The organism is Phocaeicola coprocola (assembly GCF_041333015.1).
GTDB classification, from domain to species: Bacteria; Bacteroidota; Bacteroidia; order Bacteroidales; family Bacteroidaceae; genus Phocaeicola; species Phocaeicola coprocola.
Genome location: NZ_JBGKGM010000004.1, coordinates 1 through 115,343, shown reverse-complemented (window position 1 = coordinate 115,343; position 115,343 = coordinate 1). Strand labels below are relative to the sequence as shown.

General features: G+C 41.5%; 97 protein-coding genes, 3 tRNA genes and 5 pseudogenes (1 of these 105 running past the window's edge). 42 read left to right on the top strand and 63 right to left on the bottom strand.

All coding sequences use genetic code 11. From position 1 onward, the window contains the following. Positions 1 to 123, bottom strand: partial view of a hypothetical protein gene (locus tag ACDG22_RS11110; protein WP_270230639.1) — the beginning only. The gene continues 477 nt to the left of window position 1, outside the view; the window shows 123 of its 600 coding nt (coding positions 1-123); its start codon is at positions 121 to 123; its stop codon lies off the left edge, out of view. A gap of 256 nt (positions 124 to 379) precedes the next feature. Here ACDG22_RS11110 and ACDG22_RS11105 point away from each other — a divergent pair. From ACDG22_RS11105 to ACDG22_RS11095, 3 genes and pseudogenes are all read left to right on the top strand, one after another. Further along, positions 380 to 1,516, top strand: a pseudogene (locus ACDG22_RS11105) (sensor histidine kinase). Then, positions 1,513 to 2,223, top strand: a complete 711-nt coding sequence (locus ACDG22_RS11100) for a LytR/AlgR family response regulator transcription factor (RefSeq protein ID WP_178269700.1) — start codon at positions 1,513 to 1,515, stop codon at positions 2,221 to 2,223. The pseudogene ACDG22_RS11105 and the gene ACDG22_RS11100 overlap by 4 nt, the downstream one beginning before the upstream one ends. A 51-nt stretch (positions 2,224 to 2,274) precedes the next feature. After that, positions 2,275 to 2,925 carry a DUF1847 domain-containing protein gene (locus ACDG22_RS11095; RefSeq protein WP_178269701.1) on the top strand — a complete coding sequence of 217 codons (651 nt, stop codon included), beginning with the start codon at positions 2,275 to 2,277 and terminating at the stop codon, positions 2,923 to 2,925. A 170-nt stretch (positions 2,926 to 3,095) separates the two neighbouring features. On the opposite strand, the gene ACDG22_RS11090 is transcribed toward ACDG22_RS11095, so the two are convergent. Continuing rightward, entirely contained in the window at positions 3,096 to 3,656 is a 561-nt protein-coding gene (locus ACDG22_RS11090; RefSeq protein ID WP_007566503.1) for a flavin reductase family protein, read from the bottom strand. 58 nt (positions 3,657 to 3,714) lie between these two features. Then, complete coding sequence (locus ACDG22_RS11085; protein ID WP_178269702.1) at positions 3,715 to 4,758, bottom strand: alcohol dehydrogenase; 1,044 nt, start codon at positions 4,756 to 4,758, stop codon at positions 3,715 to 3,717. Between the two features lie 418 nt (positions 4,759 to 5,176). Here ACDG22_RS11085 and ACDG22_RS11080 point away from each other — a divergent pair, with 418 nt between their 5' ends. Together ACDG22_RS11080 and ACDG22_RS11075 are read left to right on the top strand one after the other, a co-directional pair. Continuing rightward, complete coding sequence (locus tag ACDG22_RS11080) at positions 5,177 to 6,256, top strand: hypothetical protein (protein ID WP_270230642.1); 1,080 nt, start codon at positions 5,177 to 5,179, stop codon at positions 6,254 to 6,256. Next, a complete protein-coding gene (locus ACDG22_RS11075) occupies positions 6,253 to 7,068 on the top strand; it encodes an AAA family ATPase (protein ID WP_270230644.1) in 816 nt (271 codons plus the stop codon). Before ACDG22_RS11080 ends, ACDG22_RS11075 begins: the two co-directional genes overlap by 4 nt. 11 nt (positions 7,069 to 7,079) lie before the next feature. On the opposite strand, the gene ACDG22_RS11070 is transcribed toward ACDG22_RS11075, so the two are convergent. From ACDG22_RS11070 to ACDG22_RS11040, 7 genes are all read right to left on the bottom strand, one after another. Beyond that, positions 7,080 to 7,601, bottom strand: coding sequence for a lipocalin family protein (locus tag ACDG22_RS11070; RefSeq protein WP_178269703.1), 522 nt, complete (start codon positions 7,599 to 7,601; stop codon positions 7,080 to 7,082). A gap of 556 nt (positions 7,602 to 8,157) precedes the next feature. Next, a complete protein-coding gene (locus ACDG22_RS11065; protein ID WP_040311801.1) occupies positions 8,158 to 8,931 on the bottom strand; it encodes a carboxylesterase family protein in 774 nt (257 codons plus the stop codon). 224 nt (positions 8,932 to 9,155) lie between these two features. After that, positions 9,156 to 9,770, bottom strand: coding sequence for a DUF4923 family protein (locus tag ACDG22_RS11060; protein ID WP_040311797.1), 615 nt, complete (start codon positions 9,768 to 9,770; stop codon positions 9,156 to 9,158). Between the two features lie 174 nt (positions 9,771 to 9,944). Next, complete coding sequence (locus ACDG22_RS11055; RefSeq protein ID WP_370858886.1) at positions 9,945 to 12,218, bottom strand: hypothetical protein; 2,274 nt, start codon at positions 12,216 to 12,218, stop codon at positions 9,945 to 9,947. A gap of 31 nt (positions 12,219 to 12,249) precedes the next feature. Then, positions 12,250 to 13,128, bottom strand: a complete 879-nt coding sequence (locus ACDG22_RS11050) for a hypothetical protein (RefSeq protein WP_178269829.1) — start codon at positions 13,126 to 13,128, stop codon at positions 12,250 to 12,252. A gap of 37 nt (positions 13,129 to 13,165) precedes the next feature. Further along, positions 13,166 to 15,388: a hypothetical protein gene (locus tag ACDG22_RS11045; RefSeq protein ID WP_022126518.1), complete on the bottom strand. Its 2,223-nt coding sequence runs from the start codon at positions 15,386 to 15,388 to the stop codon at positions 13,166 to 13,168. Positions 15,389 to 15,442: 54 nt separating this feature from the next. Then, positions 15,443 to 17,293 (bottom strand): hypothetical protein, encoded by a 1,851-nt coding sequence (locus ACDG22_RS11040; protein ID WP_022126517.1) that lies wholly within the window; start codon positions 17,291 to 17,293, stop codon positions 15,443 to 15,445. Between the two features lie 353 nt (positions 17,294 to 17,646). On the opposite strand from ACDG22_RS11040, the gene ACDG22_RS11035 reads away from it, so the two are divergent. The 3 genes from ACDG22_RS11035 (at position 17,647) to ACDG22_RS11025 (ending at position 20,797) form a co-directional block, all read left to right on the top strand. Next, the gene (locus tag ACDG22_RS11035; RefSeq protein ID WP_022126515.1) at positions 17,647 to 18,609 is read left to right on the top strand and encodes a YitT family protein; all 963 of its coding nucleotides are present in this window, start codon (positions 17,647 to 17,649) and stop codon (positions 18,607 to 18,609) included. A gap of 138 nt (positions 18,610 to 18,747) precedes the next feature. Then, complete coding sequence (locus ACDG22_RS11030) at positions 18,748 to 20,010, top strand: cupin domain-containing carboxymuconolactone decarboxylase family protein (protein ID WP_178269828.1); 1,263 nt, start codon at positions 18,748 to 18,750, stop codon at positions 20,008 to 20,010. A 286-nt stretch (positions 20,011 to 20,296) separates the two neighbouring features. Then, positions 20,297 to 20,797 carry a sugar O-acetyltransferase gene (locus ACDG22_RS11025; protein ID WP_270230649.1) on the top strand — a complete coding sequence of 167 codons (501 nt, stop codon included), beginning with the start codon at positions 20,297 to 20,299 and terminating at the stop codon, positions 20,795 to 20,797. Between the two features lie 12 nt (positions 20,798 to 20,809). Here ACDG22_RS11025 and ACDG22_RS11020 read toward each other — a convergent pair whose 3' ends face one another. Further along, entirely contained in the window at positions 20,810 to 22,126 is a 1,317-nt protein-coding gene (locus ACDG22_RS11020; protein WP_178269831.1) for a cobyrinate a,c-diamide synthase, read from the bottom strand. A gap of 114 nt (positions 22,127 to 22,240) precedes the next feature. On the opposite strand from ACDG22_RS11020, the gene ACDG22_RS11015 reads away from it, so the two are divergent. Further along, on the top strand, positions 22,241 to 23,008 hold the full coding sequence (locus ACDG22_RS11015) for a DnaJ domain-containing protein (RefSeq protein ID WP_007569466.1): 768 nt from the start codon (positions 22,241 to 22,243) through the stop codon (positions 23,006 to 23,008). Here ACDG22_RS11015 and ACDG22_RS11010 read toward each other — a convergent pair. Beyond that, positions 22,992 to 24,122, bottom strand: a complete 1,131-nt coding sequence (locus ACDG22_RS11010) for a glutathionylspermidine synthase family protein (protein ID WP_118484661.1) — start codon at positions 24,120 to 24,122, stop codon at positions 22,992 to 22,994. The genes ACDG22_RS11015 and ACDG22_RS11010 overlap by 17 nt on opposite strands. Before the next feature lie 11 nt (positions 24,123 to 24,133). Continuing rightward, positions 24,134 to 24,487: a hypothetical protein gene (locus ACDG22_RS11005; protein WP_007569461.1), complete on the bottom strand. Its 354-nt coding sequence runs from the start codon at positions 24,485 to 24,487 to the stop codon at positions 24,134 to 24,136. Positions 24,488 to 24,633: 146 nt separating this feature from the next. Between ACDG22_RS11005 and rfbA the strand changes: the two genes are divergently transcribed. Together rfbA and rfbC are read left to right on the top strand one after the other, a co-directional pair. After that, complete coding sequence (rfbA, locus tag ACDG22_RS11000; protein ID WP_007569460.1) at positions 24,634 to 25,524, top strand: glucose-1-phosphate thymidylyltransferase RfbA; 891 nt, start codon at positions 24,634 to 24,636, stop codon at positions 25,522 to 25,524. 18 nt (positions 25,525 to 25,542) lie between these two features. Then, complete coding sequence (gene rfbC / locus ACDG22_RS10995) at positions 25,543 to 26,112, top strand: dTDP-4-dehydrorhamnose 3,5-epimerase (protein ID WP_022126510.1); 570 nt, start codon at positions 25,543 to 25,545, stop codon at positions 26,110 to 26,112. Between the two features lie 270 nt (positions 26,113 to 26,382). On the opposite strand, the gene ACDG22_RS10990 is transcribed toward rfbC, so the two are convergent. After that, positions 26,383 to 27,729, bottom strand: a complete 1,347-nt coding sequence (locus ACDG22_RS10990) for an IS1380-like element IS616 family transposase (RefSeq protein WP_004295325.1) — start codon at positions 27,727 to 27,729, stop codon at positions 26,383 to 26,385. Between the two features lie 240 nt (positions 27,730 to 27,969). On the opposite strand from ACDG22_RS10990, the gene ACDG22_RS10985 reads away from it, so the two are divergent. Then, positions 27,970 to 28,794, top strand: a complete 825-nt coding sequence (locus ACDG22_RS10985; RefSeq protein ID WP_004295324.1) for a class D beta-lactamase OXA-347 — start codon at positions 27,970 to 27,972, stop codon at positions 28,792 to 28,794. Positions 28,795 to 28,996: 202 nt separating this feature from the next. Here the strand turns inward: ACDG22_RS10985 and erm(F) are convergent, their stop codons facing one another. Continuing rightward, the gene (erm(F), locus tag ACDG22_RS10980; RefSeq protein WP_004295323.1) at positions 28,997 to 29,797 is read right to left on the bottom strand and encodes a 23S rRNA (adenine(2058)-N(6))-methyltransferase Erm(F); all 801 of its coding nucleotides are present in this window, start codon (positions 29,795 to 29,797) and stop codon (positions 28,997 to 28,999) included. Between the two features lie 241 nt (positions 29,798 to 30,038). Between erm(F) and ACDG22_RS10975 the strand changes: the two genes are divergently transcribed. Next, entirely contained in the window at positions 30,039 to 31,385 is a 1,347-nt protein-coding gene (locus ACDG22_RS10975; protein ID WP_004295325.1) for an IS1380-like element IS616 family transposase, read from the top strand. Positions 31,386 to 31,665: 280 nt separating this feature from the next. On the opposite strand, the gene ACDG22_RS10970 is transcribed toward ACDG22_RS10975, so the two are convergent. Beyond that, positions 31,666 to 32,109: a PepSY-like domain-containing protein gene (locus ACDG22_RS10970; protein ID WP_022126509.1), complete on the bottom strand. Its 444-nt coding sequence runs from the start codon at positions 32,107 to 32,109 to the stop codon at positions 31,666 to 31,668. Positions 32,110 to 32,334: 225 nt separating this feature from the next. Between ACDG22_RS10970 and ACDG22_RS10965 the strand changes: the two genes are divergently transcribed. From ACDG22_RS10965 to ACDG22_RS10945, 5 genes are all read left to right on the top strand, one after another. Then, positions 32,335 to 33,840, top strand: coding sequence for a family 43 glycosylhydrolase (locus tag ACDG22_RS10965; protein ID WP_022126507.1), 1,506 nt, complete (start codon positions 32,335 to 32,337; stop codon positions 33,838 to 33,840). 191 nt (positions 33,841 to 34,031) lie between these two features. Continuing rightward, positions 34,032 to 35,105 (top strand): GDP-mannose 4,6-dehydratase, encoded by a 1,074-nt coding sequence (gene gmd / locus ACDG22_RS10960; protein ID WP_022126506.1) that lies wholly within the window; start codon positions 34,032 to 34,034, stop codon positions 35,103 to 35,105. 119 nt (positions 35,106 to 35,224) lie between these two features. Continuing rightward, entirely contained in the window at positions 35,225 to 36,325 is a 1,101-nt protein-coding gene (locus tag ACDG22_RS10955; protein WP_022126505.1) for a GDP-L-fucose synthase family protein, read from the top strand. Positions 36,326 to 36,331: 6 nt separating this feature from the next. Then, the gene (locus ACDG22_RS10950; protein WP_178270009.1) at positions 36,332 to 39,190 is read left to right on the top strand and encodes a bifunctional fucokinase/fucose-1-phosphate guanylyltransferase; all 2,859 of its coding nucleotides are present in this window, start codon (positions 36,332 to 36,334) and stop codon (positions 39,188 to 39,190) included. Positions 39,191 to 39,210: 20 nt separating this feature from the next. Further along, positions 39,211 to 40,425 carry a sugar MFS transporter gene (locus ACDG22_RS10945; protein WP_178270008.1) on the top strand — a complete coding sequence of 405 codons (1,215 nt, stop codon included), beginning with the start codon at positions 39,211 to 39,213 and terminating at the stop codon, positions 40,423 to 40,425. 80 nt (positions 40,426 to 40,505) lie between these two features. On the opposite strand, the gene pflA is transcribed toward ACDG22_RS10945, so the two are convergent. Together pflA and pflB are read right to left on the bottom strand one after the other, a co-directional pair. Beyond that, the gene (gene pflA / locus ACDG22_RS10940; RefSeq protein ID WP_178270007.1) at positions 40,506 to 41,234 is read right to left on the bottom strand and encodes a pyruvate formate-lyase-activating protein; all 729 of its coding nucleotides are present in this window, start codon (positions 41,232 to 41,234) and stop codon (positions 40,506 to 40,508) included. A gap of 92 nt (positions 41,235 to 41,326) precedes the next feature. Next, positions 41,327 to 43,549: a formate C-acetyltransferase gene (pflB, locus tag ACDG22_RS10935; RefSeq protein ID WP_007569450.1), complete on the bottom strand. Its 2,223-nt coding sequence runs from the start codon at positions 43,547 to 43,549 to the stop codon at positions 41,327 to 41,329. Positions 43,550 to 43,668: 119 nt separating this feature from the next. Here pflB and ACDG22_RS10930 point away from each other — a divergent pair, with 119 nt between their 5' ends. The 5 genes from ACDG22_RS10930 to ACDG22_RS10910 all read left to right on the top strand — a co-directional run bounded on the left by ACDG22_RS10930 (position 43,669) and on the right by ACDG22_RS10910 (position 46,268). Further along, positions 43,669 to 43,896, top strand: coding sequence for a hypothetical protein (locus tag ACDG22_RS10930; RefSeq protein ID WP_178270006.1), 228 nt, complete (start codon positions 43,669 to 43,671; stop codon positions 43,894 to 43,896). Positions 43,897 to 43,900: 4 nt separating this feature from the next. Further along, positions 43,901 to 43,987: transfer RNA gene (locus ACDG22_RS10925), tRNA-Ser, on the top strand. Between the two features lie 20 nt (positions 43,988 to 44,007). Then, positions 44,008 to 44,080, top strand: a tRNA-Glu gene (locus ACDG22_RS10920). Between the two features lie 5 nt (positions 44,081 to 44,085). Then, positions 44,086 to 44,172 (top strand) — tRNA-Ser (locus ACDG22_RS10915). A 668-nt stretch (positions 44,173 to 44,840) separates the two neighbouring features. Then, entirely contained in the window at positions 44,841 to 46,268 is a 1,428-nt protein-coding gene (locus ACDG22_RS10910; RefSeq protein WP_007569444.1) for an aspartate ammonia-lyase, read from the top strand. A 713-nt stretch (positions 46,269 to 46,981) separates the two neighbouring features. Here ACDG22_RS10910 and ACDG22_RS10905 read toward each other — a convergent pair. The 3 genes from ACDG22_RS10905 to ACDG22_RS10895 form a co-directional block, all read right to left on the bottom strand. Next, positions 46,982 to 48,145, bottom strand: a complete 1,164-nt coding sequence (locus tag ACDG22_RS10905; RefSeq protein ID WP_007564783.1) for an IS4 family transposase — start codon at positions 48,143 to 48,145, stop codon at positions 46,982 to 46,984. A gap of 843 nt (positions 48,146 to 48,988) precedes the next feature. After that, complete coding sequence (locus ACDG22_RS10900) at positions 48,989 to 50,140, bottom strand: acyltransferase (protein ID WP_178269905.1); 1,152 nt, start codon at positions 50,138 to 50,140, stop codon at positions 48,989 to 48,991. Between the two features lie 93 nt (positions 50,141 to 50,233). Beyond that, positions 50,234 to 50,806, bottom strand: a complete 573-nt coding sequence (locus tag ACDG22_RS10895) for a Crp/Fnr family transcriptional regulator (RefSeq protein ID WP_178269904.1) — start codon at positions 50,804 to 50,806, stop codon at positions 50,234 to 50,236. A 371-nt stretch (positions 50,807 to 51,177) separates the two neighbouring features. On the opposite strand from ACDG22_RS10895, the gene ACDG22_RS10890 reads away from it, so the two are divergent. The 3 genes from ACDG22_RS10890 to ACDG22_RS10880 all read left to right on the top strand — a co-directional run bounded on the left by ACDG22_RS10890 (position 51,178) and on the right by ACDG22_RS10880 (position 55,988). After that, on the top strand, positions 51,178 to 53,487 hold the full coding sequence (locus ACDG22_RS10890) for a glycoside hydrolase family 20 protein (RefSeq protein ID WP_178269903.1): 2,310 nt from the start codon (positions 51,178 to 51,180) through the stop codon (positions 53,485 to 53,487). Positions 53,488 to 53,541: 54 nt separating this feature from the next. Then, positions 53,542 to 55,191 carry a dipeptidyl-peptidase 3 family protein gene (locus ACDG22_RS10885; RefSeq protein ID WP_007569429.1) on the top strand — a complete coding sequence of 550 codons (1,650 nt, stop codon included), beginning with the start codon at positions 53,542 to 53,544 and terminating at the stop codon, positions 55,189 to 55,191. A gap of 251 nt (positions 55,192 to 55,442) precedes the next feature. Beyond that, positions 55,443 to 55,988 carry a GNAT family N-acetyltransferase gene (locus tag ACDG22_RS10880; protein ID WP_178269902.1) on the top strand — a complete coding sequence of 182 codons (546 nt, stop codon included), beginning with the start codon at positions 55,443 to 55,445 and terminating at the stop codon, positions 55,986 to 55,988. A gap of 257 nt (positions 55,989 to 56,245) precedes the next feature. Here the strand turns inward: ACDG22_RS10880 and ACDG22_RS10875 are convergent, their stop codons facing one another. Next, positions 56,246 to 56,620, bottom strand: coding sequence for a PH domain-containing protein (locus ACDG22_RS10875; protein ID WP_007569426.1), 375 nt, complete (start codon positions 56,618 to 56,620; stop codon positions 56,246 to 56,248). Positions 56,621 to 56,712: 92 nt separating this feature from the next. Next, positions 56,713 to 57,987: an A1S_2505 family phage non-structural protein gene (locus tag ACDG22_RS10870; protein ID WP_178269901.1), complete on the bottom strand. Its 1,275-nt coding sequence runs from the start codon at positions 57,985 to 57,987 to the stop codon at positions 56,713 to 56,715. A 265-nt stretch (positions 57,988 to 58,252) separates the two neighbouring features. Between ACDG22_RS10870 and thiD the strand changes: the two genes are divergently transcribed. Next, a complete protein-coding gene (thiD, locus tag ACDG22_RS10865; RefSeq protein WP_022125041.1) occupies positions 58,253 to 59,119 on the top strand; it encodes a bifunctional hydroxymethylpyrimidine kinase/phosphomethylpyrimidine kinase in 867 nt (288 codons plus the stop codon). Positions 59,120 to 59,219: 100 nt separating this feature from the next. Here thiD and trxA (ACDG22_RS10860) read toward each other — a convergent pair whose 3' ends face one another. Further along, positions 59,220 to 59,645: a thioredoxin gene (gene trxA / locus ACDG22_RS10860; protein WP_022125040.1), complete on the bottom strand. Its 426-nt coding sequence runs from the start codon at positions 59,643 to 59,645 to the stop codon at positions 59,220 to 59,222. Positions 59,646 to 59,668: 23 nt separating this feature from the next. Next, positions 59,669 to 60,031 (bottom strand): thioredoxin, encoded by a 363-nt coding sequence (trxA, locus tag ACDG22_RS10855; RefSeq protein ID WP_007568972.1) that lies wholly within the window; start codon positions 60,029 to 60,031, stop codon positions 59,669 to 59,671. Positions 60,032 to 60,184: 153 nt separating this feature from the next. On the opposite strand from trxA (ACDG22_RS10855), the gene ACDG22_RS10850 reads away from it, so the two are divergent. Next, complete coding sequence (locus ACDG22_RS10850) at positions 60,185 to 61,114, top strand: LysR substrate-binding domain-containing protein (protein ID WP_178269900.1); 930 nt, start codon at positions 60,185 to 60,187, stop codon at positions 61,112 to 61,114. Positions 61,115 to 61,226: 112 nt separating this feature from the next. On the opposite strand, the gene ACDG22_RS10845 is transcribed toward ACDG22_RS10850, so the two are convergent. From ACDG22_RS10845 to ACDG22_RS10805, 9 genes are all read right to left on the bottom strand, one after another. Next, positions 61,227 to 61,688 (bottom strand): arsenate reductase ArsC, encoded by a 462-nt coding sequence (locus ACDG22_RS10845; RefSeq protein WP_178269899.1) that lies wholly within the window; start codon positions 61,686 to 61,688, stop codon positions 61,227 to 61,229. Positions 61,689 to 61,708: 20 nt separating this feature from the next. After that, on the bottom strand, positions 61,709 to 62,677 hold the full coding sequence (locus ACDG22_RS10840) for a permease (protein ID WP_178269898.1): 969 nt from the start codon (positions 62,675 to 62,677) through the stop codon (positions 61,709 to 61,711). 10 nt (positions 62,678 to 62,687) lie between these two features. Further along, positions 62,688 to 62,921, bottom strand: coding sequence for a thioredoxin family protein (locus ACDG22_RS10835; protein ID WP_178269897.1), 234 nt, complete (start codon positions 62,919 to 62,921; stop codon positions 62,688 to 62,690). Positions 62,922 to 62,948: 27 nt separating this feature from the next. Beyond that, positions 62,949 to 63,659: an aromatic aminobenezylarsenical efflux permease ArsG family transporter gene (locus tag ACDG22_RS10830; RefSeq protein ID WP_178269896.1), complete on the bottom strand. Its 711-nt coding sequence runs from the start codon at positions 63,657 to 63,659 to the stop codon at positions 62,949 to 62,951. A 7-nt stretch (positions 63,660 to 63,666) separates the two neighbouring features. Further along, entirely contained in the window at positions 63,667 to 64,113 is a 447-nt protein-coding gene (locus ACDG22_RS10825; protein WP_007568967.1) for a nitrophenyl compound nitroreductase subunit ArsF family protein, read from the bottom strand. A 66-nt stretch (positions 64,114 to 64,179) separates the two neighbouring features. Beyond that, a complete protein-coding gene (locus ACDG22_RS10820; RefSeq protein ID WP_007568966.1) occupies positions 64,180 to 64,506 on the bottom strand; it encodes an ArsR/SmtB family transcription factor in 327 nt (108 codons plus the stop codon). Positions 64,507 to 64,720: 214 nt separating this feature from the next. Next, on the bottom strand, positions 64,721 to 65,110 hold the full coding sequence (locus ACDG22_RS10815; RefSeq protein WP_022126237.1) for a GtrA family protein: 390 nt from the start codon (positions 65,108 to 65,110) through the stop codon (positions 64,721 to 64,723). Positions 65,111 to 65,217: 107 nt separating this feature from the next. Beyond that, complete coding sequence (aspS, locus tag ACDG22_RS10810; protein WP_007568959.1) at positions 65,218 to 66,975, bottom strand: aspartate--tRNA ligase; 1,758 nt, start codon at positions 66,973 to 66,975, stop codon at positions 65,218 to 65,220. Positions 66,976 to 67,196: 221 nt separating this feature from the next. Then, entirely contained in the window at positions 67,197 to 68,327 is a 1,131-nt protein-coding gene (locus tag ACDG22_RS10805) for an ISAs1 family transposase (RefSeq protein ID WP_007565353.1), read from the bottom strand. Positions 68,328 to 68,646: 319 nt separating this feature from the next. Here ACDG22_RS10805 and ACDG22_RS10800 point away from each other — a divergent pair, with 319 nt between their 5' ends. After that, the gene (locus ACDG22_RS10800; protein ID WP_178269778.1) at positions 68,647 to 70,032 is read left to right on the top strand and encodes an MATE family efflux transporter; all 1,386 of its coding nucleotides are present in this window, start codon (positions 68,647 to 68,649) and stop codon (positions 70,030 to 70,032) included. Here ACDG22_RS10800 and ACDG22_RS10795 read toward each other — a convergent pair. The 4 genes and pseudogenes from ACDG22_RS10795 to ACDG22_RS10780 all read right to left on the bottom strand — a co-directional run. Beyond that, positions 69,977 to 70,582, bottom strand: coding sequence for a murein L,D-transpeptidase catalytic domain family protein (locus tag ACDG22_RS10795; RefSeq protein ID WP_370858885.1), 606 nt, complete (start codon positions 70,580 to 70,582; stop codon positions 69,977 to 69,979). The genes ACDG22_RS10800 and ACDG22_RS10795 overlap by 56 nt on opposite strands. A gap of 195 nt (positions 70,583 to 70,777) precedes the next feature. Next, the gene (locus ACDG22_RS10790) at positions 70,778 to 71,797 is read right to left on the bottom strand and encodes a L,D-transpeptidase (protein WP_148315611.1); all 1,020 of its coding nucleotides are present in this window, start codon (positions 71,795 to 71,797) and stop codon (positions 70,778 to 70,780) included. A 184-nt stretch (positions 71,798 to 71,981) separates the two neighbouring features. Continuing rightward, complete coding sequence (gene pstB, locus ACDG22_RS10785; protein WP_007568950.1) at positions 71,982 to 72,752, bottom strand: phosphate ABC transporter ATP-binding protein PstB; 771 nt, start codon at positions 72,750 to 72,752, stop codon at positions 71,982 to 71,984. Beyond that, positions 72,740 to 73,219 (bottom strand): annotated as a pseudogene (locus tag ACDG22_RS10780) (PstA family ABC transporter permease); the annotation flags it as partial. The gene pstB and the pseudogene ACDG22_RS10780, both read right to left, overlap by 13 nt. Positions 73,220 to 73,779: 560 nt before the next feature. Between ACDG22_RS10780 and ltrA (ACDG22_RS10775) the strand changes: the two are divergent. Next, the gene (gene ltrA, locus ACDG22_RS10775; protein ID WP_118047455.1) at positions 73,780 to 75,588 is read left to right on the top strand and encodes a group II intron reverse transcriptase/maturase; all 1,809 of its coding nucleotides are present in this window, start codon (positions 73,780 to 73,782) and stop codon (positions 75,586 to 75,588) included. Between the two features lie 72 nt (positions 75,589 to 75,660). Here ltrA (ACDG22_RS10775) and ACDG22_RS10770 read toward each other — a convergent pair whose 3' ends face one another. From ACDG22_RS10770 to ACDG22_RS10685, 18 genes and pseudogenes are all read right to left on the bottom strand, one after another. Then, positions 75,661 to 76,104: an ABC transporter permease family protein gene (locus ACDG22_RS10770; RefSeq protein ID WP_270230767.1), complete on the bottom strand. Its 444-nt coding sequence runs from the start codon at positions 76,102 to 76,104 to the stop codon at positions 75,661 to 75,663. Between the two features lie 23 nt (positions 76,105 to 76,127). Continuing rightward, on the bottom strand, positions 76,128 to 76,985 hold the full coding sequence (gene pstC / locus ACDG22_RS10765) for a phosphate ABC transporter permease subunit PstC (RefSeq protein ID WP_007568945.1): 858 nt from the start codon (positions 76,983 to 76,985) through the stop codon (positions 76,128 to 76,130). Positions 76,986 to 77,013: 28 nt separating this feature from the next. Next, complete coding sequence (pstS, locus tag ACDG22_RS10760; protein WP_007568943.1) at positions 77,014 to 78,066, bottom strand: phosphate ABC transporter substrate-binding protein PstS; 1,053 nt, start codon at positions 78,064 to 78,066, stop codon at positions 77,014 to 77,016. A gap of 56 nt (positions 78,067 to 78,122) precedes the next feature. Beyond that, positions 78,123 to 79,124, bottom strand: coding sequence for a hypothetical protein (locus ACDG22_RS10755; protein ID WP_007568941.1), 1,002 nt, complete (start codon positions 79,122 to 79,124; stop codon positions 78,123 to 78,125). A 67-nt stretch (positions 79,125 to 79,191) separates the two neighbouring features. Next, positions 79,192 to 79,812 (bottom strand): IMPACT family protein, encoded by a 621-nt coding sequence (locus tag ACDG22_RS10750; RefSeq protein ID WP_370859001.1) that lies wholly within the window; start codon positions 79,810 to 79,812, stop codon positions 79,192 to 79,194. Between the two features lie 25 nt (positions 79,813 to 79,837). Further along, positions 79,838 to 80,746, bottom strand: a complete 909-nt coding sequence (locus ACDG22_RS10745) for a DMT family transporter (protein ID WP_007568937.1) — start codon at positions 80,744 to 80,746, stop codon at positions 79,838 to 79,840. 304 nt (positions 80,747 to 81,050) lie between these two features. Further along, a complete protein-coding gene (locus ACDG22_RS10740; RefSeq protein ID WP_007568935.1) occupies positions 81,051 to 82,298 on the bottom strand; it encodes a DUF1015 domain-containing protein in 1,248 nt (415 codons plus the stop codon). After that, positions 82,285 to 82,491 carry a hypothetical protein gene (locus ACDG22_RS10735; protein WP_007568933.1) on the bottom strand — a complete coding sequence of 69 codons (207 nt, stop codon included), beginning with the start codon at positions 82,489 to 82,491 and terminating at the stop codon, positions 82,285 to 82,287. The genes ACDG22_RS10740 and ACDG22_RS10735 overlap by 14 nt, the downstream gene beginning before the upstream one ends. Before the next feature lie 19 nt (positions 82,492 to 82,510). After that, a complete protein-coding gene (locus tag ACDG22_RS10730) occupies positions 82,511 to 83,434 on the bottom strand; it encodes an NAD(P)-dependent oxidoreductase (RefSeq protein ID WP_007568931.1) in 924 nt (307 codons plus the stop codon). A gap of 92 nt (positions 83,435 to 83,526) precedes the next feature. Beyond that, positions 83,527 to 84,597 carry a 3-phosphoserine/phosphohydroxythreonine transaminase gene (gene serC, locus ACDG22_RS10725; RefSeq protein ID WP_007568930.1) on the bottom strand — a complete coding sequence of 357 codons (1,071 nt, stop codon included), beginning with the start codon at positions 84,595 to 84,597 and terminating at the stop codon, positions 83,527 to 83,529. Between the two features lie 251 nt (positions 84,598 to 84,848). Continuing rightward, the gene (locus ACDG22_RS10720) at positions 84,849 to 86,165 is read right to left on the bottom strand and encodes a DEAD/DEAH box helicase (RefSeq protein WP_007568928.1); all 1,317 of its coding nucleotides are present in this window, start codon (positions 86,163 to 86,165) and stop codon (positions 84,849 to 84,851) included. A 140-nt stretch (positions 86,166 to 86,305) separates the two neighbouring features. Then, a pseudogene (locus ACDG22_RS10715) lies at positions 86,306 to 87,471 on the bottom strand (MalY/PatB family protein). Between the two features lie 7 nt (positions 87,472 to 87,478). After that, complete coding sequence (locus tag ACDG22_RS10710; RefSeq protein WP_007568920.1) at positions 87,479 to 88,345, bottom strand: DUF3737 family protein; 867 nt, start codon at positions 88,343 to 88,345, stop codon at positions 87,479 to 87,481. A gap of 13 nt (positions 88,346 to 88,358) precedes the next feature. Continuing rightward, entirely contained in the window at positions 88,359 to 88,865 is a 507-nt protein-coding gene (locus ACDG22_RS10705; RefSeq protein ID WP_007568918.1) for a cyclophilin-like fold protein, read from the bottom strand. A gap of 46 nt (positions 88,866 to 88,911) precedes the next feature. Then, entirely contained in the window at positions 88,912 to 89,418 is a 507-nt protein-coding gene (locus tag ACDG22_RS10700; RefSeq protein ID WP_235776961.1) for a cyclophilin-like fold protein, read from the bottom strand. Between the two features lie 4 nt (positions 89,419 to 89,422). Then, positions 89,423 to 90,781 carry an MATE family efflux transporter gene (locus tag ACDG22_RS10695; RefSeq protein WP_370858884.1) on the bottom strand — a complete coding sequence of 453 codons (1,359 nt, stop codon included), beginning with the start codon at positions 90,779 to 90,781 and terminating at the stop codon, positions 89,423 to 89,425. 107 nt (positions 90,782 to 90,888) lie between these two features. After that, positions 90,889 to 91,868, bottom strand: a pseudogene (locus ACDG22_RS10690) (alpha/beta hydrolase). Positions 91,869 to 91,928: 60 nt separating this feature from the next. Continuing rightward, entirely contained in the window at positions 91,929 to 92,468 is a 540-nt protein-coding gene (locus ACDG22_RS10685; protein ID WP_007568907.1) for a flavodoxin family protein, read from the bottom strand. Between the two features lie 240 nt (positions 92,469 to 92,708). Between ACDG22_RS10685 and ACDG22_RS10680 the strand changes: the two genes are divergently transcribed. The 3 genes and pseudogenes from ACDG22_RS10680 to glmS all read left to right on the top strand — a co-directional run bounded on the left by ACDG22_RS10680 (position 92,709) and on the right by glmS (position 96,485). Further along, positions 92,709 to 93,617: a helix-turn-helix domain-containing protein gene (locus ACDG22_RS10680; RefSeq protein WP_007568905.1), complete on the top strand. Its 909-nt coding sequence runs from the start codon at positions 92,709 to 92,711 to the stop codon at positions 93,615 to 93,617. A 30-nt stretch (positions 93,618 to 93,647) separates the two neighbouring features. Further along, a pseudogene (locus ACDG22_RS10675) lies at positions 93,648 to 94,534 on the top strand (helix-turn-helix domain-containing protein). Between the two features lie 106 nt (positions 94,535 to 94,640). After that, on the top strand, positions 94,641 to 96,485 hold the full coding sequence (gene glmS / locus ACDG22_RS10670; RefSeq protein WP_007568903.1) for a glutamine--fructose-6-phosphate transaminase (isomerizing): 1,845 nt from the start codon (positions 94,641 to 94,643) through the stop codon (positions 96,483 to 96,485). Positions 96,486 to 96,570: 85 nt separating this feature from the next. Here the strand turns inward: glmS and ACDG22_RS10665 are convergent, their stop codons facing one another. From ACDG22_RS10665 to ACDG22_RS10655, 3 genes are read right to left on the bottom strand one after another with little or no spacing between them, the layout of a single operon-like run. Continuing rightward, positions 96,571 to 97,758, bottom strand: a complete 1,188-nt coding sequence (locus ACDG22_RS10665) for a class I SAM-dependent rRNA methyltransferase (RefSeq protein ID WP_007568902.1) — start codon at positions 97,756 to 97,758, stop codon at positions 96,571 to 96,573. 14 nt (positions 97,759 to 97,772) lie between these two features. After that, positions 97,773 to 98,405 (bottom strand): 3'-5' exonuclease, encoded by a 633-nt coding sequence (locus tag ACDG22_RS10660; RefSeq protein WP_270230770.1) that lies wholly within the window; start codon positions 98,403 to 98,405, stop codon positions 97,773 to 97,775. Positions 98,406 to 98,431: 26 nt separating this feature from the next. Beyond that, entirely contained in the window at positions 98,432 to 99,088 is a 657-nt protein-coding gene (locus ACDG22_RS10655) for a DUF5063 domain-containing protein (protein ID WP_007568899.1), read from the bottom strand. 131 nt (positions 99,089 to 99,219) lie between these two features. Between ACDG22_RS10655 and ACDG22_RS10650 the strand changes: the two genes are divergently transcribed. From ACDG22_RS10650 to ACDG22_RS10640, 3 genes are all read left to right on the top strand, one after another. Then, the gene (locus tag ACDG22_RS10650) at positions 99,220 to 101,736 is read left to right on the top strand and encodes an FtsK/SpoIIIE family DNA translocase (RefSeq protein ID WP_007568898.1); all 2,517 of its coding nucleotides are present in this window, start codon (positions 99,220 to 99,222) and stop codon (positions 101,734 to 101,736) included. Positions 101,737 to 101,743: 7 nt separating this feature from the next. Next, positions 101,744 to 102,352, top strand: coding sequence for a LolA-like putative outer membrane lipoprotein chaperone (locus ACDG22_RS10645; RefSeq protein WP_040312023.1), 609 nt, complete (start codon positions 101,744 to 101,746; stop codon positions 102,350 to 102,352). A 282-nt stretch (positions 102,353 to 102,634) separates the two neighbouring features. Then, positions 102,635 to 103,852 (top strand): transposase, encoded by a 1,218-nt coding sequence (locus ACDG22_RS10640; protein ID WP_007566665.1) that lies wholly within the window; start codon positions 102,635 to 102,637, stop codon positions 103,850 to 103,852. Positions 103,853 to 103,946: 94 nt separating this feature from the next. On the opposite strand, the gene ltrA (ACDG22_RS10635) is transcribed toward ACDG22_RS10640, so the two are convergent. Beyond that, positions 103,947 to 105,353 carry a group II intron reverse transcriptase/maturase gene (gene ltrA / locus ACDG22_RS10635; protein WP_007567634.1) on the bottom strand — a complete coding sequence of 469 codons (1,407 nt, stop codon included), beginning with the start codon at positions 105,351 to 105,353 and terminating at the stop codon, positions 103,947 to 103,949. Between the two features lie 580 nt (positions 105,354 to 105,933). On the opposite strand from ltrA (ACDG22_RS10635), the gene trxB reads away from it, so the two are divergent. The 6 genes from trxB (at position 105,934) to ACDG22_RS10605 (ending at position 113,713) form a co-directional block, all read left to right on the top strand. Continuing rightward, on the top strand, positions 105,934 to 106,881 hold the full coding sequence (gene trxB, locus ACDG22_RS10630) for a thioredoxin-disulfide reductase (protein WP_007566410.1): 948 nt from the start codon (positions 105,934 to 105,936) through the stop codon (positions 106,879 to 106,881). 25 nt (positions 106,882 to 106,906) lie between these two features. After that, positions 106,907 to 109,723, top strand: a complete 2,817-nt coding sequence (locus tag ACDG22_RS10625) for a M16 family metallopeptidase (RefSeq protein WP_007566408.1) — start codon at positions 106,907 to 106,909, stop codon at positions 109,721 to 109,723. 19 nt (positions 109,724 to 109,742) lie between these two features. Beyond that, complete coding sequence (locus ACDG22_RS10620) at positions 109,743 to 111,224, top strand: DUF5687 family protein (protein WP_007566406.1); 1,482 nt, start codon at positions 109,743 to 109,745, stop codon at positions 111,222 to 111,224. Positions 111,225 to 111,239: 15 nt separating this feature from the next. After that, on the top strand, positions 111,240 to 111,941 hold the full coding sequence (locus tag ACDG22_RS10615) for an ABC transporter ATP-binding protein (RefSeq protein WP_007566404.1): 702 nt from the start codon (positions 111,240 to 111,242) through the stop codon (positions 111,939 to 111,941). Positions 111,942 to 112,140: 199 nt separating this feature from the next. Then, positions 112,141 to 112,674: a C40 family peptidase gene (locus tag ACDG22_RS10610; RefSeq protein WP_040311789.1), complete on the top strand. Its 534-nt coding sequence runs from the start codon at positions 112,141 to 112,143 to the stop codon at positions 112,672 to 112,674. Positions 112,675 to 112,684: 10 nt separating this feature from the next. After that, complete coding sequence (locus ACDG22_RS10605; protein WP_007566400.1) at positions 112,685 to 113,713, top strand: DUF4858 domain-containing protein; 1,029 nt, start codon at positions 112,685 to 112,687, stop codon at positions 113,711 to 113,713. Positions 113,714 to 113,788: 75 nt separating this feature from the next. Here the strand turns inward: ACDG22_RS10605 and ACDG22_RS10600 are convergent, their stop codons facing one another. The 3 genes from ACDG22_RS10600 to ACDG22_RS10590 form a co-directional block, all read right to left on the bottom strand. After that, positions 113,789 to 114,163 (bottom strand): DMT family protein, encoded by a 375-nt coding sequence (locus ACDG22_RS10600; RefSeq protein WP_007566398.1) that lies wholly within the window; start codon positions 114,161 to 114,163, stop codon positions 113,789 to 113,791. Between the two features lie 137 nt (positions 114,164 to 114,300). Next, a complete protein-coding gene (locus ACDG22_RS10595; RefSeq protein ID WP_178269916.1) occupies positions 114,301 to 114,510 on the bottom strand; it encodes a hypothetical protein in 210 nt (69 codons plus the stop codon). A gap of 80 nt (positions 114,511 to 114,590) precedes the next feature. Continuing rightward, on the bottom strand, positions 114,591 to 115,343 hold a 753-nt coding region (locus tag ACDG22_RS10590; RefSeq protein WP_370858883.1), incomplete at its 5' end, for an ATP-binding protein.

Here is a 115,343-nt window from a genome sequence, read left to right as displayed (position 1 = left end):
TTTTTTCTGAGTATTTTCTTTTTGTTGCGGTTCATCGTATGATGTAGCGGCAACGGCTTCTGCTGAAACTGGCATCAGAGCAGCCAGGCAGACAGCCCACATTGTTTTTCTCATCTTCATCATAAAATAAGTTTTTAAGGGTTGTTGTTTCGGATGACAAATGTAAAACGCTGACTTATATGTGGAAATAGAATCAACCAACCCGCCCATTCTATCGGTTAACTCCCGACAAATCAGATTTTCCGCAAAACGGCTTTACAGAAAAAGGTATATAAAGATAAAATAAGCACACTTGGTCTGCAAAATCATTCCATTCGCCGATTTTAGTTGCAACGGGTAAGGTACAAACGTATTTTTGAGGCATAAAACTACCACAACAATGAAACATCTGCAAAAACAACTACTTCTCGAACAAATTATTTATCTTTCCATTTGGGTGTTGATACTGGGAACTCCGCTCATCGGTTTTCTGCTCGACAATGATCATCCGCTGGAGGGAAGCGAACTGTGGAAAGAGGTAAGTGATACCTGACTTATGGTGTTTCCTTTCTTTCTGCTGTTTCTGATACATAACTATGTACTCATTCCACGCCTCCTGCTCAAGAAATACTATACGCGCTACGTCTTGTCGTTGATTTTTACCATCGGTATCTTGTTTCTGTATCTTCCGGGATGTATACAAGTGTTCAATCCTCACCCGGGATTCCGTCAGCATAAAGAGTTTATCGTGCAGGATTCGGCCTTCGATATGCCCCACATGCAGCATCTTCCCGTACTTCCTTCTGATGAGAAAGAAATACATCCGATACGCCCGATGCATCCGCCTTTTCTGCTGATACATATTACGGCAGCTATCTTGTTGGTAGGTTTTAACCTGACCATACGTTTCTTCCTGAAATCGCTTCACGATGAGGAAATGCTTAAGGAACTGGAACATCAGCATCTGGAATCGGAATTGCAGTACTTGAAGTATCAGCTTAATCCGCATTTTTTCATGAATACCCTGAACAATATTCATGCACTGGTCGACATCGATTCGGGAAAGGCAAAAAGAACAATCATTGAACTTTCGAAGTTGATGAGGTATGTGCTCTACGAAGCCAACAAGAGCCAGATTTCGCTGGAACGTGAAATTCAGTTTCTCGAAAACTATATTGCGCTGATGAAGTTGCGATATACCGAGCGGCTTACCATCTGCACGGACTTTCCAATAATCGTACCTCGTGTACAGATTCCTCCCTTACTGTTCATTTCACTTCTTGAAAATGCATTCAAGCATGGAGTGAGTTACCGTGAAGATTCGTTTATCGATGTACGCATAGCACAAGTAGATGAAGGTATTTTGTTTGCATGCAAGAACAGCAAACACGCCTGTACGCACGATACTCATCACGGCATCGGCATTGAGAACATAAAGAAAAGACTTCATCTGCTCTACGGCAACAATTATACATTTACTACAACTGAAGACGATACGTCTTACCATGTTTTACTTATAACCCCGCCGCTATCATGAAATGTCTGATTATCGACGATGAACCGCTTGCGCTGACTCAGCTCTCGGGGTATATTTCACGTATTCCGTTCCTGACGCTGGTAGCCTCGTGCCAGGATGCCTGCCAGGCTTCCGAAATACTGGCTCACACTCCTGTTGACTTGCTTTTTGCAGACATAAACATGCCGGACCTGAACGGTATAGATTTTGTCCGCTCACTTCCGAACCCTCCCATGGTTATCTTTACTACTGCATACTCGGAATATGCCATCGAGGGGTTCCGGCTCAATGCCATTGATTATCTGATGAAGCCTTTCAGCCTTGCCGAATGTCTGAGGGCAGCCGAAAAGGCACGACAAATGTACGGACTGACGCATAACACTGCCGAACCTGAAGAGGAGAAAAGTACACTGTTTGTGAAAAGCGAATACAAGGTAATACGCATTTACAAAGAGAAAATCCTGTATATAGAGGGGATGAGTGAGTATGTGTGTATTTATATGGAAGACCGGCCTAAGCCTGTCATTACGCTGAACAGCCTGCAAAAGTTGTCGGCCATGCTTCCTCCGAACTTTATGCGGATGCATCGTTCGTACATTGTCAATCTGAATAAGATTACCGAAATTTCCCGTTTCCGTATTCTTTTCAGCAAAGACGTGTATATCCCCATTGGAGAAAATTATAAAGAGCAGTTTATGGCATATATCCATCGGCTGGGGCTTATCTGATTGAAGAAATGGTTATCTTTGCAGCATCTCTGAAATAAAATGATCTGCTTTATGGAAAAGGAAAAAGAAATACATTCTTGTGTGGACTGCGGTACACAAAACTGCAAGTATAAAGACCGTACTTATCCTGATTTCTGCCTGACAACTAACTTGAAGGAAGAAGACCGCCAGTGGGCGCTGGAACGATATGACGAGGGAAACAACCGCCAGGTGATGATAGCCAGTGCGGAAGTGGAATACGAAGGGTACTGCCAATGGACACGCGTACAGGAAATCATGGAGTTTGCACGTAAAATAAATGCACACCGCATCGGTATAGCCAACTGTATCGGACTGATAAATGAAGCACGTATCTTCGCCCGCATTCTTCAGGCAAACGGTTTCGAAGCGTATTCGGTAATCTGCAAGGTTGCCGGACAACCCAAGACTTCGATGGGTATTCCTGCTGAATGTGAAAGTATAGGGGAGGCCATGTGTAACCCGATTTTACAGGCACGGCTGCTGAATGAAGCAAAGACAGACCTGAATGTGGTAATCGGATTGTGTGTAGGACATGACAGTCTGTTCTACAAGTATGCTGAGGCTTATACTACCACGCTGGTAACAAAAGATCGTGTTACGGGAAACAATCCGGCTGCTGCTCTTTATACTGCCAATTCGTATTACCGGAAGAAATTCTTTAATGGGAACGAGAAGAAATAAATGATTCGTATAAGCAGCCTGAATGATACAGTGACTATACAACGTACAGACAATACCAGATTAACTATCAGTAACAGCTGTCTTATCAGAATCAAAAAATTAAAAGATATAATCTCAACAGAAAGTCAATCAGCCTGTAAAAAATGTTCAGGCTGATTGACTTTCTCGGTTTATTTCAGTTTCTTGCCATCGGAAAAGGCACTGCCGACTTTTTTACCAATCTCCAGGTAATCATGATGAATAGGATCGTAGGTAATCGGTTTCAACTTGGTTACATCTACTTTACCGTCTTCGCCCAATACGGCTTCATCTACAGAAATGTTGACAATCCGTCCTGTCATGAAACAGGTTTCGGGATCGTATGAAACGAGCTCACACTCCAGCGTCATGGGAAGTTCTTCGATGACGGGAGCATTGACAAACGCCGACTTTACTGCATGAAATCCGGCATGGGCAAACTTGTCCGGTTCCTTATTGCCGGATACGATACCTACATAGTCGCATTCCGCTACGCGGTCTGCTGTACCCATACTTACGGTAAATGCACGTGTCGCAAGGATATTCTTTGTTGTCTTGTGTTCTTCTGCTAGACAAATTCCAACCATGTTGTCTGTATAAATTCCTCCCCATGCTGCATTCATGGCATTGGGTAATCCGTTTTCATCGTAAGCTGCCACGATAAATACGGGCATCGGATATAACCAGGTCTTTACACCAAAATTCTTTCTCATAGGTATTTACTCCTTTCTTTAAAATATATCTTTTCAACTAGATCCTTTTTTCCAGGTATTACATTGCTTTCTCCGTAATGGCTACTTTGATGACTCCATCCTGCCGGTTCTCAAAAATACGGTATGCTTCTTCTATCTTGTCAAGCGGAAAACGGTGGGTAATGAGTGGTGTCGTATCAATCTTGCCTTCGGCTATCAGGCGAAGAATCTCTGCACAGTCGCATCCGTCTACACCACCGGTCTTGAAAGTCAGGTTCTTTCCGTACATATCGGGCAATGGAAGTTGCTGGGGGCGATCATAAAGTGCCACGATGGTAACGATGGCATTCGGACGGGCACATTCCCACGCCAGCCGGAAGGTATCTTCCGCTCCTGCAACTTCGATGACGACATCGGCTCCTCCATGTGAACTGAGCTTGCGTATCTGTTCGACACATTCTTCGGGGCGCACCACGATTACTTCCGGATAATGCTCGTGTACAAAGCGGATACGCTCTTCCGACTTTTCGCATACAACGATACGCCGGGGATGTTTCAGCATGGTACACAGCAAGGTGCATATACCTGTAGGACCGGCTCCGATAATGAGCACCGTATCGTCGGACGAAATCTCGGAGATACGTGCTGCCCAAAAACCAGTGGCAAGAATATCACCTACAAAAAGTGCCTGCTCATCGCTTACTCCCTCGGGAATACGGTTCAACCCCTGATCGGCATAAGGGACACGCACATATTCTGCCTGTCCTCCGTCGATGCGGCATCCCAATGCCCAGCCTCCCTGCTCGTCTTCGCAATTGTTTACATATCCATGACGACAGAAAAAGCACTCTCCACAAAAGGTCTCCACGTTGACCGTCACACGGTCGCCAGGCTTTACGGAAGTGACCTTCTCTCCTACCCGTTCGACAATACCCACCATTTCATGACCGACTGTAATACCGGGTACGGCACGGGGTACACTTCCATGCTTGATATGCAAATCGCTGGTACAGATACTCCCCAGTGTGACGCGTACCACAGCATCACGCGGATCTTTTATTTCCGGCACGGGTTTCTCCATCATCTGGAACGTGCCATTCTTGATATAAGTATAGGCTAACATAGTTTATTCTTTCTTAGTTTGCTGTTTCGAATGATAAAGGTAAACAAAATTCTTTCATTTTTATTGTACAAAACAGAAATAATATCTATTTTTGGCGCAATGAAACGCATATCACCATCGGGTGATAATTTTATAGAATTTCTGAATATACAACAAATGATTGTCAAAGACACAAAACAAATGATTCGTTATGTTCGGCTGGTTTCCTGAGGAATTTCTAGCATAGAACTTAATTGATCGAATTGCTGCTGACGGGGCGGCAGGGATTGTTGTGTTCTTTGACGTACTTGGCATTCTAACCTCTGCTTTAAAAGGGAAAGTGGAGGTCCTCTGCTTTTGATGAGGCGGACATCAACTCATATCATCCGCCATACTGCTTTATACTTCAAAATCTAATTCATTTATTCATTTGTTGTTTATGGAAAATATTATTTTACGTGCTATGCGCACCTTCGATGAAAGTGTATGTGCTCCTGAATACGCCAGAAATCAATTGGCTATTGAAATCATATTCCCTGAACCTCCTGTTTTTATAAACGAGCTGGCTGTACGTGTTTACTCGGAAGACTACCAGTTGATTGGGGCGGATGTCTATTCTCCGTCTTCCCAAAAAACTCCCCGAAAGGTACGTTTTATTGTGCTGTCGGATACATTCTGGGACGAAAACCTGTATCATATTTTCGTATTTCAGAACGGACTTCCCAAATGGACTGTTTCTCTGTCTCCCTCGCCTTCTTACGAGGTATGGAAAAAAGAGAAGTTGGATGAACTGGAATCACATCCCGACAAGAAGTTTTTTATCGAGCGCCTCTGCCCGACCGACTGGTGGCAAAACATGTACTCTGAACAGTTCCACTTTCCTTCAGCCGAAAAAGTAATCGGAAAGCTTTATTCCTACTCGGAGGCAGAAGGGGTATGTCCTCACCTTCTCGTAACGGGAAACAACCTGATGACAAAGGCTTTTTCCTGCTTCATTCTGGCAGCTTATCTCACCGGTAATGACAAGTCGGAACAGGCTGTTTTTTCATTGGGTGAACTGGTTTCAGGCAATCTGAAATGGAGTGAGCTAGCTGAACATATCAGACAAAAGCAGGTGATCGTGATGAATGTCCCGCAATTGGAGTATAGCGCCAGCACGGTAAACTTGCTTTCTATGTTGGGTGATATACTTAGCAAAGAAGATTTCTCCCATCCGGTATTCATTTTCCATGGTGCAGAAGAACATGTCAATCAACTGTTTCAGGAATGTGAGGCGATAACCGGAATGTTTGCCGAATATAACACTTTCCGCATCAGTTTGTCCACTGAAATGCCTCCGATAACCCTTAACGATACTGAGTTTCAGCCGGCATTAAGAGAAACACCTTTTGCCGAATTTTCAGCCGAAGAAGAACTACAGCAGATGGTCGGACTGAAACAGCTTAAAGAGGATATACAGGAGGCACGGATGATGTCGCTTTTTCTTAAAGAGCGCAGGGTATACAGGAGGCACGGATGATGTCGCTTTTTCTTAAAGAGCGCAGGGAACTCAATCTCGATCTATGTGGAGACAGCCGTTACCATATGCTCTTTCTGGGAAATCCCGGAACAGGCAAAACAACGGTAGCCAGACTGGTAGGGAAAATGTATCATCAGATGGGACTATTGTCGAAAGGGCATACAGTGGAAACCTGCCGTACGAACCTGGTAGGTGAATATTTGGGACATACGGAAAAAAACACGAAGGAGGCAATCGAGGAAGCTCGTGGAGGTGTATTGTTTATCGATGAAGCTTATACACTGATAGAAGGTGGAAGTGACACGAAGGACTACGGCAAAGAGGTCATCAACGCACTGCTCACTGTATTGTCGGAACCGAATCCGGATATGATTGTCATTCTGGCCGGCTATGAGGATAAAATGAAAAAGCTGCTTAAAAGTAATCCGGGATTAAAAGACCGTTTTCCGCTCCGTTTCCATTTTGAGGATTATACGGCAGACGAACTGAGCGAAATAGCTCACCGTATTTTGAAAAGCCGGAATTTCGTCCTGACTCCTGAAGCAAACCTGCGCCTGAACAGTCTGATAGAAAAAGAAACCAGACAACGGGATGAGTATTTCGGCAACGGACGCTGGGTGCATAATCTGATAGAGCATGGCCTAATCAAGAGTATGGTCCGGAGAGTGATGTCAGGGCCCCGTCCGGAAACGGCACAACTCCAGCTTTTCAGTACAATAGAGGCATGTGATGTGGAAGAGGCCGAAGCCAAACTTCTCCGTACAGCAGACTTAAAAATAACTCCGCCTTGCCGTATCGGATTCAGGGCCTGAATACAGATGCTTTAATTTTGGTCGACAAACAGTAGCTTTTCTGTATCATATCCCCTGACACGGAGTTTATCAAACAGTTCCGCCTGTTTTTCTTTGGATAAAGTTTTATCACGACTCATTATCCAAAGATATTTGTCGGAACTGCTTCCTATCAATACATAACGGTAATCGGGATCTATATCAAGTACATAATAATCGGAATAAAACCAAAGGAAAAATGATACCTTCAACTTACCGGGATCGACAGGATTCGGCTGTTTGGCACGCCCCTCTACCTCCTTGTGTTTTCCATTTTTATATCCCTCATTTTTTACTTTAATGCTTCCATTTTCCTGTAAAGAATAGGTAGCAGTGACATGTGTCATTCCTTTTTCGAAACGATGATCGTAACGAGCAATTTCATACCATTTTCCCATAAAGCGACGGACATCAAATACAGATACGGTGCTATTATCTATCGTATCACCGTCCTGGGCTGCATGACACCCGCTCAATCCTAAAAAGGCACATAAAAGTAATAATACGTTTTTCATAGTAGCTGATTTTTTTTAGACTTTTCCAAAGATACAAAACTATCGATACAATAAGAAATGTCTGGAAAAGGAAATCCGTTTTATATGTCAACATTCAAAAATTATCTTAACTTTGTAAAAATCATTGCAAGCTACTATGAAAACAAAGTTATTACTAATGTCATTTGTATTGTCACTCTGTATGAGTACAACATCGTGTATTGTCACCAGGCATCATCACCGGCCACCGCATAAAAAAGAAATTCCACCAGGACATGCCAAGAAAATACATGGTCATAAATCGGCTAAATTTGATGCGCCGGGACATCATAAGCATTGATTATATGCAAGGTTCAAAAGACTGAAAACAAAATGAGGCTATCTCAAAATCAAGAACAGAGATAAGTTTAGTTACAATCTATAAGCCACAACATAAAAATCTCCTGCTTTTAGTCTTATAATAGTAATAAATAAGGGCTAAAGCAGGAGTTCTTTTATTACGAAGTTTCAATCTATAAGATTTTTATTTTGTATTTCTATTTTGAGACTGCCTCACTGTCTCAGCATGTTGCAAATCTTATTTCTTCTTCTGAGTGAATAGCCATTTCATAAAATCCGGATAATTGAAAGCAGGATTCCAGCTTCCATGATTGCAGCCAGGAAATTCAATATACTCTACCGAAGCACCTGCCGCTTTCAGGGCCTTATAAGCTTGACGAGAGCCTGCTACAGGAACGACATCATCAGCATCGCCATGGAAGATGCGGAAAGCTACATTTCTGGCAGCAGACAAACGCGTCGGATTAACTGTTCCACAAATAGGAACGGCAGCTGCAAAAATATCAGGAAAACGGGAAACCATATCGTATGTTCCCATTGCTCCCATTGATAATCCCATGATATAGATTCTCGATTTATCTACCTGAGGATTTGCCAAATACATATCGAGCAATTCTTTCACAGCCTGAAACACAGATGGCATTTCTTTTCCGACTGGCATCTGGGTGGGAATAAAAGACTGCGGACGGTTTTCGTATGCCCAATATCCGCTTTCCGGGCATTGCGGGAATAGTACAAAAGCCGGATATTTTTCACGGTTAACCGGATTCAGAAACATCTGCCCGCCATGAGTCAGTTGTTTTTCATTGTCATTTCCCCGTTCACCGGCTCCATGCAAGAACAATACCAACGGATACTTTTCTCCAGCTTGCATCACTTCCGGTTCCAGCAGGCGATAATTCAGACTATCCCCCGACGAAGAAACAAAGACACTGCGTTCATACTCATCCTGCGCTGCAACAAATTCCAGACTAAAAAGCAGCACAGAAAGCAACAAAATAAGTTTTTTCATAATACGTTTCATTTATAGATTAAAAGTAAATGAGTAACATTCGAGGTATTCTTCTCCCGAGAAGAAGCTCTGTAGCGCTCTCCAAAAGTACTATTTTTTTCTTTAATAACAATTATGCTGAGATATATCACTAACAAACCGGAATGTTGTTTCTATAAACAAAATGAGTCTGGCATTTACGATACCAGACTCTTACATGAAATACTTATCGAAAAAAATCGTTTTTATTGTTTCTCCAATTCAAAACCTAATTGCAATCCTTCGTATTGGTTCAACAACGAAGTAGCAGCACTGATTGTAGAATTAGAGTTGCCCAAAGCACCTCCGATGGTCTGAGCCAGCGACATCAACTTGTCTGCCTTGAAAAGCAAGCTCATCTTATTTGATGATAAAACCTGCTGCGATACAATGGCTGTAAACTTTATACCCAGCTTCGTTTTCATAGTCAGTTCTTTTGTGTCGGCATTATAAGAATAAGTACCACTAGTTGTACGACCTTTTACCGTAGAAGTATAGGTGCTGTCGGCATTAAAGACATAAGTACACCCATCGGTAAAGCCTAGTTTAGTAAGTACATCCGACATTTTTTCCTCTACTTTTTTCGACGCAAGCTCTCCACCTGCCTGTGCCAAGAAATTATCGCTTTCAAACTTACAATCCGGACCGGTATATTTCCAGGTTCCCTCCAAAGAAACTCCGGATGAGTTTGTAACTTTATTGGCAACAGCGTTAGCTACTCCCGAAAGTATGGATTTCAAATCTTGTGCGCTAGCCGCACTACTTGCCATATACATAAAGCATGACAAGCAAATTAATCTGATAATGTTCATCTTCTTCATTTTCTTTCTATTTCTTTTAAAGTGAATTTATTTGACCAATTTTTACGACAAATCGGCATGCAAAGATAGCAAATTCTGACAAAACGAGATAACATGACATAATAAAATCGGGTACAATATATTCCGATTCTGCTCTTTCCGGAAATATGCACCCGATCTATTCTAATGTCTTTCTTATTGATAGATATATTCTACCGGTGACTTCTTGAAGCGTACGTTACGGGTATTATTTGCACCAGCACCGTTGTGTTCCAGACTTGCATTATTACCCCGGACAAGCCATCCGGTCACCTCCGGATTATAACATGCTAAAAGTAACCAGTTTCTATTAACCCCATCATTACTCCACTGACATCCTACTCCGTAAAAAGTAAGTGGCTCATCACCGTGTCCAGCAACACTTCTGACAGAAAAACTCCAAAGTTCACCTAAATCCTGTCCGTCAAGCTGTACACCCGAGCGCTTTTCCAATATAATCTCACTACGATACTGCTTGTTGGTCACATCATTCTGAGGATAAAATCCTGCCCAATTTGTCGGTATAGTAAAATTAGAAAGGATGTTTTTATAATCATCAAATGTAGGCATTTCATAGCCATCAGGTGAAAGCGAAGTTGGTTCGGCCTTATTGATATGGTTCGACTCGCCACTACGCCATCCGTCCAGTGTAACTTTTCCATCACGATATACTGCCTGCAAGGCCATACCATTATTCCCTTCGTAAGCAGCATTCCACAGACGTACATATTCTTCGGAAGAACAAGTCTTGAGATATTCCTGTACAGTCTGATCTGCAAGACTAGCCGGATCGTTGGAGCTTAAAATCTGATCATCAAAATTGCGAGAATCACCTATCGCATTGTAACGGCACCACCATGTACCATTCAGATAAGTAACAGGCAACCCGTAATTACGACGCTCCACTATATAAGCTTCCGTTTCCTGCCCGTCAGAAGTACGACGTACAACCAGACGTGCAGCCTGCTTACGTCCGTCAGCTTTCGGATCATTAGGTTTCCATCCACCTATCACACGGTACGTATTTGTTTCATCTGCGACCTTCTCTATTTTCACCCATGGATCTTCATTATCAAATTCTGCCGCCAGCTCCAGTCCCTCAGGCATAATGAAACGTCCCATTTCATTATCAATATAACGACCAAAATCGTGCGTATAGTTCTGGCGGTCGAATTTAAATCCTTCTGAATGAATAGGATTTTCTTCAAGAACCAGCTTCAGGCAATCTTCTTCATAACTTTCATTCAGTCCCTTACGATGAAAATACACTTTCACGTTTTCTGCCTGATAACCGGGAGGCAAAAGTGTCTTACGGAACAAGAACCGATTCACTCCATCACCAGGAGTTACCGACGGCAATTTTTCTACAATAATATCTGAACTTTGTGAAGAAACAAACTCCAGTTCATCATCGCAGTTAAGAGCCAATGTAAATTCCATTGCTCTGCTAGGCAAAGAAACCACATCTCCCGACTCTGAAATGGTTATTCCTTCCGGTAACACAGATAAGCCTTTGTTTACCGTAATATGGCTATCCCAATCCGGATGCAAACCGGTTTCACCACCATCCTCCCATGCAGATACTTCCAGCTTGATATCGGCTGACAACGCATCTTTGCGGACTGTCAGTGTATAAACTGTATTTCGTTTCAGAACTGACGGTAATGCAGCCTGCTGTACATAGATCTGGCCTCCCATTTCCATTTCGACCTCTACCATCAAATCGGTATTTGTCTGTTCGCACACATAAGCCAGTCCCAGTGTATCTTTCAACAATGGCTGATCAAATGTAAATTGCAAATCTTGCATATCTGTTCCTTCAGGGGATCTGACTTCATCCTGAGATATCAAATATGATGCCTGTGCAAGATTCTTCAACGTAATACTCTTGATAGAAATAGCTCCTCCTGCTCTCATCAGCAAATCGAAACGGGCAATACCATGCTGTAACGTCATAGGCAAAACATACTGTCCCTGCGGCTGCTCATCTAAATTAAGCTTTCCAGCAAGAAAACGTGGTGCTTTCCCATCCGTTGCCTTTATCGTTGTATTCAGCCATTCCTGTTCAGTCATACCGCTTTCTTTCATCTGCTGCAAATCGATCAAGTCGGCCGTATTGGCAAGCATATAAAGTGTTCCAGACATACTTTTCAGTTTCAGTGAATAGCTATCCGACGTTTGATCGAGATTTGAATAAACCGCTGTCATCAAGCCGTTCTCGAACAGGCATGCCTGTATATCGTTAATCTCGTTTTCTCCGGCTACAGAAGATATTTTCCCGTCAACTTTAAAAGCAGAAACACTAGCCTGTACTACCGTGGAAGGTTGATCTGTACTTTGCAGAGCTTCGTGTTCATCAGAACACGAAGTCATGAATAAGGTAGACAGAAGCACACCAAACAGCCATAAATAATTTCTTTTATATACCATTGCTACCTATCTATCGGATTAATAAACTTTATTATAATTGCGGAATAATTTCTGTATCTTCACCCGGTTCCCAATCGTCAATACCGACTTTTACGACTATATCGATATCATTCTTACGTACTGTTACGGTGTAGATTGTATTACGCTTCAGATTGCCTTCCAATGTCTTTGTCAGAACTTTGTGTTGTCCGTCTATTACAGCCTCGATACTTACTTCTATGCCTGCATTTTCCTGCTCGTAGACATACAGTACTCCAGGAGTAGAAGCAGACAATGCAGTATCGAAATGAGCTGTAACATCATTACGCTCAACATCTGCCGGAGATGCAGCTACCTCACCTTGCGCAAACAAGTAACCTGACTGAGCTACATTTCTTAAAGTCAGACTCTCTATAGCAGCAGAGCCGGCCACGTCAACATTTAAATCAAAACGTGCTACACCGCGCTTTAAAGTGAGCGACTGTGAAGGCTGGTTTTGTCCGTCAATAACAAGTGATCCTGTAAAGAAATTGACAACCTTACCATTACTCATAGCCATAGTAGTCTTCTTCCACTCTTCTTCACTGATACCCTCTTCCTTCATCTGCTGAAGATCTATCATATTACCAGCATTGGCAACCATGTAGATAGTACCTTCATAGCTATTGATTTGCAAATTATATCCATCTGCCGAAGGTTGTAAGTCTTCGAATACCTTAGTCATCGTTCCCTTCTCAAAAAGGCACGCTTTCATATCGGTAATAGTATTTTCATCTTCTATAGCCTGGCCTGAACCTTCGTAATTTATCTGACGGGTAGTTATCACCACCGATCGAGGGGGTTCGTTAACACCACCATTATCTTCTTCCTTTGAACATGCAGTAAAAGCCAATCCCAACAAAACAATACCTACTAATCCTAAATTTTTCATTTTCATCATTATTTTCTTATATTTAATTTAGTTGTTATTATTCATATATATATTCTACAGGAGTTTTCACACAACGTATCGTACGGGTTTTTGACGAATTCTGTCCTCCAAATTTAATCCAGTTTCCTCTACCGTCACTCTTTGGATAACCTTCCAGCTGCCATGAACTACCTGCATTGCCATAAGTAGCAAGTAATATTGCCATCGGAGCAATTTCCTGTTCATTATACTGATGTCCCCAACCAAAGATTGCCCAATGAGTATTTTCATACACAAAATCATACAACCCAAGGGTTCCGTATCTCACACCATCTACAATAAGACTGCGTTCTGCAACTGAATAATTCATGCGTTGCCCTAAATTATTATTAAAAACTCCCCATTCGCTGTAACCTAAATTACAGTTATCGCCCCACGCAAAGAAACGATAGTTATTGTAGTTAGGAATCTGGTACCCATCAGGAGCCATTTCTGTAGGAAGCATTGTACCAAAATTACCAGATACAGTTGTTCGGTAACCTTCATAGTAAAATCTACTGCCATCGTGTGTCAATTTCAGTCCTTCAGGATTCCCTGCCTGATACTGATCTCCCATTATATTCAACAATTCTTCATCAGAACAAGTTTTCAAATATTCAAAAACATTTTGCTCATCAGGTACAGGATCGTTATTAATCAAAATCTGATCTGAGTAATTCTTGACATTACCGCGCAAGTTGTATTTGCACCACCACGTTCCATTTACATTTACGACCGGCAGTCCCCAGTTTTGTCTTTTTATGGTATAGACTTCAGGATGACTTCCATCAATGTCAGAAACGAGTAAGCGTGCCTCTTGTACACGTCCATCAGCATCAGGATCGTTTGGCTTCCAACCGGCAATTACCCGATGTGCTCCGGTTTCTTCATTAACCTCTATTTTCATCCACGGAGCCTCCCCCTGAGGTATCTCTAGCTCGATTTTCTTACCTTCGGGCAACGTAATTAATCCAAGTTCCCCATCGATATAACAAGCAAAATCGCATACAGCATCAGAATCGAACGCCAGTTTACCTGAAAGGCCAATAGGATTCGGACGGAATACCAATACAACTCTACCTGTCTGTACCGTCTGTCTATACACATCCAGATAAATATATTCCTGTACACTTCCTGGCATTTTTCTATCGCTTTCTACCACAACTTCGGCAAACGGCTCCATACTACGTGAAGAACTTTGAGAAGCAATCGTCACGCCTTCTACCACTCCGTTTACCATAAGGTTTGCATCCTCTTCAGCCTTCAACACCAAACGGAAGTTACTTCCCATATAAGGAATGAAAACAGTATCTCCACGTTCATTTATTTCTACGCCCTCTGACAAATCAGAAGCAGCTTTATCAATCAAACCTTTTAATACTTGTCCGGATTCGGAAGAGGCACCGTTTTCCCAATCATCCACCAAAACCTCAACACGAAGATCTGCTCCGCTACCATATACTTTCAACGTATAGATTGTGTTACGCTTTAACGCTGTAAATGTAGTTTTCAGACGATGCCAAGCTCCATCATCGGATGTGACCATAAGTTCTACTTCATAAGCTCCGGCTTTCTGTTCGCACAGGTAAAACAATGTCTCTTTATTATTCTCAAATGGAGTATCACCAAAATCTTTCACAATAGTTTCCAGCTGTACGTTTACCGACAAAGCATCACCCTGGCGCTCATTAACATATCCAGTTGAAAGAATATTGCGAATCTTTACATTATTTACCCGAATGCCTTCGAACGGAGAATCTAAATCAATACGCAACACACTACGCTTTAGAATAACAGAGGTAGAGGTCATGTCTGTACTCAATTCAATCTGTCCACTCATAACAATACCCGAAGCTGTCATTTCAGAGGCAGTAGCCTGTAAGTCCAAAAACTCTTCAAGCGTTGTCTTATCGACTTGCAAAGCAGCCTTCTGAATTATATCGGATGCATTAGCCAGGAAATAGACAGTTCCACGCATCTGTAAAGGTTGTAAATGGCATACTCCTTCAGTATCAGGATTCAAGCGGTCAAACACTTCTTTCAGCATACCACCCTCAAAACGGAAACCCTCTACTTCATTTACAACTGATTCAGAATTAGAAGTTTCTCCTTCTGCCATTCCCATTGCTATCAAGCGGACTCCTATCGCACCTTCCGGCAATTCTTGTTGCATGCTATCTTCTGCACTACATCCGCAAAGGAACAATAACAAAAGAGTACATACCCCAATTATATTTTTCATTTTATCCATTATTATCTATAAATTATATCGTTTTTCTATTACTACGTTATCAGACTATTTATACCGATGAGGATTATTCCTACTATCCAGATATTTATATGAGTCAATAGGGAACTGGCTAAGATTCTGAACATAAAAATTGTTCATCAGTTGCTCTGCCCACGGACCGTAAGTAAATGCACTACTATGTCCGTATCCCATTACGTGTCCCAATTCATGGAACATAATATTACATGAATAAGCATTCCAATAATGTTCGAACCAAGCCTGCTGGTAAGCTCCAAACGTGCTTCCTCCTCCTAGTCCCAGTACACCATTGCCTGCATAAACCAATCCGACCTGCAACGTGCGTTGCTGTCTCATTTGTTGCAGCACCTGTTCAACTTTTATCGGATTCTTATTGTCATCATAAAGCTTATCTGCATTATCACGCAATATCTGTTCGTGTTCAGGCATGTCTATCATATAGGTAAAATTGAGGAACAAAGCCACAGACTCACGACAGTGTACAGGACGGATACCCATCCAGTTACCCACCGGACCTCCGTTTTCCAAATCAGGATTTCCACCATACAATCCCCAATAGACATACCAGCCATGTTCTATTTTCTGCAATTTTCCCCAATATGGGTCTGTAGACTCAACCTTGAACGTAGCGCCGGTCAACTCAGAAGCTGTCATCTGTTTAACCTCAATCTGACGTCCCCGCTCTGTACGGCACATGGTAGAACGTTGAACCAAAGGCAGCGTTTCATAGAAATCAGCAAAACTTGGTATTGTATCAAAATAAGCCAGATCAAAATATTCATCACTTATTGAAGGAATACAAGCTTTAACCAATACACTCCCCAAATTGCGAGGAGAATAGAAACGGACATGCAGTTTCCCTTCATCAGTGAAATTCAGCTGAAGCGGCTGCGCTGTATTAAACTTTCTCTGCGAAGGATCAGTATATACCTCCTTGGGCTCATCATCTTGTAAAATTTTAGAATGGTTACCTTGTTCGTAAGCAGACTGAGTCAAAAACATAACTACAGACTTATCTTCCGGATGCGTAACGTTTGTTTCTATACTATGTATATGATTAGCCTCCAGCTGTGTTTGCTCGAAAGCGTACACCTGACTTATTTCATTTCCAAGATAGCTACGCGTACGCATTGTAATTTCTCCACTAAAGGAAGTATTTTCCACTAATGGCATGAAATTATAGGTAGCTGTATCAGACAGAACCAGATCACGCATAACACCATCACTTTCACCAGCCATGTTTCCATCACCAGAAAGTGTAGTATAAAAATGAGCTGAGCCAAGCGAAACCTTTTTCTCTATTACGGCATTACGCACATAAGGGTTATTATAATCAAATTTAAAATCAATCTTACCAATAATCCGCTGTTGCTTTACATCCTGACGAATCGATGTTACTTCCTGCTTACCATTCTCTGTTTGTTCCATTGTTACCGTAAACGGAGTCTGAGAATAAAAATATTCAGCATCTAACGGTTTTTGTAAATCTGCCGGAAACTCTAACCATACATCTGAAGCAGAGTTCAACTCATGGATCATTACTTCATCAAGGTTTTCGTTTCCTTTTATCCCCAACACCAATAAACGGTAATTACCTTCATGCAAACCTTCTACATAAATTTCTGCAGTTGATGGATTATACTTGCTTTTTATATCCCGAACACGTACTCCTGCTTCATCTACAATACAATACTCCAAACGATCGTAACGGGATTCTTCTAATGTAGTTGCACGTGAGAGGTTACCTTCGTAGTCTGCATCATACAACTTAAAAACCGCCTCAGGTGTATCTGTATTAGCCGTATTATTCCACTCCTCACGGCTACAAGCCACCAGCAACAGACTACATAAAAAAGTAAAAAAAGTAATTTTCTTCATTCGTTTATTGCTTTTGCTATATATAATGTATTAAAAATATTTCTGTATATGCCTATGTTCCTTTTTAAAAACAGATACAAAATTAAGTATAATATAAAAAAAATCACATATCATTTCTCTATCCAAGAACGTATTGAATTCTTTTTTTGTTCAAAAGAATAAGGAAAAAAGCATCTAAAAGCCATTTAACATGATATATATCAATTTTTTAATCATAACATTTAATTCAAAAATAATTAACTAAGGAATAAAACCAGCAAAAGTAAACAAATGGAACATTTTTTTATTTTTCACGAATAGTGTTTTAAAATGCTAGTTTTTATGTAAATTTGTTGCATAAAAATAGAAATTATATGAAAAATACGCTCTACTCATGGTTCAGTATCCTGATAGGATGCATTATTCTGGCAGCTGGCTTTGTCTTTTTCATCAATCCATACAACATTGTTCCAGGGGGTGTGTATGGAGCCAGTATCGTACTTCATAACTTATTTCCTTCAATTCAGGTAGGAACGTTTGGCTACATGTTCGATATTCCATTGCTCATTCTTTCAGTCGTTTTGCTGGGAGCCAAACTTGGTTCACGTACGATTGCTGCCGCACTCATTACCCCTTTACTGATGAATATCATATCCAAACTAGTTTATCCTACCAAAGAAGCATTGGAAACACTCGATCCAGCACAGCTTGCAGGTGGAAGCATGAACTTATCTGATCATCTGATGTTAGCCTGTGTTATAGGTGCAGCTTTAATCGGAATAGGAACAGGAATTGTCATACGCAACGAAGCCACTACAGGCGGAAGTGATATCGTAGGAATGTTACTCCAAAAATACTGCCACATACGCTTCTCAAAAGCCATACTTTTAGTTGACGGAACCGTAGTATGTTTCGGACTGGCAGTCATTGGCTTTGGCATAGGTAGTGCAGAAGATTCTATACAACCTTCGTGGCATTTGTCACTTTACTCCCTCATCGCTATTTTCATTATTTCAAGAGTGATAGCATATATGATAAACGGAGCCAAAAATGACAAGCTGATATTTGTAATCAGCGATAAAAAAATGACAGAACTGCATACGTACATACTAAAAGATCTTGACCGTACAGCAACTTGTATTAAGAGCAGCGGACTATATACAGGCAAGGAGAAAGAAATGATTTTCCTCGTAGTAAGTTATAAAGAAGTAGCAGGCGTAAAACTTACGATAAAAAAGGCAGATCCCCGAGCATTTGTTGTAGTAACTGATGCCTATGATACTTTTGGAGAAGGATGGAAACAATTACCTTCACCCAATGAAATTCATCCAGAATAGAAAATGTATGTTTCCTTACACAAAGCATGTGTTTCGGTAATTCGGGTAGAAAAAACAGTAATTTGGTTACGTACCCATTATATAAAAGCCAATATTTTTGCAGTACACGAATATGACAAATCATAAAACGATTGTACTATGAGAATAAAGGATTTTATATTAGTATGTATTACAACTGTAATAATGTTCCCAATGACTACATTAAAAGCACAGAATATGGAAAAAGAAAAACAACTCCCCGAATACCTTAGTGCGTTTCCTTTAGGTGAAGAGAATGTACAATATGCCAGATTTTTTATCGGGAAATCATATCTGGCTCCGCTCACAAGCAATAAAGATCTAAACACTCCTGTATGTAATGTTACCTTTGAACCTGGATGCAGGAACAACTGGCACAGCCATACAGGAGGACAGCTCCTGATAGCCGTAGGAGGAAAAGGATATTATCAGGAAAAAGGCAAACCGGCACGTTTGCTACTCCCTGGTGATATCGTAGAAATAGCTCCAAACGTAATTCATTGGCACGGAGCAGCTCCTGACAGTTGGTTTTCACATCTCGCAATAGAATGTAACCCACAGAGTAATAAAAACACCTGGCTGGAACCTGTTGACGATGAGCAATACCTTGCTGCGACCTCACAAAGTAATACACTTTCAGCAGAAGCAGCAAGAAATCAGGCTACATGGTATTCCTGCGTAAATGACAAACTGGCTGTTTCTGATCCTGAGTTAACAAAAATATTTGGTAACTTTGCCTTTGGTGAGGTACAAAAATACAGTAACCTGGATACCCGCACACGTATTCTGGTAACTATGGCTTCGGCTATAACAGTAAATGCAAAAACAACATATCTCCAAACACTTCATGCAGCTCTTTCAAACGGAATCACTCCGCTGGAAATAAAAGAAGTACTTTATCACGCCGTACCCTATGCCGGAATGACAAAGGTAGAAGAGATGGTGGAAATTGCAAATAAATTTCTGGAAAACAGAGGTGTAAAACTGCCTTTGGCACCGCAATCTATACTGCAACCCAAAGCAAGACAGGAAAAAGGCCTCGCGCTTCAGAAGAGTATCTTCGGCGATCAAATAGACCGGATGTATGAAACATCTCCAGAGAATCAATTACACATACAAAAATTCCTATCTGCAAATTGCTTTGGCGATTACCAGACCCGCCCTGTGTTTGATATACCGACCCGAGAATTACTTACATTTGCAATTTTGATCTCATTAGGAGGATGCGAACCACAAGTAAAAGGACACATTACAGGAAACGTAAATGTCGGAAATGACAAGTTAAAATTACTCGCAGTTGCAACCCAATTATTACCTTATATAGGTTATCCGAGAACACTCAATGCCATAACTTGCCTGAACGAAGTAATTCCTGAAAAATAAATGAATCTTACGTGTTTATGTTCTTCTTTTCATACAGTAAAGGAGGAACATAAACACTCATCATTTACCAACCATCACGCTATGCATTTTATCAAACTCCTATTCCAAGAGATATTTTACTTACATCTCCGTTAAAATCTGTAATAGAGGTTACAATATCTGTAATTTATCTACACCAAATTGTACCATAGGAAGTATCTTTGCCATAAATTAATAATACTATAACTATGGAGCTTTCTGATTTTTAGCATACGTAAAGACAGGCCGTGCTCTCAATACGGCAGAAATACATCAGTTTATGAATGATATGAGCAATGAGGCACGACGTATCACTTTTGAACTGAATAACGCCTACCATACTCCCGAAGAAGTACGCAACTTATTATCACGCCTTTTTGGAAAAACTGTAGATGAATCTTTCAGAGTTTTCCCTCCATTTTATACTGACTTTGGTAAAAACATTACAGTGGGGAAAAATGTATTCATTAATGCCTGCTGTCATTTTCAAGACCACGGAGGAGTATCTTTAGGCGATGGTTGCCAGATTGGACATAATGTGGTATTTGCAACATTAAATCATGGATTAGCCCCAGAAGACCGCCAGACAACATATCCTGCCCCTATCACACTTGGAAAAAACGTATGGGTTGGATCCAACTCTACCATTCTACAAGGTGTTACCATAGGTGACAATGCGGTAATAGCAGCAGGTGCGGTAGTAACAAAAGATGTTCCCGAAAATACGATTGTGGGAGGTGTACCAGCCCGTATCATCCGAAAAATCTAATTCACCTATAAGCTATTCCCATAATTGCATAAGATTTGTTTCTCCCCAATACCAATGAGTATATCCGGCTATAACATTCTTATATCTGTACAAAGGGGTGTTGACTTCAGAACCATAAGCATCGTACAATTGCGCTACCGAATGCAAAACGTCAGAAGATGTTATCATGGAAAAATGGAATTCATGCCCACGAAGCAACACACCTTTGTATTTCATTTCCCGATAGCCTAAATTAAGAGAAGGATGCTCTATCGTGCAGTCTATGGGTAAAATACCTGCCATATCATATATCTTACCTTTTTTGACGGTAAGCGTACGTGCCAGATACATCATTCCACCACATTCTGCAAATATTTTTCCTCCACGTTCTGCATAAGTCCGCAACTGCTGCATCATCTCTTTACGATGGTGTAAACGACGAACATATAATTCCGGATAGCCTCCAGGCAGATAAACCAGATCAGCAGCTGGAAGTTTATTATCTCTCAGGGGGCTAAAATATGTTATATGCCCCCATTTCGACAACTGCTTCAAATTTTCATGATACGTAAAACAAAAAGCCTCATCTCTGGCCACTGCGATTCTTATTTTCCGCTGAAAAACCTCATTTATACCTTCTTCCGATACATAAGGTAATGTATAAGGACATGGAAATACAGCCTGACATAAACTAATCAGCTTATCTATATCAACGTATTTTTCTATCAGGATGGATATTTTTTCTGCTACGTCATTCATCGAAGACTTGCTTGTAAGCGTAAGTCCCAAATGACGCGATGGAATATACAACTCATCAGCAAAAGGAATATAACCTAAAGCTTCAATGCCAGCATCTGTACATGCGTCCTTCAAAAAAGCATAATGCGAAGCCGATGAAACCTGATTAAATATAACTCCAGCAATCTTCACTTTTTGTGCAAAGTGCTTGAATCCCCATAGCATCGGAGCGACAGAATAAGCTGCTGCCCGTGCATTTATAACCAATACAACAGGCAAATTCAGCAGATTTGCTATCTCGGCTGCACTTCCTTTATCGCGGCTATAACCATCAAACAAGCCCATAACTCCCTCTGTCACGCATACATCTGCATTTTCTGCATATAAATTATAGATGCGCTGCATGTGATGATGATGCATCATCCAAGTATCAAGATTTATCGAAGGCCGTCCAGATGCTATTGCGTGAAACTGTGTATCTATATAATCGGGACCGCATTTAAATGGCTGTACCTGTAAGCCACGTTTTTTCAACGCACGCAACAATCCCATCGTAAAAGTCGTTTTTCCACTACCTGAAGTAGCTGCTCCAATTAATAATTGTGGTTTCATCATGCTGCAAATGTAAAGGTTTTCTACATATCAGCGAAATATCATCCTGCATTCTTTTATAGAATATGCATTGTTTTTACTAACTTTACCGTCTCAAACTCAAAGATAGAAAATATGAAATTAGGAAAATGGATTGGCGGCATCATGGGCTTTATGGCTATGGGACCGCTAGGTGCACTTGCAGGTTATGCAATCGGTTCACTGTTCGACAAAGCTGCATACGCTCCTGAAAATATGGATGCCGGCAATGAAACATATACCGGACAGAGAAATAGTTTTTTGTTCTCACTGCTTGTCATGGCTTCGTACATCATTCGCGCAGACGGAAAAATCATGCATAGCGAAATGGAATTTGTACGGCGATTCCTGCGAACAAATTTTGGCGAAGACGCTGTAGCCGAAGGAGAGCAGATATTACTTAACTTATTCGAACAGCGCAAACGTATGGAAGCAACCAATCCTTATGCTTTTCAGAATACTATCCGCGAATGCGGGGCACAGATTGCTGCCAACATGAGTTATGAAGAACGTTTGCAACTTCTGAGCTTCCTGGCACAAATTGCCCGCAGCGACGGAAATGTATGCGCCGCCGAAATAGATGCTTTAAAAGAAGTTGCACAGTCTATGCAATTGTCAGCCAAAGAGGTAGAGTCTATGCTGAACTTGTCCGGCAATTCTTTAGAGGAAGCTTACAAAGTTCTGGAAGTAGAACCTACTGCCACCGACGACGAGGTCCGTGCTGCCTATCGACGCCTTGCGCTGAAACACCATCCCGACCGTGTAGCAACATTGGGAGAAGACATTCGCAAGGCTGCCGAGGAAAAGTTCCAAAGCATTAACAATGCAAAGGAACGCATCTACAAGGCTAGAGGCATGAAATAATATGTGGAACAAACTCGGAGAGGTTGTCGGTTATTTCTGTTCGGTTTTCACGAATACCGATTCCGGCAGGCTCTCCGCCCACTATCCATGAACCAATGACAGGATATCGTCCGCTATAAGCCACAGGCTTTACATATTCCTGATATACATAAGCTCCCGTATTATAATCACCTTCTGTTTCTTTCAGAAGCGCATGTTCTTCCCATTGACGAATATCAACCACACTTACATTGTGCCCTTCGCGCGAGAAAACTGGTTTCTTACAAAATACTCCTTGCTGTGGACGTGACAAATAACAGGGTAATACATAAGGAGAATCAGGAAACAATTCATACAGTATACTTAAAATAGCCTTGTTCGACATTACCAGCTTCCAAATTGGTTCCAGCCACTCAACCTGAGCCAGACATCCATCCGGGCTTTCATCTATCATCCATTCCCAAGGATAAAGTTTAAAACATTTCTGAATACATTCACCGGAAGGATCATAAAAAAGACCATTTTGCAAATTCATGCTATTAATGTCAAGCACACGTGTAGAATATCCAGCTTCCATAGCTGTACTTGCCAGATATTGTAATGTTCCAGTATCTTCATGATCATCAAGAGCTCCGACAAAGTGTATATTGCTTCCCGCAGGGAATATATCTTTCCACGATTGAACCAAACCTTCATGAATACCGTTATATTGGTCACATTCAGGAAAACATTCTTCTTTCCACTGCCACTGAATGACTGACGCTTCGAGCAGGGATGTAGGCGTATCTGCATTAAATTCCAAAATACGAGGAACACCTTTCTCGTCAAGCAGAAAATCAAAACGCCCATACAAACTCAATTCATCCCGGTTCCAGGACTCACAGATGCGTTCACATACCTCAGCAGGTATCTGCAACATACGCTCCATAAAATCCGGCTTTTCTGAAATAATGTATTCAGCAGCCTCACAATACATACGATAGGCTTCTCTTGTCGCCTCTTCAAGTCGCTCTATTTCTGCGGGAGTAAAACGGTAATAAGCTTCCTCACGCCAATAATCACCATGAAAATCGAACCCAAGAGCTTCAATTTTCTCCCTATAATCAGAACGAGGGGTCATATTGAATCTTTCCATCTGCTCCTGATTTATCCGTGAATGCTATATGAGCGGCGGGTAGTACCAAATACATTCCCACTCGATTTCGATTTACTTGTACCCGATGGGCTGACTTTTACTCCCGAAGGAGGATTCACCCGAGAACCATTGGCATCGGTCCATGAACCAGACTTCGGATAATAATAATGAGTGGTACTCAAGCCATTAGTCAGAGAAGGCATAAGTGCCCAACGCATCAGCATGGCATTGTAAATCCAGCTATTTCCCTGACTATCTCGGTATTCTTCTTTATCTTTTGGGTTTTCGGGCAATTCTGTTTTCTGTGTACATGCCGCCAACGTCATCAGACACATGGCTGCTACCAGATAATGTCGTTTATTCATTCAACTTTATTTTTTGTGCAATAAATTCATTAGCTTTACAAAAATACGGAAAATCCAATATATAATGAGTTTATATCCAAAAACTTTGCCAATATAAGAAAAACTTTTTACTTTGCATAGAAATAGAAATACACAACAAAGGAATTATGAAAGGTATAGTTTTAGCAGGAGGTTCAGGCACTCGCCTTTACCCCATCACAAAAGGAGTTTCAAAGCAACTGCTCCCTATTTTTGATAAGCCTATGATATATTATCCCATTTCGGTATTGATGCTTGCCGGAATCCGGGAAATACTTATTATATCTACTCCACATGATCTTCCGGGATTCCGTCGTCTATTAGGTGATGGAAGCGATTTCGGTGTTCATTTTGAATATGCAGAACAACCCTCACCCGATGGTCTGGCGCAAGCATTCATTATTGGTGAAAAATTTATCGGTAACGATGCTGCCTGCCTAGTATTGGGTGACAATATCTTTCATGGAAATGGATTCACCGCAATGCTGAAAGAAGCTGTACGAACAGCTGAAGAAGAAGCTAAAGCAACAGTATTTGGTTATTGGGTAAGTGATCCAGAACGTTACGGTGTTGCTGAATTTGATGAGGCTGGAAATTGCCTTTCCATTGAAGAAAAGCCAGAACATCCGAAATCTAATTATGCCGTAACAGGACTTTATTTCTATCCGAACAAAGTAGTAAATGTGGCAAAAAATATAAAACCATCAGCACGTGGTGAGCTGGAAATTACAACAGTAAACCAACGCTTCCTTGCCGACGGAGAACTGAAAGTACAGACGTTAGGCCGCGGGTTTGCATGGCTTGACACAGGTACTCACGATTCACTAGCCGAAGCATCCACCTACATTGAAGTAATAGAGAAACGTCAAGGACTAAAAGTAGCATGTCTGGAAGGCATAGCTTTGCGTCATGGCTGGATCACCGCTGAGAAGATGCGTCAGCTGGCACAACCAATGCTAAAGAACCAATATGGTCAGTATTTGCTGAAAGTAATAGACGAATTGGGACTAAACGATTAAAAAACGATTATACGAAAAATGAACGTTATCAAAACAGCAATCGACGGGGTAGTCATCATTGAGCCTCGTCTGTTTAAGGACGACAGAGGATATTTTTTTGAATCTTTTTCCGAAAGAGATTTCAATGCGCAGGTACGTACCGTACGCTTTGTACAAGACAATGAGAGTAAATCGAGTTATGGTGTTTTACGCGGATTACACTTCCAAAAACCACCTTTTGCACAAAGCAAACTAGTCCGCGTTGTAAAAGGAGCTGTACTTGATGTTGCAGTTGACATCCGAAAAGGTTCTCCAACATTCGGACAGCATGTAGCAGTAGAACTGACAGAAGAAAACCACCGTCAATTTTTTATACCACGTGGTTTTGCACATGGATTCAGCGTGCTGACTGATGAAGTTATTTTCCAGTATAAATGCGATAATTTCTATGCACCTCAAAGTGAAGGAGCTATTGCCTGGGATGATCCTGCTCTTGGCATAGACTGGAAAATTCCTGCTGAGAAAGTAATTCTTTCAGAAAAAGACAAACACCATCCGCTATTAAAAGATGCAGATTGGCTGTTCTCTTACGGCGAAGAACTATACTAAAAACAACCTTAAAAAAAGTGGCATGTCTTCTAACCTACATTATTCATAGTGGATTCATTTCAGGTTATCAAAACAGATATGGGGACAATCTGAAGCCTCCAACTAATGTCTATCATCGAATGACCGCTTGATGTAGAGTTATAATCCTGTCCGAAGCCTTGATTTCGGCATGCTCAGGTCTGATTATCACGTCCATTTTTATGGAGCGGATATGACTTATAAGTCCGATTACAGAATCGGACTCAGGTTGATTTCAGATTATTCCACTTGTCAGGCAGAGAGTCTCGTCAAGGCTTGCGACAAAGCTTCAAGGTGTCGATGGTGTGGGGAAAAGCTGAACCTTATAAAAGTCTTTTTTTCGACTATGAAGACGGCACTCAGCATAATCCGCTTCATGAAGCTGTCCATCGTGAAGGCGCCGACCTCTGTATTGGAGAAAGCCTTCGACCTGAGACGGTATGCGGTCACATATGCCGCGCCATATAGAAACAGCCGGAACATATTGGCTCTGAAAGAACTGCACGACATCCTGTCGGCTCGAAAATACTTCAGGTCTTTTATCCATAGCTCCATTGTGCCGCGCTTACAGTAACGTCGATATACTGTCTCGGGCTTGTTGTTACGGTTGCTTGTGACTATGAAGCGGACGTTTACACCCTTGTCGGAGACTTCGATTTTTGCAATCACCCTCTGTCTGTATTTCCATGATTTGGCTTTGTACTCAAAGCTGTAGTAACGGCGTACATCCTCATGGTGAAGTTCGAAATCCCCCTTGGCACGGCGCAATTGCTTGTCGATTTTCTTCATAAGCGCAGGATTGCCCGACAGCCCTGTGATAAATCTCACATAAAGATGTGTCTTGACCCAGTCCATAAACTCATGGCTGCAGAAATGACTGTCCCCGCGGAGTTCTATTATTGTGTGAGGCCATTCCTTATGGATGTATTCAATGACTCTGCGCAGTATACCGAAGATGTTCAGCGACTTGTTGCGTCGTCCCGGTCTCAGTAGAGGAAGTATCAGCTTGCCGTTCATACCGTCGAAAATAACCATCGGCATGTAGCAGTATTCGTCATAGTAATCATTGAACAGCGACAGCTGCTGCGCCCCGTATGTGTTGGCATTTGTATCGTCAACGTCAAGAATAATCTTACGCGGAGCTTTGTCGAAGGATGAGATGTAGTCCTTGACAAACAGTTCTGCTATTTTCCATAAGGTCCTTTTGTCAATATGATTCTCAAGCCGTGTCATCGTCGGTTGTGAGCACAGGCCGGGATCCGATGCCTTGCGGCCCACGCTCATCTTAAGGGCACTGTCGTGGCGCAGGCGGTCGCAGTCGTTGGCATCCTCGTAGCCGCACATTATCTGTCCGACACGCTGGCAGACCATCTCTTCGTAGGAATGCTGTACGAAAAGTTGATTTCGATAATCCGGAATTAGGCGCGCTATCTTTCGCGCTATGCTGTCTTTCATTAGACCGACAAGCACCAGTCCTCCATTGGACGAGATGTCCGGGGCATTGAAATCGACCTGAATTTTCCTGTCAGGAAGCACGTCTTGAAAAGAAAAAAGATTTTTCTCTTGACTGACTCCGTTATTTGTTGTATCTTTGCACATGAGAACGCCGGTATTAAGTTTATTTTTAACACCTTAAAGTTAATGCTTTTCTTGCAAATATACAAGAAGGGCGTTCTCTTTTTTGTGGAGACTATGAATTATTCAGGTTAATAATTTAGCTTCTGTGGAAACACATCGGCTACGTCACTGCTAAATTGAACTTTTTGTCCAATTTATCCGCCACTTCGCCAATGCGTTTCCCGTTAGTGGCAACAAAAACAAACGATAATTAGACAATAAATGAAAAATATTTTATTTGTAGTTTTTATTTCAATGATATTTTTATTTGTTTGCTGTAACACAACAACGAATAAAAACATAATTGAAACAGAAATTTCTGATTTTGACAAAATTTTAGATAGTTTTCAAGTAAATGGTTCAATTCTAATTTATGATAACGACAAGAATACTTTTTACTCAAATGACTTTGATTGGGCTAAAAACGGAAAATTACCTGCATCAACATTCAAAATTCCAAATTCTATAATTGCTGTTGAATTAGGCATTATTGAAAATGATACAACTATTTTAAAATGGAATGGCGAGCAGAGAAAAATGGATATTTGGGAAAAAGATTTATCATTTAAAGATGCTTTTAGAATTTCCTGTGTTCCTTGCTATCAGGAAATTGCAAGGAAAATCGGAACAATTAAAATGAAAGAATATTTAGAAAAATTTGAGTATAAAAATATGATTTTTGACAGTTTAACGATTGACAATTTTTGGCTTGAAGGAAATTCAAAAATATCTCAAAAACAACAAATCGACTTTTTAAGGAAATTCTATTTTTCAAAATTTCCAATTTCTGATAGGACAATAAAGATTGTCAAAAATATTATGGAAATTGAGCGAACTGAAAATTACATTTTAAGCGGTAAGACTGGATTAAGTTCGATAGAAGAAAAATATAATGGTTGGTTTGTTGGTTATGTTGAAACAAAATCTAATGTTTATTTTTTTGCAACAAATGTAATTCCGACAGACGGATTGAATGTTGATGATTTTATTTCATCGAGAATTAATGTAACAAAAAATGCGTTAAAGCAAATGAATATAATGAAATGATAAATGCCACTAACATATGGTAGCCGATAATTGCCGGCTTTCGTGCCAACTTGATACTTTGGTGCTTTTAACGAACCGAAGTGCTAAATTGATACGAAAGTGCTGTAAATCCGGCAACTACGGCTACCATTTTTCGTTATGCGGCAGCTTAAAAGACGACACCAAACCAGAAAAATCATCTTGACAACCACCCGACTTTGAACTACGAAGGATGAAATTTTTCAGGGACAACTTCCAGCATTTCCAAAAAACAGTTTACCCATTGACTTGGAGACAAACAAACAATTTGAGCATTAAGGTTTAAACCGAATTTTTCCGAAATTGACCTGACCTGACTTTTCCTGAAAATCGACTTTAAAGCTGTTTTTACAGATAAATCAGGTTTCTCTAACAGACAGGAAATAAATGCTAAGTATTTGGCTTTAAACTTAAAATCAAAAAATAACTGTTTTCTTTTAATGTTTAACAGGGCTGATTTGACAGTTGGCGGTGGAAAGAAACTTTCAGGACCTACCTCATAGACAAGTTTCAAATCAAAAAAAGTATGATAGAAAACGGTATATGGATTGTAAAGCTTCCTCGAAAATAACTTTTGTGTAGGTTCTAACTGAAGGACAATGGAACCTCCCAGAAAATTTCCAAGACTCTCAAACATCAGGATTTTGAAAATATCGGAAGTAATGCCATAAGGAATATTTGACACCACTTTGAAAGGAAATTTCGGAACTGCAAAATTCCTAAAATCACAACCGACAACTTGAACATTTCGGGCATCAGAAAATAATTTTCGTAAATGTTCAACCAAAGCTGTGTCGTTTTCAATAGCAACAACATTGTTGGCGATTTTTAATAAATGAACAGTAAGAAACCCCTTGCCTGCCCCAATATCTAAAACCGTATCCTGATTACTTATATTTGCTTGTCTTATTGCATCTTTTATTAGCACTTTATCAATAGTAAAGTGCTGACCCGTAAAACGAACGGGCAATTTCTTTTTTGTCATTAGTAACTTCTTACAGGTGAATACTTGAATTCAAATCGTGGAGAAATACATAAAATGTGAATTATTTGAATACAAAGATACTAAAAATTCCTTCACATAACATCGCATTGGCAAAATGGCAGGTTAAGTGCTAACCTGAATAATTCATAGTCTCCACAAAAAAGAGAACGCCCTTCTTGTATATTTGCAAGAAAAGCATTAACTTTAAGGTGTTAAAAATAAACTTAATACCGGCGTTCTCATGTGCAAAGATACAACAAATAACGGAGTCAGTCAAGAGAAAAATCTTTTTTCTTTTCAAGACGTGCTTCCTGACAGGAAAATTCAGGTCGATTTCAATGCCCCGGACATCTCGTCCAATGGAGGACTGGTGCTTGTCGGTCTAATGAAAGACAGCATAGCGCGAAAGATAGCGCGCCTAATTCCGGATTATCGAAATCAACTTTTCGTACAGCATTCCTACGAAGAGATGGTCTGCCAGCGTGTCGGACAGATAATGTGCGGCTACGAGGATGCCAACGACTGCGACCGCCTGCGCCACGACAGTGCCCTTAAGATGAGCGTGGGCCGCAAGGCATCGGATCCCGGCCTGTGCTCACAACCGACGATGACACGGCTTGAGAATCATATTGACAAAAGGACCTTATGGAAAATAGCAGAACTGTTTGTCAAGGACTACATCTCATCCTTCGACAAAGCTCCGCGTAAGATTATTCTTGACGTTGACGATACAAATGCCAACACATACGGGGCGCAGCAGCTGTCGCTGTTCAATGATTACTATGACGAATACTGCTACATGCCGATGGTTATTTTCGACGGTATGAACGGCAAGCTGATACTTCCTCTACTGAGACCGGGACGACGCAACAAGTCGCTGAACATCTTCGGTATACTGCGCAGAGTCATTGAATACATCCATAAGGAATGGCCTCACACAATAATAGAACTCCGCGGGGACAGTCATTTCTGCAGCCATGAGTTTATGGACTGGGTCAAGACACATCTTTATGTGAGATTTATCACAGGGCTGTCGGGCAATCCTGCGCTTATGAAGAAAATCGACAAGCAATTGCGCCGTGCCAAGGGGGATTTCGAACTTCACCATGAGGATGTACGCCGTTACTACAGCTTTGAGTACAAAGCCAAATCATGGAAATACAGACAGAGGGTGATTGCAAAAATCGAAGTCTCCGACAAGGGTGTAAACGTCCGCTTCATAGTCACAAGCAACCGTAACAACAAGCCCGAGACAGTATATCGACGTTACTGTAAGCGCGGCACAATGGAGCTATGGATAAAAGACCTGAAGTATTTTCGAGCCGACAGGATGTCGTGCAGTTCTTTCAGAGCCAATATGTTCCGGCTGTTTCTATATGGCGCGGCATATGTGACCGCATACCGTCTCAGGTCGAAGGCTTTCTCCAATACAGAGGTCGGCGCCTTCACGATGGACAGCTTCATGAAGCGGATTATGCTGAGTGCCGTCTTCATAGTCGAAAAAAAGACTTTTATAAGGTTCAGCTTTTCCCCACACCATCGACACCTTGAAGCTTTGTCGCAAGCCTTGACGAGACTCTCTGCCTGACAAGTGGAATAATCTGAAATCAACCTGAGTCCGATTCTGTAATCGGACTTATAAGTCATATCCGCTCCATAAAAATGGACGTGATAATCAGACCTGAGCATGCCGAAATCAAGGCTTCGGACAGGATTATAACTCTACATCAAGCGGTCATTCGATGATAGACATTAGTTGGAGGCTTCAGATTGTCCCCATATCTGTTTTGATAACCTGAAATGAATCCACTATGAATAATGTAGGCTAATACTATAGAGGCATGCCACTTTAAAATTATCTTCCTTTTTTAATCGTCATCACGATCCATATCAATCAGATTAAATTTCAAGTCAAACTTCAAATCCCAAAAATTCGATAATCTTACTTCATATTCATAGCGGTCTTTTTCTATTTGCAAGATTTTTGCTTCCGGGTAATTTGTTTTTACATATTTTACAATCTGTGCCGGAACTGCAGTTTCAGGCACCAAACCATGTTTACACTTCATCTCTTTCCAGTTACCCTGCTTGTCAAATTCCAATTTATCACCGTTAACAAACATGACATCATAAGTAACATCAAATATATCTTTATCCATTTTTGAGAAAGCCACATTACGGTCTGCAAAATGTTTTTTTACAAAACTCTGAGCCGCTTGAGGAAGTTGTTCAAAAGTGACAGGCTTATCATTGTCAGCCACTACAACCTGCATTGTAAACAAACACACCAAGAAAAATACTAACTTTTTCATAATCATAAGTTTTTAAAGAGTTATTATTTGTTTTCGTTTAATTTTCTATTGCAAAACTACCTACCGATTCTGAAAAGAATTGGGAATTTCCAAAATTTACTGTTATTTTTTCTTCAACGCCTGATTTTATCGATACACATTTACCTGAGATATCTAAACATTTGGATATTTCACTTATTTTGACGAACTTGCGAAACATAACACTTAACACAAATTTTATTAACTATGAGAACCAACATTTATGCTCTTCTGCTTGCAGCCTTATTTACAAGTTGTACAGCTACGGAGAATCAGAAAAAACAAGACAAAACCGAACCTGTTTCAACAACAGTTCGCCTGTTGGAAGGCGATATGCCAGATCCATCAGTAGTACGCGTAGGTAACACTTATTACATGGTACATTCGTCATTCATCTACACTCCGGGACTAGTGGTATACAGTTCAAAAAATCTTGCAGACTGGACTCCCTGCTCGGCAGCATTACCCGAATATACAGGTGACATTTGGGCTCCTGATATTTGTGTGTACGACAACCGTTTTTATATCTATTTCCCGACCCGCAATGAAAAAGGAGAAAAAACGAATATGGTTACATGGGCAGACAGCCCTGAAGGTCCATGGAGTAAACCTGTAGATCTGAAAGTAGGAGGAATAGATCCTGAGCATGTAGTGGATGAAAAAGGTAACCGATATCTATTACTCAGCGCAGGCGATTTACACCCATTAAGCGCCGACGGACTATCCATTACAGGTAAGCCTGAAATCATCTATAAAGGTTGGGAGATACCTGAAGAATGGGATATAGAAAGCTTCTCATTAGAAGGCCTGAATGTGAAAAAAATCAATGATTGGTATTATCTACTAGCGGCTGAAGGTGGAACTGCCGGACCTCCTACAGGACACATGGTAGTACAGGCACGTTCAAAAAGCGTACACGGTCCTTGGGAAAATGCACCAGAGAATCCATTATTACGAACTCAGTCACCACAAGAAACCTGGTGGAGTCAAGGACACGGATCAGTAGTTGATACTCCAGAAGGTAAATTGATGCTTTTTTTTCATGGATATGAGAAAGGATATCTTACGTTAGGAAGACAAACTTTAACACGTGAAGTTGTTATAGGTGATGACGGATGGCTACATCTCACAGACAAACCCGCTCCATTGCCGGAGCCTCAACGTCCGTCATTGCGTACAGCGAAAGATTTTATCTGGCAAGCAGCCGGAGAAAACTTCTCCGCACGCTTCCATGTCACTCCAGAACTCATCACACTGAAAGCAAAAGGTAAAAGTCCCAAAGATGCCTCTCCCCTTCTTGCACGTGCAGGTGATCACCGGTATGAAATCGAAGCATGCCTTGAACTAAATAATGCAGAAGCTTCAGCCGGATTAGTCATCTACTACAATAAAGACATGCATTTTGGGTTAGGATTCCGTCCCGGTGAACTTCTTCGTTATCGCCGTGGAGCCATACATACCAGCCAGCCCAAAACGGAAATAACCGTAAATGATGGAAAATGCCGCTTATGGGTACGCTTACGCAATTATGACAACATTATTTCCGGATGGTACAGCACCGACGGTAAGACATGGCACAAATATCCATGGGGATTTGACATGCAAGGCTACCATCACAATACATTGGGAGAATTCCTCTCTCTCCGTCCTGGCATATATGCAGGAGGTGAAGGTGAAGTGCATGTAACAGATTTTACCTATCGTACTTTATAACTTAATAAAAATAAAGGGAATACACTGGGTACGCAAACAAATAAATCGTAGAGCCATTTGCCGAAAAATCCAATTTCAAGAAGACGTGAATAATATGGAAATAATATAAACCGCACTTGGCAATACAGCTTTTTTGACATATCTTTGTGTTGAGAAATAAAAAAACCAACCTATTCAGTAAAGTTTTATTTATGAGAAAAGTTGCTTTAATAACCGGTATTACCGGACAAGACGGTTCATACCTTGCCGAATTCCTTATAGAAAAAGGATATGAAGTGCACGGTATTTTACGCCGTTCTTCATCGTTCAATACGGGACGTATCGAACACCTTTATTTAGATGAATGGGTGCGCGACATGAAACAGTCACGTTTGGTGAACCTACATTGGGGAGATATGACAGACTCCAGTTCGCTTATCCGAATTATTGGTGATATTCATCCTACAGAAATCTACAATCTAGCAGCACAGAGCCATGTAAAAGTATCATTCGACGTGCCAGAGTACACAGCCGAAGCCGATGCCATAGGCACATTGCGTTTATTGGAAGCTGTACGTATTTGCGGTTTGGAAAAAACCTGTCGCATCTATCAGGCTTCTACCTCAGAACTCTTTGGCAAAGTGCAGGAAGTTCCACAAAAGGAAACCACACCGTTCTATCCCCGTTCGCCTTATGGTGTAGCAAAGCAATATGGTTTCTGGATAACAAAGAACTATCGTGAAAGTTATAATATGTTTGCTGTAAACGGTATCTTGTTTAATCATGAATCAGAACGACGTGGAGAAACTTTTGTTACACGAAAGATCACATTGGCTGCAGCACGCATTAAACAAGGATTTCAGGATAAGTTATATCTAGGTAATCTAGATGCACAACGCGACTGGGGTTATGCTAAGGATTATGTAGAATGCATGTGGCTTATTTTACAACACAATACCCCTGAAGATTTTGTCATTGCTACAGGAGAAATGCATACCGTACGTGAATTCTGTACACTAGCTTTCCACTATTTAGGTATTGAACTTGAATGGCAAGGTAGTGGAGTAGACGAAAAAGGTATTGACCGTGAAACCGGACGAGTATTAGTTGAAGTAGATCCCAAATACTTCCGCCCATGTGAAGTAGAACAACTTTTAGGAGACCCAACGAAAGCCAAGACTCTTTTGGGATGGAATCCTACCAAAACGCCTTTTGCAGAATTAGTCCGTATCATGGTAGAGCATGATATGAAATTCGTAAAAAAATTGCATTATAAATCAATATAGCAGTGTCATTTCCTGCAAAAGACACTACTTTAATTTTACCGATAAATTCATTAAAAATGAATTTGGGGCGCGGACTTAGTGATTAAGTTCGCGTTCCTACTTTAAAAAAGAGAATCACAATGCTAGACAAATCTTCAAAAATATACGTGGCAGGACACCGAGGTCTGGTTGGATCTGCCATCTGGAATAATTTGATGCAACGCGGTTTTACCAATCTGGTAGGACGTACCCATAAAGAGCTTGATTTGTTGGATCCGATAGCAGTACGAGAGTTCTTTGACAAAGAACAGCCTGATGCCGTAGTATTAGCTGCTGCACATGTAGGAGGAATTATGGCCAACCTGCAATACCGCGCTGATTTCATTTACCGCAATTTACAGATTCAGCAGAATGTAATAGGTGAAAGTTTCCGTCACGGGGTAAAGAAACTATTGTTTTTAGGCAGTACATGCATCTACCCTCGTGAAGCAATGCAGCCAATGAAAGAAGAAGCTCTTCTTACTTCTCCGTTAGAATATACTAATGAGCCATACGCTATCGCCAAAATAGCAGGACTGAAAATGTGTGAAAGTTTCAATTTGCAGTATGGCACGAACTACATTGCTGTTATGCCAACCAACCTGTATGGTCCTAATGATAATTTTCACCTGGAAAACAGTCATGTATTGCCAGCAATGATCCGTAAAATCCATCTTGCTAAATGCTTGAATACGAATAACTGGGAAGCTGTACGAAAAGATATCAACCTACGTCCGGTAGAAGGTGTAGACGGCAACTGCACAGACCAGGAAATTCTTGATAAACTGGCTAAATTCGGCATTACCCCTCAAGCCGTTACTTTATGGGGAACAGGCAAGCCATTACGCGAATTTTTATGGAGTGAGGAAATGGCAGACGCCAGCGTACATGTATTATTAAATGTCGATTTCAAAGATACCTATGCAGAAGGGGCAAAAGAAGTACGCAACTGCCACATCAACGTAGGTACAGGAAAAGAGCTGTCAATCCGTGAAGTTGCAGAAAAAATCATGAAAGAAATAGACTTTAAGGGCAAGCTGCAATGGGATTCATCAAAACCTGATGGCACAATGCGTAAGCTTACCGACGTTTCTAAACTTCATGCCTTAGGCTGGCATCACAAAGTAGAAATCGACGAAGGAATACATCGCCTTTACGAATGGTATCTGAAAGGTATTTGCATCAATCATCAAACGACATAATCCAATATGAAGAAACTTTTATCGCTTCCACCTAATCTGGTGGAATGTTTTCACGATATAGAGCATGCCAACCATCAAGAATGGTTCTGTACATCCGATCCGGTAGGTTCAAAGTTAGGTTCAGGTGGTGGAACTGCATGGTTATTACAAGCATGCAAAAACAGCGAAAGTGACACTACTCCACTCACAGAATGGCTTGCTCACGAAAAACGTATCCTGCTACACGCCGGCGGCCAAAGTCGGAGATTACCCTCATATGCTCCTTCCGGTAAAATACTTACCCCAATCCCAGTTTTCCGCTGGGGACGTGGTCAAAAGCTTACACAAAACTTATTGTCACTTCAGCTTCCCCTGTATGAGCAAATCATGCAGAAAGCCCCGGAGAAATTGCATACACTTATTGCCAGCGGAGATGTATATATCCGTGCAGAACAAGCCTTACAAGAAATCCCCGATGCAGACGTTGTATGTTACGGACTGTGGGTAGATCCTGAACTGGCAAAGAATCACGGTGTTTTTGTTTCATCACGCAATACTCCCGAAAAGCTGGACTTTATGCTTCAAAAGCCGAGTGTAGATGAATTAGGAGCATTGATGCAAAACTATCTGTTTCTGATGGATATTGGCATTTGGCTGCTGAGTGACCGGGCTGTAGAGTTAATGGTAAAACGTTCACTCAAAGAGGATGGATCAATCGGCTTCTACGATATGTATTCTGACTTCGGACCAGCTCTAGGTAGCCATCCTCGTATCAACGATCCCGAAATAAACAAACTTACAGTAGCAATCCTGCCATTGCCGGGTGGTGAATTTCATCACTATGGAACAAGCCGGGAGATGATTTCGTCTACACTGGCAATACAAAATTGCGTAATCGACCAGAGAGCAATTATGCACAAGAAAGTAAAGCCTCATCCGGCTATCTTCGTGCAAAATGCACTGACCGACTATACACTGACATCCGAAAACTCAGAGGTATGGATAGAAAACAGTTGCATAAGTAAAAACTGGACACTCCATAAGCGCAATATCATAACAGGAGTACCTGTCAATCAATGGCACATCAATATTCCTGAGGGAATCTGTATTGACGTCATACCGATGGGAGAAAGTAATTATGTGGCCCGTCCCTATGGATTTAATGACGCTTTCAAAGGCAGTCTGAAAGATGATTCAACCTTATATCAAGGAATACCGGTTCAGAAATGGTTATCAGACCGTGACCTGACAGCTGATGAAATAGCATGTAACCATGATCTTCAGGCTGCACGCATATTCCCGATATGTACATCTGTCGACGAACTTGGAATTGTCATGCGTTGGATGACAGACGAGCCGAAGTTGAACGAGGGAAAAGATATCTGGATACACGCACAAAAAGTTTCAGCCGATGAGATTTCAGCTTATGCCAATCTGCGCCGTCTGACAGAGCAGCGTGAAGCTTTCCGTAAAAACAGCTGGACTGCCCTGGCTAAAAATTATGAACGCAGTGTATTCTATCAGCTCAATTTGCAAGAAGCAGCCGAAGAATATGCACATCATCAATTAGAATTACCCGCTCCCCTTCCCTCCTCTGCACCGTTAATGACCCGTATCAGCGATGCAATGTTCCGTGCACGAACATTACAACTGCGTGATTCAGACGGCCATTTGGTAGAAGAAATAGCACGGGAAGAAGAAAAAGCTTTCAGCCTGATGCGTGAAGGGCTTACTTCAACAGTCGACCATAAACAGCACCCTCGTCTTTCGGTGTATCCGGACCAGATTGTATGGGGACGCAGTCCGGTACGTATAGACTTAGCTGGAGGTTGGACAGATACCCCTCCATACAGTTTGATGGAAGGAGGAAACGTGGTAAACATTGCAATAGAGCTAAACGGTCAACCCCCGTTACAAGTCTATGTCAAACCCTGTAATGAGTATAAAATCATCCTTCGTTCCATCGACTTGGGTGCAATGGAAGTTATCACCACTTTCGATGAACTACATACATTCAATAAAGTAGGCTCTCCCTTCTCTATTCCTAAGGCAGCGTTAGTACTGGCAGGTTTCCATCCCGACTTCTCGGCAGAAAGATGTACTTCACTGGAAGAAAAATTACGTTCATTCGGAGCTGGTATAGAAGTAACACTATTGTCTGCTATTCCAGCCGGCTCAGGATTAGGAACAAGCTCTATCCTAGCCTCTACTGTATTAGGAGCAATAAACGATTTTTGTGGCTTAAACTGGGACAAACACGAAATCGGAAGCCGTACACTGATATTAGAACAGTTGCTTACAACCGGAGGCGGATGGCAAGATCAATACGGAGGCGTGCTTCAAGGTGTGAAACTCTTGCAGACACAACCCGGATGGAACCAGGAGCCAATGGTGCGCTGGTTGCCAGAACACTTGTTTACACACGATGAATATCAAAAATGTCATCTATTATACTATACAGGTATCACACGTACCGCAAAAGGTATTTTGGCAGAAATCGTACGTGGCATGTTCCTCAATTCTACAGAGCACTTGAATTTACTGGGACAAATGAAACAACATGCCATCGATCTATACGATGCAATCCAGCGAAACAGTTTCGAGGAAATGGGAAGATTAATACGCAAAACATGGCAACAGAATCAGGCACTCGATTCAGGAACCAATCCTAACAGTGTAGCGGCCATTACCCAACAGATAGATGATCTTTGTTTGGGTTATAAACTTCCAGGAGCCGGAGGCGGTGGCTATCTATACATGGTTGCCAAAGACCCTGAAGCCGCCTTGCGTATTCGTAAAATACTTACCCAGAACCCGCCAAACGACCGTGCCCGTTTTGTAGAAATGAGCCTTTCCAATAAAGGTCTGGAGGTAAGCCGTAGTTAATAACTATCAAACAAAAACATATGAAACCAAAAATAAGACTGGTGCAAACGGCCGACGGGGTAAATTACCTCGTCCCGTTTGTACTTATCACTACACTATTCTTTTTATGGGGATTTGCACATAGCATTCTGGATGTGCTAAACAAACATTTTCAAGATGCATTAAGTATTTCAAAAACTCATTCAGCACTTATACAAGCGGTAGTTTATGGGGGTTACTTTCTGATGGCCATGCCAGCAGGAGAAATAATCCGTCGTCATGGCTATCGGGCAGGAGTTGTCACTGGGTTATTGCTTTATGGCATCGGTGCACTCATGTTTATCCCCGGAGAACAGATCATGTCTTTCGAATTTTTCTTACTCTCACTGTTTATTATCGGATGTGGATTAACCTGCCTAGAAACAGCAGCCAACCCATATGTAACGGTGTTAGGCGATAAAGACTCCGCCGAAAGACGAATAAATCTGGCACAATCATTCAATGGACTGGGCTGGATCTGCGGCCCACTGGTAGGAGGCTTGTTCCTCTTTGCCGCAGATGGAGGAAGCGGAAGTATTGCTATCCCCTATGCCATTATCGGCATATTAGTTCTGCTCGTAGCAATTGTTTTCTCACGCATTCATCTGCCTGAAATTACACTTGCCGAAGAGCCAGTCGAAACTGCAAACAATAAGCAAAGTTCTTTATGGCAGCATCGCAATTTTACCTTCGGACTGATAGCTCTGTTTTTTTATGTTGCAGCTCAAACAGGTATTAACAGTTTCTTCATCAATTATGTGACAGAGCACATCAGTATATCCGCACGTGAGGCAGCCCTCTGGTTGTCATTTGTCGGCATGGGACTTTTTATGGCCGGCAGAATGGGAGGAAGCTGGCTGATGGGATTCATCCGTGCCGAACGTTTATTAACGTATATGGCGGCAGGAGCTATTCTAGCCATGATCTTAGTGATGTTAGGTATGGGAGTCATATCGGTAGGAGCATTTTTTCTTTGCTTCCTATGCGAATCTATTATGTTTCCCACCATTTTCGCACTTGCCATACGAGGTGTAGGTGAACATACTAAACGCGCATCTTCCTATCTTATTATGAGTATTGTAGGAGGAGCCATAGCTCCCATAATTATGGGATACATCGCAGATACAATAAGCACAGCTACAGGCTTTATCGTTCCGTTGCTTTGTTTTATTGTCATCTTGGCCTATGCAATCCATTTGCAAAAGAATAACCGCTAAATAAAAAAGCCTGATGCAAAGTTAAACACCATGCATCAGGCTGACAAATAACTCGAAAGATTATATTCAGAGCGTATAAATCAATTTACATAAACTGTATCAAAATACTTTTCAAATAACGTCCGGGCTTCTTCCAGTTGCTCGGGCGTATTTTGTTTCACACCTTTCAGTTTATACTCCAGCTTCATTGCTTCATATTTATGTACTCCTAAGGTATGATACGGAAGAATTTCCACCCGTTGTATCATGCGATAATCTTTAAAATTCTCTCCTAACGCCTCAATATCTTCCCGAAAGAAGCTATAGCCCTGCACCAGTACATAACGCAGCCAAAATGGTTTTCCATTTTCTTCCAGCCATGCCGCCGTACGAAGTGTTTGCTCATTGCTACGTGAGGTAAGAGTCTTATGACGTTCATTATTGAATTCTTTCACATCAAGCAAAACTAAGTCTGCCAGTGAAAAGAGTTCTTTTACATCTTCATTCCAGATACCCCCGTTAGTATCAACGCAGATATGAATACCTTCCTCCTTTAACATCCGAAACAATGGAATCAGCGCTTTAGCCTGAAAAGTCGGTTCACCTCCACTAAATGTAATTCCCCCTTTCTTTCCGAAAAAAGGTTTCTGACTGACAGCCATCTTCAAAATATCTTCAGGAGCAGTTTCCTTACTCTCTCCCTTTGCATCAATGGTATCAGGGTTGGCACAATACAAACAACGGAAATTACAGCCCTGCAAAAAGACAACAAGGCGAATCCCCGGACCATCGTACGTACCAAGCGATTCATATGAATGTACTCTAATCATCTGTTCAATATTAATTAAAGAAAAAACATTTGCCGCCCAGCTCAGCGAGGAGAACGACAAATGTTTTACATATCAAGTAATGATTACCAAAATCACATACGTTCGTGGAAGCTACGAGAAATAACCTCCAACTGATGCTCGCGGCTCAATTTAATGAAGTTGACAGCATATCCGGAAACACGAATCGTAAGTTGCGGATATTTTTCCGGATGCTCCATAGCATCTTCCAGCATCTCACGGTTCAGCACATTTACGTTCAGGTGATGAGCACCCTTGATAAAATAGCCATCCATCATTGTAACAAGATTCTCTACACGATTCTCCATATCTACACCAAGCGATTTCGGAACAATAGAGAACGTATTACTGATACCGTCCTGTGAGTCACGATAACGCAATTTAGCAACCGAGCTCAAAGAAGCGACAGCACCATTCTTATCACGTCCGTGCATCGGGTTAGCACCTGGAGCAAAAGCAACACCTTTTGCACGTCCATCAGGAGTTGCACCAGTCTTCTTACCATACATCACATTTGAAGTAATAGTAAGAATAGACAATGTTGGTTTTGCATTCTTGTATACCGGAAGCTTCTTCAATTCCTCATCAAAATAATAAATCAAGTCGACAGCCAAATGGTCTACACGGTCATCATCATTACCGAAGCATGGGAATTCGCCATCGATATCAAAGCTTTCAGTCAGGCCGATTTCATTACGTTTAGCGGTAACTTTAGCATATTTGATAGCCGAAAGTGAATCGACAGCAATAGACATACCCGCTACACCATACGCCAGATTGATAACCGGATTTGTATCAACAAATGCCATCTGAGCTTTTTCATAATAATATTTATCATGCATGTAGTGAATGATGTTCATCGCTTCGTTATACACACGAGCCATTTCTTTCAAGACCTTCTTATAGTTAGCCAGCACCTCTTCGTAGTTCAGTACATCTCCCGTCAGCACAGGAATATCCTTCACCATCAGTGTTCCTGTATTTTCACAGCGTCCACCATTAATAGCCAGCAACAAAGCTTTAGCCAGATTACAACGTGCACCGAAGAACTGAATATGACGACCTATATCCTGATAAGACACACAGCATGCGATACCATAGTCATCCGAATTACGTACCTCACGCATCAAATCATCATTTTCATACTGGATAGATGATGTATCAATCGACACACGAGCACAGAAATCCTTGAATCCTTCCGGCAACTGCGGACTCCACAGAACAGTTAAGTTAGGTTCTGGAGAAGGACCCAGGTTATAAAGAGTCTGGAGGAAACGGAATGAAGTCTTTGTGACTTTCGTACGGCCATCATTAAAACGTCCACCAATAGATTCCGTTACCCAAGTCGGGTCACCGGCAAAGATATCCGTATAAGCCTGCATACGAAGATGACGCACCATACGCAACTTAATGACAAACTGGTCAATCAACTCCTGAGCATGCAACTCATCAAGATTTCCGTGAGCCATATCATACTCAATATAAATATCAAGGAATGACGAAACATTACCAAGTGACATTGCAGCACCATCCTGTTCTTTCACAGCAGCCAGGTAAGCCATATATACCCACTGAACAGCTTCCTGTGCAGTAGTAGCCGGACGACTCAAATCGAGTCCGTACTGCTGTCCCATCACTTTTATTTCCTTCAAAGCCTTAATTTGCTCTGCCACTTCTTCACGCAATCTGATTCGCTCATCAGTCATAGGACCTGTAAGATGACGTAAATCGTCCTGTTTTGCCTCAATCAGACGATCAATACCATACAATGCCAAACGACGGTAATCACCGATTATACGTCCACGAGCATAATTATCAGGTAATCCAGTCAAAAATCCCAAAGAGCGGAACGAACGAATCTCTTCAGTATATGCATCAAATACACCATCGTTATGCGTTTTGCGATAATGGGTAAAAATATCTTTTACCTTAGGGTCAACCTCTACTCCGTTTTCGCGGCACGCTTTTTCTACCACCTTAATACCTCCAAAAGGTTTGATGGCACGGCGTAACACTTCATCAGTTTGCAATCCTACAATCACTTCGTTATCCTTGTCAATATATCCAGCTGCAAAAGATGTGATAGTAGAAACTGTAGAAGGATCGAGCGAGCGTACTCCGTTGTTTGCACGTTCTTCAGCCAAAGCTTCCAGACACTTGTTCCATACAGCCTTTGTACGTTCGGTAGGACCAGCCAAAAATGAGGCGTCGCCTTCGTAAGGGGTAATGTTAGTCTTTACGAAATCGGTAACGTTGATTTCATGGTTCCAACGACCTTCTTTAAAATTCATTGCCATAATTGATAATTTAATCTAGTTTTTACTCTATTTGAAAACCGAATGCAAAGATAGTCAATAAAGCCTAATTATACAATACCTAAAATTAGTGATATTATCAATTTGCAACAGTTACAAAAATGAATATAAAAATCCCAACCTTTGAAAAATTAAAATACATCCGACAAATACAGACAAGCAGTCCGACTCAAAGAAAAAAAATAAAAATCTTAATCAGTTTAGAATCAGAAAACTATCGAAACAACACCATAGAAGGCATAAAAAAAGTATCGCAAAAGTTTGCACAAATCAAAAAATCCATCTATCTTCGCACCGCGTTTGAGAGAAAACGTAAGCAGAAACAATAAATTTGGAAGTTTGGGTGAGTGGCTGAAACCAGCAGTTTGCTAAACTGCCGTACGGGTAACCGTACCGGGGGTTCGAATCCCCCAGCTTCCGCTTTTAGTTTCTACAGATATGGCGCTTTCGTCTAGTGGCCCAGGACGCGGCCCTCTCACGGCTGAAACACGGGTTCGATTCCCGTATGCGCTACATTTGGAAGTTTGGGTGAGTGGCTGAAACCAGCAGTTTGCTAAACTGCCGTACGGGTAACCGTACCGGGGGTTCGAATCCCCCAGCTTCCGCAACGACCTAAGAAATTAGGAGGAAAGAAATAGACAAGTCCCGTAAAATCAATGTTTTACGGGACTTTTTTTATTTATCCGACGAACAATCGAAAGACACTAAAATGCCTACTTCTGACAAAGTTCCGTTACTAAATCGTTACTAAAAATCAGCCTGTAAAAATAGTAACGATTACAAGCCTCAAAACGAAATGTGATTATTCCCCAAAACGAATTGTGATTTTTCTTCTTAAAAATACAAAAAGCTAAGAGGTTAATTATCCCCTAGCTTTATATATACTTTTTAAATAGTATTTAAATATTACTTAAATACAATGCTATTCTTTTGGGTATAGCATTACATCTGTATAAGTGGAATTACAATTCATTCTCGCATTAAATTCCGCTTTATTGGCATTCTTAAAAGGATTGCCAATATTAGGATGATTGCTCATCCGCCCTACGCTGTAAAATTAAAGGCTTTCAGCCAAAATTCATATAGGAATATAGCTTTTTCTGCTCCAAGAGATATTACATTTACGCACACAATTTGTAAGCAAAACACATTACTTATACCCTATGCCACTATATAAAACAATAAAAATACTATTTAACACAATAATATTTGCTTACATAATGTTAGTTTATATCTTTGCGATATAATAATAACAACTAAATATTAATGCCTTATGGAAAATATCAAAAATACAAGAACAGAACATGATTTGCTGGGAACAAGAGAACTTCCGGCAGACGCACTATATGGAATACAGACACTGAGAGGTATTGAAAATTTCTCAATAAGTAAGTTCAAATTGCAGGATTATCCTCTTTTCATTCACGGACTGGCATATACAAAACTTGCTGCTGCAAAAGCTAACAACGCTTTAGGTTTAGTTAGCGACGAACAACTGAAAAGCATCGAAGCTGCATGTAAAGATATTCTTGACGGAAAATATCACGACCAGTTCCAGGTGGATATGATTCAAGGTGGAGCCGGAACAAGTACCAATATGAATGCCAACGAAGTAATTGCTAACATAGCATTATTGCATCTTGGAAAGAAAGCTGGAGAATATGAATTCTGCTCACCTCACGACACAATAAACCGCTCGCAGTCAACCAACGATGCTTATCCAACAGCTATCCACATGGGACTTTACGCAAGCCATCTTAAATTCTTACCGCATCTTGAAGCTCTGATTGAAGCTTTGCAGAAAAAAGGTGATGAATTTGCTCACATTATAAAGATGGGACGCACACAGCTGGAAGATGCCGTGCCGATGACACTTGGACAAACTTTCTATGGTTTTGCAAGTATCCTGAGAAATGAAATAAAACATCTTAACGAAGCTGCGGCAGATTTCCTTGTTGTGAATATGGGTTCAACAGCCATTGGTACAGGAATATGTTCCGAACCGGGTTATGCTGAAAAGACTATCGAAGCATTGAAGGAAATAACAGGTTGGGAAGTAAGTCTTGCCGATGATTGGGTAGGCGCGACTTCCGACACTTCATGTATGGTGGGTTATATGTCTGCACTGAAAAGAGTAGCTGTTAAAATTAATAAGATATGTAATGACTTGAGATTGCTTGCCAGCGGTCCGCGTTGCGGATTCGGAGAGATAAATCTTCCTGCACGTCAGCCGGGTTCATCAATCATGCCGGGAAAAGTAAATCCGGTAATACCTGAAGTTATGAGCCAGATTGCTTTCAAGGTCATGGGAAATGAACTTTGTGTAACTATGGCAGGCGAAGCATCACAGATGGAGCTCAACGCTATGGAGCCGATAATGGCACAATGCTGTTTCGAATCTATTGATTTATTGATAAACGGTTTCGATACTTTGCGTACATTGTGTATCGACGGAATCACTGCAAACGAAGAGGCTTGCCGCAATGAAGTTAAGCGCAGTATCGGTGTTGTAACAGCTCTGAATCCGTATATTGGTTATGATCACTCAACTTATATTGCAAAGAAAGCAATGGAAACAGGACGAAGCGTTTACGACCTTGTTCTTGAAGAAGGAATTCTTACTCAGGAAGATTTGGATACAATCCTTGATCCTAAGAATATGATTAAGCCGGTGAAGCTGGATATAAAGGCTAGAAAATGAACTGAAATTAATCCTGACAAGCACGGAAATATTTTGGCTGAAAGCCTTAAATTATATAGTACAGACCAATGCCCTGTATTTCAGGGCGTATTTGGTATGGGGTATTCAAAACGTAGGGCACTGCCCTACGTTGTAAAATTAAAGGCTTTCAGCCAAAATTCATAATTGAAACATGTAAAGATCCGTCAAAAGAGTGTTTTGAAGGCGGAGATTTTAATAAAGACATAAATGATGATTGGTTTATATTATCAGCACTTAAATCCGGTTATGACATTCAAAACATTGTAGTGATTAGTTCTGATAATAACTTATTATTAAAAGCAAAAGAGAATGGTCTGGTACATAGAAAGATGCCAGAAACATACCTTATTAAAGAAGAACTATCAGAAGAAGAGAAAGAAATCAAAGCATTGAAGCAGGAATTGGAGTAATATAAAAATAGACAGCCTAAACCTGCTATTAGATTTAGTAATAGTGAATCTCGTATTTTTTTATTTTATAGTGCCATTTTGCAATCATCCCCAGCATAATTAAAAATCACATCTTAGTCAAGTTCTGCTACAATTTTGCTACAGAAATTTTCTATCTACAAAAACTGTAGCAGAAAATTTGAAAAGAATAAAATCCTCTCGCAAAAGAAAAAATCTCAGACTCTTGTTGTAAAAATTAAATTACATCATTAGTGTCCCGTTAAAATCGGGACGAATTAAATATTAATCAAACAACCCCGGGAAAAGGGGATTTAATTGCTCTTTGACATCATTGAAATTAGTCTTATTGAACAACTCTTGTAAAGGTGTTTTATCCGTTAATGAAATGCTCAAAATCTGTAGGACCTCATAGGTCGAACGGCTTAAGTGCAAATCATGTTGGATAATAGCTACCAAACAATAAGTGATAATAGCCACACTTATCTGAATACGGACTGCGTTTTCTGTGGTGCCCCAGAACCTTTTGATTTTAAGGTGCTGCTTCAACCATTTGAAGAACAGTTCTACAAGCCATCTCTTTTTATAGAGATTAGCTACATCAAGTGCAGATATATGTTTGGCATTTGTCAGGAAGGTAAATTCACGATCATCTTCTTCATCATAGAACCTGATAATCCTGAATGATTCCGGATACTTCTTTTCAGAGGTATATCCTGATAATTTCACTTCAGCATCAGATAGTATATTCTTTGGTAGTCTGCGTTTCCATTTGCAGAACTTAAATTTAAGATTCGACTTGGCTCTTACGACAAAGAAAGAGCCAGTAAGATGAATCCGATATAGTTCCTTAAACGAATCATACGCTCTATCAAAAATATAGTATGCATTTGGTTCATAATGAATTGCAGACATTGCTGTTGAGTCATGTTTTGAAGCTGTGGTTACTGTAAAAAAAGCCGGAACCTGAGCCTCAATGTCATAAAGGACATGTGCCTTGACTCCACCTTTTTTACTTCGAAATTTAGCCCAAGGAAATGTTGCCAAACATAACGGAATGGTGGTTGAATCAAAAGCGTACTTCTTTCCTTCGATATCCAGAATATGAGTAGCTCGTTTATCACTGGCTTCTTTCATCATGAAGAATGCAAAATCTTCAAAGATTCTGTAATCCCTATTTTGGTTAGCTGATGCAAGTGTGGTTTTGGCCAAGGGTTCACGACCCAATCCCAAATGATAACACTTGGCTTGATGTGCTTCCAATGCAACAATCAGGTCGCGTAGGCTCTCACGATTGCTTAGCTGTCCGAACATCATAGCAAGAAGCTGGTTCCAGCAAGTGAAATGTTTGACGTAACGATTTCCATCGTATTTGTCCACGATTCTTCTGAATTTATTGTTGTTCAAAAACTCTACCAATTGAGCGAAAACATATTTGTCTTGATTCATTTGAAGCCATTTGATTTGGTTTCAAAGGTACAATTTCAAATCGTCGCGCTTTACAAATAGAGTATAATAAGCTATATTTCAGTTATTTCAAAGAACTATTTATCCACTTTTACGGGACAGTAATGAAATTACATAATTTTTTAGCTACAAAAACTAGACTCTATCTATAAAATAATCCCCCCAAGTTATCAAACAGTACGCTATATATCAAAAAGGCAACCAAGCAACCAATTGAGTATCAAATCTGTCAAATTAATCTATTTTCTCTATCAGCACATTCTGAAGATTTTCGTCAAATAGAACGCAATGTTAATGTCAACTTCGTTTGTAACTATTCATATTACAATCTAATATTCTCCAACAGTTAAATAAGTGTACTTATATTAAGAATTAAAAGCATCCAAACACCTTGATATTTCATCAAAAACATCCTGATAAGTTGACAAAAACGTCCTGTTGTTTTATTTAAAACCCCGGCATATCTTATTTTTAAATAGAAATCAAACTAGAATTTAAGATTTCTCAATCTAATTTCAGCTTCAGACAGCCCATTCAAAAACTATCATTATGCTATAAGAAAAATGTTACCTATATCAAACATACTATTATTCACACCACATTTACAGACAGATATTCGTATATAATTAAAAATACCTTTCATCGAAACTTGCTTACATGTATAAGAATAACAAATCTATAATAAATATGATATCCCCTACTGATTTTACGATTGTAGAGAAGTTTAAATTTCATTTTGACAAAAAGTAAATTTTATATCATGACCATTCAAATGTATATCCCCTATTAAAATCACATCATAAGATTAACATTAAAGCCATTTCCTCATCCGAATATCCATTTTGAATATTTCGGAGCAAACTTGTAACAAGCAGAAACAAATACCCAGCAAATAACAAAAACAATAACGGCTGTAACAGGAATACGTAAAAATACCGGAATCGCTAAGGCATCAGCTATAGCATATCCAAGCCCTACAATAAAATAATGTATCATATAAATTCCCAGGCCGCATTTTGTAATATTCTCAAGCATAAGAATCATTCTTTTCGACTTTACTCTGACTTTACGTATAACAAGAAAAAATGCTAATGTCATTAAAGCGACATTAGGAGAACAGTATAAAAAGAATAATTCCATTTCCTGCTCCGAACATTCCAGATTAGCTGTCATCGTTTTAAAGCCTATATATGTAGCAATATATCCTATAGCGAACACAGGTAAGCTTAAAATAATTGTCTTACACCATTTCCATTCCTTTACATCATTGACAAGATAATTTCCAAGTAGTAAATACCCGTTGAATCCTGCAAAATAATAAAGTGTACCAAATGTATTCCAAGCACTAACACCTAAAAGGTTGGGCGAAAAAAAAGAATAAGCATAAGGTAAGAAAAGAGAAAAAGACCAAAACATCAAAAAAATCTTTTTCTGCCTAACCGTTGCCTGCTCCACCCAAAAAGAGAAGAACGGCATATATAGATAAAGCCCTATCAACATATATAAATACCACATCGGTACTGTATAAACATTGAATTGGAAAGGAATAAGAGCTATGTTTTTGATTGCATCACTAAAAGATTGCGACGCGTCAATTGGTGCGTAAGCAAATACATCGGACATCGTACTTTGCGGCAAGCCTAGAACTCCGGTTAGCCATGGAAAAAGATTGTATAAAACAGACCACAAAAGAAATGGAACAGCTATTCTGAGAAGTCTTTTCTTATAAAAGTCTTCAAAAGACATTTTTACAGGCAACAACAGAATACCCGTAATCATGACAAACAATGGCACGCATGGTCTAAGAAAAGAACCATAAATGCCTCCCCACAAATTAAAATCCGGATTGGAGCGCGCCTCTGGAGAAACATTAAACGGATCAGAACAATGAATACAGATAACCATAAATATGGCACATAGCCTGAGTACATCAAGCCATACTATCCTCGGCTGTTTTGCTGGTAACTTTGGTAGCATATCTTTTATAAAACCTCAATAAGTTACCACAAAACTATATTTTTGTATGATACGATACAAAATAAGTACCGCTACAACCGACCATTTCTTTAACTACTTAATATTCTTTCTCAATTTCCATAATGTAACTTGAGATATTCCGAGATACGAGGCTATAAAGCTAAGGTTTACACGCTGAAATATTTCAGGGTTTTTGGCATAAAAATCTCTGTAGCGTTCTTCTGCAGACATATATAAACGATATATAAGCCTCCTTTCCATTTCCACAAATGCCTTTTGATGCAGCAACCGAAGCCAGTTAGATATTTCAATATGCTGAAAACAGAGTTCCTCCAGATCGGAAATTTTAATATAGTAAAGCAATGAGTCTTCCAGAATCTGTACCCTTTCATTTTCATATCCTTCTGTTTTTCCGTAAAAGCTATTAGTTGAAAATATCAGTTCACCTTCTTTACTGAACCATGACGTGACCTCTTTTTCATTAATCATTACATAGGAACGAGCTATTCCTTTTTCAATTATATATACATTTTCATCTGTAATGAGAGGCCTTATTAATATTGTTTTTTTAGGGACAGTCATTGGATGAAGATAACCAAGAAACTTAGTTAGAATTTCGTCATCAATGTTGAGTATATTTGTTATAGAACTGATTATTTTATCCATAATTATTTTTTATTACAAAAGTAGTAATAAAGAGAATAGCGATATCAGAAACAGCTCCAGTATTAGACATCAAAGAAATATTTTTCTGGAAACAGAAAGATAACAAGAAGAATATTTATAATTATATAATTCTCTATATTTGTAGTTACGTACCAAACATTAAAAAACGATATGAACATAAGGTATACAATCTTATGTATATAGTTGTCGTAAGGACAACAAAAAACTGAAGAAGTAGCCCAAAGTTACGACTAACAATTAGAAGGTAAATTTATTATTCAAACGGCTCCGAAAAAGTTTATCTGGAGTTAGACAAAAACAATAAGTATAGAGAATTATTAAGAACGTATATAACCTTTAACTGATAACATATGAATTTAAAATCATTCTTACTCGCAGCAACAGTTACAGTAACTCTTTTTTCTTGCAGAGATATACGGGAAGGAACTGCCGACTATGCCATTATCCCGCTGCCGCAGCATACCGAAGTAACGCCACAGACTAAGCCGTTTATTTTGGACAAAGGAACCGTCATTGTTACTCCCGAAAATGACAATGAAATGAAGACCATTGCCGGATTCCTGAACGCTTACATCGACGAATGTACAGGTTATACCCTCGCCACATCGACAGAGGCAACAAAAAATTACATCACGCTAAACATAGACAAAAGCATAAAAAATCCTGAAGGTTACCGGCTCGCCGTAAGCAGCGACGGTATCACCATAACCGGAGGATCGCATGCAGGTGTCTTCTATGGGGTACAGACACTTCGTAAGGCTTCCCCTGTAGAGGCAAGCGACAAAATTGCTTTCCAACAGACTAACATCGAAGACTATCCCCGCTTGGCATACCGGGGCATGCATCTCGATGTAGGACGTCACTTTTTCAACGTAGAGCAAGTGAAACAGTATCTCGACCTTATGGCACTGCACAATCTGAATGTATTTCACTGGCATCTTACTGAAGATCAAGGCTGGAGAATAGAAATAAAGAAGTATCCCCTACTCACCGAAATAGGCTCCAAAAGAAAGGAATCACTGCGTACAGACGGTGTGAAAGGGACTGACGGAAAACCTTATGGCGGTTTCTATACGCAAAAGGATATTCAGGAAATTGTAAAATATGCAGCCGAAAGATACATAGAAGTTATACCCGAGATAGACCTTCCTGGACATATCAAGTCGGCACTGGCTGCCTATCCGGAACTCGGTTGTACCGGAGGGTCCTACGAAACAGCTGTAGAATATGGTGTACACAAGGATGTGTTGTGCGTAGGAAGTGACAAGACTTTGCCGTTTGTGAAAGATGTATTGACAGAAGTCATGCAACTGTTCCCTTCACACTACATTCACATTGGTGGAGACGAGTGTCCGCGCGACCGCTGGAAGGAATGTCCCAAATGTCAGGCCCTTATCAAGGCTCAAGGATGGAAAGATACCAAGCAGTATGAAGCAGAGGACAAACTGCAAAGCTACTTTATGACCGAAGTGGAAAAATTTGTTGAGGAAAACGGACGGCGCATTATAGGCTGGGATGAGATTCTTGCCGGAGGAGCGACACCCAATGCTACTGTTATGGCATGGAGAAATGCGGAATATGGTGCAGAAGCGGCTAAAAAGGGATACGATGTAATCATGACTCCTTGCGGACAACTTTACTTCAGCGCAATGGATGTGCTCAATCTGCCGGGAGATAATGCCATAAGAAAAGTATATGACTTTAATCCTGTCCTCAGCGATATGACCGAGACTGATGCTGCACACATTAAAGGTATTCAAGCTTGCCTCTGGAGCGAAGATATAGAAACAATGGAGCAGATAGAGTACCGCCTGCTGCCCCGACTTGCCGCACTCGCAGAAATTACATGGAACGGTTTTGACAAGCAGAACAGAGATTATCATGAATTTGCTTTACGTATGTTCAACATCATCAAGCGATATGACAAATATGGACTGAGCTACCATAAAGGAGCATTCGAAGTAACATCCGACTACGAGAATGATACATTGAACCGTAAACTCAGCATACGACTGAATACTCTTGGAAACAGAAAGATATATTATACCTTGGATGGTAGCGAACCTACAGAAGCATCACAACTTTATAAGGAACCGTTCACTATAAACAGCAATGCCATACTTAAGGCAAAGGTTATTATGCCGGGAGAAACAGACAACAGTTTAGTGTGTGATACGATCAGTGTAAACAAAGCTACATTCTGCCCTGTAACGCTGGCCGGACAGCCGAGTCCTACCTATACTTACAAAGGAGCTTCCATACTGACCGACGGACTGACTGGAGATACACGTTACAATACCGGCCGCTGGCTGGGCTTCCTCTGCGATCTAAATGCTACAGTAGATTTAGGAAAGGAAACAGAAGTATCGAGTGCAGCATTCCGTACCGATGTAGCAATCGGATCTGCCGTAATGGACATCACAGGTATGGAAGTATGGTGTTCTGCCGACGGAAAGCATTTCACCAAAGTGGCAGAAAGTTCAAAACCTGTGTTAAAGAAAGACGATCCTGACGGTATCTATCGCCATGAACTGACATTCGACACACAACAGGCACGCTATGTCAGGATAGTTGGCAAAATCACTCCTAAACTCCCCTCATGGCACACCTGGCCAGGTGGAGATGCCTTTATTTTTGTGGATGAGATTTATGTAAACTAATGTATTGTCAGCTACTTTTCGTATCTTCGCAAACCAAAGAATAAACAATCGATTATGAGAAAAAAAATGATTAACCTTTCGGCATCTTTGTTGGGAGTTGCAACTGTAGCCTCAACATTGTTTTCTTGCAGTACCCAACAGCAGGAATCTCCTATGAAAGCAAAAGTTGAGGAGTATGCTCATGTAGAATTGAAATCCGACCTTGTAAACAATCTGAATGACAAGGAAAAAGAGTTGGTAAAAATATTCTTTCAGGTAGGAGAAATCACCGACGATCTTTTCTGGCAGCAGACTTTTGGTGACAAGAGCCAGCTCGATACCATCACTGACAGTTATGCAAAAGAGTTTGCCATGATTCACTATGGGGCTTGGGATCGTCTTGACAATAACAAACCGTTTCTGGCCGGCTATGGCGAGAAACCGGCTGTATGTAACTACTATCCGCATGACATTACAGCAGAGGAGTTCGACGCATTCGAAGACGCTAACAAGAATTCATGGTACACCGTTATCCGCAGAAACGAAGATGGTTCATTAAAAAGTGTCTGGTATCATGAAGCCTATGCCGAAGAAATAGGACGTATCTGTGCTTTACTGGAGAAAGCAGTGACATTGGCAGAAGATCCGGGGCTGGAAAACTATCTTGAGAAGCGTATCGAGGCATTCAAGACAGATGACTATCTGGAAAGCGACCTTGCATGGATGGACATGAAAGACAGCAAAATAGATTTTGTGACAGGTCCTATTGAAAGTTACGACGACAAGTTCCAGGAAACCAAAGCCTCATACGAGTCGTTTATCCTGTTGAAAGACGAAGCTAGAAGCAAAGACCTTGCAAAATTTGTAGCCATGCTTCCGGCTCTCCAGAAAGAATTGCCTTGTGCACCAGAATACAAGACATTTGTTCCGGGTACATCGTCCGACCTGAACGTATACGATGCCGTGTATTATGCAGGCGACTGCAACGCCGGCAGTAAGACGATCGCCATCAATCTGCCGAACGATGAAAGAGTACACGCACTGAAAGGTACCCGTCGTCTGCAACTGAGAAACTCCATGAAAGCAAAGTTTGATAAAATCCTTATGCCTATCGGACAACTTATCGTAACACCCGAACAGCAGAAATACCTTAACTTCGACGCATTCTTCTGGAATGTTACTTTCCACGAAGTAGCGCACGGACTGGGTGTTAAGCAGACCATTAACACCAACGAAAGTGTGGATGCCGTGATGGGAACCGAAAAGACTTCATGGGAAGAAGCTAAAGCAGATATCTTAGGTCTGTTCATGGTAACCAAACTTATCGAAATGGGCGAAATCACCAATATTACAGCCGAAGATGCTATCGCTACTTATATTGCAGGCATCTTGCGTTCCGTAAGATTTGGAGCAGCTTCATCGCATGGAAAAGCCAACATGATGTGCTTCAACTATATGGAAAAAGCAGGAGCCTTCTCACGTGACGCCAAAGGTCAGTATGTAATAGATTTCGGAAAGGCAAAAGAAGCCATGAACGGCTGGGCTGCGCTAATCCTCCAAACACAGGGAGACGGAAACGTAGAGTTCGCTACGAAGTACAGAGCCGAAAACGGTGGAATCACTCCTGCACTTCAGGCAGACCTCGACAAAATCAATGGTGCAGGCATACCGCGTGATATTACATTTATTCAGGGAGCAGATATTCTTTTGGGAGAAACAAAATAATTAATAAACAAATTATCGAAAAGGTCTATCAAACCGATAATGACACTCTAAGTTATAGGCCATAACTGATAAACGTGAAAAGAGCCGTATCATTACTGTGGTGCACTTCACTTCATCACAAGTAATAATACGGCTCTTTATCTCTACATAAAAAATCAGAACCAACATTGAATATCAACAAATAATTGTACTTTTGACTAATAAGGGAATTGATTATACAAAACCTACATGACTGATAAATAACACAAGCTATGGAAACCAAAAGACTAATACTGCGTCGATGGAACGAAAATGATGCAGAAGCACTTTACAAATATGCTCAAAACCCGAATATCGGTCCTATAGCAGGATGGCCGCCACACACATCTGTGGAAGATAGCAGAAATGTTATCCGCAACATTCTCTCTGCCCCTGAAACATACGCTGTGGTATTGAAAGAAACTCAAGAACCCATAGGAAGTGTGGGTATCATGTTTGGCGACAGTGTACACAGTGCAGACATGCAGGAAGGCGATGCAGAAATAGGCTATTGGATAGGAGTTCCTTATTGGGGAAAAGGTCTGATACCGGAAGCCGTACATCGCCTGTTAGAACATTGTTTTGAAGACTTGGGAATTAAAAGAGTATGGTGCGGATATTACGATGGGAATTTCAAATCGCGCCGGGTAATGGACAAATGCGGATTTAAATTCCATCATACAGAACAAGGAAAACCATCCCCATTAGGAGATGTACGGACAGAACATTTCACACTCTTGACTATAGACGAGTGGAAAAATAAAAAGGCATGTGGATAAAAACGACTTCCAGAATTACTGAATCTTCGTTTTATCAGGCCTAATATAAATAAGATATCCAATATATCCTTGTATACAACTGACACATACGCTGGTAATCCCAATTATCAAGTCATCAGACAGATTAAATAATCTCAATACATAAGAAAACAATACATAAATTACAGCACCTGCTAGCACAAAAAGAATGAATTTCAGCATATTACAGATTATTGCTTAATAATAAATCCAACAAATGCATGAATTACAGCGAGCTGTTACAGCACATACTGCGCCAGTACTCGCTGTATCTCTATAATGTTCGAATCCTTACCAAAATTCTGTTCCAGAGGTTCTTCACATCCCCTTATCCAGATTTTCATTTCGGCATCCATATCAAATGTACCGGCAGTTTCTATCGAAAAACGTTCTATGGAACGATAGGGTACAGACAAATATTCTCTTTTCTTACCCGTCACTCCCTGAACATCCTGAATGATCAGACGCTTATTGGTAAATACCCACTTGTCCCTTATCAGCTTATAAGCCCTTTCAATACGTTCTCCCTCGCAAAGCAATGCGCCAAACTCTTTTTGTAAACTGGCAATATCCATTTCGGAAACATTTCCGAAAATAGTATTCATGATTCCCATATTAATTTTTATTTTTTGTTTTCAAATCTTATTCAGTCGAAAGATAAACAGAAAAAAGCAGACAACCAACAGTTTTCAGCTTGTTTTATTCGTCATCGCTTCATCAGTATATCATAAAAGGTCTTGGGTAGGATGATGTTCGGCACGTCGAGTGCATCGGTAAACAGTGGGGCGATTTCTCTGTCTTTGAATCCTGCTATTCCACAGCCTATCCGAGTTACCCAGAACTTATTTTCCGGATGTACTTTGGCATATGCTACAAAATCTTTTACATAGGGACGGATGGTTTCTGCTCCTCCCTGCATGGTAGGTATGGCATAACATTGTCCGGTCATTCCAACGCCTGTCCCCCACTTCGCACCGAATCGTTCATAAGCCAGTCGTGCTGCTCCACCACCGTGATGTCCTGCCAGATTAGAACCGAAGACAAATACCTCACCCGGTTTCAGCGAGGAAATCCGGTCGGGGGTATATTCTCTGTTTTTTGCCGGAGTGTATCCAGCTATATATTTTGCGTAACATGAGGCATAAGCTCCGTCTGCCAACTGCTTCAGCAGACTGAGAAATTCTTCAGGTAATAAAGAAAGTACTTTGTCCGCTATAAACGAGGGAATTTCCTGATAGTATGCTTCGGCCACTGCCCCCGTGATGCAGGCAAGTGTATCGCTGTCACCGCCCATGGAAACTGCCATGCGGAGGGCACTCTCCATGTCCTTGCTTTCGAGAAAAGCAATCAGTGCCTGCGGAACCGTGCCTTGGCAACTCGAGTCCCAACGGTAGGTTTGATGCAAATGTTCCCAGCTTTCATTCAGGTTGTAACCGAAGCGTTTTTCGATATATTGTTTGATTTCTGCTTTTCCGCTGCCGGTACGCGCCAGATAGATGACTGCCGCTACTGCCTGCGCACCTTTTATTCCCTCGGGATGATTGTGTGTGATAGAAGCCGAAATGCCGGTCACTCTCTCGGTTTCTTCTAACGTATCAAACAGCCAGCCTATGGATGAGACTCGCATGGCAGAGCCGTTTCCCCAGGAATTGTAAGGACACCGACGTACTGCCGGCTTTCCGGTTGTGTCGTCTGTCAGGCTTTGAGGATAAAAAAGCCACAGACGGAACTTACCTCCGTAACCACCCATCGGACAAGGATAAGCGTTGGCTACTTTTACCATACACTCTTCCAGTAGCTGATGCGGGTAAGCCGTTTCGCCTGCCGCCTTGCACTTCATCGCCCAATCGGCAACTGCCATGGTCATAACGGTATCATCTGTATAATTACTGGAAGAAGAAAACATCGGAAAATTGTAATCGCGGGTATTGTGAAACTCGTACACGGAACCCACTACATCACCTATAACTGCACCTAACATAGCATGATATTTTAAAGATTATACAAATGTAAAGAATTTTTCTTCCAGTCAGACAAATAATACGCACTATTTATCACGAGATATTGCCAAGAAAGGTTCTCACACTATTTATAATTCTTAAAATTTATGTTAATATCACATTTCAGGTATCTACTCAGACGCGATATTGCTTTACTTTGTACTTCAAACAAGAGTGCACTTAAACAAGATCCGAACGCCTGCCATATCCAGACAGACTCAGGATGTAATCACTAAATTGAAAAGAATGGACTTAACAAACAAACTCTATAAGGTATTTTTAATTGCAGGAAGTGAACCGCTGGGCACGGCGGGCATGCAGGCCGATATCAAATCCATATCGGCATGTGGAGGATATGCTGCCGGAGCAATTACCTGCATAGTCGATGAAGATACAATAAAGGTAAAAAGTATTCAGACCATCCCTGTTGAGATGGTTGTCAGCCAGACTTATTCGTTTCTGGAAGACGTAGGGGCCGACTGCATCAAGACGGGTATGCTATACTCTCAGGAGTTGGTAACGGCTATCGGGGATGTGGTGAAAAAACAGTCTATACCGATCGTGGTAGACCCCGTGATGGTTTCTTCTGCCGGCGACAAGCTGTTGCAGGACGATGCAATCCAGGCCTACAAGGATTGTCTTTTCCCCTATTCTACCATCATCACGCCCAACCGGAGAGAAGCCGACCTGCTACTGGGAAAGAGCCTGACCAAAGATAACATGAAGGAGTATATTCCCGAACTAAGCAAGTGGGGAAACTGTGTCATCGTCAAATCCATAGAAGACGGAGATTACCTGATTGATGTATTTTACAACCCGATCAGCAAGTGCTTCAAGCTGTACAAGAAGGCACGCATACAAACCAAGAACGTAAACGGCACGGGAGATACGTTTGCTTCTTCCATCGCAACTTATCTGGCAAGGGGATACGACATGAATACGGCTGTCGACAAGGCAGAGAATTTCATCTACAATGCGATTCTCTACGGATCGAATGTCAAGTTCGGCTCCGGATATGGTCCGGTCTATCCGTTTTACGAAAATTTAAGCAACTTCCTGAAAGAAGATATCCAGTATGCAGCAGCCATACAGGTAGAACAATATATTCTCTGAAAGACAGCAAAGCAGACAAAAAATATTCGCATAAAAATTATAATACCCCTTACTTTTCAACTATTTTCAAAAGTAAGGGGTATTTTTTATCTAGCCTGATTTATTTCAAAAGGACTTCTTCGATTCCTTTCTCCAAGACTTCCTGTGGCAAAGCACCTTGTGAAACTTGTGGCGTATCTCCTAATGGGATGAATACGAGAGTAGGCAGACTTGTAATGCCGAAGGCTGCTGCAAGCTCACGCTCCTTATCTGTATTGACCTTATAAATTACAATCTTATCCTTATATTTTTCTGCCAGCTTCTCCAGTACGGGGGACAGCCTGCGGCAAGGTCCGCACCAGTCGGCGTAAAAATCGATGATGGCTGGTTTGCTTCCCTCATAAACCCATTTGTCTGGATTCTTCTTATAGTCGTATACCTTTTCTATAAACTCCGACTGGTTGATGTGAATAACTTTACCTGTCTGTCCGTAAACCAGACTGCCTGTCATAAAAACAGATACAATCAGCAATAATATCTTTTTCATATCAATTTTCTTTTATGGAACATTTATTTACCACTCAACAGTACATTCTGAATAGCTTCTACCAGTGTTTTCTTAGGAAGTGCTCCCTGTGCCATCTGCGGTGCATCCGTCAACGGGACGAAAAGCAAGGTAGGTACGCTTCTGATTCTGAAAAGAGCTGCAAGTTCTTCTTCCTCGTCTACGTTTACCTTATATACGTCTACCCGACCGGCATATTCTTCGGCAATTTCATCCAATATGGGAGCCAGCATCTTGCATGGACCGCACCAGGTAGCGTAGAAATCGATTATTGCGGGACGTTCACCCAAAAACTTCCATTCGGGATTTACTTCATAGTTTGCTACTTTATTCAGGAAATCGGCTTTTGTAAGGTTTACTGCTTTCATATTCTTTTATCTTTATGGTTTATACTTTACTATCGGAACAAATTCTTCTCATTTTCAATGATCAGGTATTTGTTTCTGATGCAAAAATACAATCTGCCTGAAAGGTTTACAACAGCTTTTTTCTATCTTTGTATAGATAAAATCTATTGATGTATGACTTTACAACAAATGGAATATATAGTAGCGCTGGACAAGTATCGTCACTTTGTGCTGGCTGCCGAGGCTTGTGGTGTGACTCAGCCTACTCTGAGTGCCATGATCCAGAAACTGGAAGAAGAGTTGGATGTGAAAATATTCAGCAGGGACCGGAAGAATATTTCTCCTACTGCCATCGGAGAAAAAATAATAAGGCAGGCAAGAATAGCCTTGAACGAAACCCAGAGAATCAGAGAGGTGGTAGCTGATGAAAGCAGCAGCATGAACGGCAGTCTGCGTATCGGCATCCTGCCAACCATCGCTCCCTATCTTGTTCCCGACTTTATCTATCATTTCAGAAATACATATCCCAATGTGAATCTTTCCATCGACGAAAAGGAGAACAAATCGCTGGTTCAGGATCTCAGATTCGGGAATCTGGACATTGCCATCACCACGCCTCCCGAAGCGCAGGCCAACATTCTGGAGATTCCGGTATATGTGGAAAAGTTTGTTGCCTACTTCTCGGAAAGATGCAGTAAAGCACGGCAGATAATCGCAAACGGCAATCTGCCACCGGAACACATGTGGATTCTGAAAGAGGGACACTGCCTTCCCAACAGTGGCATAAATTTCTGTAAAAACAAAGATATAGGTAACCATATCTATGAGGCGGGAAGTATTGATACGCTCATAAAAATAGTAGATAAAAACGGTGGATACACCATTATTCCGGAACTGCATATCAGTACATTGAATGAAGAACAGAAAAAGAACATACAGACTCTCGATGTCAATCCGCCTGCACAAAGAAATGTCTCGATTCTTATAAAGGACGATTTTATAAGGGAGAGGATGGTAAATGCCGTACTCGATACCATAAAGGCAATCATACCTGCACACATGATGGATGAACGTTTCAACAGGCTTTCCATCAAACTGAGATAAACAGTCCGTTCCACCCAGGAAAATAAAATGGGGGAAACCAAACTTCTGCTCTCAAGACAGAAGATACGGCCTCCCCCCATAAATAGTTATTTAAAGAAACAAGAGAGCATCTTTATTCATCACAGCATCCTCCGCAAGAGCATTTGGGAAGTTCCTGCTTTTTGATTTCCGTGAGATAGAATCGGGCAAAGGCGTTTTTAATCTCATCGCGCACACGACGGAATTCGGCATCTATAAACTCCGGTGTCCCTACAGCATGCGAAGGATCGTCGAAACCAATGTGAAGGCGTCTGCCTACTTTTCCCGTAAAGGCAGGGCAACTCTCATTGGCTCCTCCACATACGATTATTACATAATCCCAGGCCTGGTCAAGATAAGTATCTACATGAGTGGGAATGTGACTGCTAATATCGATACCTGCTTCTTTCATCACTTCCACAGCCTTGGCATTGACACAAGCTGCGGGGTGAGTTCCTCCCGAATAAACTTCAAGAGAAGCATCGAACGATTGCAAAAAGCCGTGCGCCATCTGGCTCCGGCAACTGTTTCCTGTGCAAAGAATCAATATTTTCATAGAATACATGAATCTGATTATTACAGAATTAGATTAAACAAATATCCTGAAAGGATAATAAACAATGCGACTGTACCGAAAAAAATGCCGATAAGACGCCAGGTCATGACCTTCTTGAGTAATGTGGCTTCCGGCAAAGACAGACCGACAACTGCCATCATGAATGCAATGGCAGTTCCCATAGGAATACCCTTTGCAACAAATACCTGGATGACCGGTACAATACCGGCGGCATTGGCATACATCGGAACCGCAAAAATTACAGAAAGCGGCACAGCCAGCCAGTTGTCTTTCGAAAGGTAGGCTTCAAAAAATCCTTCCGGCACAAAACCGTGCATAAAGGCTCCGATACCGATACCTATCAATATATATATCAGTACTCCTCTTACTATACGCCAGGCATCGCGAACGATAGACGGAAGCCGTTTGAAGAAAGAGATATGTTCTTTCTCCCACTCGTCTGCCTGAGCCGAAGAGTCTGCCTGGATCTGGCGGACCCAGTCGCTCAGATAAGGTGACAGATTCATCTTTCCCAAAACAAATCCTCCGATCACTCCGAGCAGTATGCCGCTGATAACATATATAAGTGTCACTTTCAGTCCGAATGAACCGAGAAACATTGCCACAGCAACTTCGTTCACAAGCGGAGAAGTTATCAGAAATGCAAATGTAACTCCAAGTGGAATACCCCCTTTCACAAATCCGATAAACAACGGAATGGATGAACACGAACAGAACGGAGTGATGGCTCCGAATAAAGAAGCCAGTAAATACTGCAACCCATACATTTTATGAGTAACCAGATAATTACGCAGCCGTTCAATGGGGAAATAGGCGTTGATAATACCCATCAGCACACTGATGAAAAACAGCAGAATAAGAATCTTGACAGTATCGTAAAAGAAGAAATTGACTGCTATACCCAGTGAGGTATCTGCACTTAGTCCGGAGATGTCGTAAACCAGCCAGTCGGCAAATCGTTGTATCATATATTTACTATCAAATACCTAACAGTCTTTTCACATCACTTTCCGAAGGAACCTGCCCTTTCATCTTCACTTCACCGTCTACTACTACAGCAGGAGTGGTCATGATATTATAACTCATCATTTCCATAATATCGTCCACCTTTGTAAGTTTCACGTCTAAATTGTTCTCTTTTATTACCTTTTCTATCACCTGAAAGGTTGTTTTGCACTTGGCACAACCCGGTCCTAAAACTTTTACTTCCATTGTTCTAAATGTTTTTTAAATGATTATTTATGATAAATATATGATATAGCAATAATACATGCCAATAATGACAAAAAGCACTCCTACCACCAGATTCAGCCATCTCTGTATGACCTGCATCTTTCCGTAAAAAGTGCCCAGACGCTGCACACTGAACGCCAGTACCCATGCTACAAGCAGTACCGGAATAGCAGTTGCTACAGCAAAAACCACAGGCAGAACATAGCCGGCAGTTGCAGTAGCCGACATCGGAATCAGCATTCCAAAGTAAAACACCCCACTGGTGGGACAAAAGGCAAGAGCAAACAGAATGCCTATCAACAAAGCACCCCACCCTCCTTTTTTGGCCAAGCCTTCGGCATTTCCACTAAACCCAAACTGAGGAAGGTTCAGTCTGCTTCCGAAAAGCATGAACAGTCCGATGAGCAACAACAGCGGTCCTAACAGCCATTCACCGTATGTACCTATTGTCTTTTGAATCCCGAACATGCTGGATCCCTCCTTCAGTACAGTAATCAATATAGTTCCCAGTAAGGTATAGGCAACAATACGCCCCAGCGTATAAAGCAAGCCGTTACGGAAAATCTGTCTGCGATTTTCAATATCTTTTCCGATAAAACCGATAGCAGCTATATTTGTTGCTAACGGACAAGGTGAAAGGGCTGTAAGCAGACCTAATAAAAAGGCTGTCAGCAGGGGTGTCGTACTATTATCCAATAATGTCTGTAGCCAGTCCATAATGAAATCAATTTATCATTTCATTAATTTTATCCACTAATCCTTTCTTAAATTCTCCCGGAGATTTACGGGCATTCGAAAAAGCAAATTCAGTCATGTTTTCAGCTTTTTCCTGTCCGTTTTTATGACTGACAATATAAAGAGAAGACCATGTTACCTGATATTTCTCGGCTATTGCCTCATTTTCCGGTTTCGAGATGTCTATAATTCTGAAACTCAATGTACCGTCTGCCAGTCTGTCTGCAAAAGCACTGTCAATTGCTGCCCTTGCATTTTTTTCGATTGCAATACAGGTAGCACAGCGTTGCTTGCTGTGGAAACAAAGAACTTCTACACCATCCGAACGAACTGCCGTTTCTTTTTCTGCCGGCAAAACGGTTCCTTCAGTCTTGGATTTCATCCCGCAAGCAACAAAAACAAAGCATGCAGCTAATAAAAATAAAATCTTTTTCATATTTACATATACTTAAAGTTAGTCTTTCGTAGAATAACGAACAACAAATAGAAAAAAAGAGCCGGCTTAGCCGCAACAGCTCTCTTTCTTGCACACCTGTTGTCCGAAGAAACCGGCAAACATTTTCTGCGCCAGTGCCCAGTTCTCCTTATTAATGCAATATTTCACTTTAGGAGCCTCTATTTCTCCTTGAATCAGACCTGCTTCTTTCAGCTCCTTGAGATGTTGTGAAACTGTAGCTTTCGCTATAGGCAACTCTTCGTGAATATCACCAAAAAAACAGGTTTCCTGGCGGAGCAGAAACTGCAAGATGGCCATACGCGCAGGATGTCCCATCGCTTTGGCAAAACGGGCTATCTGTTCTTGTTCGTCTGTATATTTCTTATCAGCCATAGAATATTTATTATTTGTTGTTCGCAAAACTACGAATAAAATAATTATTCTGCAAATTCTTTCTGAATTTTAACTGTAGGGATATTGCACAACGAGTGCTTTACCATTATACTTCTTCCCTCGCATACATGCAGTAAAGAGCATAAAAGTAAACAATAAAATATAGTTTGAAATAAGATATGACTTCCAGAATGAGAAGCCAGAGAAAAGAAAATCAACGGAAGGTTATCCACTTGTTGCTCATGAAGTTGATTGCACCGTACACAAAAAGTCCAAGGAACTGAGCAAGATATTCATTACACCCGCAAATTTCGACAAGAAACAAAAGAAACAGGAACTGCGCTGCATACGCTACCGCAAAAGCACAGGCAAAAAACAAGATTTCATGCCAGATGGTATTCTTCTTCCGGTCGGCATCAAAAGGGAAAATCCAGAACTTACACCATATAAAGTTATGAATCTGCGCCACTACATAAGCCACTACATTGGCTATCATGTAATGTTCACCCTCTATATGCATGAGCAATCCTACAATCAGTGCAGTTATCAGGGCGTTCAATGTACCTACTATGGCAAAACGTAGAATACGGACAGACTCTCTCATCAAAAATAATCGGGAAAAGGCATAAAAAGATTTCGAGGCAAAGCAAGTACAGTCGTCGCGACTATCTTGCCTTGCTCGAAATTATAATATCTGAAAATAACTTTATTTTATTCTTTTATTTCAACTTTCAAGTTAAGCTCGTCGAGCTGTTTCTGATCGAGATAACCCGGTGCATCCAACATGACATCGCGTCCGGAATTGTTTTTCGGGAAAGCAATACAGTCGCGGATAGAATCGAGTCCGGCAAACAGCGAAACCCAACGATCGAGTCCGTATGCCAAACCACCGTGAGGAGGCGCACCAAACTTGAAGGCGTTCATCAGGAAGCCAAACTGTTCCTGAGCCTTTTCGGGAGTGAATCCCAAAATCTCAAACATCTTGGCCTGAAGCTGTGAATCGTGAATACGGATAGAACCACCACCTACTTCTACTCCATTTACTACCATATCGTAAGCGTCTGCACGGACAGCAGCCGGATTTGTATCAAGCAATGGAATATCTTCGTCCTTCGGATGAGTGAACGGATGGTGCATTGCCATCAATCGGCCTTCTTCTTCGCTCCATTCGAACATCGGGAAGTCTACTACCCACAAGCAAGCAAACTGGTTCTTGTCGCGCAAGCCCAGCTGGTTACCCATTTCCAAACGAAGCTCGCACAACTGCTTGCGAGTCTTCATCACATCATCGCCGCTCAAAATCAGAATCAGGTCACCCGGTTTAGCACCGAAAGCTTCTTTCATCTGCTGAAGCACTTCCTGACTGTAGAACTTGTCAACGCTTGATTTCACATTACCGTCGGCTTCCACACGTGCATAAACCAATCCTTTCGCACCAATCTGCGGACGTTTTACAAATTCTGTCAGCTGATCGAGCTGCTTACGTGTATAGTGCGCTGCACCTTCGGCACAAATACCGCCGATATAAGCCGCATTATCGAATACAGAGAAACCGTAACCTTTCAGAATATCCATCAGTTCGACAAACTTCATACCGAAACGCAAATCGGGCTTGTCGCTACCATAGTATTTCATGGCATCAGCCCATGGCATGCGGATAAACGGTTCTGTCAGTTCCACGCCACGCAATTCTTTAAACAAATGCTTAGCCATACCCTCGAACATCTGGATAATGTCTTCCTGTTCTACGAAACTCATTTCACAGTCAATCTGTGTAAACTCAGGCTGACGGTCGGCACGAAGGTCTTCATCGCGGAAGCATTTTACAATCTGGAAATAACGGTCGAAACCAGAAACCATAAGTAACTGTTTCAGTGTTTGAGGCGACTGTGGAAGTGCATAGAACTGTCCCGGGTTCATACGAGAAGGAACAACGAAATCGCGTGCACCTTCAGGAGTAGAACCAATCAGCATCGGAGTTTCTACTTCGAGGAATCCCTTGCTGTCGAGATAACGGCGTACTTCCATCGTCATACGATGACGCAGTTCCAGATTTTTACGGACTGCCGTACGGCGCAAATCAAGGTAACGGTATTTCATACGGAGGTCATCGCCACCGTCGGTATTGTCTTCGATTGTAAACGGAGGAGTCAGTGCAGTATTCAGCACATTCAGTTCTGAAACAATGATTTCAATATCTCCTGTCGGAAGATTGGCATTCTTGCTTGAGCGTTCGCTAACCTGGCCTTTCACCTGTATGACAAACTCACGGCCCAAATGATTGGCACGTTCGCACAATTCTGCATTCACATCTGTATTGAACACCAACTGAGTGATGCCATAACGGTCGCGGAGATCAACAAATGTCATTCCGCCCATTTTACGTGTACGCTGTACCCATCCGGCAAGTGTCACGTTTTTACCTGCATCGGCAAGTCTTAACTCGCCGCACGTATACGTTCTGAACATATCTTTTTCTATTTATAGACACTTATAATTTGTGACAAAGGTAGCACATGTTTTTGATTTATGCAATAAATTTGCGCCTGCAAAAGAGGGAAAGGGCACGGCTCTTTCATTTAAGCTTAGATAAAGGCACATAATTCCCCCACCCACTTCTTATGGGAAGTAGGGATTTTGTTATGATTGATACCCAAAACGTTACGAATCCTCTGAAATTACAAATTATCTCATTTTTGATCCAGCATATGTATCATTGCGGTAAAGTCCAAAGAAAGTTCTCTAATAAGTTCGGCCGTTCCCTTAGCCTTGTCGGAGAGCTTTTTCCTTTTACCTTTCCATATAGAAAGTATTGCCAGTACTATCCTCTGTATCGTGTCAAGGTTTCTGGCGGACCTTGCACTATTCCGCCTGATGAAGTCCTGCCTCAGGTTGCGGTCAAGGTCCCAGTGCATGCTTTCTATTGCCCAATGCATTCTGGCTATTGTACTCAGCCGCCTGGCACTTCCGTGAAAACTGGAGACATAGAACCTCCTCTCGGAAGATTTCTGACCATCAGATTTTCTCTCCGTTGCAGTCCGTATTTCGACAACCGTCAGATTTCCATTCCACTTTTTCCTGTCCGTAATCAGGTCATTTCCACGAAAGATACGGCATACTCTGGTCTCTATTCTGCCATGTTCAAGAAAAGGGCCTTCCGAATATACATCCACAGGCTCTGCAAGTTCGACATTGTCCTCAACCCCATATCGCAGAGTTCTCTGGTTTGCCTTCAGCTCGATAAGGAAATCACCGCCTTTTTCCCGGATTTTATCTATGATGGCTTTCTGGAAGGACATGGCGTCTGCCGTAACTATGCATCCTGACACATCCACCTTGTCCAACAGTTTGGGTACGGAAGTTATCTCGTTGCTTTTTTCTTCACACATGTCCGTGGCAAGGGTGAAACCTCCTTCAAGGGAATAGGCGGATACGATGTCGGGGGTGCGTCCGTTTTCAAGTACCGTCCCTCTCATTGCCTTGCCGTCAATACAGAGGATGTCTCCGGCACAACCGACAAGCTCATCATGGAAGGTGGAGGTAAATTCAGACATCCGCTCAGACATGGCTTCATCATCAATATGTTTGAATATACGGCAGAGCGTAGGTTCAGAAGGCACACCGTCCAACAAAATTCCTAAAGAGCGGAAGCGTTTCAGATTACGCTCGCCGAATCTGATTATATCCGGTCTTGTCATACACTTGCCCAGCCGTCCGAGTATTACAAGGAGAAGAATATCTTCCAGCTTGTATTTGTAGTTTCCCTTGTCTGTCCTGCGGTAATCCGGCACTGATTTCACAAATTCTTTCAGATGTTTCATTATGCTGCCACGACGGCAGAATGCATGTTTCTTTTTTATATATTAGACATGCAAAATGTTGCATATCAGCAAAATAAATCTTATTTTCGCATAGCGAAAATTAAGGCGGAAATCAAAAAACGACCTCTGTCGCATTTGATTTCCGCCTACAAAAATAATTTTATATGAACGATAAAAAGAAACACCGGAAGCGGTGCTTCCTGCATCGCTGTGCGCAAAAATAATGGTTTTTCGGAGAATAACAAGGATTATAGAGGTTGTTTTAAATGAAAGAGCCGTGGGGAAAGGGCTGTATGGCCCTTACAAATTAGCAGTAAAAATGAATTTACATTATAACAGAGCAAACGATTTAACCCAAGGTAGCATCATGGGAACGATGTTGCGCTTTGCCGTTCCGATGATTCTGGGCAATCTGCTGCAGCAGTGCTACAACATAGCCGACACACTGATAGTAGGTCATTATCTGGGGGCAGATGCACTGGCTGCCGTAGGATCGGCTTATACGCTTATGGTATTTATCACATCGGTGTTTATCGGTCTGTGCATGGGCAGCGGCGCTGTCTTTTCGATACAATACGGAGCTAAAGATTATGAAGGTATGAAGCAAAGTCTGGTTTCATCGCTGGTGCTGACAGGAGGTGTCACACTGGTGTTGAACATAATTGCACTGGCTGGTATCCATCCTATCATCCGCCTGCTTCAGACTCCCGCAGAAATAAAAGGCCTGATGTTCGACTATCTGTTCATCATATTCCCGGGCATAGCAAGTACATTCATTTATAATTATTACGCATACCTGCTGCGCGCACTGGGTAATTCAATAGTACCTCTCTATTTTCTGGCAGTTTCTGTAGTATTGAATATTGTGCTCGACTTACTTTTTATTCCGATATTTCATTGGGGAGTATCAGGAGCAGCAGCGGCTACTGTCATTTCGCAAACCATAGCAGCGGCAGGACTTTGTATCTATGCATTGTATCGTTTTCCGATATTCAGACTGAAGCGTAACCAAATCCGCCTGCACCGGAAATCGGTAAAAGAAATTGCTACTTATTCGTCGCTGACGTGTATGCAACAATCCGTTATGAATTTCGGTATTCTGATGGTACAGGGACTGGTTAACAGCTTCGGGACAAGCGTCATGGCAGCTTTTGCTGTTGCGGTAAAAATTGATTCGCTTGCCTACATGCCGGTACAGGATTTCGGAAATGCCTTTTCTACATTTGTAGCACAGAACTTCGGTGCCAGACAAAAAGAACGTATCCGGCGAGGTATCCGCAGTGCTGTCAGTGTTACAACGTGGTTTTGCCTGATAATCTCAGCAGTGGTGTTCATCTTTGCCCGCCCGCTGATGCAGTTCTTTATCGATAACACGGAAGCTGAAATTATCAATATTGGAGTCGAATATCTGCGGGTAGAAGGCAGCTTCTACGTAGGTATAGGTTATCTGTTTCTTTTATACGGGTTTTACCGAGCTGTACGCATGCCGGGCATGTCGGTTGTACTGACTGTTTTTTCACTGGGTACACGTGTCGTTCTGGCATATGCACTGGCAGCAATACCAGCCATAGGTGTTCACGGCATCTGGTGGTCGATTCCTATAGGATGGATATTAGCCGACTGCTTTGGTGTTTGGTATTACCATAATGTCAGGCACGGTCTTTGGAGTTCAGGATATGGCTCTGTGCAAGATACTCGGGAGTAGCAGCATAGATATACATCACACTTCCTCCTTTGATGGTATCGATAAGCGGCCGGGAAAGTTTTTGCGGAACGGCAGGACATCCGAAACTTCTTCCTAGCCTACCCCCTGCACGAATGACGGAAGGATCGGCATAGGCAGCTCCATGTACTACGATGGCACGTTCGCGGGCGCGGTCGTTTATACCTTTCTCCAGTCCGTCGAGTATCAACGAATAACCGTTCTTTCCCTGATAGGTAGAAGCCGTAAGATAGAATCCCAATGAACTTTTGTACGAGCCATATTCATTGGAGAAAGACGTTGCATATACTCCTCCGCTATTCTTTCCATGAGCTACTACCGAAGAAAAAAGCATTTTCTTTTCTTTCATATCAAATACATACAGACGCTTTTCGGTAGAAGGTTTGGAAAAATCTATCAGAGTCAGTATTTCTTTTTTGCGCTGAGCAATCCGGTAATATCCTGTTACCGCCTGACGAAAAGCGGTGTAATTCACTTCACCCTCCAATTGCATTTCTCTAAAAAGTTCAGCACACCGGTCGGGTTTTGCCATACTTTTAACTTCAAGTACGGCAGATGCTCCCTCACCTAGTCCGGTAAAGGAATACAAAAAAGAAACAAACAGGAAAAATACAGTTAATGATATACGCAGCATGGTCTTTCTTAAAAATAACGGCTGCAAAATTACTCATTTTATCTGTAACTATTTATTATCAGATAGTTAAAAGCAACAAGTTTTATTATTTATTCACTCTATTACGACTATCAGCGTAGCTTCGGCAGGCATATTGTCGAATATAAACTTGGAATGTGAAGTAGCATTACGCACACACATGTGCGAACGGGGAATGGTTCCCAGCGACCAGCTGTATTCTATCATTGCTGTACGGGGTACATTAACGGGCACTCCATGTATATATGCCCCGTTGGTAAACCGTGAGGCATAAGGAGCATATCCGCCCGTAGCTGAACCTCCGTCTTTCAGGAACACCATTTTTGTTTTCTTTTCCTGAAGCAGAAACATTCCCAATGGCGTTTCTTGAGCATAAGGCGGACGATGCACGCCTGTAGTAGCCGGATTCATGCTTCGTATCACCCACTCACCTTCTGACAGACGTTCTAAAGTTGCTATATTCTGATCGCCCCGGTCGACAAAAACGACATAGTGAAAAACAGTGCTGTCGGGCAAGACACGAAGATAGCGCGGCGGTACAAGATATTCTTCATCTTCCACCACCGGAGCTATACGCAGGAAACTGCCAGCCTTTCCACGGAGATATGCCAGCGAGCCGTCACGTCCATAACGTTCCGGGACAGAAGAATCTGTCGTTAGATACAGGGGAACAGACTGATATCGCTCCACACCAAGCGTATCGGCAATCCGTCCGTAAGCATTGCGTATATAACGTCGTACCAGAGGAGCCTCACTGTTTAGGTTTTTATAGTTTCGCAACACTACCCATTGTGACGTATCACGATGCATGTTTTCGATAAAGGCAAGACACTTCCGTATCGTTTCCCATTTGAAACTGCGCACGGTATCACCATAGGGATAAGTATCCTCAAGTGTATATTTATCGTAGAGCAAATCTTTGGTCAGATTGATATCAGACGCAACGAGAAGTTCCGGAGTATGAGCCGGAAGAAGAAGACTGTCGGGAGTTAGTTCTGTTTCTTCTGACAGACGGGGCATACCGGTTTGTTGTTCGCCGCAGGCAAATAAAAACAAGCAAACGGTCAACAGCAATATGGAGAAGCCCTTTTTCATAGCAAGGAGGTTAATGTTCATTGTAAAAGTAATAAAAAAATTTCAAAAAAAGAATCTTTTACCTAATAAACAAACCACTTTGCCTGTTTGTTGCAATTCCTTAAAAAAACACTCCGGAGCAAACGGAAAAACATTCATTTTTCCCGTCTGTTCCGGAGTACCCAGAATAGTTACAAGTATGACCTTATCCCATTTTTCCTGTCAGATAAGCACGTGTACGCTCGTCTGTCGGGTTATCAAACATCTTGTCTGTACGGTCATACTCTATCAGTTCACCCATATACATAAACATCGAATAGTCGGATATACGCATAGCCTGCGACATGTTGTGGGTAACGATCAAGATAGTAACATCTTTCTTCAGACCGTCCATCAGTTCTTCTATATACTTGGTTGCAATAGGGTCCAAGGCAGAAGTAGGCTCGTCCATCAACAGCACATCCGGTTTCAACGCAAGCGAACGGGCGATACACAAACGCTGCTGCTGTCCTCCGGAAAGGAATGTACCACGTTTGGTAAGTGAGTCTTTCACTTCATCCCACAGAGCAACACTACGCAAATTACGCTCTACGATTTCATCTTTTTCCGATTTGGAAAGGCGGATTCCATTCAATAAATAGCCAGCCAGTACATTATCGTAAATATTCATGGTCGGGAACGGATTCGGACGCTGAAATACCATACCAATACGGCGACGTTCTTCCATCGGTTGCATCTGAAGCACGTTTTCGCCATTCAACAGAATTTCACCTGTCACACGAATATTTTTATAGAGTTCGTGCATACGGTTTACGGCACGCAGTAAAGTACTCTTTCCACAACCCGAAGGTCCCATGATAGCCGTAATTGTATTTTTCTGAATGTCTGCCGACACATGCTTCACAGCCATCGTACTGGATGTATATGAAATACAGACATCCTTTATTTGTAATATCGGTTCTTTTATATTTTCCATTTCTTCGCGATTCGTTTTGCTAATAAGTTCAGACATAGTACAAAAGTAAGCAGGAACAGTGAGGCTCCCCAAATCAGGCTCTGCAAGTTAGGATCATTGAAGAATTCCCAGATAAGCAAGGGAACGGCCGACATCGGCTTAGTCATATTCCAGCTGATAGCAGCTCCTCCCAGTGCAGTAAACATCAGCGGAGCTGTTTCACCTACTACACGCGATATAGCCAGCAAAATACCAGTAAAGATACTTCCCAAAGCAGAAGGCAGCATTACCTGCAGCATAACACGCCAGTAACTACCTCCCAGCGCCAGACCGGCCTCTTTCAATGTTTCCGGCAGCACTTTCATTGTTTCTTCTGTAGAACGGATGATAAGAGGCAGCATCATAATGAACAGTGCCACGCTTCCGGCTATAGCCGAATAGCCTTTCATCGGCACTACCACCCAGATATATGTAAGTGCGCCCAGAATGGTCGCTTAATAAATACTTCTTTAGCAAGAAGTTAGGATTGGGTTCGATATAATCCTATCGTCAATCAGTTTATCCAAAGGGGAAACCCGATGGGGAGTGTAGCATACTGATTAAAGCTCCAAGTCCACTAATAGTCAGGTGGCGACTGAGGGGCAAGACGAAAAGACATACATAAGGATGAAGCCTTGATTGGTTGAATGATAGTTCAGTGGTACCAAATCTTGCAACAACGGAAGACTATTATACATACGTTGTTTCATAGTACTCTGCCTATTTTGTGCGTTAGTGCAGAGCATAAAGAACCGACTATGACACAGCCGCAATAAGCGGACAAGAACGAAAGTCGCATCCGACAGTATGTCGTGCTAATAGTTATTAAGAGAACTAACTGGGGATTACCTAAGTCGGAACGCTGGAACAAACAGCTATAAAGAAAGCTTTTGAATATCCGATATGGTAACGGAACTTCCGTAGTAGTCCGAGCAAGGGAAAGCCTTGTACATGGCGAAGGGAAGTAGTCTGTAACTTTAATACAAACAACGGAAAACGTGAGAGACGTATGAGAAATCCAGAGCAAGTATTAAACATTTTAGCTGGACACAGCAATGAGCCCGAGTATAAATACGAAAGGCTTTACCGTATTCTATTCAATGAACAGATGTTCTTTGTCGCCTACCAACGTATGTGTGCAAAGCCGGGCAACATGACACCCGGCACAGATGGCAAAACTGAGGATGAAATGAGCATTGACAGGATAAACAAACTCATAGAGAGTATAAAGGATGAGACTTATAGTCCCAATCCTGCAAAGAGAACTTACATTCCGAAAAAGAATGGGAAGATGCGTCCGCTAGGAATACCGTCTTTTGAAGACAAATTGGTTCAAGAGGTAGTAAGAATGGTGCTTGAAGCCATATATGAGGGACACTTTGAGTGGACATCGCACGGTTTCAGACCCAACCGAAGCTGCCACACAGCACTGAAAAGTCTACAAAACAATTTCAACGGTGCAAAATGGTTCATTGAGGGAGATATAAAAGGCTTCTTTGACAACATAGACCATAATGTGCTGATAGAAATAATGAAAGGCAGAATAGCAGACGACAGATTTCTTCGTCTGATACGGAAATTCCTCAATGCAGGGTACATGGAAGAGTGGCAATTCAACAAGACTTATTCAGGGACACCGCAAGGTGGTATCATAAGCCCTATTTTGGCAAACATATACCTAGACAAGTTCGATAAGTACATGGATGAATATGCCAACAAATTCAATAAAGGGACAGCAAGAAGCCGCAACAAGGATATTTGCAAACTCAACAGCAGAGTACACTACCTAAAACGTAGGATAAATGAAGTAGAGGATGTAAACGTAAGAACAAGGATGGTAGAAGAACTGCACGAAAAGCAGAAGCTGATACTTACAATGCCAAGTGGCAATGATATGGATGTAAACTTTCGCAGGTTGAAATACGTGCGCTATGCCGATGATTTCCTTATCGGAGTTATCGGAACGAAAAACGAATGTGAGAGAATCAAAGCTGACATCACTAAGTTTATGCAGGAAAAGTTAAGACTGGAGATGTCACAGGAAAAGACTTTGATTACAAATGCACAAGACAGCGCAAAATTTTTGGGTTACGAAATATATGTCCGTAAAGACTATGCCACAAAGAGAAACAGTAACGGAACAGTGCGCAGATACTTCAATGGGAACGTGATATTGCACGTTTCAAGAGAAGTAATCAAGAACAAGCTGCTCAGCCTCGAAGCCATGAAAGTTGTCACCAAACACGGCAAGGAGACATGGGTGTCAAAAGGCAGGACTTATATGATTGACAATGAAGCGCACGAGATTGTATCTCAGTTTAATACCGAAATACGAGGGTTCTACAACTATTACTCAATAGCAAACAATGCATCGGCTTTGGGACGCTCTTTCGGCTGTATTATGAAGTTCTCCATGTACAAAACTCTTGCTCAAAAGCTGAATATGTCAGTGAGAAAAGTCATTGAAAGATACCGCAAGGACAATCTCTTTGCAGTGCCTTTTGTAAACAAGGGAGGAGAAACCAAGTACAGGGTATTCTATAATGAGGGGTATGCCCGTAAAACGGATTGTGAAACAGCCCCAAGTGACAATCTGCCGTACATGTTCAAAACGCCATCGTTGAGTCTGATAGAAAGGCTTACAACAAAAACGTGCGAACTATGTGGCAAGCACGGAGAAGTGGTAATGCACCATGTCCGCACACTCAAAGAGTTAAAAGGTAAAAATGACTGGGAACGCAAAATGCTCTACATGCACAGAAAGACTTTGGTTGTATGTGCGGAGTGTAACGCAAAAATCCAGAGATGTGTCAAGTAAGATGATGTTACAGATGGAGAGCCGTATACATGGAGACGTGTAAGTACGGTTCGGGGGCAGGCAAACGAAAACCTACCGCTGTAAAGCGGAAAGGCGTTGTTTGCCGAGCCTACTAATACCGATAATGATAGAAGGAGTACCCTGAAGCAAGTCAGTAAGGTAACTGACAATCGTTGCAAACCAGTTTTTCCGATATTCAGACAAACAGATTCCACAGAACACACCCACTGGTATAGCAACTACGGCAGCAAGCATCAACATCAGGAAAGTACCCACAATTCCATTGGCAATACCACCCGGAATATCCTGCCCCGCCGAGACAGCCTGCATCGCCTTATATGCATTGGGAGTTGCCTCGGTAATGAATGACCATCCCAACTGTTTCCATCCTTTTATCAGCACTTCTCCCAAAATAGCAAGCAAAGGGATCGCTGTCAGTCCGGATAGCACACACACCAGCACATAAAGCAACCGGTTCTTGAATATACGGATTCGAATGTTATTATCACGTACCATTTATACAAATTCTATTTTATAGATTACACATGTCTTGCCTTGCGTATCAATATTTTTCCAATCATATTGATAACAGCTGTTATAAGGAACAATAACAAACCGATGGCAATCAATGACGAAAGTTTCAGTCCGTCGGCTTCACCAAACTGATTGGCTATGATACTAGCCATCGTGTTACCTGTAGTACGCAAGGTCTCAGGCATCTGATTGGTGTTACCAATCAGCATTGTAACTGTCATCGTTTCTCCCAAAGCACGTCCGATAGCCAAAATATAAGCGGAAAAGATACCCGATCCTGCCATAGGGAAAACCACTCTCCGGATAACTTCTGCACGGGTTGCTCCCATAGCATATGCTCCTTCTTTCAAGTCGGAAGGAACCATTTTGATAAACTCCGAACTCAGAGAAGCTGCATAAGGTACAATCATAATAGCCAACACAAAAGCCGCAGTAAGGATTCCCGAACCTTGTGGAGATAGGTTTAAATGCATGAATACGTTACGCAATACATAAAATCCCCACAAGCCATAAATAATGGAAGGAATACCAGCCAGCAGATCGGTAACGGTTCCCAGCACTGCTGCAATTTTCTTTCCACGGAAATACTCACCTGTAAACAAGGCAACCGGCAAAGAGAACGGAATACACATCAGCAGAGCAAGAATTGTAGTAAGCAATGTTCCGGTAATAAACGGAAGTGCTCCGTAGCTTTCTTTTCCTGCCGTCGTTACCCAGTCGTCGGAGAAGATAAAATTCCAGAAACCAAAATGTTCGAACGCTCCGGAGGCATCGGCAGTGAGGGAATATACGATTCCCCCACCGATGATAGGAATAACAACAGCCGACAGAATAAGTAAAACTCTAAAAATTTTGTCTTGCATAAAATATCAGCTTTGCAGTAATAATCTATTATTTCAGAATCGGCTGTCCCTGATAAGTAACAGTCTTAAGGTTTGCCAGACTTTGTTCAACAGCTTTCTTAGGCAGCGGAGCATAGTGTACGGTAGCAGTAGTCTGCTGTACGCTGTCGCTTAACATATATTGCATCAAATCCAGCGTAGCTTTAGCCTGTGCTTCCGAACGGTCTGAATAATTCTGTTCCTTGTAAATCAGCAACCAGGTAAAACAGCTGATAGGATAAGCTCCTGCTGCATCGGCATTGGTTATAGAACAACGAGTGTCCTGAGGAATATCACCGGCAGCAGCCGAGATACTTTCTGTAGACGGAGTGATCAGCTCACCACGCTGGTTCTTTACAGCTGCATAAGGAATTTTCTGTGCGAAAGCATATTCAGAACCAATATATCCCAATGAATACGGAGTCTGTGCAATGATACCAGCTACACCCGGATTACCTTTTGCAGCCTGTCCGACAGGGAAATCCACTGTTTTACCTGATCCGAAAGTATTTTTCCAGCTTTCGCTGACTTTAGACAAATAATCGGTAAATACAAATGTTGTACCGCTACCATCCGAACGATATGCAAGAATTATCTTCTTTGCAGGCAATTTCACATCCGGATTCAGTTCCTGCAAACGTGCATCATTCCAGTCTGTTATCTTTCCAGCATAAATATCAGCAATAACATCACCCGACAAGTTCAATTTAACTACATCCGGTAAATTGTAGGCCAATACCACAGCTCCCATACATGTCGGGATGTGTACTACAGGTTCCATTTCTGACATTTCCTTATCGCTCAAGAAAGCATCACTTCCGGCAAAGTCTACGATACCATCTTTCAGGTTACGTACTCCACCACCACTACCAATGCCACCATAAGAAACTTTATTATCGTGTGTAGCACCATATCCTTCAAAGCTCATGTTATAGAAAGGTAATGGGAAAGTTGCTCCCGCACCAGTTAATTCTACAGATTCAGTTGATGATTTTTGTCCACCACATGCAGTAACGGCAATAGCCATTATACCTGCCACCAAAGGCAAATAATGTTTTTTCATTGTTTATTAATTTAATAAATTGAATTTTCTTATATTTAAAAATCTCTTTGATAATTTCATAAGGAGAAAGAAGCGTTCAGATAAGCATAATATGAATTGGGCATACTTCCTGCTTTGGGCGACCATATCCGGAAGTTAGGAGAAAGTTTTATGTATTTTCCAAGCCGGAACTCCGCTCCTACAAGTCCTGCCATACCATCATTCTCTTCATTCCATTTGTTTTTTGAAGTAAGATAGTCCCAACGACCAAAGACTCCGACTTTCTTAGACAAGTTGACCGTTGCATAGGCTGACACACCGCTCTGGTCTTGTCCGTCTGTGTAGCTGGCATTTTTCTGATAATTATATTCTGCCGCCAGAGAAAATGACTTGTGTTTATATCCGATGAAAGAAGCCAGATTTGTTATACCTTTACCTGATTCTTCCGAAGCTTCATTATAAGAACCATACAGACGGATAAAAAGATTCTTGACAGGCATCAGTGTCACTCCTGCCCCATATTGCAGACCGTCTTTTACCTGAAGTTTTTTGTAACCTTCGCCATTGGCAAGAATAACGTCTGCCGATACATAATCGTTGAAATCGTAAGCTGCCGATACAGCAAGATCGGCACTGCTTCCGAACTTATACTCATCCTGGAAAGATTTCATCACATACCGCTTACCCCAGAAGCTTTCCTGAAACTTAAACTGGGTAGTAGAAATCAAACCTGCGTGTAATGTCCACTTTTCACGTTTCCATGATATCTGGGCATTCTTAACAAAACCTATACGCTGATGATCATCAACACTTTTAGACTGTCCGAAATCGGCAACTACCTTTAACTGAAGTTCTTTCGACAAATCATACTGATATCCCAAGTACGCTCGGTCTAAATTAAAACCACGGTCATCATTCACATGACCAAAGCCGGAATGGATATCAGAAAAAATCGTAATAATAGCCTTGCCTTTCGGGGGTTCTTCTTTGTTGCTATCTTCGGCATGTGCCGGCATAGCCACACATCCTAACAAGCCTGCGATAAAGGCACATCGTGTTTTTAAATTTTTCTTATTCACTATACTTCTGCTTTTTATTTCGATAGCAAAAGTACAAGGCACACGTAACTTGATTATGTCATAATTATTACAAAGATGTTACATCGTCTTCGGGGAAACGAAGTGTTTCTACCTTTTCCAGACGAGAACGCAGACGAGGCATCAAAGATTTGCGGATGCGAAGGCGCATGAAACAGTCCATATCGTACGACTGTTCCAATATCTCGGGAGATTCTTCTTTTACAATACGCATTACATCGTTCATGAAAGGATATTCAAAAGCAACCATCACATCCTGATCTACCGTTTTTTCTATCACCGTCGCTTCGGCTATTGCTTGTGCGGCTGCTGTCCGATAGGCCACAATCAATCCACTGGTACCTAATTTAATTCCTCCGAAATAACGTACCACAATAACCAGAATATCGGTCAGTTCATTCGAATTGATTTGTCCTAAGATAGGCTTTCCGGCTGTACCTGAAGGTTCTCCATTGTCATTAGCACGAAAATCTTTCCGTTCAGCTCCAAGCATATATGCATAGCATACATGGCGTGCATCATAGTACTTTTTCTGGTACTCTTCCAAATATTGTTTTATTTCGGCAAGTGTACGCACTGGGATAGCAATGGCTATGAACTTGCTTCGCTTCTCTGTATAAACAGACTCTGACTGTCCTTCAATGGTTTTATAAGTATCTTCCAAAATAATTCGTTTTTATATTAGATTCAAGTATTTATTTATGCAATACATGTACGCGGATTCTGTTAACCAGCGACTTTCCTACAATAATCAGTGTAACGGCCGACAGCACAAGAATAATTCCTAAAATAATGCGTGGCGTAAGGCGTTCACCAAACACCAAGACACCGAAGAATAAGGCTGTAATCGGCTCCAAAGCACCTAAAATAGCCGCAGGAGTAGAACCGATATAGTGTATAGACTTAGTCATGGCGACTAAAGATATTACAGTCGGGAATAAAGCTAACCCTATCGGATTGATCCACAGCCAAGGAGTACTGATAGGATCGAGATGCGTACAGAACTTCAAACGGACAACAAATACGCTCAAGCCAAACAATAAAGCATAAAATGTAAGTTTTGCAGTAGGCATGTCTTTCAGCGACGAACGATTCACTCCTATAATATAAATAGCATACGTAAGTGAGGATATAAAGACAAGTAAAACTCCGATTAAACTTAACGTCTTTCCACCTTCACCCTTGTACAATAAGGATATGCCAACAAAAGCCAAAGCAATAGAAACAGCTGTTATAACAGAAACTTTCTCCTTAAAGAAAACAGCCATAATAACAGCAACCAATACCGGATAAACAAACAGAATGGTAGAAGCAATGCCTGCATCCATATAATTATAACTCTGAAAAAGAGCAAGCGAGGAAAATGCAAACAGCATCCCCATAACAAGTAAAGGCAATACTTCGCTACGATGCAATGCAAATGACTGTTTCTGCACCTTCATCAGCAAAGCAAGCATCACTACACCTAGTCCGTAACGGTAAAACAATACCGAATCAGCACTTACTCCATCAGCATAAAGAGGCAGAGTAAATAGAGGATTCAGTCCATAACTGGCAGCTGCCACTGCTCCATAAACAAAACCTTTGAATGTATTACTAGCCATGAAATATCTGTTACTTTTGCAAAACCGGATGCAAAGGTACACAATTTAAGTAAAAAACATTTGGCACAATCATAAAAAAGGTCAGGACATTTTCGCTAAAATCTCCTGACCTCACTATATATCGGATTAATCTTTGCCGAAAAGAATATTTCCCAGTACAAGCTAACTGTTAAAGTTGCTATTATCACTCGCCAGTGTTGGCCGGGACTTACTGCAGCAGCATAAAAACATAAGCCAATTCTGCTTTGCAATTTTATACAGCAAAAGAAATCCCATATAAAACTAATATTATTCCATCATACACTTACTCCAGCTTATGTATCACCAGACCGGAGCGAAGCTTAGGTTCGAACCAAGTAGTCTTAGGCGGCATAATATTTCCGGTATCTGCAATGTCCATTAATTGTTTCATGGAAACCGGATAAAGTGCAAGCGCCATCTTCATTTCACCACTGTCTACCCGCTTCTTCAGTTCACCAAGTCCGCGAATACCGCCCACAAAGTCGATACGCTTGTCCGAGCGCAGGTCCTTGATACCGAGAATCTCGTCCAGAATCAGGTTGGAAGAAATCGTGACATCCAGCACCCCAATCGGGTCGTTATCGTCGTAAGTGCCCGGTTTGGCCGTCAGACTGTACCATTTTCCCTCCAGATAAAGAGAGAAATTATGTAAGGCGGCCGGTCTGTAGATGTCCGTACCTTTTTCCTCCACCACAAAGTTCTTCTTCAACGCTTCAAGGAAGGCTTGCGGAGTCAGTCCGTTCAGTTCCTTCACGACACGATTATAGTCGATAATAGTCAGTTGCTCTGCCGGAAAACACACTGCCATAAAGTAGTTGTATTCTTCATCACCCCGATGGTTCGGATTCTGAGCCGCCTTTTCAGCCCCTACCAGTGCTGCTGCCGCACTACGATGATGTCCGTCAGCAATGTAAAGCGAAGGCATTTCTTTGAACGCTTCTGTCACAGCTTCAATATCCTTATCGTCATCAATTACCCAGAACTGATGGCCGAAGCCGTCATCCGGTGCCACAAAGTCGTACACCGGTTTCTGTGCCGTATATTTAGCCACCACAGCATCCAGCGTCTTGTTTTCCGGGTAAGCAAAGAACACCGGTTCGATGTTCGCATTGTTCACCCGCACATGCTTCATACGGTCCTCCTCCTTGTCACGGCGCGTCAGCTCATGCTTCTTAATCACCCCGTTCATGTAGTCGGGTACATAAGCTCCTACCACCAGACCATACTGCGTCTTGCCGTTCATAGTCTGGGCATAAATATAATAACACGGTTTGTCGTCCTGCACCAGCCAGCCTTTTTCCTGGAACATTCGGAAATTCGCTACCGCCTTATCGTACACACACGGATCATGTTCGTCTGTTCCCTCCGGGAAGTCAATCTCCGGTTTAATGATGTGATACAATGATTTCTCGTTGCCTTTCGCCTCTTCGCGGGCCTCAGCCGAGTTTAACACGTCATAAGGGCGGGAAGCTACCTGCTCCACCAAGTCCTGCGGCGGACGAACACCCTTGAAAGGTTTAACTATTGCCATAATGCTTGAAATTTCGTTTGAAAAATAACACTAACGTCCACAGCGCATAAAGGAAAAACATCAATGCCATGCCGCACAGAAATCCTTTCCAGAAATCATCCAGAAACGACCTGCACAAAGAATTCACCAGCAGCAAGGAAGCTCCGATCCCCAATGGGATCAGCGAATGCCGTTCGTATGCGGTCAGTTTCATTTATGCACAAATAAAAGAGTTACTTTTTATTTACACGGAATTTCTCACAACCATCTTTCAGGAAGCCCACAATCTGACGGGCCGCTGCGATACCGGCATTGATATTTGCTTCAGCTGTCTGTGCACCCATCTTCTTCGGAGTAGAGAAATAACGTCCCGGAAAATGATCGGCAAACTCTTCATGATGTGCTGGCATAATATCAGTTACATATTTCAAGTCCGGACGGTCATTCATCAGGCGAAGCAAATCCGCTTCATTAATCACCTCCTTACGGGCAGTATTAACCAGCAGACCGTTTTTCGGCATACGATTTACCAAGTCATAGTTAATCGAGTTTTTGGTTTCGGCAGTAGCCGGAATATGCAAAGACACCACGTTACAAGTAGCATACAACTCTTCAGCAGAATCAACCGGTTTTATACCATCAGCCTCCATCACCTCTTTCGGACAATAAGTATCATAAGCATAAATATCCATACCGATTCCTTTTGCTATACGAGCCACATTGCGTCCTACATTACCGTATGCATGAATACCCAGCTTCTTGCCCATCAGTTCCGTACCCGATTTGCCGTCGTAAAAATTACGAACCGCCATAATCATCATACCGAAAGCCAACTCAGCAACTGCATTTGAGTTTTGTCCCGGAGTATTCATCACACAAACGCCATGTGCAGTAGCAGCCTCCAGATCGACGTTATCGTAACCAGCTCCAGCACGAACTACGATCTTCAATTCGGGAGCGGCATCAAACACTTCATTATCAATAACATCACTACGGATAATAATAGCATTGGCATCTTTTACAGCTTCAAGGAGCTGTGCTTTTTCTGTATATTTTTCAAGTAAAGCCAGTTCGTAACCAGCAGCTTCTACTTCCTTACGAATACCGTCGACTGCAACTTTTGCAAACGGTTTTTCTGTTGCTACTAAAACTTTCATAACTATCAGATTTAATATAAATAAAAAAAGCACACATACCCGCACACTATCTATCCGTGCAGGTCTGTGTGCCTTTATAAACGACTAATAAATTAATGCATTTTTTCGAACTCCTGCATGCAGTCTATCAGAGCCTGAACGCTCTCTACAGGCATGGCATTGTAACAAGAAGCGCGGAATCCACCTACTGAGCGATGTCCCTTGATACCAACCATTCCTTTATCTGTAGCAAACTTCAAGAAGTCTGCCTCCAAATCCTTATATTCGTCTGCCATTACAAAGCAAATATTCATATAAGAGCGATCGCCTTTATCTGTAACCGTTCCGCGGAACAGTTTATTACGGTCGATTTCAGCATACAACATATCTGCACGTTGCTTAGCACGGCGTTGCATTTCTTCTACTCCACCCTGAGCCTTTATCCAGCGCAATGTCTGCAAAGCCGCATAAATAGGAACTACAGGAGGTGTATTAAACATAGAGCCTTTATCAACATGAGTCTGATAATTCAACATGGTAGGGATATGACGTGAAACTTTGCCCAAAGCTTCATTTTTCACTATGACAAAAGTAACGCCTGCCGGTGCCAGGTTTTTCTGTGCACCGCCATAGATACAGATATATTTTGAGACATCAATCGGGCGAGAGAATATATCAGATGACATATCGGCAACCATCGGAACATTCACATCCAAATCGGCATGGAGTTCTGTTCCATAAATCGTATTGTTTGTAGTAATATGGAAATAATCCACATCTGCCGGTACTGTATAATCTTTCGGAATATAAGTATATCCGTCTTTTTCGGAAGAAGCTACTTCAACTGTTTCACCGAATGCCTTCGCTTCTTTCAAAGCTTTTTTTGCCCATGTACCTGTATTAAGATATGCAGCTTTCTTTTCAAGGAAATTATAAGGAACCATACAGAACTCCATACTTGCTCCTCCACCCAGGAAAAGTACCGAATACCCTTCCGGAATATTCAGAAGTTCCTTAAACAAGGCAACAGCCTCGTCTACCACCGGCTGGAAGTCTTTAGCGCGGTGACTGATTTCCATCAACGAAAGTCCCGAACCATTAAAGTCAAGAATAGCCTGAGCTGTTTTTTCGATCACTTCGCGAGGCAATATAGAAGGTCCCGCATTGAAATTATGTTTTTTCATTTGGAAGTTTGTTTTGGTTAAACATTTGTTCGTTCTTACAATTGCGAATATAGCGATTATTTTTAGATTTCCAAAAGTTTTTGTAATATTTTTCTAGCAACCCAGGGCTTTTAATAACAAATTACACAAAACAATGCGGTTTAATTTACAAATTAACACAAGAAGTAAGTTCTATGACTTTTGAACAGACTAGAGTCATAGCATTTTGAGAGAATTTCTTACCGAAACAAGGTTTTATTGACACAAAGTTATCATTTAGCCAGTTCTATCAAAGCTTTTATCCCCTTAATCTTTTCATTTTGCACAAGTTTTAACACCTGTTTATATTTAGAACGAGAAACCGCTGCAAAAGCATAATGATCTTTCACATCTACACGGCCAATATCCTCCTTGCTTAAATTTCCTTTTTTAGACAAAAAACCTACAATATCTATTTTATTGATTTTATCTTTTTTCCCCTTTCCTATATATAAGGTAACAAAATCAGGCAGGGCAGGTTTAGGAAGCACAGCCGGCAAGAGATATTCCTCCGGTTCTTCCTTTATGTAAGAAGGCAACTGTTCTTCAGAATGAAGAATGATGTAAGAACTACCATCAGCTTCCCAGCGTGCCGTACGTCCGTTCCGGTGTATAAACCCGTCTTCTGCAACTGGAAGATGATAATGAACAACATTTTTTATATCGGGAATATCTAAACCACGTGCTGCCAGATCGGTCGAGATAAAAATATGACAGCTACCATTCCGAAATTTATATAAAGCTCTTTCCCGGTCATCCTGCTCCATTCCACCATGAAACGTTTCGCAATACACTTTCATGGAATGTAAATATTTACCTACACGGTCTACACTTTCACGATGGTTGCAAAAAACCAGAGTAGACTGATTTCCCAAACAACAAAGCAACTTATATAAAGTTTCCAATTTATCTTTTACAGGAGAAATCACTTTATACAAATGCAAACGTTCAGAAATACCTCCATCAGGATCAAGAAAATTTAATTTGACGGTACGGTTCAAGCCGGTAAAATGAGGAATCTCTTCAGCATCTGTAGCCGAAAGCAGAAAACGACGACGTAATTTAGGCAATTTACTTATAACATCCGACATTTCTTCCTGAAAACCGAATTCCAAACATTTATCGAATTCATCAATCACCAAAAGCTTCACTGTAGAAGCATCAAAATTTTGTTTTTCCAAGTGATCGTTCATTCGTCCCGGTGTACCGACAATTACTGACGGGCAGATACCTTTCATTGTACGATGTTCGTCCATTGCCGGACGCCCTCCGTAACAACTCATTATTTTAAATTCCGTATTCATAGACTTAAATACTTGCTCTATCTGTAAAGCCAACTCGCGGGATGGGACTAAAATAACAGCCTGAACTCCTTGCTGACCGGGCTTCAAAGAAGAAACAAGAGGCAATAAATAAGCCAAAGTCTTACCCGAGCCCGTAGGCGAAAGCAGGACTAAATCACCTCCTTCACGATAGGCATCGACAGCTGTTTGCTGCATCACATTCAACTGTTCTATTTTCAAATTCGCAAGTATTGTTTGTATATCCATAAATTCCGGTTTTTAATTATTCTACGCAAAGATAACCAGAAGTCATGACATTATCAAAGGAAAAGCAGGTACAGGCAGCAGATGATGATAACGTTTATCACATTTACAGAAAAAAGAAAGTGCCCGACCTGCTTATTCTTTTAGTTATGATGAACAAAATCTCTGAATCTATCTAATCCTTCTGTTAGCAAGGCCCTCGGACAAGCTATATTCCAACGCATAAACCCTTCACCTTCTGCTCCATACACATCTCCAGAATTCAGCCACAAATGAACATTTTCCTTTAATAGACATTCCAGTTCCTTGGATGGTAGAAGCAACTTCCGGCAATCCATCCAGACCAGATAAGTACCTTCTAATTCAGCAATAGGAAAATCAGGCAAATATTTTTTCACAATAGTCTTTCATGTATTGGTAGTTTTCAAACAGATAACGACACAAACTGCGCCAACCGCTCCTCACCCTCATTATAGGCAGCTATCGTGGCAATAACGCCAAAAGGATTAACGTCGCAGACTTCATTAATATTAATCGCTTTATCTATCTTATGGCGCATATATTCGTCTGCACAAACAATATTAGCAATTTGCAAGCCTGCGATATTAAAAGCTTTGCCAGGAGATACACAAGTAACAGAATACTTCTGAAACTTTTCAGAAAGTGAAGCAAAAGGAGTATAGACATTTTCTGGAAAGACCAGCTCACAATGTATTTCATCTGCAATGACTGTCACCCCATTACGAATACAAATCTCTCCGATTTGGCACAATTCCTGTTTACTCCACACTCTGCCAGCAGGATTATGCGGATTACAAAGCAGCATAAACTTCACTTCCGGATCTGCTGCCTTTCGTTCCAAATCGTCAAAATCGATAGAGAAAGTTTTTCCATCCCACAGTAAGGGACTACTTACTATCTCACAACCATTGTTTCTGATAGAGGAAAAAAAACAGTTGTAAACCGGTGTCTGAACTAAAACTTTATCTCCCGGAGCCGTTAATGCCTTTATGATGGCGGATATGGCCGGAACAACTCCCGAAGTATAAATAATCCATTCACGATTTATCTGCCACCGATGCCTCCGACTAAACTATCCTACAACAGCACTATAATACTCATCCGGAACGCGAGTATATCCAAAAATGCCGTGCTGTACACGTTGCTGCAGCGCACGAATAATAGCTGGAGCTGTCCGAAAATCCATATCCGCTACCCACATCGGCAAAATATCCGGCAGCGTCGCACTATCCCATTTATATGAATTAGTATGATGTCGCGAAACTATTTCGTCAAAATTATATTTCATACTTTATTTAATCAGAAAAACAAGTAAGTCCATCCCATAATTTCAGCTCACAATCACCTGGTGCTTTAATATGTTCATCAAGAATTATCTGTCCGTAACTTTCGGCAGTAATACATCCCGTACGAGGATTCTTTACACTATGTACTGCACTCTTAATCGTAGCATGCACAGAACTATATTCAAAAGCAAGATCACAATCATCAGCCATTACACAATCCTCCATTATTAACCCGTGAGCATAACAAAGAGGTTGTGTGCCCGAGATTTTACAATTAACCAAGCGCAAATTCTTAGAATGCCAGCCTAAATATTCTCCATTAATTTCAGAATCATACACCGTCACATTTTCTGTATTCCAGAACGCATCTTTCGAATTGATCACTGCATTGTGAATTTCTACATTTCTGCAATACTGAAACGAGTAGTTGCCATTCTGCATATAATCTTTTATGGTAATATTTTCACTATGCATAAAAAGATAATCAGCATTATCCACATGCACATTTTTTAAATTGACATTACGACAATGCCACAACGTTTCCTGAGCATTAGGCAAGTGTACGTTAACCAGCTCCAGTCCATCCATTTCATGGAACATTTTAGGAGCCTCCACTTTTGTATCCGTCATTTTCAAATTTTGCGAATACCAAAGTGCAGCACGTGCTCCTTCAGTAAACAGACAGTTTTTGACAATAAAGCCATTGACGTGCCAAAATGGATATTTTCCCTCAAAACGACAGTTCACTGCAATAATATTACTACATTCTTTTAAAGCAGATTCTCCTGCATGAATTGTTACATTATCAATCTGCAAATCATGAGAAGCAAACAAAGGGCGTTCGCCTCCAAACTCTGTATTTTTTACCTGTTGCATAATTTATCCGTATTTATTGATTAACTATATGAAAGTTTACAGTAACATTACCTTGCCCAAGAATATCTTTCAAACCTGTAGTATGATCAATCCGGCCTAATCTGGTATAACTATAACTGGAAGAAAACGTTTGATAGAAAAGGACAATACAGTTCGAGCCATAAAGCATTAGGTCACCGGTTTGAATAACATCTATCTGGCGACTATCTACCGGTAAACTTTGAGGAAGGTAACAATATTTTTCATTTCCGTTCAATTCAGTCATATCGACAGTAAGAGGCAATAAATCAAGAAATTCACGAACCGTTTCATTATTCTCCAATGTTGCAGTAAACGGAGTTTTATTTATTGTCACAACAATCTGCTTGACCGGAGAACAATCTCCGTCGTCATTATCCTCCGGAACATTTGAAGACGGAGGGGAAATCGTTTCGTCAATATCAGGAATATCATCAGGGGAACAAGCCGTAAAAAACAATAAACCTGCAATCAAGCAATATTTAAAAGATACAATCTTCATCCTATAACTTTCACTTTTCGAATAGAAAACTCACTCGTACAAACAATTATTCTAAAGAAAGAACAACCGTAACATTCCCTTTACCCAAAGCATTTTTAAGCTCATCTTGAGTAACATTGATTATTTTACCCAATCGAGTCAAAGAGTAGCTATTACGATCATAATAAATAACCATATAATGTCCCTGATATAAAATCAAGTCTCCAGAATCAGTTTGAATCCACTCATCATTTCTCGGCAGTCTAACCCCTAATGTTCCTACCTTTTCCATATGGGCATAATCACTCATCTCTACTGTTACATTGCATTTCGCCAATAATTCTTTCAAAGCCATTGCAGAAGAATTATTCTCCAACACAGCAACAAAAACTTTACTGCCAATATGCAGCTTAATTGTATCACGTTCCATTGTCTTACTTTTATTACAAATTTTATCTTTATTAAATTGGATTGGGGCTTTGCCTAGATTATTGCCATACGATGTAACTGCAACAAATAACAAGACAGCTATCACAGACATAAATAATCTTCCCGATAATAAGCAATATCTCATAGCATCAGGTAATTTTTATCCATTTTCCTTTTTCTAACCTTATCAAGAATATCATTCCTCTGAAACAAAGCTCAATACACATAGCCAGCCAAACGCCCTTCAACCCCATCGAAGGAGCAAGACATGAAGCCAAACTAAGACGTACAGCCCATATACTGACAAAGTTCATTATGCTCGGCATGAGTGTATCTCCCGTACCGATAAAAACTCCATAAGCAACAATTGCCGCAAACATAGGCTCTGCAAATGCCTCAATACGCAAAGCCATCACACCTAATGAAAGTATCTCTGCATCAGGTGTCATTGCCCCGATTATTAAAGGAGCAGCCCAATACATGACACCACCCATCACTCCCATTACCAACATACCAGTTGCTACTGTTATCCGGGCAAAAGATCGGGTTAAATCTTTTCTTCCCGCTCCCAGACTTTGCCCGATCAATGTCGTCGCAGCATCAGCAATACCATACCCCGGCATATAACATAAGCTTTCTGCGGTTATTGCAAAAGAATTTGCAGCTATAGCAAAGATTCCCAATGGAGCAACAATAACAGTTGTCAAGATCTGTGCTCCGCAAATAACAATATGCTCTACACACATGGGAACTCCTATTTTGAACGATTTTATTAATACTTTCGAAGTCAAAAAGAAACTTCCAGGTCTGCCCACCAGAGCTAACTCTTTCGAACAACGACAGAGATACCAAGTCATCATAATGGCAACCAACATCTCAACCAGTCCTGTACCCAAAGCAGCACCTTCAACTCCTAGTCCCGCTCCAGGAACAAAAACAGATATATTACCTATCTCTAACTCCCGGGAAGGATATATCAGAAAAAAATTAAAGACAACATCCATTATACACATCAGAACATTCAGCATGCTAGGCACATGCATGTTGCCACTACATCTTAACATACCTCCCGCTAAAAAATTAAGCTGAAGGACCGGCAGAAATAAAATAAATATCAGGAAATAAGAAGAAGCATCATACTGAATAGCAACATCACCTCCCAGCCATGCAGGAAGAGGAGTGCTAACCAGTACACCAATTACAGTCAGCAGCAAGCTGAATATCGTAGTCGCAACAAAAGACTGCCGAAGGACAGCACGTGCCTGACCAAATTCTTTCGCTCCGATATGATGTGCTACCTGCACAGAAAAGCCCGTAGCAGAAGCAACACATACTCCCCAGAACAACCAGGTAGAAGTAGAAACCAAACCGATAGAAGCAGAAGCCTCCGCTCCCAGACTACCAACCATTGAAGCATCAATATATTGCATAACAATATATGAAATCTGAGCTACAACTGCCGGAATACTCAAACGTATGGTAAGTTCCAGTTGCTGCTTAAATGTCACATGCTCTCCCCTGCGAATAAGTGAAAGAGAGCTTCAGCCTTATTGGTTTGGTTTCTCATTTCCTGACACAATTATTACTTATATCTAAAATTGGCCGTATAGCAGTCTTATTTCAGATAGGTATAGAAAAACCGTTCTATCTTATCGAATGGAATAACTCCTGCCTGATTATCATATAAATCTACATGACTTGCACCTGGAATAATCAGTAGTTCCTTATTATCCCCTTTTAACTTCTTAAAGGCATCTTCACTAAAATAACGGGAATGTGCCTTTTCACCGTGAATCATTAACACAGCACTTCGAATTTCATCACTATATGTCAGCAACGGTGTATTGATAAATGAAAGGGACGAAGTAACATTCCATCCGTTATTCGAGTTCAGAGAACGTTTATGATAACCACGCTTTGTTTTATAATAATCATAGTAATCTTTCACAAACTGAGGAGCATCCTCTGGTAGCGGATCCACTACCCCTCCAACCAGTGCATATGAACCATTCCGTGCATCTATAGTCCGCTGGGCATTCAACTTCTTGCGAAGTTCATAACGTGCATCTGCATCCATCGCGTCAAAATATCCATTAGCATTTACACGACTCATATCATACATAGTAACAGTGACAGTTGCTTTTATACGAGTATCGATAGCAGCCGCATTAAGAGCCATGCCACCCCATCCACAGATACCGATAACACCAATGCGCTCTGGATCTACATCTTCACGAATTGAAAGAAAATCTACAGCAGCAGAAAAATCCTCCGTATTAATGTCGGGAGAGGCAACATAGCGAGGTTCACCACTGCTTTCACCCGTATAGGAAGGATCGAAAGCAATAGCCAGGAATCCACGTTCAGCCATTGTTTGCGCATAAAGCCCTGATGACTGTTCTTTGACTGCCCAAAAGGACCACTCACTGCAATAGCCGGAAGTTTCCCTTCAGCCTGCTTAGGCTTATACAAATCGGCAGCCAACGTAATTCCAAAACGGTTTTTAAAACGGACACTTTCTACTGTTACCTTGTCACTTACAGGAAAAGTCCTATCACTATCCTGTGCATAAAGTATATTCATAAGCGTTGACATAAAAAATACGATTAAAAAACTCTTTATCTTCATAATATCTCAAAAACAATTCCATTATTATCAAACTTTCTTACCCATCTCATAAGCTTCTGTCAATACAGGCTTATCTTTTATTTCTCCTACATGCCAGACTCCTCCACCGAATACTGTTCCTTTTATTATAGGATTCTCAAGACAATCGAGGAAACCACAGAAATTGTCTACAACGCGTTTCATAATTGTTTCATCTTCTTCCGCTGCTGTCGCTATAAAATAAAATTCTTTGTTTTTCATTTCTGTATAAGGACCGCAGCAACGATCTATCAGTGTTTTCATCTGTGCACTCATTGCATAGAAATAGACAGGAGTTGCCATAACAATGACATCAGCCTCCAGCATCTTTCCGATAACCTCAGCCGCATCATCTTTTTGTGGACACGGTTTTTTATGCAGGCTACAGACGCTGCATCCAAGACAAGGGTGAATCGTCTTATCACGCAAGAAAATCTTTTCTACATGATTTCCACTTTCTACTGCTCCACGCATAAACTCATCACAAAGCGTATCGGAATTACCTCCACGACGTGGACTAGATGATAAAATCAAAACCTTTTTAGCCATATTTAATATTGTATATCAGTTAGTATAAATTATCGACAATGCAAATTTCGCAAGAATACATAAGCATCTGTGTAGACAAATTACGGATGTTATAACCTCAATTACAGATTCAAAAACAGGGTTCAATATTATCTATCGCTTCAAAAAACCGTAACTTCGGTTATACAATCAGTAATTATGGTTGTAGGGATATATGAGATTTCGCTTAATTTTGTATTCAGATAAAAATCAACTCTGCATATGGACAAGATACTTAATTTAAATAATGTGGACTTATATAACCAGATATACGGACTTGAAACATTACATCCGCTGGTAACAGTCATCGACCTGAATAAAGCCACCCGGCAAATGACCTATACGCATTGGAATTACGGTGTTTATGCGCTATATCTGAAATTAGAAAAAGCCTGTGACATTAAGTACGGACGTCAAACTTACGATTATCAGGAAGGGACTGTAGTATGTTTCGCCCCCGGACAAACAACCGAAACCACACTGACAACAGACCGCGTACAACTGAATGTACTGGGAATACTTTTCCACCCCGATTTATTACATGGTACGAGTTTAGGAAAAACAATTAAAAAATACACTTTCTTCTCATATGAAGTCAACGAGGCCTTGCATCTGTCGGCCGAAGAAAGAAGTATTATCGAAGAGTTATTAAAGATTATACGCATGGAGCTGGAGCACGGCATAGACAAGCATAGTAAAACTTTATTAGTAAACCACATCGAATTACTGTTAAATTACTGCATGCGCTTCTATGAACGACAGTTTACGACACGCAGCAAAGCAAACAGTGATGTCCTGACACGGTTTGAAAATCTCCTTAACGAATATTTTGAAGGGCCTCAGGCCGAACAGGACGGGTTGCCGACTGTAAAATACTTTGCCGACAAACTATATCTTTCCTCTAACTATTTTGGTGATATGCTAAAAAAAGAAACAGGAAAAAGTCCACAGGAATATATTCAGGAAAAAATCATAGAACTGGCAAAGGAACGGATCTCAGCTACAGAAAATACAGTCAGCCAGATTGCATATTCTTTGGGCTTCCAGTACCCACAACACCTATGCCGGTTATTCAAGAAACGAGTAGGCTGTACCCCCAATGAATATCGTACACAAAACAACCAACAATAAACAACTTCCACAGATAAGGACAAAAAGAATATGTTAGATTTCAAAACTGTGTACGAATGCAACTGTTGCCTTGGCTGCAAGACATTACACCCTCAGGTAAGCATTATCAATCTGGAAAGCCCCAACCTGGAACAAGACGCTGTAAAATTCGAGTTTTACGCAATCTTGCTGATAGAAGAATGTCCTGACTCCTGCTACTGTTGCGGGCGTAAATATTACGATTATTCGAATGCAACAATGGTGTTTCTCACTCCCGGTGAAATATTCCGGATGAGTGAGAATAATACCTTGCCCAATAAAGGATATCTGCTAGCATTTCATCCTGATCTACTTTTCCGAACCTCATTGAATAATCATATAAAAAATTATACTTTTTTTCGTACAAGAAAGAAGAAGCATTACACTTGTCCCAACGGGAAACAGCCAAAATAACATGTTGCCTGGAAAACATTGAAGACGAGCTGCATCACCCCATTGATACACATAGTAGTACAATACTTTCACGCCACATCGAATTATTACTCGATTATTGTACACGTTATTATGAGCGCCAGTTTATTACCCGAGAAAACAAGAATAAAACACTCCTGGACAAAATGGAAAAACTTCTCGAGCACCATATTGCATCGGGACAACTCCAAGATGGAATAATGCCTGATCCGAAAATACTCAGTGAAGAACTGGGACTATCACCTGCATACTTTGAAGATTTATTAAAATTTGAAACGGGCAAAACACTTGAAGAATATTTTCAATTAAAGCGTTTGGAAACTGCTAAAAGGATGTTGCTTCAAAAAGATTGTATGCCAACTATTATAGCCAAGCAACTAGGATATCCCAGCGTGCAATATTTCAGTTTAATCTTTAAAAAAATAACTGGATTTTCTCCAAGCGAATATCGCTATTCACACAACTGATAAGTAATAAAATAATTTTTTTATCCGCACATACATTGCATTTTATCAACTGTTTTGTATTTTCGCATAAACAAATAACAATACAACAAACGAAATACAAATATATATGTGTGGAATAGTAGGATATATAGGAAGCAAACAAGCTTATCCTATACTTATAAAAGGGCTAAAGCGTCTGGAGTATCGCGGTTACGACAGTGCAGGAGTAGGTCTAATCAGCCATGAATCTAAATTGAACGTGTATAAAGCGAAAGGTAAAGTATCAAATCTGGAAGACACTGCATCACAAAAAGATACTTCGGGGCATACAGGTATAGCCCATACCCGATGGGCAACTCATGGAGAACCTTGCCAGGCTAATGCACATCCCCATTTATCACAGTCAGGTAATCTCGCATTAGTTCACAACGGCATCATAGAAAACTATGCAACTCTGCGTGAACAATTACAAGAAAAAGGATACACATTCAAGAGTTCAACCGATACAGAAGTATTAGTACAACTGATAGATTACTTTCAAACAACTTACGACACTGAGTTGCTAGAAGCTACACAAATGGCATTACACAAGGTTGTCGGAGCCTATGCTATCGCCGTATTAGACCGCAGACATCCCGGACAAATCATAGCAGCTCGCAAAAGTAGTCCATTAGTTATCGGAGTAGGTACAGACGAATTCTTTTTAGCATCCGATGCAACCCCGATTGTTGAATATACAGACAAAGTAGTTTATCTGCAAGACGGAGAAATCGCTATCCTAGAAAACGGAAAGCCACTCAAGTTAGTAAACCTCGACAATGAAACACAACCTGCCGAAATCAAGAAAGTAGATATGAATATCGGTCAGCTGGAAAAAGGAGGATTTCCTCACTTTATGCTGAAAGAAATATTCGAGCAACCGGAGTGTATTAACGACTGTATGCGCGGACGAATAAACGGTACACTACATGAAGTCACACTATCTGCTGTAAACGATTATAAAGAGCAGTTACTCAATGCCCAACGTTTTGTCATTGTAGCATGTGGTACATCATGGCATGCCGGTTTAATAGGTAAACAGCTGATAGAAACATTTTGCCGTATCCCTGTTGAAGTAGAATATGCTTCAGAGTTTCGCTACCGAAATCCGGTGCTTACGAATCGTGATGTCGTAATAGCAATCTCTCAATCAGGAGAAACAGCCGACACTCTTGCTGCCGTAGAATTGGCAAAATCTCAGGGAGCATTCGTATATGGTATCTGTAACGCCGTCGGTTCATCCATTCCCCGCATCACCGACTCAGGCTCTTACATACATGCAGGTCCAGAAATAGGAGTTGCATCAACTAAAGCCTTTACAGGACAAGTTACCGTATTAACAATGTTTGCATTAACATTAGGAAAAGAAAAAGGAGAAATAAGCACAGCCGATTACAATCGTATTATCGACGAGCTGTTACAAATACCCGAGAAGATAACAGAAGTATTAAAGCAGAATGAAAGCATAGCAAGTTTATCGCGTATATTTACCTATGCCCATAATTTTCTTTATTTAGGTCGTGGTTACAGTTATCCGGTAGCTCTGGAAGGAGCCTTAAAACTAAAAGAAATTTCATACATCCATGCAGAAGGATATCCCGCTGCCGAAATGAAGCATGGCCCCATAGCCTTAGTCGATACAGAGATGCCGGTAGTGGTAATTGCCACTCAGAATGCCATGTATGAAAAGATCGTAAGTAATGTCCAGGAAATAAAAGCCCGGAAAGGACACATTATAGCATTAATCAACAAACAAGATACTATTATCCGCAAGATCGCTGACGAGTGCATTGAAATACCAGAAACATTAGAATGTCTCGAGCCTTTAGTTACTACCATTCCATTACAATTATTAGCTTACCATATAGCGGTATGTAAAGGAAAAGACGTAGACCAGCCACGCAACCTTGCCAAGTCTGTTACAGTAGAGTAAACACACACATAAAAATACCGGATCTTACGAACAGGCATAACCTTTTGTAAGATCCGGTATTTTTTATCAGCACAATGTAATAAACCTACTCTACATAAAGCACCAGTCCTTTCAGATATTCTCCTTCCGGATGATAAATATTTACCGGATGGTCTCCCGGCTGAGTCAACTGATGAAGAATGCGCACACTACGACCACTCTGAGCCGCAGCAGTAAATACTGCATTCCGGAAATTCTCCTTATTGACAACTTGCGAACAAGAGAAGGTAAACAGAATACCTCCCGGACGAATCTTTTCGAAAGCTTTCGCATTCAGTTTCGTATATCCACGCAAAGCATTACGCAAGGCATCACGATGCTTAGCGAAAGCAGGAGGATCCAGAATAATCAGGTCATACTGATCACCCATACGGTCCAGATACTTAAACGCATCTTCCGCATAAGCTTTATGGCGAGCATCCCCAGGGAAATTCAGTTCTACATTCTCGTTTGTCAAGTCAATAGCCTTTGCTGAACTGTCTACCGAATGAACAAGGTTTGCTCCACCTCGCATGGCATAGAAAGAAAAACCTCCAGTATAACAGAACATATTCAAGACATTACGTCCTTTTGCATATCGCTCCAGCAAATGGCGGTTCTCACGCTGATCAACAAAGAAACCCGTTTTCTGTCCTTTCAGCCAGTCTACGTGGAACTTCAGTCCATTTTCCATTGCTACATTTTCAGGACTTCCTCCCTTGATAAACCCATTCTCCGTCGACAACAAATCAGCCTTAAAAGGCAATGTTGTTTCCGACTTATAGTAAATATTTTCAATCACATCTCCCATTACTTCTGACAAAGCATCGGCTATTTCCATGCGATATACATGCATTCCTGCCGAATGTGCCTGCATAACAGCTGTATGATTATAAACATCAATGATCAGTCCCGGCAAATTGTCCCCCTCGCCATGCACCAGACGATACGTATTGTTCTGAGGATTTCCAATCAGTCCTAAAGCAACACGCAAATCTTTCGCTACAGCAAGCTTACGTACCCAAAATTCATGGTCGATCGTTTCCTGCACAAATGACAATACACGCACAGCGATACTTCCAATCTGGAAGTGACCACATGCTATAAATTCTTTTTTCGATGTATACACATCTACAATTTCGCCTTCTTCGGGTTCACCCTCTACACGAGCGATAGCTCCCGAAAACACCCATGGATGAAAACGTTTCAACGATTCTTCCTTACCAGGTTTCAGATATACTTTCTTATACGACACGCTAATATCTTATTTTAATTATTTTCAGTTTCCACTACTTTTACAATCTCATAACCTCCAGTGCTGCGCAAATCATCCAGGTAATTGTATATTTCAACACACGCCCAGGCATCAGTTGCAGCATAAAGTTGCTGAGCTTCCGTCAGGACTTCAGCCTCCCAGTTTGACAGACGCTGCGATTTAGAAATCTTCTTGCCGAACAGCAACGCATAAATTTTCTGCAAGCTTTTTTCCTCTATACCGAAACAAGGAACATAATCTTGCAATTCCACCCAGTTTCCGCTGCGCGGATCTTTTGTATTTCTCTTGCGAAGCATTGCAAAATCATCCTTCAGCGAAAGACCTACTTTCAAGACATCATTTTGCAAGAACTCTTCCAGAAAATCAGGCAAACCCAAACGGTTCAACCGAAACAGGAAACAAGTGTCATGTGTAGATATCTGCAATAAAGCCACCTTATGCGTAGTTCCCTTTTTAAATGAAGGACGAGTCTCCGTATCTACACCTACAATAGAATGCGTATTCAGATAGCTGATTGCCTTACGCGCCTCAGCCTCCGTATTGACAACGAAGATTCTTCCCTCAAAATTAACCTTTGGCAATGCTGCCACACTCTGCTTTGATATTTTATTTTGTAATACGACCATGCGTTTATTTTTTCCTCTTACAACTCTCATTCCCACCGGTCACCTGATCCATCGTCTTCTCCGGCTTCCAGTCCCTCATATAAATCATCCTCACTGTAACCTTCATCCTCTGCAAAAGGAGAAGACGCATAAGCATCATCTTCAGCCTCTTCATCAGTGTCAGTCTGTTTACTATACCTCACCTCATGCAATGCACGCATTACGTTTACAAGACGCTGCCCCCAGAACTCAGCAAAATGCTCCCGGCAGATTACAAGTGCATCGTTCATTGTCTGATCGAACCCCAACTGATATACACAAATAAAATCCTTCAACGGCTGATATATATCAGCTAAGTTCTCAGAAATATTCTGCTTGATAGGAGTATCACTATAAACCATATCATCCAAAAACACATCCAGATAATCATCTTTCTCTCCCATCAATGCAGCTATTGCACACCGGACACGCTCATAATCTCCTTCGGTTACAAAAGTTTCCGGATCGAATTCGTCTATACGCTCACCCTGAGGCAATAAAGAAGCTTTCAGATAAAGCAAAGGCAAAAGCTTGAGCGCCGTATCAACAAAGGTACGTCTCTTTGTTTCATTCACACGTTCCAGAAAGCCACAAAACTCAGCCGCTACAGTAACAAATTCTACCGTATTTTTATCAAATATAATCGGGGTATTACTTTTTTCCATAATCAAACAAATTACGTGGCAAAGGTACGAAAAAAAATAAATCTCCACAATTTATTATAAGTAGAGGCAGTCGGCGAGTTCAAAAAATATTCGTACATTTGCGTTCAAAATTTGAACATCAGAACAGCATTATGAAGAAAAAAACAGATAACAAACCCAATGTGGGAAAATCGGACATACCCAACAAGGTAATGACCGCGATTAAAGGTGAAACAGTCCATTTCATTATCGGTTTGCTATGCGTCATTTTCGGCGTTTACATGTTATTAGCATTCAGTTCATTCTTCTTTACAGGAGGAAATGACCAAAGTATATTATCCCATCCCAATCCGGGGGAATTGCTGGAAACAGGAAACCGCATACAGAATTATGCCGGAGCAAGAGGAGCCCAGCTGTCACAATTCCTGATAAATGACTGCTTCGGTATTTCGGCATACTTCATCATAGCCTTTTTAATCGTAGCAGGAATGAAATTGATGAAAGCATACGAAATCAATCTATGGAAATGGTTCGTATCATGCACAGCTTTAATGATATGGTTCTCCATTACTTTAGGATTTGCATTTGGAGGAGTTTTAGAAGACTCGTTCCTTTACCCGGGAGGATTACATGGATACAATGTAAGCCAATGGATTTGTTCTCAGGTAGGAGCTTCTGGACTTATTCTTATATTGCTGGTAACAGGAATACTGATTGGCGTATTTTTTACTAAAGGAACAATAGATGTAGTGCGCAAAGCCTTCCGTCCATCTTTGCCCAGACGAAATAAAGAAAAGGACGAAAACAAAGATTCTGAAACGTTGTCTGATAAACAAGAGTCTCCAGCAGAATATCAGGTAAAGAACAATAAAGAAACAAAAAACGAGCCGGTAGAGAATGCTGTTTCGGAGCAGACAGACGAAACTGACACATACGAGGATTCCAAACCTGTAGAGATCGAATTAGAACCAGTAGAGACAACAGCTCCCCTTCAGGTAGAAACAAGTAAACCTATTTCAAATAAAGAAACCACTCCTGCTCCCGTAGAAACAAACAAGGAGGAGGAAGACGAAAACGAATATAGTGAACCAGCATTCGAGATAAACAACGAACGAAAAGAAGAGGATGAAGAATATCGTGGAAACATAAACCAGCCCTATAATCCTCGTCTGGATCTGGAACATTATAAATTTCCGACTTTAGACCTTCTCAATTCCTATGGTGATCACGAACCTACCATCGACATGGAAGAGCAAAATGCCAACAAGAACCGTATCATTCAGGTACTACGCAGTTTTGGCATTGAGATCAGTTCTATTAAAGCAAGCGTAGGTCCGACTATCACTCTATATGAGATAACGCCAGCCGAGGGAGTACGTATTTCGAAAATACGTAACCTGGAAGACGACATAGCCCTTAGCCTTTCTGCCTTGGGAATTCGTATCATTGCTCCAATTCCAGGAAAAGGAACAATTGGTATCGAAGTGCCAAATGCTAATCCACGTATTGTGCCTATGAGTTCCATTCTGGCAAGCAAGAAATTTCAGGAAACAACATTCGATTTGCCTGTTGCTTTAGGTAAAACTATCACAAACGAGGTGTTTATGGTCGACCTTACTAAAGCCCCACACATGCTGGTAGCCGGTGCAACCGGACAAGGAAAATCTGTAGGACTAAACGCTATCGTTACATCGCTGCTTTACAAGAAGCACCCCAGTGAACTGAAGTTTGTCATCATCGACCCGAAAAAAGTAGAATTTGCCATCTATGCTCCAATCGAAAAACATTTTCTGGCCAAACTGCCTGATGCGTCCGATGCTATCATCACCGATGTATCAAAAGTAGTACAGACATTAAATTCACTCTGTGTTGAGATGGATACTCGTTACGACTTATTGCGAAAAGCTGGTTGCCGTAACATTAAAGAGTACAATGCCAAGTTTACCAGCCGACAGCTGAATCCGGAAAACGGACATCGTTTTATGCCTTACATCGTCATTATCATCGATGAGTTTGGTGATTTGATCATGACTGCCGGTAAAGAAGTTGAATTGCCTATTTGCCGAATTGCCCAGCTGGCACGTGCTGTAGGAATACATGCCATTATTGCGACACAGCGTCCTACGACCAACATTATTACCGGTACGATAAAGGCCAACTTCCCTGCCCGTGTAGCTTTCCGCGTTGCTTCTATGATGGACTCACGTACCATTCTCGACCGCCCGGGAGCACAGCAACTGATTGGAAAAGGTGACATGCTTTATTTACAGGGAAATGATCCTGTACGTGTACAATGTGCATTTGTCGATACCCCAGAAGTAGAGAAAATAGCCGAATACATCAGTCACCAGCAAGGATATCCTACAGCTTTCATCTTGCCTGAATATGTTGATGAAAATGCAGAAAGCAGTAGTGCAGCAGATGTTGACATGAACAGACTCGACCCGTTGTTTGAAGAAGCTGCCCGTCTGGTAATCTACCATCAGCAAGGTTCAACATCTCTGATCCAGCGTAAATTTTCTATCGGATATAACCGTGCTGGAAGAATTATGGACCAGCTGGAACGTGCTGGTATAGTAGGTCCGGCAAACGGCAGTAAGGCGCGTGACGTGCTTTGCATGGACGAAAACGATTTGGATATGCGTCTGAATAACTTAAAAAACCAATAACATGAAAATGAAACGATTTACCTTTTTTATACTGATGCTTGCAGCAACCGTACACACTGTGTTCGGACAACGTGAAGCTAAAGCTCAGGCCATATTGGACAAGACAGCAGCAGCCTACCAAAAAGCAGGAGGCATAGCCATCACTTTTGGAGGGACACAGCAAGGAACGCTATTATTGAAAGAATCTTGTTTCTACCTTGATTGTGCCGGCATAAAAAGCTGGTTCGATGGAAAAACACAGTGGAGCTATGCACAGCAAAACGATGAAGTAACACTGTCAACTCCCAGTCCTGAAGAAATACAAAGTGTCAATCCATATGCATTGATCACTTCATACAAAACAAAGTTCAATTACCGTTATATTGGCTCAAAAAACCGTAACGGAAAGCAAGGACAGGAAGTTCTTCTCACTCCACGTCAGACTGGAGATATCAAATCGATTACTCTCACAGTTTCGGCAGCGTACGAACCTTTGTATATCGGCCTCAGTCTCTCCAATGGAGAAACTCAGGAGTTTAATATTACCTCATATCAAACAAACCGTAATTTGAGTATCTCCGACTTCCGTTTCGACAAGAAAAAATATCCAAATGCAGAAGTCATCGACCTGCGATAAACATTCACACTAGCAATCGAGTAGGAGGTAAACATTAATCATAGGTGTTTATCTCCCAATACTTCGGTAAATTTTTACCGAAAGATTAAAAGTTAAACAACAGAACCGGCAAAAGCTGGTTCGGAAACACTAAAGAGGTCATTGAAATGTTGTCAAAAACGAATGGTTAAGCATGAAGAAATGTGCTGAAAAAAGAGAGCTAACCTGCTGATAATAAAGGAGGAAAGTATTGCATAATTCGTTATTTCTTAGTAAATTAGAAGTCTCTGAACTCTTCTGATTATGACTAAAGAAACACTCCTTATGCAATACCAATCCGAGTGCCTGTCGGCTCTCAAATCAGTAGCGAATATACACAAACCTTTTGAAAAAGCATTCATGGACACCATGAAATTATTCATGGCCATCCCGGATCGTATAAATTTCCTTCAATTGGGCAGATATGGCTGTTTCTCAGAACAGACTTATCGCAACCTTTTTGAGCATGAAACTTTCGACTGGTTTGCGTTCAACGGATCTATCATCAGCAAGTATCTCACAGGCAAAAGAAAAGCCATCGCCATCGATCCTTCCTATATTCCCAAATCAGGCAAGAAGACACCTTGGATAGGTTACTTCTGGTCCGGTTGTGCAGGAGAATACAAGCGTGGACTGGAAATCATGGGCATCGGTGTCATTGACATCGACAACCATGAATGCATGACTTTAGGTTCCATTCAGACGCCGGATTGTAAGACCTTGGATAATATGGACAAGAACCTTGTTGACTGGTACAGCTGCTATCTTATCAGCAGAAAAGACAAGCTGCAAAGCATATCCAAAACGGTGGTTGCAGACGCATTCTTTTCCAAGGAAACTTTCGTAACACCTATGTGTGAGAACGATTTCCATGTCATCAGCCGCTTTCGGAATGACGTAATCCTGTACTATCCGACATTGGAACAGAAAACAGGAAAACGTGGCCATCCCAAGTGGTTTGACGGCAGGATTGACTTTGCCAATCTGGATTTGACCCGGTGCAAGGAATACGAGGTGAACAAGGGAAAGCTATACGGATTGAGGGTATATGCAAAAGCTCTCAAAAGGTATGTTTCCTTAGCCATCTGGTATCCGATGGACGGGAGGACAGACAAGTGGCAGCTTTACTTCTCTACAGACGATTCCATGGATGGACGTGAGGTGCTGGATTATTACAGAACCAGGTTCCAACTGGAATTTTGCTTTAGAGATGGCAAGCAGCATGCAGGAATCACCAGCTGCCAGTCTACCGACTTCAGGAAATTGGATTTTCACTTCAATGCATCGCTTGCTGCTGTCAACTTGGCCAAAGCGGCATGTAAGAGGCTCGGAATAACCTATTCCATATCCTCCTGCAAGTCTTTCATACACAATGCTTATATGCTTGAACGATTTATTTGCGTGTTTGGGATTAGCCCAGACCCGCAAGTTATTGACAAACTTTTCAAAGAACTCATTTTATTTACTGCCAGAGCCGCTTAGGCTTGGCGAATTTTTAACGAACTATTGTATCTCCTATTTTCATGTTCACCGACCTCTCACACCACCGTACGTGCCGTTCGGCATACGGCGGTTCCTATTTTGGGTACCATTCGAGATACGAGCCCATTAAGGTAGGATATCCTGCTTTTCGCAGGCTATCATTATTTATCGCCACTTTCAATATAGGACTGTCAGCGATACGCCAATAACCTTTGCGAGTGTTACCCCATTCACATGCCTTATATTTTTCTATACCGCATTTAATGAGGTTCCCCACCTTGGTCTTGGGTTTCTTCCAAGCTTTCCATATACACATACGTATTCTACGTCTTAACCACTCATCTGTGTCAAGAAGAAAGCGTTTCATATCGGCAAGGTGATAGTATCCAATCCACCCACGTATGTAATCTTTCAGCTTCTGTTTCCTCTTGACGTATCCCCATCCATTGCTACGATTAGTCAGCTCTTTGAGGCTCAATTTCATCTTTGCTTTGGATTTAGGGTGTACTGTAAGGCGATATTTGCCTTTCATTACATAAAAGGAATAACCGAGATACTTCACTCCTCGAACATACGATACTACAGTCTTTTCCTTGTTGACTTTAAGATATAGAGTTCCCTCTATAAATCGGGTTATGGACTCTTTGACTCTTCTTGCTGCCCTTTTGGACTTACAGAATATCATCGAGTCATCGGCATACCGCACAAAAGGAAGTCCTCTGCGTTCGAGTTCCTTGTCCAGCTCATTGAGCATAATATTACTTAACAATGGACTTAGTGGTCCTCCTTGGGGAGTTCCTTCCTCGCTCACTTCGAACAGACCTTTGTTCATTACACCGCTTCGGAGATATTTGTGTATCAGACTGACAACTCTGCCGTCTTTAATAGTACGGCTGAGAATTTCTATGAGTTTGCTATGGTTCACGGTATCGAAGAAGCGTTCAAGGTCAAGGTCTACAACGTACGTGTAGCCTGTATTGATTATCTCTTGGGCTCCTCTCACCGCGTCATGACAACCTCTTCTCGGACGGAAGCCATAACTTCTCCTGGAGAATTGTTTCTCATATATAGGACTCAGAACTTGGTTAATGGCTTGTTGCACCAAACGGTCTACCACAGTGGGGATTCCTAATAGACGCATCTTGCCATTGTCCTTGGGGATTTCTACCCTTTTGACGGGGTTCGGACGGTAAGAACCGTCCATCAAGGAACGGATGAGCGCATCTTTGTTGGCTAATAGCCATAAAAACAATTGTTCACATGACATATTGTCGATACCGCCACAGCCCTTGTTTCCAATCACTGCCTTATAGGATCGGTTTAGGTTCGCAGGACTCAGGATTTGCTCGAAAAGGTGTTCCTTGTCGAATGGTACTTCCACGATGTTGTCTTCACATATCCACATGAAAGTCTGCACTCCCTCATACCATTCGGTTTCCGACCTATCTCTTTGAGGGCAGTCATTAACTTCGGATAATGTTTTCTGCATTCGTTCTTTCATTAGGTATGTTTCAATTACTATCGTTTAATTATTAGGTTCAGTCCTTCGCAAACCTATCGGCTCGTTTGCTACTATGACTTCTGCTGACTTCTCACGGCAAGCTTTACTCCGCTGATTTCGATTTTTTTCTATTTTCATGCGTCCGTGAGACCTCCTCGGATAAGGGTATTAACTTTCAATCTTATGTCTGCTTCATCTACATTAACCGTTCCGAATAGCTATAGGGCTTTGGTTTGGGTAGCAACCTTACCCACGGTTTTTATGCCTTATATGAAGTTTCTGTTCGTCAGACCAGATGTTTGCCGCCAGCTTCTTTCAGATTCCACCTCACGATGGACACCCTTGCTATTGGCTGTATGATTCCCGCTATTAGGGCTCATTGGGGACTTGCACCCGTTAGCTAATACTCATGCCGAGCATACTACCAAAAGCCCCGTCCGATCATTTCTGACGGGGCTTTTTGCATAAAATTTCCTCTTTTATAAGCCAGATTGATTATATAATAGCATTATGTACAAAAAAAAGAAGTATATTTGCTCAATTAAAATGAATATATAATTTTTAATTTACCAAACTTAATATGACAACAGAACATGTAAAATGCCTGATCATCGGATCAGGGCCAGCCGGATATACTGCGGCTATTTACACAAGTCGTGCCAATTTATCACCAGTTCTTTATGAGGGAATACAGCCAGGTGGACAGTTGACAATCACTACTGAAGTGGAAAACTTCCCCGGCTATCCGGAAGGAGTAACTGGTCCGGTTTTAATGGATGACTTGCGTAAGCAGGCAGAACGTTTCGGCGCTGATATCCGTAACGGTATAGTAACAAAGGCCGACTTAAGCCAGGCTCCTTACCATTTCATCATCGATGATGAAAAAGAAATAACAGCTGATACTGTTATCATTTCGACCGGAGCAACAGCCAAGTACCTTGGTCTGGAAGATGAAAAGAAATATGCTGGCATGGGTGTTAGCGCATGTGCTACTTGCGACGGATTCTTCTACCGTAAAAAAGTCGTTGCCGTAGTAGGTGGTGGCGATACAGCTTGCGAAGAAGCCATTTATCTGGCAGGCCTCGCCAGACAAGTATACCTGGTAGTCCGCAAACCATTCTTACGTGCCTCAAAGATTATGCAGGAACGCGTACTGAACCACCCAAACATTAAAGTTTTATTTGAGCATAACGCTGTCGGCCTTTACGGAACAGATGGTGTAGAAGGTATGCACGTAGTAAAACGCTTGGGAGAAGCTGATGAAGAACGTTACGATGTAGCTATCGACGGATTCTTCCTTGCTATCGGACATCAGCCTAATTCAGCAATCTTCAAGCCATGGGTACAGACTGACGAAACAGGATATATCATAACAGAAGGCAATACTCCACGGACAGGAATCCCAGGTGTATTCGCTGCAGGCGACGTAGCCGACCCTCACTACCGTCAGGCAATTACAGCTGCCGGAAGTGGATGTAAAGCTGCTATTGAAGCAGAACGTTACCTTTCGGCCAACGGATTACTCTAAAAACAAATCACTAAACTATATTATAATGAGAAGTTTTATCAGAAAAACATTCGCCGCTATCATCTTGATAGGAGGAGCAGCCAGCGTCTGCGCACAGCAGATGCCCCCTCTCCCAACCGATCCGAATGTGCGTATCGGCAAGCTGGATAACGGACTGACTTATTACATTCGTCACAATGCACTTCCAGAGAAACAAGCCGACTTCTACATTGCACAAAAAGTAGGCTCTATTCTTGAAGAAGACAACCAGCGCGGTTTGGCACATTTTCTGGAACATATGTGTTTCAACGGAACAACAAACTTTCCGGGAAACAGCCTACGCGAATATCTCGAATCCATCGGAGTAAAATTCGGTGCGAACCTGAATGCCTATACTGCTATCGACGAAACAGTATACAATATAGCCAATGTTCCTGTTATTCGTGACGGTATCATCGATTCATGTCTGCTAATCCTGCACGACTGGGCAGACGACCTGACACTCGATCCTAAAGAAATTGACAAGGAACGTGGAGTCATACACGAAGAATGGCGTACACGTACAGGAGCTATGATGCGTATGTACGATACCATCTTCCCAAAAATGTTTGCAGGAAGCAAATATGCGTACCGCCTTCCTATCGGTTCAATGGATATTATAGACAATTTCCCGTATAAGGATTTGCGCGACTACTACGAAAAATGGTATCGTCCAGATTTGCAGGGTGTAATTGTAGTGGGTGATATCGACGTAGACCAGATTGAAGCCAAAATCAAGAAAATATTTGGTCCTATCAAGATGCCAAAAGACGCAGCCGAACGTAAATATTTCCCTGTGCCCGACAATAAGGAACCTATCATAGCCATTGCAAAGGATAAGGAACAGCAGGTAAACCAAGTATATGTTTACCACAAGCACGATCCATTCCCTGAAGACTTGAAGAACACAGTCGGTTATTTGATTTACAACTATATGACCAGTGCAGTATCAAACATGCTGAACACTCGTCTTCAAGAACTTACCCAAACCGCAACTCCTCCTTTTATCAATGCCGGAGTAGAAGATAACGACTTCGTCCTTGCTAAGACCAAAAAAGCATTTATGGGAGTTGCTATCTGCAAAGAGGGAGGTATAGAAACTGGTCTTGCTGCTTTAATGCGTGAAATAGAACGTGCACGTCAGTTTGGATTTACAGAAGGAGAATATACCCGAATGAAAGCAGACTATTTGCGCGCACTGGAAAACGTATATAACGAACGCAGTAAAATGAAAAGCGAACAGTTTGTCAGCCAATACGTATCCAACTTCATCAATGGAGATCCAATTCCAAGCATAGAAGACGAATACGCACTTATGACACAAATTGTTCCCAATATACCATTGGACAACGTAAACCAGCTGCTGAAATCATTGGTTACAGACAGTAATACAGTAGTCAGCCTGTTCTGCCCGGACAAACCAGGAGTAAAACTTCCTACAGAAGCCGATATCAAGAAAGTGCTTACTGATGTAAAAGCAGAAAAGCTGGAAGCATATGTCGACAAGGTTTCAAATGAACCTCTGATGAAAGAAACTCCTAAAGGAGGCAAAGTCATAAAAACAGAAAAAGGACCTTTCGAATCGACCATTCTTACTCTGAACAACGGTGTACGTGTTATCCTGAAGTCTACAAACTTCAAGGCAGACGAAATCAGAATGTCTTCATTCAGCCGCGGAGGAACATCTTTGTTCGATGAAAGAGATGCTCTCCAGTTCAAGCAAATCAATGAAGTTGCAGGTTTAGGTGGTTTGGGCAACTTCAGCATTGTCGACCTGCAGAAAGTTCTGTCGGGTAAGGTTGCATCAGCCTCAGCATCTGTAAACACACTGAGCGAAGCCGTTTCAGGAAAATGCTCTCCTAAAGATCTGGAAACTATGTTGCAGCTGACTTACCTCAGCTTTACAGCTCCACGTATGGATGCAGCAGCATTCGAATCATACAAGAGTCGTTTGAAAGCACAGCTTGCCAATATGGAAGTTAATCCGAACATTGCCCTGAGCGATTCTTTAAGAAAAGAATTGTATGGTGATAATCCTCGTGTTCTTCGTATCAAAGCTGATATGGTAGACCAGACCGATTACCAGAAAATTATGGATATGTACAAAGACCGCTTCAAGGATGCCAGCGACTTTACATTCATTTTCGTAGGTAATATCGATCAGGCAACAGCAACTCCTCTTATTGAGCAATATCTGGGTTCTCTTCCTTCAATCAACCGCAAGGAAGACTTCCGTGATGTAAATCTGGACATCCGTAAGGGTGAGCACAAGAACGTATTCCACAGAGAATTACAGACTCAGAAAGCTACTGTATGTATCATCAGAAGCGGTGAATGCGAATACACATTAAAGAACCAGCTGATGATGAGCATGCTTTCTCAATTGCTTACAATGGAATATACAGAAACCGTACGTGAGGACGAAGGAGCATCTTATGGTGTAGGTGTATCAGGCGATATCAGCCTATATCCGAAAGTAGAAGCCACTTTGCAGATTTCATTCGATACTAATCCGGAAAAGCGTGCTAAGATGAGCAGCTTGATAGACAAAGGTATTAATGATTTTATTGCCAATGGTCCGAAAGCAGAAAATCTGCAAAAGGTTAAAGAATACATGCTGAAGAACTACGAAGCTAACCAGAAAGAAAACGGTTACTGGATGAACATCCTGTATAGCTATTTCTGGGAAAATTCAGATATGGCAACCGGATATGCTGATACAGTAAACGGTATCACAGCAGCCGATCTCCAGCACTTTGCAAAAGATTTCTTCTCACAAAACAACCGCATCGAAGTAAGCATGACTTCAGGCGACACAAAGTAATAACTTAAACCTGAAGATTATGCTCTTCCTGGAAATACGCAGAAACCGGAAACTCGCCGCCAGGCGAAGCCCGATGTTCGAAAAGAACCGTTTTGCCAAGGTTTTCATGTATTGCGGAATAGCATTTTGGGCAGCATACCTTCTTTTTATAGGGGTAATGCTGCCCTTTGCTTTTCAAGAAAGTTTTCCCGGCATGGAACCTTACCACATCCTCAATCAGGGATTAGTCATCATTCTGGCTATTGACTTTCTGATACGCTTTATGCTTCCTTCTTCCATACAAGAAATCAAGCCATATCTCTTGCTGCCTGTTCCCAAAAGGAAAGTCATATTCACTTTTCTTCTGGATAAACTTTGGCATCCGTTTAATTTCTTCTGGCTATTCCTTTTTATCCCTTTCGCCCTGATTACCATTACACGCTTTTATGGGATAACGGGAGTTATTGGATATGCGGTAGGTATCTGGCTGCTGATGGTAATGAACGGTTACTGGAGCACACTGATATGTACATTAAAACGAGAAAAATTTATCTATTTTCTCGGAAGTATACTCTTTTACGGAATACTGGCCTTACTGGAATTCTTGCCGGAAACAGGCTGGATAAGTACACTCACCATGAATTGGGGAGAAGGTTTCATACTTTGGAATCCGTTGTCTTTCGGTGGAGCAATTATACTTATCTGCCTGCTCCTATTCATCAATTACATTGTGCAGCTACATTTTCTTTATAAAGAGCTGTCACATACAGAAGATACCAAGATCAAGCATATCAGCAGCTATAAGTTTCTCGACCGCTACGGAAATGTTGGAGAATATATGCGTCTGGAGCTGAAAATGTTTTTCCGCAATAAAGCCCCCCGCAGCCAGTTCTGGGGATTTATCTTCATCATGTGCATGTTTGCGATAGCACTTGCCAGCGACGTTTATGGCGACAGCTACATGAACAATTTCATTTGTCTGTATTGCTATTGCATATTAGGACTGATGACACTGAACCGCATCATGACGTTCGAAGGAAACTATATCGACGGATTGATGGTGCGGAAAGAGAGCCTTTACAATATGCTCCGCGCCAAATATTACCTGCAATGTATCTTTCTGGTCATCCCTTTCCTGTTCAGCCTTATCCCGGTCTGCATGGGTACAATTCCTCTGCTTATGTCAATAGCTTATCTATGTTTTACAATGGGAACCATATTTGCCATGATGATGCAAATGGCAGTCTACAACAACAAGACTGCACCTCTCAACACTAATACCATAGGTAAGCAGCAAGGCAACAACATGTACCAGTCGCTTATCGTGATATGTGCTTTCAGTCTTCCGTTGCTGATAAACAAAACTCTCACCCTATTCCTCGACGAAACAACCGCCTACATAATACTTATCATATTAGGATTGTCGGGCTTTGTCACACACCGTTACTGGATACACAATATCTATGTCCGGCTGATGAAACGGAAATACCAGAACATGGAAGGATTCAGAAACACCCGTTAATACGAAAACAAAACCATGGATATAACAATAGACCAACTTAAAAAAGTATATGGTACAAAAGTGGCACTCGATATAGACCACTATACCATCCGTCATGGAGAAATAATAGGACTTGTCGGAAACAACGGTGCAGGCAAAACCACCCTGTTCCGTCTCATGCTCGATCTGCTGAAAGCAGACAACGGCTTTGTCCGGATAGGAGAAACAGAAGTCAGCAGCAGTGAAGCCTGGAAAGAAACAACAGGAGCTTATCTGGATGAAAGCTTTCTGATAGACTACCTTACTCCCGAAGAATATTTCTATTTCGTAGGACGCATGTGCAACCTCAACCGCCAGACAGTGGACGAACGTCTGGCAGTCTACGAACGTTTCATGAACGATGAAATACTGGGACAGAAAAAACTGATCCGCAATCTGTCAGCCGGTAACAAGCAAAAAATCGGAATTCTAGCCGCACTGCTCAACCAGCCGGAACTGATTATTCTGGACGAACCATTCAATTTTCTCGATCCCAGTTCACAGTCGGCATTGAAACAACTCCTGGTAGCCTATAACCAGTCAACCGGAGCAACCATTCTTGTATCCAGCCATAACCTGAATCATACAACAGACATCAGCACCCGCATAGCTCTGCTGGAACACGGTAAGCTGATACGTGACTTAGATAACAGCGACGGCAGCGCAGGAAATGAACTGGAAACCTATTTCGCCGTATAAAAACCTATTTCGCGGCATAAATTCAAAAGCGCAACAAGGCAACCTCTCCCCAACGCCTGTTGCGCTTTTATCATTAAATCCCGTTAAAATAACTACCGGCAACCTTTTAAATAAATAAAAAATAACAGTACAGTTATTCCAAAACCACCCCATTTACTCCGATTATTGTATATTTGTCCAAATGTCAATAAACAAATACATGCACCAAACCAGATACACCATACGTCTTATCTGCTTAATCGGCCTATTGGGCACCCTCCTTTTCTCCTCATGCGGAACACGTGCCCCACGTTACGATTACCGCGAGCTGGCACAAGCCGCTATCCGACTTGACATGGACATAGCCATGGAAGACAATCACCGTCTGTATATAGAATCTTCCCGCTGGATAGGAGTTCCCTACCGTACTGGAGGAAATACCATGAGAGGAGTGGACTGTTCGGGGCTGACATACAACATTTACAAGAAAGTCTACCACAAGCATCTGAAACGCAACTCCGACGACCAGCGAAAAGAGAACTGCCGGAAGGTAAGCAAAGGCAAGCTTCAGGAAGGCGACCTTGTATTCTTTCATAACGGAAAGAACAAACGTACAGCCACCCATGTAGGCATCTATCTGAAAGATAACCGTTTCATCCATGCCAGTACCAGCCGGGGTGTCATCGTCAGCCGTCTGGACGAGCCCTATTACCGCAGAGTATGGATGCAAGGCGGACGAGTGAAAGGTTTATAAAGCAATAGTTATGCCATCTGCCAGACACATAGCAACATATTTGGGATTACTGTTTCTCACGGTCGAAGCTGTTCCTCTCGCTGCACAGACAGAAAAAGAGGAAGAAGAAATCAAACTGAACGAAGACGTTATCAAAATGATACAGTTCGACTTCGCCCCCAAAGAAAACCCATACAAACCTTTAAACTCTTCGTTAGACAAGAAATGGATGCAGTTTAAAGAAGATCTTTCCATGCCACGCAGCATGATAGACTCTACCCGAGTAAAAAAAATAAAAGGATACATCCGTGCCGAACCTTACACCATCTGGACTAAGTTCGGGGAAAATCCCGTATACGATGTTATGCCCACCATCGAAAAAAAATGGACCATACAGTGGAAACTGAATCCTTTCCGCCAATACCGTGGAGAATATGGCAGAGAAATAAAACCAGTTCCGGGAGAAACCTACCTGTACGTAACTTCTCCCGCAGGTCCCGGTGCCAGCATATCTCTCGATTTCGACAAGTTACTGTTCGAGAGCCTGACCAAACGTGGACGTGCCATTAAGCATAACCGCACCCATGCTACGGCATGGAAAAAATATGCCAGTTACATTCCCACCAAGCAAGACCATGCCGGCCTTGAAAAATATATCACAAGACAAACAGAGAAAACGTCAACTGACAGCATACAGTCTGGCAATGACGAACCCATTCTTTTGTACGACGATTATATCTATCCAGACAATGATTCTCTGAAACTGGAAGCTCCCGAACTGACTCCAGCCTTTCAGCCAGTACCGCTGTTACCTATCTACTCGGCTCAGCCCGATTCCGTAAAACAGCAAACAGCAGAGAAAAAGAAAGAAAAGCAGGAGAAAAAAACAAAAGCCAAGGCTTCACAACCCGAAGCTATCCCCGACTACCAGCGTTACATCAGGCAACGCGCAGCCGAAGACTCCATCCGCCGGCATGAATTTCTAAGAAGAGACAAGAGTAACCGTAATGCATACGATGTAGAGATTCAAACGCGGCGTCTGCGTGAGCAACAGAATTAAAACCCCAAGTAGTAAAAAACAAAAAGGCGCGCCATAAACTCAGTCATGACGCACCTTGACAATCAAAGGAAAATATTATTTCTTAAATACAAAATACACGGCCAATATCAGACATACAAAAGCTGCCAGATGATTCCATTTCAGCTCCATTTTAAAGGCAATCATAGAAAAAATAGTAAATACTGCAAGCGTTATTACCTCCTGAATCACCTTCAGCTGCATGATATCAAACGGACCGCCACTGTCTTTAAATCCCAAACGATTGGCAGGAACCTGCAAACAATATTCAAAAAAAGCAATCGCCCAGCTGAAAGCGATTACTCCAATCAGCGGCAATGCAGCAAACCAGCTAAACTCTTCACGCATTTTCAAGTGTCCATACCATGCAAATGTCATGAAGACATTCGAAAACACCAGCAATACAATCGAATATATTCCTTGTGAAACCATTTTTTAAAGCATTTTTAAAATCGGCTGCAAAGATAATCTTTCCCAATGAAAAATAATGAAATTTCAGCAGGATATTTATTTCTATTCATTTCCTGGTCACGCTTAGCGAATATCCATCCGTATAAGCGTAACCTTCATTATCTGTAATTATTATTTCTTATATCGAGCGTAACATCCATATATGTCCGCTTCCCCTCAATATAATCGGCATACAAAGTTTCAGCATCCTTTCCCTTCAAGACACGACACTTGCCACACGATTCACAATCGTGCAAACACTTCCATGCATCAATCACAAACACCCGTCGTTCTTCTTTGGTAGATTCTTCAATTTTGGGAGGTATCATAACTTATATCTTTTATTTTTAACGGCTGCCATAAAGCATAGGTGCAAATATATCATTTTTATCCAAACAAAGCCGACAGGTCAATGCTGAAATCCAATCCTCTGCCGGGTTGAAGTACCAATACGCTCATTGCGACAAAGCTCAGCAAGCAACAGGAGATCGATCGTATCCTGTCCCGACAAAATAGCATTTACCATATATTTACGACTAATATTTTCTATTTCACCACCCGACAAATCAAACTGAGAAGCAAGCGTACAAGCATCCCTTTCTGTCAGAGCAGGAAACATGGCCTGCCAGATCTGAGCACGAGCTTCCACCGTCGGACGATTAAACTCTACCTTATATAAGAAACGCCGTTCGAAAGCCTTGTCAAGATTTGTTGTAAGGTTAGTCGTAGCAATCATTATACCCTCCAATGCTTCCATTTCCTGAAGAATAATATTCTGTATAGAGTTCTCCATCTTATCTACCGCCCTGGTAGCCCCTTCCATCCGGACACCAAGAATAGCATCCGCCTCGTTGAAAAGCAAAATCGGAGCTAAAGACGTACTCTTACAGATATTACGATATTTGTCAAAAACTTTTTTCATATTCTGTTCACTCTCACCTACCCAGCAGCTCTTGATTTTATCAACATCCACCCGCAGAATATCACGCCCCGTTGCACGCGCCACCTGATACACTGTTTCCGTCTTTCCCGTACCAGGCGAACCATAAAAAAGACAACAGAACCCGGCCCTCATCCCTACATTCCGCAAACGGGACTGCACTTCACTGAAACGTTCTGCCGAAAGTATGGATGAAAGCTCCATAACCTGCTTTTTCTCAGA

Excerpts from the sequence above, each read along its gene's own strand:
- pstB (WP_007568950.1), bottom strand. The coding sequence starts at position 72,752 with ATGGAAAATATAAAAGAACCGATATTACAAATAAAGGATGTCTGTATT.
- ACDG22_RS10970 (WP_022126509.1), bottom strand. The coding sequence starts at position 32,109 with ATGAAAAAGTTAGTATTTTTCTTGGTGTGTTTGTTTACAATGCAGGTT.
- ACDG22_RS10890 (WP_178269903.1), top strand. The coding sequence starts at position 51,178 with ATGAATTTAAAATCATTCTTACTCGCAGCAACAGTTACAGTAACTCTT.
- ltrA (WP_007567634.1), bottom strand. The coding sequence starts at position 105,353 with ATGAAAGAACGAATGCAGAAAACATTATCCGAAGTTAATGACTGCCCT.
- ACDG22_RS10905 (WP_007564783.1), bottom strand. The coding sequence starts at position 48,145 with ATGAATCAAGACAAATATGTTTTCGCTCAATTGGTAGAGTTTTTGAAC.
- ACDG22_RS11050 (WP_178269829.1), bottom strand. The coding sequence starts at position 13,128 with ATGAAAAATTTAGGATTAGTAGGTATTGTTTTGTTGGGATTGGCTTTT.
- ACDG22_RS10620 (WP_007566406.1), top strand. The coding sequence starts at position 109,743 with ATGCTCTTCCTGGAAATACGCAGAAACCGGAAACTCGCCGCCAGGCGA.
- ACDG22_RS10825 (WP_007568967.1), bottom strand. The coding sequence starts at position 64,113 with ATGAAAAAGATTTTATTTTTATTAGCTGCATGCTTTGTTTTTGTTGCT.
- ACDG22_RS11100 (WP_178269700.1), top strand. The coding sequence starts at position 1,513 with ATGAAATGTCTGATTATCGACGATGAACCGCTTGCGCTGACTCAGCTC.
- ACDG22_RS10735 (WP_007568933.1), bottom strand. The coding sequence starts at position 82,491 with ATGAAACTGACCGCATACGAACGGCATTCGCTGATCCCATTGGGGATC.
- ACDG22_RS11030 (WP_178269828.1), top strand. The coding sequence starts at position 18,748 with ATGAGAATAAAGGATTTTATATTAGTATGTATTACAACTGTAATAATG.
- ACDG22_RS10595 (WP_178269916.1), bottom strand. The coding sequence starts at position 114,510 with ATGATACCTCCCAAAATTGAAGAATCTACCAAAGAAGAACGACGGGTG.
- pflB (WP_007569450.1), bottom strand. The coding sequence starts at position 43,549 with ATGGCAATGAATTTTAAAGAAGGTCGTTGGAACCATGAAATCAACGTT.
- ACDG22_RS10820 (WP_007568966.1), bottom strand. The coding sequence starts at position 64,506 with ATGGCTGATAAGAAATATACAGACGAACAAGAACAGATAGCCCGTTTT.
- ACDG22_RS10950 (WP_178270009.1), top strand. The coding sequence starts at position 36,332 with ATGAAGAAACTTTTATCGCTTCCACCTAATCTGGTGGAATGTTTTCAC.
- ACDG22_RS10880 (WP_178269902.1), top strand. The coding sequence starts at position 55,443 with ATGGAAACCAAAAGACTAATACTGCGTCGATGGAACGAAAATGATGCA.
- serC (WP_007568930.1), bottom strand. The coding sequence starts at position 84,597 with ATGAAAAAACATAATTTCAATGCGGGACCTTCTATATTGCCTCGCGAA.
- ACDG22_RS11090 (WP_007566503.1), bottom strand. The coding sequence starts at position 3,656 with ATGAGAAAGAATTTTGGTGTAAAGACCTGGTTATATCCGATGCCCGTA.
- ACDG22_RS10650 (WP_007568898.1), top strand. The coding sequence starts at position 99,220 with ATGAAGAAAAAAACAGATAACAAACCCAATGTGGGAAAATCGGACATA.
- pflA (WP_178270007.1), bottom strand. The coding sequence starts at position 41,234 with ATGATTAGAGTACATTCATATGAATCGCTTGGTACGTACGATGGTCCG.
- glmS (WP_007568903.1), top strand. The coding sequence starts at position 94,641 with ATGTGTGGAATAGTAGGATATATAGGAAGCAAACAAGCTTATCCTATA.
- ACDG22_RS10895 (WP_178269904.1), bottom strand. The coding sequence starts at position 50,806 with ATGGATAAAATAATCAGTTCTATAACAAATATACTCAACATTGATGAC.
- ACDG22_RS10965 (WP_022126507.1), top strand. The coding sequence starts at position 32,335 with ATGAGAACCAACATTTATGCTCTTCTGCTTGCAGCCTTATTTACAAGT.
- trxB (WP_007566410.1), top strand. The coding sequence starts at position 105,934 with ATGACAACAGAACATGTAAAATGCCTGATCATCGGATCAGGGCCAGCC.
- ACDG22_RS10875 (WP_007569426.1), bottom strand. The coding sequence starts at position 56,620 with ATGGGAATCATGAATACTATTTTCGGAAATGTTTCCGAAATGGATATT.
- ACDG22_RS10680 (WP_007568905.1), top strand. The coding sequence starts at position 92,709 with ATGGACAAGATACTTAATTTAAATAATGTGGACTTATATAACCAGATA.
- ACDG22_RS11085 (WP_178269702.1), bottom strand. The coding sequence starts at position 4,758 with ATGTTAGCCTATACTTATATCAAGAATGGCACGTTCCAGATGATGGAG.
- ACDG22_RS10700 (WP_235776961.1), bottom strand. The coding sequence starts at position 89,418 with ATGAGATATTGCTTATTATCGGGAAGATTATTTATGTCTGTGATAGCT.
- rfbA (WP_007569460.1), top strand. The coding sequence starts at position 24,634 with ATGAAAGGTATAGTTTTAGCAGGAGGTTCAGGCACTCGCCTTTACCCC.
- pstC (WP_007568945.1), bottom strand. The coding sequence starts at position 76,985 with ATGCAAGACAAAATTTTTAGAGTTTTACTTATTCTGTCGGCTGTTGTT.
- ACDG22_RS10930 (WP_178270006.1), top strand. The coding sequence starts at position 43,669 with ATGAATATAAAAATCCCAACCTTTGAAAAATTAAAATACATCCGACAA.
- ACDG22_RS11075 (WP_270230644.1), top strand. The coding sequence starts at position 6,253 with ATGATGTCGCTTTTTCTTAAAGAGCGCAGGGAACTCAATCTCGATCTA.
- ACDG22_RS10910 (WP_007569444.1), top strand. The coding sequence starts at position 44,841 with ATGGAAAATATCAAAAATACAAGAACAGAACATGATTTGCTGGGAACA.
- ACDG22_RS11035 (WP_022126515.1), top strand. The coding sequence starts at position 17,647 with ATGAAAAATACGCTCTACTCATGGTTCAGTATCCTGATAGGATGCATT.
- ACDG22_RS10945 (WP_178270008.1), top strand. The coding sequence starts at position 39,211 with ATGAAACCAAAAATAAGACTGGTGCAAACGGCCGACGGGGTAAATTAC.
- ACDG22_RS10710 (WP_007568920.1), bottom strand. The coding sequence starts at position 88,345 with ATGCAACAGGTAAAAAATACAGAGTTTGGAGGCGAACGCCCTTTGTTT.
- ACDG22_RS10605 (WP_007566400.1), top strand. The coding sequence starts at position 112,685 with ATGCCATCTGCCAGACACATAGCAACATATTTGGGATTACTGTTTCTC.
- ACDG22_RS10645 (WP_040312023.1), top strand. The coding sequence starts at position 101,744 with ATGAAACGATTTACCTTTTTTATACTGATGCTTGCAGCAACCGTACAC.
- ACDG22_RS10790 (WP_148315611.1), bottom strand. The coding sequence starts at position 71,797 with ATGAAAAAGGGCTTCTCCATATTGCTGTTGACCGTTTGCTTGTTTTTA.
- ACDG22_RS10800 (WP_178269778.1), top strand. The coding sequence starts at position 68,647 with ATGAATTTACATTATAACAGAGCAAACGATTTAACCCAAGGTAGCATC.
- ACDG22_RS10840 (WP_178269898.1), bottom strand. The coding sequence starts at position 62,677 with ATGATACAACGATTTGCCGACTGGCTGGTTTACGACATCTCCGGACTA.
- ACDG22_RS10660 (WP_270230770.1), bottom strand. The coding sequence starts at position 98,405 with ATGGTCGTATTACAAAATAAAATATCAAAGCAGAGTGTGGCAGCATTG.
- gmd (WP_022126506.1), top strand. The coding sequence starts at position 34,032 with ATGAGAAAAGTTGCTTTAATAACCGGTATTACCGGACAAGACGGTTCA.
- ACDG22_RS10815 (WP_022126237.1), bottom strand. The coding sequence starts at position 65,110 with ATGAGAGAGTCTGTCCGTATTCTACGTTTTGCCATAGTAGGTACATTG.
- ACDG22_RS11060 (WP_040311797.1), bottom strand. The coding sequence starts at position 9,770 with ATGAAGAAGATGAACATTATCAGATTAATTTGCTTGTCATGCTTTATG.
- ACDG22_RS11080 (WP_270230642.1), top strand. The coding sequence starts at position 5,177 with ATGGAAAATATTATTTTACGTGCTATGCGCACCTTCGATGAAAGTGTA.
- pstS (WP_007568943.1), bottom strand. The coding sequence starts at position 78,066 with ATGAAAAAACATTATTTGCCTTTGGTGGCAGGTATAATGGCTATTGCC.
- ACDG22_RS11065 (WP_040311801.1), bottom strand. The coding sequence starts at position 8,931 with ATGAAAAAACTTATTTTGTTGCTTTCTGTGCTGCTTTTTAGTCTGGAA.
- ACDG22_RS10835 (WP_178269897.1), bottom strand. The coding sequence starts at position 62,921 with ATGGAAGTAAAAGTTTTAGGACCGGGTTGTGCCAAGTGCAAAACAACC.
- ACDG22_RS11055 (WP_370858886.1), bottom strand. The coding sequence starts at position 12,218 with ATGGTATATAAAAGAAATTATTTATGGCTGTTTGGTGTGCTTCTGTCT.
- ACDG22_RS10885 (WP_007569429.1), top strand. The coding sequence starts at position 53,542 with ATGAGAAAAAAAATGATTAACCTTTCGGCATCTTTGTTGGGAGTTGCA.
- ACDG22_RS10870 (WP_178269901.1), bottom strand. The coding sequence starts at position 57,987 with ATGTTAGGTGCAGTTATAGGTGATGTAGTGGGTTCCGTGTACGAGTTT.
- ACDG22_RS10900 (WP_178269905.1), bottom strand. The coding sequence starts at position 50,140 with ATGCTACCAAAGTTACCAGCAAAACAGCCGAGGATAGTATGGCTTGAT.
- ACDG22_RS10610 (WP_040311789.1), top strand. The coding sequence starts at position 112,141 with ATGCACCAAACCAGATACACCATACGTCTTATCTGCTTAATCGGCCTA.
- ACDG22_RS10985 (WP_004295324.1), top strand. The coding sequence starts at position 27,970 with ATGAAAAATATTTTATTTGTAGTTTTTATTTCAATGATATTTTTATTT.
- ACDG22_RS10655 (WP_007568899.1), bottom strand. The coding sequence starts at position 99,088 with ATGGAAAAAAGTAATACCCCGATTATATTTGATAAAAATACGGTAGAA.
- ACDG22_RS10845 (WP_178269899.1), bottom strand. The coding sequence starts at position 61,688 with ATGAAAATATTGATTCTTTGCACAGGAAACAGTTGCCGGAGCCAGATG.
- ACDG22_RS11005 (WP_007569461.1), bottom strand. The coding sequence starts at position 24,487 with ATGAATAAACGACATTATCTGGTAGCAGCCATGTGTCTGATGACGTTG.
- ACDG22_RS10830 (WP_178269896.1), bottom strand. The coding sequence starts at position 63,659 with ATGGACTGGCTACAGACATTATTGGATAATAGTACGACACCCCTGCTG.
- ACDG22_RS10600 (WP_007566398.1), bottom strand. The coding sequence starts at position 114,163 with ATGGTTTCACAAGGAATATATTCGATTGTATTGCTGGTGTTTTCGAAT.
- ACDG22_RS10745 (WP_007568937.1), bottom strand. The coding sequence starts at position 80,746 with ATGGCTAGTAATACATTCAAAGGTTTTGTTTATGGAGCAGTGGCAGCT.
- ltrA (WP_118047455.1), top strand. The coding sequence starts at position 73,780 with ATGAGAAATCCAGAGCAAGTATTAAACATTTTAGCTGGACACAGCAAT.
- ACDG22_RS11040 (WP_022126517.1), bottom strand. The coding sequence starts at position 17,293 with ATGAAGAAAATTACTTTTTTTACTTTTTTATGTAGTCTGTTGCTGGTG.
- ACDG22_RS10990 (WP_004295325.1), bottom strand. The coding sequence starts at position 27,729 with ATGTGCAAAGATACAACAAATAACGGAGTCAGTCAAGAGAAAAATCTT.
- ACDG22_RS11045 (WP_022126518.1), bottom strand. The coding sequence starts at position 15,388 with ATGAAAAATATAATTGGGGTATGTACTCTTTTGTTATTGTTCCTTTGC.
- ACDG22_RS10720 (WP_007568928.1), bottom strand. The coding sequence starts at position 86,165 with ATGGATATACAAACAATACTTGCGAATTTGAAAATAGAACAGTTGAAT.
- ACDG22_RS11010 (WP_118484661.1), bottom strand. The coding sequence starts at position 24,122 with ATGGAAAGATTCAATATGACCCCTCGTTCTGATTATAGGGAGAAAATT.
- ACDG22_RS10955 (WP_022126505.1), top strand. The coding sequence starts at position 35,225 with ATGCTAGACAAATCTTCAAAAATATACGTGGCAGGACACCGAGGTCTG.
- ACDG22_RS11070 (WP_178269703.1), bottom strand. The coding sequence starts at position 7,601 with ATGAAAAACGTATTATTACTTTTATGTGCCTTTTTAGGATTGAGCGGG.
- ACDG22_RS10705 (WP_007568918.1), bottom strand. The coding sequence starts at position 88,865 with ATGAAGATTGTATCTTTTAAATATTGCTTGATTGCAGGTTTATTGTTT.
- ACDG22_RS11015 (WP_007569466.1), top strand. The coding sequence starts at position 22,241 with ATGAAATTAGGAAAATGGATTGGCGGCATCATGGGCTTTATGGCTATG.
- thiD (WP_022125041.1), top strand. The coding sequence starts at position 58,253 with ATGGACTTAACAAACAAACTCTATAAGGTATTTTTAATTGCAGGAAGT.
- ACDG22_RS11020 (WP_178269831.1), bottom strand. The coding sequence starts at position 22,126 with ATGAAACCACAATTATTAATTGGAGCAGCTACTTCAGGTAGTGGAAAA.
- aspS (WP_007568959.1), bottom strand. The coding sequence starts at position 66,975 with ATGTTCAGAACGTATACGTGCGGCGAGTTAAGACTTGCCGATGCAGGT.
- ACDG22_RS10975 (WP_004295325.1), top strand. The coding sequence starts at position 30,039 with ATGTGCAAAGATACAACAAATAACGGAGTCAGTCAAGAGAAAAATCTT.
- rfbC (WP_022126510.1), top strand. The coding sequence starts at position 25,543 with ATGAACGTTATCAAAACAGCAATCGACGGGGTAGTCATCATTGAGCCT.
- ACDG22_RS10770 (WP_270230767.1), bottom strand. The coding sequence starts at position 76,104 with ATGGTACGTGATAATAACATTCGAATCCGTATATTCAAGAACCGGTTG.
- ACDG22_RS10730 (WP_007568931.1), bottom strand. The coding sequence starts at position 83,434 with ATGAAAGTTTTAGTAGCAACAGAAAAACCGTTTGCAAAAGTTGCAGTC.
- ACDG22_RS10805 (WP_007565353.1), bottom strand. The coding sequence starts at position 68,327 with ATGAAACATCTGAAAGAATTTGTGAAATCAGTGCCGGATTACCGCAGG.
- ACDG22_RS10685 (WP_007568907.1), bottom strand. The coding sequence starts at position 92,468 with ATGGCTAAAAAGGTTTTGATTTTATCATCTAGTCCACGTCGTGGAGGT.
- ACDG22_RS10625 (WP_007566408.1), top strand. The coding sequence starts at position 106,907 with ATGAGAAGTTTTATCAGAAAAACATTCGCCGCTATCATCTTGATAGGA.
- trxA (WP_007568972.1), bottom strand. The coding sequence starts at position 60,031 with ATGAAAGCAGTAAACCTTACAAAAGCCGATTTCCTGAATAAAGTAGCA.
- ACDG22_RS10795 (WP_370858885.1), bottom strand. The coding sequence starts at position 70,582 with ATGGCAAAACCCGACCGGTGTGCTGAACTTTTTAGAGAAATGCAATTG.
- ACDG22_RS10640 (WP_007566665.1), top strand. The coding sequence starts at position 102,635 with ATGACTAAAGAAACACTCCTTATGCAATACCAATCCGAGTGCCTGTCG.
- ACDG22_RS11095 (WP_178269701.1), top strand. The coding sequence starts at position 2,275 with ATGGAAAAGGAAAAAGAAATACATTCTTGTGTGGACTGCGGTACACAA.
- ACDG22_RS10740 (WP_007568935.1), bottom strand. The coding sequence starts at position 82,298 with ATGGCAATAGTTAAACCTTTCAAGGGTGTTCGTCCGCCGCAGGACTTG.
- ACDG22_RS10615 (WP_007566404.1), top strand. The coding sequence starts at position 111,240 with ATGGATATAACAATAGACCAACTTAAAAAAGTATATGGTACAAAAGTG.
- trxA (WP_022125040.1), bottom strand. The coding sequence starts at position 59,645 with ATGAAAAAGATATTATTGCTGATTGTATCTGTTTTTATGACAGGCAGT.
- ACDG22_RS10850 (WP_178269900.1), top strand. The coding sequence starts at position 60,185 with ATGACTTTACAACAAATGGAATATATAGTAGCGCTGGACAAGTATCGT.